General features: G+C 64.8%; 115 protein-coding genes, 6 tRNA genes and 1 pseudogene (2 of these 122 only partly in view). 70 read left to right on the top strand and 52 right to left on the bottom strand.

All coding sequences use genetic code 11. From position 1 onward, the window contains the following. The 4 genes from BN1313_RS16845 to traA all read right to left on the bottom strand — a co-directional run. Positions 1 to 43: the beginning of a Fic family protein gene (locus BN1313_RS16845; protein WP_245620134.1), read on the bottom strand. The gene continues 224 nt to the left of window position 1, outside the view; the window shows 43 of its 267 coding nt (coding positions 1-43); the start codon lies at positions 41 to 43; its stop codon lies off the left edge, out of view. Between the two features lie 324 nt (positions 44 to 367). Beyond that, positions 368 to 841 (bottom strand): mobile mystery protein A, encoded by a 474-nt coding sequence (locus BN1313_RS07800; RefSeq protein WP_091738684.1) that lies wholly within the window; start codon positions 839 to 841, stop codon positions 368 to 370. A 127-nt stretch (positions 842 to 968) separates the two neighbouring features. Next, a complete protein-coding gene (locus tag BN1313_RS07805) occupies positions 969 to 1,658 on the bottom strand; it encodes a DUF6118 family protein (protein WP_091738687.1) in 690 nt (229 codons plus the stop codon). Between the two features lie 15 nt (positions 1,659 to 1,673). After that, positions 1,674 to 4,703: a Ti-type conjugative transfer relaxase TraA gene (traA, locus tag BN1313_RS07810; RefSeq protein ID WP_091742501.1), complete on the bottom strand. Its 3,030-nt coding sequence runs from the start codon at positions 4,701 to 4,703 to the stop codon at positions 1,674 to 1,676. A gap of 379 nt (positions 4,704 to 5,082) precedes the next feature. Between traA and BN1313_RS07815 the strand changes: the two genes are divergently transcribed. Both BN1313_RS07815 and BN1313_RS07820 read left to right on the top strand, forming a co-directional pair. Next, the gene (locus BN1313_RS07815) at positions 5,083 to 5,403 is read left to right on the top strand and encodes a mobilization protein (RefSeq protein WP_091738690.1); all 321 of its coding nucleotides are present in this window, start codon (positions 5,083 to 5,085) and stop codon (positions 5,401 to 5,403) included. Positions 5,404 to 5,449: 46 nt separating this feature from the next. Next, a complete protein-coding gene (locus BN1313_RS07820; protein WP_091738693.1) occupies positions 5,450 to 7,033 on the top strand; it encodes a type IV secretory system conjugative DNA transfer family protein in 1,584 nt (527 codons plus the stop codon). A 125-nt stretch (positions 7,034 to 7,158) separates the two neighbouring features. Here the strand turns inward: BN1313_RS07820 and BN1313_RS07825 are convergent, their stop codons facing one another. From BN1313_RS07825 to BN1313_RS07855, 7 genes are all read right to left on the bottom strand, one after another. Beyond that, on the bottom strand, positions 7,159 to 8,781 hold the full coding sequence (locus BN1313_RS07825) for a type I restriction-modification system subunit M (RefSeq protein ID WP_091738696.1): 1,623 nt from the start codon (positions 8,779 to 8,781) through the stop codon (positions 7,159 to 7,161). After that, positions 8,778 to 10,031, bottom strand: a complete 1,254-nt coding sequence (locus BN1313_RS07830) for an ATP-binding protein (RefSeq protein WP_091738699.1) — start codon at positions 10,029 to 10,031, stop codon at positions 8,778 to 8,780. The genes BN1313_RS07825 and BN1313_RS07830 overlap by 4 nt, the downstream gene beginning before the upstream one ends. Then, positions 10,028 to 11,191, bottom strand: a complete 1,164-nt coding sequence (locus BN1313_RS07835) for a restriction endonuclease subunit S (RefSeq protein ID WP_218054332.1) — start codon at positions 11,189 to 11,191, stop codon at positions 10,028 to 10,030. Before BN1313_RS07835 ends, BN1313_RS07830 begins: the two co-directional genes overlap by 4 nt. Positions 11,192 to 11,309: 118 nt before the next feature. Further along, entirely contained in the window at positions 11,310 to 14,339 is a 3,030-nt protein-coding gene (locus BN1313_RS07840) for a type I restriction endonuclease subunit R (protein ID WP_091738722.1), read from the bottom strand. 9 nt (positions 14,340 to 14,348) lie between these two features. Continuing rightward, on the bottom strand, positions 14,349 to 14,555 hold the full coding sequence (locus BN1313_RS07845) for a type II toxin-antitoxin system Phd/YefM family antitoxin (RefSeq protein WP_091738725.1): 207 nt from the start codon (positions 14,553 to 14,555) through the stop codon (positions 14,349 to 14,351). A 285-nt stretch (positions 14,556 to 14,840) separates the two neighbouring features. Further along, positions 14,841 to 14,925: transfer RNA gene (locus BN1313_RS07850), tRNA-Leu, on the bottom strand. Between the two features lie 41 nt (positions 14,926 to 14,966). Then, complete coding sequence (locus tag BN1313_RS07855) at positions 14,967 to 16,265, bottom strand: site-specific integrase (protein WP_091738728.1); 1,299 nt, start codon at positions 16,263 to 16,265, stop codon at positions 14,967 to 14,969. Positions 16,266 to 16,606: 341 nt separating this feature from the next. Here BN1313_RS07855 and tig point away from each other — a divergent pair, with 341 nt between their 5' ends. Then, positions 16,607 to 17,965, top strand: coding sequence for a trigger factor (gene tig / locus BN1313_RS07865; protein ID WP_091738731.1), 1,359 nt, complete (start codon positions 16,607 to 16,609; stop codon positions 17,963 to 17,965). Between the two features lie 56 nt (positions 17,966 to 18,021). On the opposite strand, the gene purM is transcribed toward tig, so the two are convergent. Further along, complete coding sequence (gene purM, locus BN1313_RS07870; RefSeq protein ID WP_091738734.1) at positions 18,022 to 19,047, bottom strand: phosphoribosylformylglycinamidine cyclo-ligase; 1,026 nt, start codon at positions 19,045 to 19,047, stop codon at positions 18,022 to 18,024. Positions 19,048 to 19,140: 93 nt separating this feature from the next. On the opposite strand from purM, the gene rnd reads away from it, so the two are divergent. After that, on the top strand, positions 19,141 to 20,313 hold the full coding sequence (gene rnd / locus BN1313_RS07875) for a ribonuclease D (RefSeq protein ID WP_091738737.1): 1,173 nt from the start codon (positions 19,141 to 19,143) through the stop codon (positions 20,311 to 20,313). A gap of 4 nt (positions 20,314 to 20,317) precedes the next feature. On the opposite strand, the gene BN1313_RS07880 is transcribed toward rnd, so the two are convergent. The 4 genes from BN1313_RS07880 to BN1313_RS07895 form a co-directional block, all read right to left on the bottom strand. Next, on the bottom strand, positions 20,318 to 21,856 hold the full coding sequence (locus BN1313_RS07880) for a Ppx/GppA phosphatase family protein (protein ID WP_091738740.1): 1,539 nt from the start codon (positions 21,854 to 21,856) through the stop codon (positions 20,318 to 20,320). Next, positions 21,837 to 24,062, bottom strand: a complete 2,226-nt coding sequence (locus BN1313_RS07885) for an RNA degradosome polyphosphate kinase (protein WP_091738743.1) — start codon at positions 24,060 to 24,062, stop codon at positions 21,837 to 21,839. The genes BN1313_RS07880 and BN1313_RS07885 overlap by 20 nt, the downstream gene beginning before the upstream one ends. Positions 24,063 to 24,110: 48 nt before the next feature. Further along, a complete protein-coding gene (locus tag BN1313_RS07890) occupies positions 24,111 to 24,590 on the bottom strand; it encodes a P-loop NTPase family protein (RefSeq protein ID WP_245620136.1) in 480 nt (159 codons plus the stop codon). A gap of 280 nt (positions 24,591 to 24,870) precedes the next feature. After that, entirely contained in the window at positions 24,871 to 25,647 is a 777-nt protein-coding gene (locus BN1313_RS07895) for an arginyltransferase (protein WP_091738749.1), read from the bottom strand. A gap of 152 nt (positions 25,648 to 25,799) precedes the next feature. Here BN1313_RS07895 and BN1313_RS07900 point away from each other — a divergent pair, with 152 nt between their 5' ends. Together BN1313_RS07900 and BN1313_RS07905 are read left to right on the top strand one after the other, a co-directional pair. Further along, positions 25,800 to 26,666, top strand: a complete 867-nt coding sequence (locus BN1313_RS07900; RefSeq protein ID WP_091738752.1) for an NAD(P)-dependent oxidoreductase — start codon at positions 25,800 to 25,802, stop codon at positions 26,664 to 26,666. Between the two features lie 99 nt (positions 26,667 to 26,765). Beyond that, positions 26,766 to 27,887, top strand: a complete 1,122-nt coding sequence (locus BN1313_RS07905; protein WP_091738755.1) for an alpha/beta fold hydrolase — start codon at positions 26,766 to 26,768, stop codon at positions 27,885 to 27,887. Between the two features lie 81 nt (positions 27,888 to 27,968). Here BN1313_RS07905 and hemB read toward each other — a convergent pair whose 3' ends face one another. Continuing rightward, positions 27,969 to 28,985 (bottom strand): porphobilinogen synthase, encoded by a 1,017-nt coding sequence (hemB, locus tag BN1313_RS07910; RefSeq protein WP_091738758.1) that lies wholly within the window; start codon positions 28,983 to 28,985, stop codon positions 27,969 to 27,971. 73 nt (positions 28,986 to 29,058) lie between these two features. Here hemB and BN1313_RS07915 point away from each other — a divergent pair, with 73 nt between their 5' ends. The 3 genes from BN1313_RS07915 to hemA all read left to right on the top strand — a co-directional run bounded on the left by BN1313_RS07915 (position 29,059) and on the right by hemA (position 32,312). Continuing rightward, complete coding sequence (locus tag BN1313_RS07915) at positions 29,059 to 30,108, top strand: enoyl-CoA hydratase/isomerase family protein (protein WP_091738761.1); 1,050 nt, start codon at positions 29,059 to 29,061, stop codon at positions 30,106 to 30,108. Between the two features lie 38 nt (positions 30,109 to 30,146). Continuing rightward, a complete protein-coding gene (locus tag BN1313_RS07920) occupies positions 30,147 to 30,896 on the top strand; it encodes a class I SAM-dependent methyltransferase (protein ID WP_245620137.1) in 750 nt (249 codons plus the stop codon). Between the two features lie 168 nt (positions 30,897 to 31,064). Beyond that, positions 31,065 to 32,312, top strand: a complete 1,248-nt coding sequence (hemA, locus tag BN1313_RS07925) for a 5-aminolevulinate synthase (protein ID WP_091738764.1) — start codon at positions 31,065 to 31,067, stop codon at positions 32,310 to 32,312. Positions 32,313 to 32,329: 17 nt separating this feature from the next. Here hemA and BN1313_RS07930 read toward each other — a convergent pair whose 3' ends face one another. Next, on the bottom strand, positions 32,330 to 32,983 hold the full coding sequence (locus BN1313_RS07930; protein ID WP_091738767.1) for a glutathione S-transferase family protein: 654 nt from the start codon (positions 32,981 to 32,983) through the stop codon (positions 32,330 to 32,332). A 192-nt stretch (positions 32,984 to 33,175) separates the two neighbouring features. Between BN1313_RS07930 and BN1313_RS07935 the strand changes: the two genes are divergently transcribed. Continuing rightward, positions 33,176 to 34,393: a polyhydroxyalkanoate depolymerase gene (locus BN1313_RS07935; protein WP_091738770.1), complete on the top strand. Its 1,218-nt coding sequence runs from the start codon at positions 33,176 to 33,178 to the stop codon at positions 34,391 to 34,393. Between the two features lie 3 nt (positions 34,394 to 34,396). Here BN1313_RS07935 and BN1313_RS07940 read toward each other — a convergent pair whose 3' ends face one another. Then, complete coding sequence (locus BN1313_RS07940) at positions 34,397 to 34,828, bottom strand: Ros/MucR family transcriptional regulator (protein ID WP_091738773.1); 432 nt, start codon at positions 34,826 to 34,828, stop codon at positions 34,397 to 34,399. Between the two features lie 160 nt (positions 34,829 to 34,988). Between BN1313_RS07940 and glyA the strand changes: the two genes are divergently transcribed. Genes glyA through thiL form a run of 7 tightly spaced genes read left to right on the top strand, consistent with a single transcriptional unit; the run spans position 34,989 to position 39,905 of the window. Beyond that, a complete protein-coding gene (gene glyA / locus BN1313_RS07945) occupies positions 34,989 to 36,287 on the top strand; it encodes a serine hydroxymethyltransferase (RefSeq protein ID WP_091738776.1) in 1,299 nt (432 codons plus the stop codon). 28 nt (positions 36,288 to 36,315) lie between these two features. Then, a complete protein-coding gene (nrdR, locus tag BN1313_RS07950; RefSeq protein WP_091738778.1) occupies positions 36,316 to 36,783 on the top strand; it encodes a transcriptional regulator NrdR in 468 nt (155 codons plus the stop codon). Between the two features lie 3 nt (positions 36,784 to 36,786). Further along, on the top strand, positions 36,787 to 37,437 hold the full coding sequence (locus tag BN1313_RS07955) for a RibD family protein (protein WP_091738781.1): 651 nt from the start codon (positions 36,787 to 36,789) through the stop codon (positions 37,435 to 37,437). Next, positions 37,438 to 38,028 carry a riboflavin synthase gene (locus BN1313_RS07960; protein WP_091738784.1) on the top strand — a complete coding sequence of 197 codons (591 nt, stop codon included), beginning with the start codon at positions 37,438 to 37,440 and terminating at the stop codon, positions 38,026 to 38,028. It abuts the gene before it with no gap. Positions 38,029 to 38,066: 38 nt separating this feature from the next. Further along, the gene (gene ribH / locus BN1313_RS16850; protein ID WP_091738787.1) at positions 38,067 to 38,510 is read left to right on the top strand and encodes a 6,7-dimethyl-8-ribityllumazine synthase; all 444 of its coding nucleotides are present in this window, start codon (positions 38,067 to 38,069) and stop codon (positions 38,508 to 38,510) included. Continuing rightward, positions 38,507 to 38,968: a transcription antitermination factor NusB gene (nusB, locus tag BN1313_RS07970; protein ID WP_176695941.1), complete on the top strand. Its 462-nt coding sequence runs from the start codon at positions 38,507 to 38,509 to the stop codon at positions 38,966 to 38,968. Before ribH ends, nusB begins: the two co-directional genes overlap by 4 nt. Continuing rightward, positions 38,955 to 39,905 carry a thiamine-phosphate kinase gene (gene thiL, locus BN1313_RS07975; RefSeq protein WP_245620138.1) on the top strand — a complete coding sequence of 317 codons (951 nt, stop codon included), beginning with the start codon at positions 38,955 to 38,957 and terminating at the stop codon, positions 39,903 to 39,905. Before nusB ends, thiL begins: the two co-directional genes overlap by 14 nt. Here thiL and BN1313_RS07980 read toward each other — a convergent pair. Together BN1313_RS07980 and BN1313_RS07985 are read right to left on the bottom strand one after the other, a co-directional pair. Beyond that, the gene (locus BN1313_RS07980; RefSeq protein WP_091738795.1) at positions 39,902 to 40,834 is read right to left on the bottom strand and encodes a retroviral-like aspartic protease family protein; all 933 of its coding nucleotides are present in this window, start codon (positions 40,832 to 40,834) and stop codon (positions 39,902 to 39,904) included. The genes thiL and BN1313_RS07980 overlap by 4 nt on opposite strands. Before the next feature lie 69 nt (positions 40,835 to 40,903). Then, positions 40,904 to 41,281 (bottom strand): nuclear transport factor 2 family protein, encoded by a 378-nt coding sequence (locus BN1313_RS07985; RefSeq protein WP_091738798.1) that lies wholly within the window; start codon positions 41,279 to 41,281, stop codon positions 40,904 to 40,906. A gap of 238 nt (positions 41,282 to 41,519) precedes the next feature. On the opposite strand from BN1313_RS07985, the gene BN1313_RS07990 reads away from it, so the two are divergent. Continuing rightward, the gene (locus BN1313_RS07990; RefSeq protein WP_091738801.1) at positions 41,520 to 43,655 is read left to right on the top strand and encodes a sodium-translocating pyrophosphatase; all 2,136 of its coding nucleotides are present in this window, start codon (positions 41,520 to 41,522) and stop codon (positions 43,653 to 43,655) included. Between the two features lie 60 nt (positions 43,656 to 43,715). Here the strand turns inward: BN1313_RS07990 and BN1313_RS07995 are convergent, their stop codons facing one another. Continuing rightward, positions 43,716 to 44,807, bottom strand: coding sequence for an NADH:flavin oxidoreductase (locus tag BN1313_RS07995; RefSeq protein WP_091738804.1), 1,092 nt, complete (start codon positions 44,805 to 44,807; stop codon positions 43,716 to 43,718). A 150-nt stretch (positions 44,808 to 44,957) separates the two neighbouring features. Further along, positions 44,958 to 45,449 (bottom strand): outer membrane protein assembly factor BamE, encoded by a 492-nt coding sequence (locus BN1313_RS08000; protein WP_091738808.1) that lies wholly within the window; start codon positions 45,447 to 45,449, stop codon positions 44,958 to 44,960. Positions 45,450 to 45,572: 123 nt separating this feature from the next. Here BN1313_RS08000 and BN1313_RS08005 point away from each other — a divergent pair, with 123 nt between their 5' ends. From BN1313_RS08005 to BN1313_RS08030, 6 genes are all read left to right on the top strand, one after another. Next, positions 45,573 to 46,100: a ubiquinol-cytochrome C chaperone family protein gene (locus tag BN1313_RS08005; RefSeq protein ID WP_245620139.1), complete on the top strand. Its 528-nt coding sequence runs from the start codon at positions 45,573 to 45,575 to the stop codon at positions 46,098 to 46,100. A gap of 8 nt (positions 46,101 to 46,108) precedes the next feature. Beyond that, the gene (locus BN1313_RS08010; protein ID WP_245620140.1) at positions 46,109 to 46,504 is read left to right on the top strand and encodes a YceD family protein; all 396 of its coding nucleotides are present in this window, start codon (positions 46,109 to 46,111) and stop codon (positions 46,502 to 46,504) included. Positions 46,505 to 46,714: 210 nt separating this feature from the next. After that, positions 46,715 to 47,782 (top strand): phosphate acyltransferase PlsX, encoded by a 1,068-nt coding sequence (gene plsX, locus BN1313_RS08015; RefSeq protein WP_091738811.1) that lies wholly within the window; start codon positions 46,715 to 46,717, stop codon positions 47,780 to 47,782. Beyond that, a complete protein-coding gene (locus tag BN1313_RS08020; protein ID WP_091738814.1) occupies positions 47,779 to 48,756 on the top strand; it encodes a beta-ketoacyl-ACP synthase III in 978 nt (325 codons plus the stop codon). Before plsX ends, BN1313_RS08020 begins: the two co-directional genes overlap by 4 nt. 95 nt (positions 48,757 to 48,851) lie before the next feature. Continuing rightward, positions 48,852 to 49,163 (top strand): integration host factor subunit alpha, encoded by a 312-nt coding sequence (locus BN1313_RS08025; RefSeq protein WP_091738817.1) that lies wholly within the window; start codon positions 48,852 to 48,854, stop codon positions 49,161 to 49,163. A 26-nt stretch (positions 49,164 to 49,189) separates the two neighbouring features. After that, positions 49,190 to 49,564: a MerR family transcriptional regulator gene (locus BN1313_RS08030; RefSeq protein WP_091738820.1), complete on the top strand. Its 375-nt coding sequence runs from the start codon at positions 49,190 to 49,192 to the stop codon at positions 49,562 to 49,564. A 1-nt stretch (position 49,565) separates the two neighbouring features. On the opposite strand, the gene BN1313_RS16535 is transcribed toward BN1313_RS08030, so the two are convergent. The 3 genes from BN1313_RS16535 to BN1313_RS08040 form a co-directional block, all read right to left on the bottom strand. After that, complete coding sequence (locus tag BN1313_RS16535; protein ID WP_176695942.1) at positions 49,566 to 49,733, bottom strand: hypothetical protein; 168 nt, start codon at positions 49,731 to 49,733, stop codon at positions 49,566 to 49,568. Positions 49,734 to 49,831: 98 nt separating this feature from the next. Then, positions 49,832 to 49,908: transfer RNA gene (locus tag BN1313_RS08035), tRNA-Pro, on the bottom strand. A gap of 60 nt (positions 49,909 to 49,968) precedes the next feature. After that, a complete protein-coding gene (locus tag BN1313_RS08040) occupies positions 49,969 to 50,166 on the bottom strand; it encodes a DUF2842 domain-containing protein (protein ID WP_091738823.1) in 198 nt (65 codons plus the stop codon). Positions 50,167 to 50,249: 83 nt separating this feature from the next. On the opposite strand from BN1313_RS08040, the gene BN1313_RS08045 reads away from it, so the two are divergent. From BN1313_RS08045 to argC, 4 genes are all read left to right on the top strand, one after another. Further along, positions 50,250 to 51,281, top strand: a complete 1,032-nt coding sequence (locus tag BN1313_RS08045; RefSeq protein WP_091738826.1) for a COX15/CtaA family protein — start codon at positions 50,250 to 50,252, stop codon at positions 51,279 to 51,281. A 171-nt stretch (positions 51,282 to 51,452) separates the two neighbouring features. Then, complete coding sequence (gene rplM, locus BN1313_RS08050; RefSeq protein ID WP_091738829.1) at positions 51,453 to 51,926, top strand: 50S ribosomal protein L13; 474 nt, start codon at positions 51,453 to 51,455, stop codon at positions 51,924 to 51,926. Beyond that, complete coding sequence (gene rpsI / locus BN1313_RS08055) at positions 51,926 to 52,408, top strand: 30S ribosomal protein S9 (RefSeq protein ID WP_091738832.1); 483 nt, start codon at positions 51,926 to 51,928, stop codon at positions 52,406 to 52,408. The genes rplM and rpsI overlap by 1 nt, the downstream gene beginning before the upstream one ends. Before the next feature lie 94 nt (positions 52,409 to 52,502). Then, a complete protein-coding gene (gene argC / locus BN1313_RS08060; RefSeq protein ID WP_091738834.1) occupies positions 52,503 to 53,483 on the top strand; it encodes an N-acetyl-gamma-glutamyl-phosphate reductase in 981 nt (326 codons plus the stop codon). A gap of 6 nt (positions 53,484 to 53,489) precedes the next feature. Here argC and BN1313_RS08065 read toward each other — a convergent pair whose 3' ends face one another. Then, complete coding sequence (locus BN1313_RS08065; RefSeq protein WP_245620141.1) at positions 53,490 to 54,761, bottom strand: AAA family ATPase; 1,272 nt, start codon at positions 54,759 to 54,761, stop codon at positions 53,490 to 53,492. A gap of 2 nt (positions 54,762 to 54,763) precedes the next feature. On the opposite strand from BN1313_RS08065, the gene msrB reads away from it, so the two are divergent. Further along, entirely contained in the window at positions 54,764 to 55,252 is a 489-nt protein-coding gene (gene msrB / locus BN1313_RS08070; RefSeq protein ID WP_091738837.1) for a peptide-methionine (R)-S-oxide reductase MsrB, read from the top strand. Between the two features lies 1 nt (position 55,253). Here the strand turns inward: msrB and phaC are convergent, their stop codons facing one another. After that, positions 55,254 to 57,011, bottom strand: coding sequence for a class I poly(R)-hydroxyalkanoic acid synthase (gene phaC, locus BN1313_RS08075; RefSeq protein ID WP_091742513.1), 1,758 nt, complete (start codon positions 57,009 to 57,011; stop codon positions 55,254 to 55,256). Between the two features lie 246 nt (positions 57,012 to 57,257). Here phaC and BN1313_RS08080 point away from each other — a divergent pair, with 246 nt between their 5' ends. The 6 genes from BN1313_RS08080 to BN1313_RS08105 all read left to right on the top strand — a co-directional run bounded on the left by BN1313_RS08080 (position 57,258) and on the right by BN1313_RS08105 (position 63,348). Next, entirely contained in the window at positions 57,258 to 57,728 is a 471-nt protein-coding gene (locus tag BN1313_RS08080; RefSeq protein ID WP_091738840.1) for a hypothetical protein, read from the top strand. Between the two features lie 122 nt (positions 57,729 to 57,850). Beyond that, positions 57,851 to 59,071 (top strand): LL-diaminopimelate aminotransferase, encoded by a 1,221-nt coding sequence (locus tag BN1313_RS08085; protein WP_091738844.1) that lies wholly within the window; start codon positions 57,851 to 57,853, stop codon positions 59,069 to 59,071. Continuing rightward, positions 59,068 to 60,360 (top strand): homoserine dehydrogenase, encoded by a 1,293-nt coding sequence (locus tag BN1313_RS08090; RefSeq protein WP_091738847.1) that lies wholly within the window; start codon positions 59,068 to 59,070, stop codon positions 60,358 to 60,360. The genes BN1313_RS08085 and BN1313_RS08090 overlap by 4 nt, the downstream gene beginning before the upstream one ends. Positions 60,361 to 60,409: 49 nt before the next feature. Then, positions 60,410 to 61,366 carry a class II fructose-bisphosphatase gene (glpX, locus tag BN1313_RS08095; protein ID WP_091738850.1) on the top strand — a complete coding sequence of 319 codons (957 nt, stop codon included), beginning with the start codon at positions 60,410 to 60,412 and terminating at the stop codon, positions 61,364 to 61,366. Positions 61,367 to 61,370: 4 nt separating this feature from the next. Then, the gene (gene recJ, locus BN1313_RS08100) at positions 61,371 to 63,194 is read left to right on the top strand and encodes a single-stranded-DNA-specific exonuclease RecJ (protein WP_091738853.1); all 1,824 of its coding nucleotides are present in this window, start codon (positions 61,371 to 61,373) and stop codon (positions 63,192 to 63,194) included. A 79-nt stretch (positions 63,195 to 63,273) separates the two neighbouring features. Further along, positions 63,274 to 63,348 (top strand) — tRNA-Glu (locus BN1313_RS08105). 48 nt (positions 63,349 to 63,396) lie between these two features. Here the strand turns inward: BN1313_RS08105 and BN1313_RS08110 are convergent. From BN1313_RS08110 to BN1313_RS08145, 8 genes are all read right to left on the bottom strand, one after another. After that, positions 63,397 to 64,449, bottom strand: coding sequence for a tyrosine-type recombinase/integrase (locus BN1313_RS08110; protein ID WP_176695944.1), 1,053 nt, complete (start codon positions 64,447 to 64,449; stop codon positions 63,397 to 63,399). After that, on the bottom strand, positions 64,446 to 64,637 hold the full coding sequence (locus tag BN1313_RS08115) for a hypothetical protein (RefSeq protein ID WP_091738858.1): 192 nt from the start codon (positions 64,635 to 64,637) through the stop codon (positions 64,446 to 64,448). The genes BN1313_RS08110 and BN1313_RS08115 overlap by 4 nt, the downstream gene beginning before the upstream one ends. Further along, a complete protein-coding gene (locus BN1313_RS08120; protein WP_091738861.1) occupies positions 64,634 to 64,819 on the bottom strand; it encodes a hypothetical protein in 186 nt (61 codons plus the stop codon). The genes BN1313_RS08115 and BN1313_RS08120 overlap by 4 nt, the downstream gene beginning before the upstream one ends. A gap of 25 nt (positions 64,820 to 64,844) precedes the next feature. After that, positions 64,845 to 65,744 (bottom strand): hypothetical protein, encoded by a 900-nt coding sequence (locus BN1313_RS08125; protein WP_091738864.1) that lies wholly within the window; start codon positions 65,742 to 65,744, stop codon positions 64,845 to 64,847. Between the two features lie 37 nt (positions 65,745 to 65,781). Continuing rightward, positions 65,782 to 66,030: a hypothetical protein gene (locus BN1313_RS08130; RefSeq protein WP_091738867.1), complete on the bottom strand. Its 249-nt coding sequence runs from the start codon at positions 66,028 to 66,030 to the stop codon at positions 65,782 to 65,784. Positions 66,031 to 66,309: 279 nt separating this feature from the next. Then, positions 66,310 to 66,681: a hypothetical protein gene (locus BN1313_RS08135; RefSeq protein WP_091738869.1), complete on the bottom strand. Its 372-nt coding sequence runs from the start codon at positions 66,679 to 66,681 to the stop codon at positions 66,310 to 66,312. Next, a complete protein-coding gene (locus BN1313_RS08140) occupies positions 66,681 to 66,989 on the bottom strand; it encodes a hypothetical protein (RefSeq protein ID WP_091738872.1) in 309 nt (102 codons plus the stop codon). The genes BN1313_RS08135 and BN1313_RS08140 overlap by 1 nt, the downstream gene beginning before the upstream one ends. Positions 66,990 to 66,992: 3 nt before the next feature. Further along, complete coding sequence (locus tag BN1313_RS08145) at positions 66,993 to 67,232, bottom strand: hypothetical protein (protein ID WP_091738875.1); 240 nt, start codon at positions 67,230 to 67,232, stop codon at positions 66,993 to 66,995. A gap of 121 nt (positions 67,233 to 67,353) precedes the next feature. Between BN1313_RS08145 and BN1313_RS08150 the strand changes: the two genes are divergently transcribed. After that, a complete protein-coding gene (locus BN1313_RS08150) occupies positions 67,354 to 67,659 on the top strand; it encodes a hypothetical protein (RefSeq protein WP_091738878.1) in 306 nt (101 codons plus the stop codon). Here BN1313_RS08150 and BN1313_RS08155 read toward each other — a convergent pair. Together BN1313_RS08155 and BN1313_RS08160 are read right to left on the bottom strand one after the other, a co-directional pair. Beyond that, positions 67,635 to 67,994 (bottom strand): hypothetical protein, encoded by a 360-nt coding sequence (locus BN1313_RS08155; protein ID WP_091738881.1) that lies wholly within the window; start codon positions 67,992 to 67,994, stop codon positions 67,635 to 67,637. The genes BN1313_RS08150 and BN1313_RS08155 overlap by 25 nt on opposite strands. A gap of 29 nt (positions 67,995 to 68,023) precedes the next feature. Further along, the gene (locus BN1313_RS08160; protein WP_091738884.1) at positions 68,024 to 68,734 is read right to left on the bottom strand and encodes a LexA family protein; all 711 of its coding nucleotides are present in this window, start codon (positions 68,732 to 68,734) and stop codon (positions 68,024 to 68,026) included. A gap of 86 nt (positions 68,735 to 68,820) precedes the next feature. Here BN1313_RS08160 and BN1313_RS08165 point away from each other — a divergent pair, with 86 nt between their 5' ends. Continuing rightward, positions 68,821 to 69,033, top strand: coding sequence for a hypothetical protein (locus tag BN1313_RS08165; RefSeq protein WP_091738887.1), 213 nt, complete (start codon positions 68,821 to 68,823; stop codon positions 69,031 to 69,033). Beyond that, entirely contained in the window at positions 69,030 to 69,215 is a 186-nt protein-coding gene (locus tag BN1313_RS08170) for a hypothetical protein (protein ID WP_091738890.1), read from the top strand. The genes BN1313_RS08165 and BN1313_RS08170 overlap by 4 nt, the downstream gene beginning before the upstream one ends. A 132-nt stretch (positions 69,216 to 69,347) precedes the next feature. Here BN1313_RS08170 and BN1313_RS08175 read toward each other — a convergent pair whose 3' ends face one another. Further along, positions 69,348 to 69,533: a hypothetical protein gene (locus tag BN1313_RS08175; protein ID WP_091738893.1), complete on the bottom strand. Its 186-nt coding sequence runs from the start codon at positions 69,531 to 69,533 to the stop codon at positions 69,348 to 69,350. 77 nt (positions 69,534 to 69,610) lie between these two features. Here BN1313_RS08175 and BN1313_RS08180 point away from each other — a divergent pair, with 77 nt between their 5' ends. The 8 genes and pseudogenes from BN1313_RS08180 (at position 69,611) to BN1313_RS16855 (ending at position 73,683) form a co-directional block, all read left to right on the top strand. Beyond that, positions 69,611 to 70,069, top strand: a complete 459-nt coding sequence (locus tag BN1313_RS08180; RefSeq protein WP_141653103.1) for a hypothetical protein — start codon at positions 69,611 to 69,613, stop codon at positions 70,067 to 70,069. Continuing rightward, positions 70,066 to 70,536 carry a RusA family crossover junction endodeoxyribonuclease gene (locus tag BN1313_RS08185; protein ID WP_091738899.1) on the top strand — a complete coding sequence of 157 codons (471 nt, stop codon included), beginning with the start codon at positions 70,066 to 70,068 and terminating at the stop codon, positions 70,534 to 70,536. Before BN1313_RS08180 ends, BN1313_RS08185 begins: the two co-directional genes overlap by 4 nt. Then, entirely contained in the window at positions 70,536 to 70,814 is a 279-nt protein-coding gene (locus tag BN1313_RS08190) for a hypothetical protein (RefSeq protein WP_091738902.1), read from the top strand. Before BN1313_RS08185 ends, BN1313_RS08190 begins: the two co-directional genes overlap by 1 nt. Then, entirely contained in the window at positions 70,759 to 71,847 is a 1,089-nt protein-coding gene (locus BN1313_RS08195) for an AAA family ATPase (RefSeq protein WP_091738905.1), read from the top strand. The genes BN1313_RS08190 and BN1313_RS08195 overlap by 56 nt, the downstream gene beginning before the upstream one ends. 260 nt (positions 71,848 to 72,107) lie before the next feature. Beyond that, positions 72,108 to 72,671: a hypothetical protein gene (locus BN1313_RS08205; RefSeq protein ID WP_091738911.1), complete on the top strand. Its 564-nt coding sequence runs from the start codon at positions 72,108 to 72,110 to the stop codon at positions 72,669 to 72,671. A gap of 10 nt (positions 72,672 to 72,681) precedes the next feature. After that, positions 72,682 to 73,053, top strand: coding sequence for a hypothetical protein (locus BN1313_RS08210; protein WP_091738914.1), 372 nt, complete (start codon positions 72,682 to 72,684; stop codon positions 73,051 to 73,053). Continuing rightward, positions 73,050 to 73,346: pseudogene (locus tag BN1313_RS17090) on the top strand (HNH endonuclease signature motif containing protein); the annotation flags it as partial. The gene BN1313_RS08210 and the pseudogene BN1313_RS17090, both read left to right, overlap by 4 nt. Positions 73,347 to 73,536: 190 nt before the next feature. Next, positions 73,537 to 73,683 (top strand): hypothetical protein, encoded by a 147-nt coding sequence (locus tag BN1313_RS16855; protein WP_245620142.1) that lies wholly within the window; start codon positions 73,537 to 73,539, stop codon positions 73,681 to 73,683. Between the two features lie 40 nt (positions 73,684 to 73,723). On the opposite strand, the gene BN1313_RS08220 is transcribed toward BN1313_RS16855, so the two are convergent. Next, the gene (locus BN1313_RS08220; protein WP_091738920.1) at positions 73,724 to 73,972 is read right to left on the bottom strand and encodes a hypothetical protein; all 249 of its coding nucleotides are present in this window, start codon (positions 73,970 to 73,972) and stop codon (positions 73,724 to 73,726) included. 126 nt (positions 73,973 to 74,098) lie between these two features. Here BN1313_RS08220 and BN1313_RS17095 point away from each other — a divergent pair, with 126 nt between their 5' ends. Continuing rightward, a complete protein-coding gene (locus BN1313_RS17095) occupies positions 74,099 to 74,251 on the top strand; it encodes a YlcI/YnfO family protein (protein WP_425415001.1) in 153 nt (50 codons plus the stop codon). Here BN1313_RS17095 and BN1313_RS08225 read toward each other — a convergent pair. Further along, the gene (locus BN1313_RS08225) at positions 74,248 to 74,607 is read right to left on the bottom strand and encodes a hypothetical protein (RefSeq protein WP_091738923.1); all 360 of its coding nucleotides are present in this window, start codon (positions 74,605 to 74,607) and stop codon (positions 74,248 to 74,250) included. The genes BN1313_RS17095 and BN1313_RS08225 overlap by 4 nt on opposite strands. Continuing rightward, entirely contained in the window at positions 74,600 to 74,752 is a 153-nt protein-coding gene (locus tag BN1313_RS16540) for a hypothetical protein (RefSeq protein ID WP_176695945.1), read from the bottom strand. The genes BN1313_RS08225 and BN1313_RS16540 overlap by 8 nt, the downstream gene beginning before the upstream one ends. Positions 74,753 to 74,854: 102 nt before the next feature. Between BN1313_RS16540 and BN1313_RS08230 the strand changes: the two genes are divergently transcribed. The 3 genes from BN1313_RS08230 to BN1313_RS08240 all read left to right on the top strand — a co-directional run bounded on the left by BN1313_RS08230 (position 74,855) and on the right by BN1313_RS08240 (position 76,346). Next, the gene (locus BN1313_RS08230) at positions 74,855 to 75,040 is read left to right on the top strand and encodes a hypothetical protein (RefSeq protein WP_091738925.1); all 186 of its coding nucleotides are present in this window, start codon (positions 74,855 to 74,857) and stop codon (positions 75,038 to 75,040) included. Between the two features lie 301 nt (positions 75,041 to 75,341). Continuing rightward, on the top strand, positions 75,342 to 75,986 hold the full coding sequence (locus BN1313_RS08235; RefSeq protein WP_091738928.1) for an RraA family protein: 645 nt from the start codon (positions 75,342 to 75,344) through the stop codon (positions 75,984 to 75,986). A gap of 30 nt (positions 75,987 to 76,016) precedes the next feature. Next, complete coding sequence (locus BN1313_RS08240) at positions 76,017 to 76,346, top strand: DMT family protein (RefSeq protein ID WP_091738931.1); 330 nt, start codon at positions 76,017 to 76,019, stop codon at positions 76,344 to 76,346. Here BN1313_RS08240 and BN1313_RS08245 read toward each other — a convergent pair. The 5 genes from BN1313_RS08245 to BN1313_RS08265 form a co-directional block, all read right to left on the bottom strand. Then, positions 76,330 to 77,121, bottom strand: a complete 792-nt coding sequence (locus tag BN1313_RS08245; RefSeq protein WP_091738934.1) for an ABC transporter permease — start codon at positions 77,119 to 77,121, stop codon at positions 76,330 to 76,332. The genes BN1313_RS08240 and BN1313_RS08245 overlap by 17 nt on opposite strands. After that, positions 77,118 to 78,005, bottom strand: a complete 888-nt coding sequence (locus tag BN1313_RS08250; protein ID WP_176695946.1) for an ABC transporter permease — start codon at positions 78,003 to 78,005, stop codon at positions 77,118 to 77,120. Before BN1313_RS08250 ends, BN1313_RS08245 begins: the two co-directional genes overlap by 4 nt. After that, on the bottom strand, positions 78,002 to 79,153 hold the full coding sequence (locus tag BN1313_RS08255) for an ABC transporter ATP-binding protein (protein WP_245620143.1): 1,152 nt from the start codon (positions 79,151 to 79,153) through the stop codon (positions 78,002 to 78,004). The genes BN1313_RS08250 and BN1313_RS08255 overlap by 4 nt, the downstream gene beginning before the upstream one ends. Beyond that, positions 79,150 to 80,238: a polyamine ABC transporter substrate-binding protein gene (locus BN1313_RS08260; protein ID WP_245620144.1), complete on the bottom strand. Its 1,089-nt coding sequence runs from the start codon at positions 80,236 to 80,238 to the stop codon at positions 79,150 to 79,152. Before BN1313_RS08260 ends, BN1313_RS08255 begins: the two co-directional genes overlap by 4 nt. Before the next feature lie 181 nt (positions 80,239 to 80,419). Further along, the gene (locus tag BN1313_RS08265) at positions 80,420 to 80,887 is read right to left on the bottom strand and encodes a hypothetical protein (RefSeq protein WP_141653104.1); all 468 of its coding nucleotides are present in this window, start codon (positions 80,885 to 80,887) and stop codon (positions 80,420 to 80,422) included. Positions 80,888 to 81,046: 159 nt separating this feature from the next. Here BN1313_RS08265 and metG point away from each other — a divergent pair, with 159 nt between their 5' ends. Continuing rightward, positions 81,047 to 82,852, top strand: a complete 1,806-nt coding sequence (metG, locus tag BN1313_RS08270) for a methionine--tRNA ligase (protein WP_091742522.1) — start codon at positions 81,047 to 81,049, stop codon at positions 82,850 to 82,852. Here the strand turns inward: metG and BN1313_RS08275 are convergent. The 3 genes from BN1313_RS08275 to rlmB form a co-directional block, all read right to left on the bottom strand. Continuing rightward, positions 82,849 to 85,107 carry an OPT family oligopeptide transporter gene (locus BN1313_RS08275; protein WP_218054334.1) on the bottom strand — a complete coding sequence of 753 codons (2,259 nt, stop codon included), beginning with the start codon at positions 85,105 to 85,107 and terminating at the stop codon, positions 82,849 to 82,851. The genes metG and BN1313_RS08275 overlap by 4 nt on opposite strands. A gap of 77 nt (positions 85,108 to 85,184) precedes the next feature. Continuing rightward, positions 85,185 to 85,901, bottom strand: coding sequence for a TerC family protein (locus BN1313_RS08280; protein ID WP_091738945.1), 717 nt, complete (start codon positions 85,899 to 85,901; stop codon positions 85,185 to 85,187). A 47-nt stretch (positions 85,902 to 85,948) separates the two neighbouring features. Then, complete coding sequence (gene rlmB / locus BN1313_RS08285) at positions 85,949 to 86,749, bottom strand: 23S rRNA (guanosine(2251)-2'-O)-methyltransferase RlmB (protein ID WP_091738948.1); 801 nt, start codon at positions 86,747 to 86,749, stop codon at positions 85,949 to 85,951. A 132-nt stretch (positions 86,750 to 86,881) separates the two neighbouring features. Between rlmB and BN1313_RS08290 the strand changes: the two genes are divergently transcribed. The 3 genes from BN1313_RS08290 to tuf (BN1313_RS08300) all read left to right on the top strand — a co-directional run bounded on the left by BN1313_RS08290 (position 86,882) and on the right by tuf (BN1313_RS08300) (position 88,332). After that, positions 86,882 to 86,967, top strand: a tRNA-Tyr gene (locus tag BN1313_RS08290). Positions 86,968 to 87,016: 49 nt separating this feature from the next. Next, positions 87,017 to 87,090 (top strand) — tRNA-Gly (locus BN1313_RS08295). Between the two features lie 51 nt (positions 87,091 to 87,141). Then, a complete protein-coding gene (gene tuf / locus BN1313_RS08300) occupies positions 87,142 to 88,332 on the top strand; it encodes an elongation factor Tu (RefSeq protein WP_091738951.1) in 1,191 nt (396 codons plus the stop codon). Positions 88,333 to 88,392: 60 nt separating this feature from the next. Here tuf (BN1313_RS08300) and BN1313_RS16545 read toward each other — a convergent pair whose 3' ends face one another. Continuing rightward, a complete protein-coding gene (locus BN1313_RS16545; RefSeq protein WP_176695947.1) occupies positions 88,393 to 88,566 on the bottom strand; it encodes a hypothetical protein in 174 nt (57 codons plus the stop codon). Positions 88,567 to 88,745: 179 nt separating this feature from the next. Here BN1313_RS16545 and BN1313_RS08305 point away from each other — a divergent pair. The 11 genes from BN1313_RS08305 (at position 88,746) to BN1313_RS08355 (ending at position 105,034) form a co-directional block, all read left to right on the top strand. Next, positions 88,746 to 88,821 (top strand) — tRNA-Trp (locus tag BN1313_RS08305). 68 nt (positions 88,822 to 88,889) lie between these two features. Further along, entirely contained in the window at positions 88,890 to 89,198 is a 309-nt protein-coding gene (secE, locus tag BN1313_RS08310; RefSeq protein ID WP_245620145.1) for a preprotein translocase subunit SecE, read from the top strand. Between the two features lie 7 nt (positions 89,199 to 89,205). Further along, positions 89,206 to 89,769, top strand: coding sequence for a transcription termination/antitermination protein NusG (nusG, locus tag BN1313_RS08315; RefSeq protein WP_091738957.1), 564 nt, complete (start codon positions 89,206 to 89,208; stop codon positions 89,767 to 89,769). Positions 89,770 to 89,933: 164 nt separating this feature from the next. Next, complete coding sequence (rplK, locus tag BN1313_RS08320; RefSeq protein WP_091738960.1) at positions 89,934 to 90,365, top strand: 50S ribosomal protein L11; 432 nt, start codon at positions 89,934 to 89,936, stop codon at positions 90,363 to 90,365. Between the two features lie 4 nt (positions 90,366 to 90,369). Then, complete coding sequence (rplA, locus tag BN1313_RS08325; protein ID WP_091738963.1) at positions 90,370 to 91,062, top strand: 50S ribosomal protein L1; 693 nt, start codon at positions 90,370 to 90,372, stop codon at positions 91,060 to 91,062. 298 nt (positions 91,063 to 91,360) lie between these two features. Further along, complete coding sequence (rplJ, locus tag BN1313_RS08330; protein WP_091738966.1) at positions 91,361 to 91,876, top strand: 50S ribosomal protein L10; 516 nt, start codon at positions 91,361 to 91,363, stop codon at positions 91,874 to 91,876. A 48-nt stretch (positions 91,877 to 91,924) separates the two neighbouring features. After that, complete coding sequence (gene rplL / locus BN1313_RS08335; RefSeq protein WP_091738968.1) at positions 91,925 to 92,305, top strand: 50S ribosomal protein L7/L12; 381 nt, start codon at positions 91,925 to 91,927, stop codon at positions 92,303 to 92,305. A 350-nt stretch (positions 92,306 to 92,655) separates the two neighbouring features. Further along, positions 92,656 to 96,741 carry a DNA-directed RNA polymerase subunit beta gene (rpoB, locus tag BN1313_RS08340; RefSeq protein WP_091738971.1) on the top strand — a complete coding sequence of 1,362 codons (4,086 nt, stop codon included), beginning with the start codon at positions 92,656 to 92,658 and terminating at the stop codon, positions 96,739 to 96,741. A 97-nt stretch (positions 96,742 to 96,838) separates the two neighbouring features. After that, positions 96,839 to 101,032, top strand: a complete 4,194-nt coding sequence (rpoC, locus tag BN1313_RS08345; protein WP_091738974.1) for a DNA-directed RNA polymerase subunit beta' — start codon at positions 96,839 to 96,841, stop codon at positions 101,030 to 101,032. 128 nt (positions 101,033 to 101,160) lie between these two features. Next, entirely contained in the window at positions 101,161 to 103,107 is a 1,947-nt protein-coding gene (locus tag BN1313_RS08350) for an alpha/beta hydrolase family protein (protein WP_141653105.1), read from the top strand. Between the two features lies 1 nt (position 103,108). Then, positions 103,109 to 105,034 (top strand): alpha/beta hydrolase family protein, encoded by a 1,926-nt coding sequence (locus BN1313_RS08355; RefSeq protein ID WP_091738980.1) that lies wholly within the window; start codon positions 103,109 to 103,111, stop codon positions 105,032 to 105,034. Here BN1313_RS08355 and BN1313_RS08360 read toward each other — a convergent pair whose 3' ends face one another. Further along, entirely contained in the window at positions 105,035 to 105,610 is a 576-nt protein-coding gene (locus tag BN1313_RS08360) for a hypothetical protein (protein ID WP_091738983.1), read from the bottom strand. Positions 105,611 to 105,907: 297 nt separating this feature from the next. On the opposite strand from BN1313_RS08360, the gene BN1313_RS08365 reads away from it, so the two are divergent. The 5 genes from BN1313_RS08365 to tuf (BN1313_RS08385) form a co-directional block, all read left to right on the top strand. Continuing rightward, positions 105,908 to 106,234, top strand: a complete 327-nt coding sequence (locus BN1313_RS08365; RefSeq protein WP_091738986.1) for a TFIIB-type zinc ribbon-containing protein — start codon at positions 105,908 to 105,910, stop codon at positions 106,232 to 106,234. Between the two features lie 223 nt (positions 106,235 to 106,457). Beyond that, positions 106,458 to 106,829, top strand: coding sequence for a 30S ribosomal protein S12 (gene rpsL / locus BN1313_RS08370; protein WP_091738989.1), 372 nt, complete (start codon positions 106,458 to 106,460; stop codon positions 106,827 to 106,829). A 12-nt stretch (positions 106,830 to 106,841) separates the two neighbouring features. Next, positions 106,842 to 107,315: a 30S ribosomal protein S7 gene (gene rpsG, locus BN1313_RS08375; RefSeq protein WP_091738993.1), complete on the top strand. Its 474-nt coding sequence runs from the start codon at positions 106,842 to 106,844 to the stop codon at positions 107,313 to 107,315. A gap of 130 nt (positions 107,316 to 107,445) precedes the next feature. Next, the gene (fusA, locus tag BN1313_RS08380) at positions 107,446 to 109,524 is read left to right on the top strand and encodes an elongation factor G (RefSeq protein WP_091738996.1); all 2,079 of its coding nucleotides are present in this window, start codon (positions 107,446 to 107,448) and stop codon (positions 109,522 to 109,524) included. A gap of 52 nt (positions 109,525 to 109,576) precedes the next feature. Further along, a protein-coding gene (gene tuf, locus BN1313_RS08385; protein WP_091738951.1) for an elongation factor Tu crosses the window boundary here: on the top strand, positions 109,577 to 110,522 show its 5' portion. Its footprint extends 245 nt past the window's final position; the window shows 946 of its 1,191 coding nt (coding positions 1-946); the start codon lies at positions 109,577 to 109,579; its stop codon lies beyond the right edge, outside the window.

A 110,522-nucleotide genomic window follows, 5' to 3' on the forward strand; every position in this document is an offset into this window, starting at 1 on the left:
GCGTGGCGATTTCGTCCGGCGGGAAGCTCTTGTGTCGATCCAATAGCGAACGTCGCCCAGCAACTGGCGAAGCGCCGGCCCGATCTCCCAAGTGTCCAGGCCGATGTTTCGGCCAGTCTCTTTGGAGAATTCACCGGCCCAGGCCCATACGTCGCCGAACATCCGTTTGTGCAGGCCGCATAGGAAATCCTCGTCGAGCACGTCACCGCGCCGGCGCCCGAAAGCCCAGTCGTCCGCGCGTCGATGCCGATCTGTTCAGTCTCATTGAGTTCCGAGCGCAGGGTGACGTAGCTCGGGATGAGCGCTGCGCGTTCATCGGGTGTCAGCGGCGTGGAGGCCTCGTCATCCGCGTCGGTAAGCGGATCGCTCATTGGGACGTCCACAGCCGGCGAGGATCGCCTTCGAGGATGTCCCGGAAGACCCGTGAATGCTCGGCGTTGAGATCCCGCTCGGAAAGCGCCTGGTTCTCCAGCTTCATGGTGTGGTGCGTGCGGCTGAGCCGTTCGTTGGTCAGAACGGCCGCCCGCTGTCGCACGATCTGCTCCAGGTCCTCGTTGGGAACAAGTGCATAGACCAGGGTGCAGTTCATTGCCTCGGCCGCCTGCCTGAGGGTGCGAAGCGTAACGGCAGAGCCGACTTCGTCCTTCTCAATCCGGCTGACGCGCGTCTGGGCGACGCCCATGCGTTCGGCGAGCTGCGCCGTTGTCATGCCGAGCGCCTCGCGGATAGCCTTGATCCAGCCGCGCGCCGGGCGCGCCAAATCCTGCGTCTTGCGCAGGGGCGTGAGGCGGCGATCCAGGTGCTTTCTGGCTAGCGCGGCAGTGGCGGACTTAGAATGCATGTGTTCTTCTCCGGGCAGAGAGACAGAACATATATGTGTTGGAATGGCAATTGGTTAAGAATGCAAATGTTCTGCGATGGTCCGTGTCTCAGCATATATGTGTGCTTCATAAGGCATCGAGAGCCCTTTAGCGTGGCTTGGTCCCAGAGGCGTCGGGAGGCGTTAGAGTGAGGACGCAACGCTGGCTTTTGCCGGTTCGGGCGAGCGCGGCGCGGCAAGCATCAATGGCTTCGCGGTTGCCGCTCAGCGTGGCGGCGTCAGCATTGAAGCGTTCCCAAGCCTGCGGGTTACCCCTTCGCATTAGGGCACTGCCCGCCTTCCATTGATCCTCCCGCATCACCAGCGTCGCGACGCGGGCGTTAAGCCCGAACGGCAAGAACCCCGCGATGATGGGTGACAGGAGGAGTCCGACCGCGAATGCGGCGGCGCACGTCCAGCACAGGAGCTTGAATTGCCGATCCTGAGCCCATGCCTGACCGATGATGCCGGACAGGCGGGAGCGCTCGCGCTCGGCTTCCTGGGCGGCCCTTTCGAGCCGCTGCGACGCCTCGCGGATGAGGTTGGCGCCGGCGTTGGCGATGGCCTGGCCCTGTTGCTCCGGCGTGCGCGCCAGCGTGGGCGACTTGAGGATGGCCTCAAGCTGTTCGCCTACCTCGTCCAGCCCCTTGCCGATCACGGCTAAGTCCTGGCTGTAGTCGGGCGGCCGGTTCTCGCGCATCGCGGCTGGCATGGCTTCGATGGCGCGCCGAAGGACCGACACCTCCGCTCGCAAATCCTCGAACGCCTGGGCGGGATCGCCCGCATGATCTTCCGCCATCCTTACCTCCGGTCGCTATCGCGAAAGCCCCCGGTCGCGCCCAATGCCGATCTCGATTGTCGCCCGCTGCACGGTCGGCGCAGCGATCACCCGCGCCAGGGTTGATCCTGGTCCGACGCCCAAGGACGGGGCGCGAGCGCGCACCAGCGACTCAAGCTGCGGATCACGCTTCAGGGTTCCCGCGATGGTCTTCAGTCGGCCTTCGACACCCTTGCGCGCGGCGCCATGGCGCCACCCGTCCAGCCGCTCGTGCTGCGCCTCCAGCCGCGTCCATTCCTTGACCAGCCGGTCGGCTTTCAGCGCCGGATCGCGACGCACCCGTTCCTCGTGCCGAATGGCGCCGGCCAGCTCCGCGCCGCGCGCATCCCCACGAAGATCCCGAAACGCGCGGAAGGTCGCCGGCTCGTGACGCAGAGCGCTGTGAAGGTCGCGCGTCGCGCCCGGCCGCACCCCGTCCAACGCCGCCCCGGATTCACGCAATTCGCGCTTTTGAAATTCCAGGACCGGAAGCTTTTGGGCGCGCATGCGCTCGGCATCGCCCAGGGCGCGGGCGTAGCGCTCCACGGCCGGTTCCAGCGGCGTCTGCGGCAAGCGTCCGGACTGTACCGGGGTGGCGGATGACAAGCCTTGGACGCGGCTCATCTCGGGCGCCTTCGCTCGCCGGTTCAAGCTGAGACCGTCGAACATGCCGCGCCTGCGCTCGGGCTCGATCTGCGGCGCTTCGGTGGGAGCCCGTGCTGAGCGCTGCATCGATTGGGGGACGACAATCGGCTCTTCGATGCCGCGCCGGGCCGCATAGTCGAGGGTCGTCTCCTTCAAGCCGGCGCGAGAGAGGCGCGCGGCCAGGGCGTCCGCATCCTTGAACTCCTCGCGGCCGGCATAGAGCGCCACTTCGTCGCGATGGCGGGTCATGCTGACATAGGTCAGGTGCCGATCCATCGTGCCGGACGCCAGCACATAGGTCCGGTCCACCGTCGCCCCTTGGGCCTTGTGAATGGTCGTCGCATAGCCGTGATCCACGGCGGCATAGTCGGCCATCGAAATGGAAACGCGGCGGCCCTGACCGGGGTTACTGGCGGTGTCCAAGCGCACCTCAAGCCGGCCGGGCTCGGCGCGCTCCACCGTTCCCAGCATTCCGTTCTTCACGCCGAGATCGCGGTTGTTTTCCCGGAACAGCAGCCGGTCGCCAGCCGCGAACGCCCGCTCGCCTTCCGTCGTCTGGTAGAGATGCTCGCCCTGAAGTTCGCCTCGCCCTCGGCGAACGGCGCGGATCGAATCGTTCAAATCCGCCACGTCGGCGCGGCGATGCGCCAGCACCAGCCGCGAGCCATCCGGCCGCGCGTCCATGTCGCCGATCACGTCGCCCACGATGGCGTTTCGGGCCGCGCCGATATCGTCCTCGAAGCGGATCGCGCCGCGCTCGGCGTAGGCCGACAAGCCCGCTTGCGTCCGGTGACTGGCGAAGTCCACGGACGCCTCCCTTTGCCAGCCTTCGCGCTGCCGGCGGATTTCACCCAACTCCACAAAGCCGACGCGCTCGGCGACGGCGCGGAAGGCCGCGCCCGGCCCAATCGGTTGAAGCTGCTCGGGGTCGCCCACAAGCACCACCTTGGCGCCGGCGCGATCCGCCTCGGCGAGCACGCGTGAGAGCTGCCGGCTTCCCACCATGCCGGCCTCGTCGATCACCAGCACGCTGCGCGCGCTGAGCATGTTGCGCCCACGCTCCCAACTGCGCTCAAAGCTGGCCAGCGTCCGGCTGCGGATGCCGGAGGATTCCTCCAATCCTTCGGCCGCCTTGCCCGCAAGCGCTGCGCCCATCACATCATAGCCCTCGGCCTCCCACGCCTGGCGCGCGGCGCCGAGCATGGTGCTCTTGCCGGCGCCGGCCATGCCGACCACGGCCTCGATGTGTTCGGGTCCGGTGATGTGGCGAACCGCTTGCCTCTGCTCCTCAGCCAGGAACGGCCGATCTGCGATGGCCTGTTCCACGCGGTTGCGACTGACGCTGAACCCACGGCTCCCGGCCATCCGGTCGGCGCTGTCGGCCATCTGTCGCTCGACCGCGATCATCTCCTTGGTGGAGAAGCGCGCCGGCTCCAGGGTCCGACCGAATTCGTCCCGTTGCTCGGGCCGCAGCTCGACCAGCGCGGGCGAGGCCATCGCCTTGGTGAAGGCCGATTGGAAGGAGTCAGGATCGTCGATATAGCGGTGCAGGGTCCGCGCCACGTCGGTGCGGTCGAACACGCTCTTCTCATTTGTGACGAGGGTCAGCGCCTGTTCCGGCTTTTCGCGGATGAGCGCCGCGTTTCGACGGGCCTGATCTTCGTCCTGGCGGGCGCGCACCACGGATTTTCCACGCCGGTCCATCTGGGTCGCGTGAACGCCCATGTGCTGGGTCGGCTCGATCTCCAGACCGCAGTCGCGATGGGAGCGATGGTCGATGCGGATGTCGTGGCCGGCGAGCGCCAGATGCCGGTTGGCGCGATCCTCCCAATCCATGCGGATATCGCGGAGCTGATCGTGCGAGGTCGGCAGGCCCAGAGCAGCGAGCCGCTTGTTCTCCAGCTCCAGGTCAGATTTCTCGCCAAGCCCGTCCCGGTCCACCTTGCGGGTGGTCATCATGATGTGGGCGTGGTGGTTGCGCACGTCGGTGTCGCCGTGCGGACTATGGATGGCGAAATCCACGACCACGCCGTAGCGGTCGGCCAATCCGTGGGCAAACTCCCGCGTCAGCTCCAAGCGTTGATCGGCGCTCAGCTCATGAGGCAGCGCGACTTCGATCTCGCGGGCCACACGCGCGTCCTTGCGCTTCTCGGCCGCCTCGGCGCCGTTCCAAAGGCGAGAGCGGCCCTGCGCCCACTCCGCCTCTATGCCTTCCGGCAAGACGATCTCGGTATGCTCCACGCCTCGCCGATGGGTGAAGTCGTGGGTCAGGCCGTCGCGTTCATTGGTCAGCTTCTGTGAGGCGCGGTAGGCGGCGGCGGCCACGGCGCTGCGTCCGCCGCTACGGCTGATCGGCTTGGTGGCCAGATGATAGATCGCCATGACGATCCCCCCTGTGGGTCCATCCTGGCGGGCCAAGGGTGCGTAGGCCCCATACGGCCTTCGGTCCGTCGATCTGACGCTAACAAGCAGTGAGTTGCGCAGCAACTCGTAAGTGCGCCCTTCACTAATCTTCGCTGCGCTCAGAACGCTCGGTGTGGCTCGCCTGTGAGCAAGCTTGGCAATATCCTGCGCAATGATGTTGGAGATACACAGAGTCGCGTCGCAATAAGACCTAAACCGGCGGAACGACGCAACGGCTACGCTTTTCAACGCGCGCTATGGGGCATGATGCGTCTTCGCGTTGCTGAAAATTGGCTAGCGGATATTTTATCAGCGGCTATCGTGAGCCCTGTGGGGGGCGCCCACATCGGAGGACACGATGGTGAAGCGTTCCATCGCCGAGCGGCTGGCCCAACTGGAGGCCCAACGTAAGTCGCTCCAGACCAAACTCGGCAAGCAAGAACGGGCCAAGGACACGCGCCGCAAGGTGCTGCTCGGCGCCTTTCTTCTGCACCGGCTAGAGAAAGGCCAAGACAGCTTTTCCAAGGAGCAGTTGCCCGATTGGCTTCGACGCGAACTGCCGGGCTTCATAAGCCGCGACGACGACGCAGCGCTGTTCGCCGATCTGCTTGGCGACACGCACGCCGGCAAGGCTCCAGCGGCCGACAAGGCGCCGGCCTCGGCCTCAGCTCACTCCTGAAGGTGGCGCGCATCACTGCGCGCCCGAACGCTGATGCGGAGCGAGGATGATCCGTCGCGCCATCTTGCTGATTGTCTATCTGGTCGCGGGTTATGTGCTCGGCAATCTCCTTGCGCACCTGGTTCTGATTCCGGTCGCGGCGATCAAGCACCTGAGCGACGTCGCCGTGAACCGATGGGCTGTCGCGGGCGGGCTGCTTGGCGTGGTGATTGGCTTCGGCAATTGGCGCAATCGCACCGCGCCCGCCAATTCTTGGGGCGTCCATGGCTCCGCCCATTGGGCGAACGAGCGGGAGGTGCGCGCCTCACTCGGCGGCCCTGACGGCGTCATCGTCGGCCGGGAAAACCGCAAAGGCGGAAGCCTGCTGCGCTATAGCGGCGAGCAACATCTGATCACCATCGCGCCGACGCGCTCGGGCAAAGGCGTAGGCGCCATTATTCCCAATCTGCTGACCGCCCAGCGATCCATCCTCTGCATCGACCCGAAGGGTGAGAACGCCCGCATCGCCGTGCAGGCGCGCCTTCGGCTTGGGCCGGTCGATGTGCTCGACCCCTTCGGCGTCTCGGGCGTCGTGTCCGCCGCGTTCAACCCGCTGGATGGGTTGGACGAGGAAAGCTCTGAACTCGCGGAGGACGCCGCGCTCCTGGCCGATGCCCTGGTCTATGATCCGCCCGGCCAGATCGGCGAAGCCCACTGGAACGAGGAAGCCAAGGCGCTGATCGCGGGGGTGATCCTCTACGTGGTCTGCCATGAGAATCCGCAGACTCGAAACCTCGTCACCGTGCGCGAGCTGCTGACCGCAGCGCCGGAGACATTCGCGGCCATGCTGATGATGATGCAGAAATCGACCTGCGCGGGAGGCTTGGTCGCGCGGGCCGCCAATCGTCACCTGAGCAAAACGGGGCGCGAGGCCGCAGGCGTCCTATCCTCCGCTCAGCGCCACACCCATTTCCTCGACAGCCGACGGATGGCGGCGGTGCTCGATCATTCCGATTTCCGGTTCGAGGATCTCAAGGCCGGAACCTGCACGGTGTTCCTGGTCCTGCCACCCGATCGGCTGAACACCCACGCGCGATGGCTGCGCCTACTGGTCGCCCAGGCGATTGGCGCCCTGGCGCGGTCCACGGCGAGTCCGCCAGCGCCGGTGTTGTTGCTTCTGGACGAGTTCGCCGCATTGGGCCGGCTGGAGCCGTTGGAGCAGGCCTTTGGCTTGATGGCGGGCTACGGTCTGCAACTGTGGCCGATCCTCCAGGACCTACACCAACTGTCCAGCGTCTACGGCGAGCGCGCCGGTACGTTTTTATCGAATGCCGGCCTGATCCAGGTCTTCAACGTCGGCGACGTGGATACCGCGAGCTGGGTCTCGCGCTCCATCGGTTCGATGACCATGGCCTATCAGACAGCAGGCTCCAGCGTGTCGCAGGCGCCTGGGCCGTTCCTGTTCCGTCAAACCACGACCAGCACGTCCACCTCCGACCACCTCAGCAAGCGCGAATTGCTGACGGCCGATGAGGTCATGCGCCTTGATGCCAGCCTGGAAATCCTGCTGCGCCAAGGAAAGGCGCCCGTGGTCGCGCGAAAGGTCCGCTATTTCGCCGATCCGGAGTTCGCGGGGCGATTTGACTCGTGATGAGTCGACAGCGACGCTAACCGTATCGTCGCCGGTCTGCTCCCAGAGCCAGATCGACGAGCTGCTGCCGGTGGGCCTACGCGCCCGCCTCACTCAATGCCGTGGCCTGAGAATAGCGGTTGCGCTCACTCGGCTTCTGGCAACAGAGAAAGCCCTAGTTCTCCCAAGAAGGCGTTGTGCTTGGAAGTCGCTTCCCGGATTTGCTTTTGAAGCTGGACCAACTCGCTCTGGATGACCGACAGCTCAATTTCTTCCTCGCCCACGGCCGTTCTGATGTAACGAGAGATGTTGAGGTTGTAGTCTTCCTCAGCAATGCGCTCCATGCTGACGCGCCTTGAATAACGGTCCTCTTCCTTGCGGAAGCGGTAGGTATCGATAATCTTGCCGATATGCTCGTCGGTGAGCTGGTTCTGCCGCTTGCTCTTCGCGAAATGCTCGGCCGCGTTGATGAAGAGCACGTCATCGGGTTTTTTGCATTTCTTCAGCACAAGGATGCAAACTGGGATGCCCGTCGAGTAGAACAGGTTCGCAGGCAAGCCGATGACTGTATCGATGTGACCGTCCTTCAGCAGCTTGGTTCGGATGCGCTCTTCCGCCCCTCCTCGGAACAACACCCCATGCGGCAGGATGATGGCCATCACACCCTCATCCTTCAGGTAGTGGAATCCGTGCAGGAGGAACGCGAAGTCGGCGGCAGACTTGGGCGCCAGTCCGTAATTCTTGAATCGCACATCGTCGCCCATCGCCTCAGTCGGCTCCCAGCGGAGGCTGAAGGGCGGGTTGGCCACGATCGCGTCGAAGGAGGGCTTCTTGGCGGGATTCAACTCCCGCAGGATGTCCCAGTCATTGGTTAGTGTGTCGCCATGGTAGATTTCAAATTCAGTATCTTTCACGCCGTGCAGCAGCATATTCATGCGGGCGAGATTGTAGGTGGTGATGTTCTTTTCCTGTCCGTAAATTTTGCCGATGCCATGCGGCCCCATGCGCTTGCGCACGTTAAGCAATAGCGAGCCGGAGCCGCAGGCAAAGTCGAGAACGCTCGTCAGCCGAACCTTCTTGCCGGTGGCCGGTTCCTGGCTATCGAGCGTTACGATCCCGGAGAGAATGTCAGACACCTGCTGAGGCGTATAAAACTCGCCCGCCTTCTTGCCGGACCCGGCGGCGAATTCGCCGATCAGGTATTCATAGGCGTCGCCCAGCGCATCGACATCGGAGGAGAAGTCCGCGAGCCCTTTGGCGATCTCTGCAATGATCGCACACAGCTTGGCATTGCGGTCCGCATAGCTCCGTCCGAGTTTATCCGAGCCGAGATTGATCTCGGAGAAAAGGCCACTGAAGGTGCTCTGGAAGGACTCGTTCTCGATGTATTTGAAGCCCGCCTGCAGGGCGTTCAGCAGTTCGCCGTTCTGGGTGCGCGCCATATAGGCAATGCTAGTCCAGAGGTGTTCCGGCTTGATTACATAGTGCGCCTTGAGGCGCATCTGCTTTTCAAAAGCCGAAATATCATCGGGGTTCTGCGCGTACCACACCGATAGGGGCGAGCGCCCGCCATTACCGATGGCGTTGGGATCTGGGTAGTCGGACCCAAGCTCCTTCTTAGCGGCCATCTCGTAGTTGTCCGAGAGGTAGCGCAAGAACAGGAACGACAGCATGTAGTCGCGGAAGTCGTCGGCATTCATCGCCCCGCGCAGCTGGTCGGCGATGTTCCATAGCGTCTTGCCCAGCTGCTTTTGGATTTGGTCGTTCATTGTGCTGGTGCTTCCTGGGGCGCGGGCGCGGGCGCGGGCGCGGGCGCGGGCGCGGGCGCCGGTGCTGTGGGCTGGGCGGGAAGAATTTCTGGCAACGCGAACTCAAACCGAGCGGTGAATTCACGCAGGATGCGGCGGAACAGTGCCTTGTTGTCCTCGCCCATTTCAGTGGGCTCATGGATGGCATAGGCCCCGTGGCTCAGCAGGTTGAGAGCCCGATTGAACAGCGCCCGATCTTCCTCGTTGTCGAGCGCCTTGAGGCAGAAGGATATGCTCGGATGCCCAAAGAAAGAGGCTGTCTTCTCCATGACGCTGCGCAAGGCATTGAAATGGAAGGTGTAAAGCTTCCCCCTGTGTGGATCGGCGGCAAGATGCAATTCGGCGAGCGTCGCCACATGGTGGAAGAAGGGCGTATCCTTGGTCGCCTGAAGCCTGTAGGCGCCGTCGCTGTTTGGGCGGTGCAGAAAATAGCGCTTGTGGGTAATCGTGGGTTCGCCCTCGGGATGCCTTCCCACTTCGTTGCACATGACGTTGAAGAACAGCGCGTGGTGCGAGGAGAAGATCACCTTGATCGGGGCGGGCGCTCCGTCGCCGTCCTTTCGCGTAGCCGCCCGGCGTAGAAGCTTGGCCAGGTCGCAGGCTACGGAAATCGCGTTGTTGTCGTCCAGCGACGAGATCGGGTCGTCGATGTAGAGGTACTTCTTCCCCTGATAGGATTGATGGCCATCCAGCATCCGTTCGCAGATCGCCATGAAGATGCACCAGATGAAGATATTCTGCTCACCCCGTGAGACCTTGATGTTGGTTTGATTGTCCTTCCTGAAGCTCACATAATCCGGCTTGGAGATGGTCTCTGTGCCTTGTGGGACGTCCTTGTAGGTGAAGTCGAATTCGAAATCGGCGTATCGGTAAAGATACCCGGCAATCGTCTGGTCCAGCGCGAGTTCGGTCATCGCGTTGAAGAATGATGACTTGTCGTTCAGCTTCATGTGGCGAACGCTGTCGCCCTCTAGGTCGTTTTCCCAGACGAACAGGTCCTCGGTGAAGGCATTGAAATAAAGTGTGTCGGGGGTGCCGGCCGGGTTCTTCTTCGTCTTACGTTTGCCCGCGTCCTTAAACTCCATCGACAAGCGTGTCTTGCCGGTACGATTGTAAGCGTAGACCAAGAGAAATGAAATAGCCTTCGTGGGGTTGCTCAGATCATCGCGAAGCCTGCCCACTAGAGTCTTCAGATTCTTGTAGGTACTCATGCGTCACTTTTCCGGATCTGCGGGAAAAGCTGCTGCATAAGCCCCCTTTTGTGGGTCTTGAGAGTGTCGAGCTTTCGAGTCTCGGCGGCGATGAGGTCGTCGAGGGAGGTGAGGCAGTCGGCGATGCGTTGTTGTTCAGCGGGCTTCGGAACAAAGAACTTATAGCGCAAGAACTGCGAACCATTAATGGAGTTGATAGTCGCGCCAAGGTCTCCAGCGACCTGCTTCTGATATCGTGCGGTTTGAAAAAGCTGAAAGACGAACTTCGGCGCACGGGAGCGGAAAACAGTCATGAACGCGCCGTGTGTGCAGAGCGGCATTCCGTCTGGGATGAGGGCTGTCTTGCCGATCAATGCTGTCGACCCGTTTCGAACGCAGACCAGAATGTCATTCGGTAACGAGAGGTTCGCTCCTCTAATGGCCGGGTCGACGTAAACGCAATCCGTCAGGTCGATCTTCCCGCCTTGGATGTTTGACGACCGCAGGACCAAGAGTCCCTCTTTCCGAACGTCATCAGGGCTATAGGTCAACCCGGAAACAAGGTCGCCCAATGTGTTGAGCCGAACTTCCTCCCACTCCCGCGCGCCCTCAAACTCAGGAAATCGGAGGCGGGGCTGGGTATCGCCTTCCTGGGGGAAAAGATGCTGCATCAGGCCCTTCTTGTGAGCCCTCAGCGCCTCCACCTTCCGCCGCTGCGCGGCAATCAGCGCGTCGACCGAGTCCAGACACTTCGCAATCTTTTGTTGTTCGGGCTCCTCTGGTCGCCATGCATTTGTCGACAGGAATTGAGTAACAGAGATATTGAAGCGGCCAGCTCTGGCACCCTCATTCACCAGCCCGCCCAGCGCTGGATCATGGCTTCCGGACTCGAAATACCATTCCCAGAAAGCTGGGTTCTCACTCGGCTGGAAGCGGAAGCATTTATAGATGGGCGAGACGATGCCACCCGAATAGTCTGAAAGTCGCTTGATCGTGCCAAAGCTTGATGCCTTGGTTGTCCGGTCGTTGTAGACAAAGTCGTCCTTGCGAATTTTCAGATAACGATCGGTACTGTCTCCCGCGATCTTCTTGCCAAAGTAATCGCTTTGCAGCACAAGACCATGTTCGCCTGAGAGGCTCAGGACGTTATCCGCATCTCCTGTTGTCGCCCGATCGGTCACGGGTCGGGCCAGGTTCTGAAGAGAGGCTTCCCTCCACCCTTTGGCGTCCCGAAACGCGGGAAACCGCAGCTTGGGGACCAACGCAGACTCATCGCGAATCGCGGCTGGAGATTTCCACCTACTGCTCATAAGCGCTCAGCCCCGAAATCTCGCGGCCAGCGGCACGCTTCAGCAGCAGCGGCATCAGTTCGGCCATCAGGTCTAGTTCCTTAACCCGCCGCGCCCTCCAGTTCAGGCCAAGGGGTTCCATCAGGTCGGTCAGTGCCTCGCCATCAAAGATCATGCGTTGCAGGATGGTGTCGACAAAGCCTTGCAGCGCCTCGGCCGCCAGCCCGTGCTGGCCCGCGATGCCCGCCAGCTCCGCCGAGTTCTTTTCTCCCTTGAAGCGGCTGTACCCCTCGCGGATGGCTTTTTCGCTCAGGCCCTCACCCGCCTTCAGGGTGGCTATGTAGGCGGCGATATCGTCACGCTCATCCATGAACTTCGCGTCGGACTGGATGAGGCCGATCAGCTCCTCGCGGCTCATCCTCTGCTTGCCGGGGGTTGCCTCTGAATAGCGGGCGATGAGGCCCATGATGTAATCGTAGTCGATGACAGCCGAAGCGAAGAGGACGAACTCGAAATCCAACTGATCGACCTCTTGCGAAGGCTTGTCCGCCCCATTGCCCTGCTGAGCCCGAAGGCGCTGCGCGGTTTCCAGATAGGCGCCGCGAAAGCCCAGAAGGTTGTCGCGCGGCAGGATCCGTTCGATGGTCGTGGCGTTCTCGGGCGTCAGGTCGGTGTATTGGTCAAGCTGGGTCTTTAGCCGCTGGACCTCTTTGAAATGCTCGATGAAGGCCGCGCGGGCGGCGTCGCCCTTGAGGCTGGGCACCGCATCCGGGGCGCAGTCGAGCCCCTGCGATTTCATGAAGGTATCGAGCTTCTGGACGGCAGTTTCCAGTTTCTGGATGACCACGGGGGCTTTGTCGACCAGCCAGATTTCACGGGCCTTCTCGGCGGCCGCCTCGCCCGAGAAGAGGGCGATTGCGGCATCGACTGAAGCCTGCTGCTGCCTGAAATCAAGGATGTTGCCATAAGGTTTGGTGGCGTTCAGCACGCGGTTGGTGCGCGAGAAGGCCTGGATCAGGCCGTGATGCTTCAGGTTCTTGTCGACGTAAAGAGTGTTCAGGAACTTGGAATCGAAGCCCGTCAAGAGCATGTCCACGACAATGGTGATGTCGATCTTGTGGCGCGACACAGTGGGATAGGCTTTCCGTAGGTCAGCTTCGGGCCACTGCTGGTCTTTGATGCGCTTCTGAACGTCCTGATAATAAAGATCGAACTCGCCGATCTTGTGGTTTGTGCCGTAGTCGGCGTTGTAGTCCGCGAGAATGGCCTTCAAGGCTTCCTTCTTTTTTTCCGGCTCAACCGCGTTGTCTTCCTTCTCCGTCGGCAGGTCTTCCTGAATCTGCTTCACGTCAGGATCGCCCTCGGCAGGCGGGGAGAAAACGCAGGCGATGTTCAGCGGCGGGAAGCTGGGATCGGCAGCTTGCTTCTCGGCCTGCATGGTCTTGAACAGCGCGTGATACTCGATGGCGTCATTGATTGACGAGGTGGCGAGCAAGGCATTGAACCGGCGCTGACCCGTGGCCTGGTCGTGCTTGGACAGGATCGCCTCGATGACCGCCCGCTTAGCCAGCGGCTCGCCCGGCCTGGGCAGGGTTTTGCCCTGAGGCTTGAAGTAATCGACGTGGAACCGAAGGACGTTGCCGTCTTCGATAGCGTGGGTGATCGTGTAGGTGTGAAGTCGCTTCTGGAAGAGGTCTTCCGTCGTCTTCATGCTGGCTTGGGTGTCTTCAATTTTCTGCTGGGCGGCGTTCTGATCGAAGATGGGTGTTCCGGTGAAGCCGAAGAGCTGAGCGCGCGGGAAGAACTCCTTGATCGCCTTGTGATTCTCTCCGAACTGCGACCGATGGCATTCGTCGAAGATAAAGGCGATGCGCTTGTCGCGCAGGGGCTCCAGCTGTTCCTTGAAGCTTTTCTTGCCGTCCTTCTTCTGTTGTTTGTTACGCTTGCTGTTTTCATCAAGCGCGAGGCCCAGCTTTTGGATCGTGCAGACGATGACCTTGTCGGCGTAGTCGTCCGAGAGCAGACGGCGAACCAGGGAGGCAGTGTTGGTGTTTTCCTCGACGCAGCCTTCCTGGAACTTGTTGAACTCCTCGCGCGTCTGCCTATCCAGGTCCTTTCTGTCCACGACGAACAGGCATTTCTCGATGTCAGGATTATCCTTCAGCAGGGTTGATGCCTTGAAGGAAGTCAGCGTCTTGCCGCTGCCCGTTGTGTGCCAGATGTAGCCATTGCCGCAGTCCTGGGCGATGGAATCGACAATCGCCTTCACCGCGTACACCTGATACGGCCGCATCATCAGGAGCTTCTGCTCGCTGGCGACCAAAACCATGTAGCGGCTGATGGTTTGGCCGAGTGTGCATTTGACGAGGAAGGTTTCGGCAAAGCTGTCGAGGTGGACGATCTTCTTGTTCTCGACATCGGCAAATTCGTAGACGGGAAGAAAACGCTCCTCGGCATTGAAGGCGAAATGGCGCGTATTGTTGTTCGCGAAGTAGAACGTCCGATCGCGATTGCTGACGATGAAGATCTGAAGAAAGCACAATATGGTCTTGGAATACCCGTTTCCAGGGTCGTTTTTGTATTCGACGATCTGCTCCATGGCGCGACGCGGGCTTATGCCGAGGGTCTTCAGCTCGATCTGAACGACCGGCACGCCATTTATTAATAGGATAACGTCATATCGATGGTGGCTGTTATCAGTGTTTATGCGGAGCTGATTGACAACCTCGAAGGAGTTCTTGCACCAGTCTTTGACATTGACGAGCGTATAGTTGAGCGGCGTGCCGTCATCGCGGGTGAAGCTGTTCCGTTCGCGAAGGGTTCGTGCTGCCGCAAAAACATCCGGCGTGACGATATCATCCATGAGGCGTGAGAATTCTGAATCGGTCAGTCGGACCTGATTCAACGACTCGAATTTGTCCCGGAAATTTCGCTCTAGTGTGACGCGGTCTCGGATATCGGGGCGATAGTCGTACTTGAGGTCCCTCAGCTTCGATACCAACGCATCCTCGAGAGCGCGTTCCGCTGTGATAATTGCCATCGAAAATGCTCAGTTTTCTTCAATGTGAGCTGAACGGGCTGTCTTGGTCTTGGTCAAACGCCTGTCCTCGCGACGCTTCAATCGTTCGTATTCCTCAATGCTCAGCACGACGACCACAGGGCGTCCGTGCTTTTCAACCGTCACCGGTTCTGCCAGCGCCCTGTCAAGAAGCAGCCCGAACGCGTTTTTCGCGTCCTTCGCTGACATTGTTTTCATAAGAGCGCCCCATGCGTTATGGCCATAGTGGCTATTTTAGGCGGGCACGCAATCCCACCTGGCCCCGCCCCACATGATTCCTTTGGGGGTACGAAATAGCACCTTAGGCGCGTTTCGGGACAGGATCGGTTGAGGCTGAGTTTAGGCTCCTAGGCTCCTGGCCCTTCGGCCCTTGCCAGTAGCTGATGGCCGCGCCCGTTCGGGCGCCAAGAGGCCAGCGGTCCTCGCCGTTCGGCTCGGCCCTTCAGTGATGGCGCGCCGTTCGGCGCTAGCCCCAAGTCGGGGTGGTGCGGGCGGAGGGACTCGAACCCCCACGCCGTGAAGCGTTCGGACCTAAACCGAGTGCGTCTACCAATTCCGCCACGCCCGCATTAGGGCAGGTGTATATCTAGCTGACACAGAACAACAAGATCAGTGGTGCGCCTGCGGCGCGCTCTGGTCCTTGGGCGCGCTTTTGCGCGCCGCTTTCCGTGCCGCCTTGGGGCGCATCACGTTGATGGCGGAGGCGTCCAGCCGGTCCTTGATGTGGGCGGCGTAGAATTGCTCGATCATCTGAACGCTGGTGCGGCAGTTGTTGGCGATCTGGTGGATGTTCGCGCCCTCCATGAGGCGCATGGAAATGTAGGTGTGGCGCAGGCTGTAGGCCGTGCGCCGCTGGCCATCGCGGTCGAATTTCAGGTTCTCTTCCGCGAGGATCTTGTTGAACAGGTCGCGGCTGTAGGCGGGAAACACCTTCAGCAGGGGCAACTGGCGCCCGATCTGCTCGGCTGACTTGCCTTCCTCCTTGAGCTGCTGCTCGCGCCGTTTGCGCAGGGTTTGGAAGGGATGGACGGCGCCGGGCATGCTTTTGCAGTAGCCCACGCCCGTCTTGCCGCGCACGTCGATGACCAGGATCGTCTCCTGGGTGGCGTAGTCGTCCTCGATGTGGACGTCCCGGAACTCCAGGTTCCACGCTTCATCAGGGCGCAGGCCGGTGTTCGCCATCACGATCACGAAATCATGCAGGTCTTCATACCGGGGCTTCCAGCCGCGCCGGGTGCCCTGGCTGATCCGGCGCCGGGTGGCCTGATAAAGCTGCTTGTATTCGTCATGCGAGAACCAAGCCCGCCGGCCGCGCTTGCCCTGGGTCATGTACGGCGTCGAGAGGTTGGGGACGTAGGGAATCCAGCCAAGCCCCTCGGCATGCTTGAGCACCTGACGGATGATGACGATTTCCTGGAGCATGGTGCTACGGGCCGGCGGCTTGCCGGGCGTATCGGGCGCGCCATCCTTTCCCTTCACCGTGGTCTTGGCGATGGTCTGCTCCGCGCGCTGGACGCGATAGCGCTGCACCAGGCCCTTGTTGATGGTGGAGAGGGGCTTGTCCTTGAAGAAGGGCAGGACGTGCGCGTTCATCCGCATCTCAAGGTTCTTGACGTAGGCCGGGCTGCGAACCGAGGCGGCTAGGACGCGCACCTCGCGCAGGTAGGCCTGCGCGGCTTCGGTGAAGGTTTTTTCCTTGGGCGCCACCGGCTGAAGGCGCCCGATGCGGAGTTTGCCGCGCAGGTCCAGGTACCATTCCTCGGCAACGTCCTTGGCGCGGTCCAGCGCCATTTCGCCGGTTGTCTGGCGGAATCGTTGGCCGCCTACGCGGGCGGCTGCCTGCCAGGGGCCGTGGTCCGCCCGGCGGTAAACTTGCAGGCGGCCATCGAACATCGTGTGGGTCGTCATCGTAAGCGCCTTCCGTGACTAAGGCTGTGTCCAACGTGTCCACGGTGTGTCCAAACCCAGGAGAAAGGGCTGACTCATCAAGCCCTTGGAAAAACGGCAATAATTTGAACGTGACTGTGAGTCGCACTGGATTTAGGTTCCAGCGCCGCAAGGCGTGGAGGTTCGAGTCCTCTCATCCGCACCAGCGCGCGTGGCTGTCCGGCCTTTAGGCTTGGATGGGTGGCGCGCGCGTGACATAAGAGCGCCCCGCCGCCGGCCACTCGCCGGCGGTCATTTTTCGTCGCCAAGCGTGGCCAGCGCACAGATCGCGCGCCCGCTGAAGGAAGCCTTGAGAAGCCGCTATGCAGATCGTCGAGAAGTCCGGTGAAGGCCTGAGCCGCGTCTATGGTGTGACGGTTCCCGTTGCTGACCTAGCCGCCCGTTACGAGACCCGCGCCGCTGAGATCGCGCCGACCCTGAATATCAAGGGCTTCCGTCCCGGCAAGGTGCCGGTCGCGCACGTCAAGCGCGTCTATGGCAAGTCGCTGATGGCCGAGGTCGTCGAGGCCGCCGTCACCGAGGCCAACCAAAAGGTTATCACTGACCACAACCTGCGGCCTGCCGGCGACCCGGAACTGCAGCCGACCGGCGACATGGATGCGGTCATCGATGGCAAGGCCGACTTGGCCTACGACCTTTCGATGGATCTGATCCCGGATTTCGAGCCTGTGGATCTTGCCACGCTGGAACTCACTCGTCCGGTCTATGCCCCCGGCGAAGAAGAGGTCGATGAGGCGCTCGGCGAATTGGCTAAGCAGAACCGCACCTTTGAGACACGCACCGCCAAGACCGCGAAGGCCAAGGACGGCGATCAGGTCGTGATCGACTTCGTCGGCAAGCTCGACGGCGAAGTGTTCGAAGGCGGCTCGGCCGAGGACACAACCCTGGTCCTGGGTTCGGGCCAGTTTATCCCGGGGTTCGAAGAGCAACTGGTCGGCGCCAAGACGGGCGCCGACGTCGAGGTGAAGGTGAAGTTTCCTGACGACTATCAGGCCGAAACCCTGAAGGGCAAGGAAGCGGTCTTTGAGGTCAAGGTTAAGGAAATCAAGGCGCCAGTCGAGCGCGGCGTGGATGACGAACTCGCCAAGCAGCTGGGCCTCGAGAGTCTCGAGAAGCTTCGCGAAATTCTGAAAACCAACCTCGAACAGCAATTCGCCGGCGCCAGCCGTTTCAAGCTGAAGCGCGCGCTGCTGGATGCGCTTGACGCGAAACATGACTTCCCGCTGCCGCCGAAGATGGTTGAAGCTGAATTCACAAGCATTTGGGAACAGCTACAGCAGGACAAGGACGCCGGCTCGTTGCCCCCTGAGGACGAAGCCAAGTCCGATGCGGATCTCGAGAAGGAATATCGCAAGATCGCTGAGCGCCGCGTGCGCCTGGGCTTGATCCTCGCCGAGGTCGGCAGGATCAACAATGTCGAGATCACGGCCCAGGAACTCGACCAGGCGATGCGCCAGGAGGCCATGCGCTATGGCGCCCAAGCCCAGCAGATCTTTGAGCTGTTCCGCAACAACCCGCAGGCCCAGGCGCAACTGCGCGCGCCGCTCTTCGAGGATAAGGTCGTCGACCTGATCGTCGAAAAGGCCAAGGTCACCGACAACGCCGTGACCAAGGAAGAGCTGATGAAGGAAGACGAGATGCCGGAAGGCTACGCGGCCTAAGGCCTCGACCCTCGCATTTCAGGACGCCCCGTCGGAGACGACGGGGCGTTTTCCGTTCAGACCGCCGCCAATTCGCCAATCACGAAGGCGACTTCCTCGGCGCGGGCGAACCCCTCCAGGACATCGGGCAGGTCGTCGGGGGCGACGATCAGCATCAGGCCGACACCACAGTTGAACGTGCGGCGAAGCTCGTGGTTGGAGACACCGCCAGTGCGCTGCAGCCAGTCGAAAACAGGCGGCAAGGCCCAGGCGTTCCAATCGAAGCGCGCTTCGAGCCCCTCGGCGATCGCCCGTGGCGGATTCTCGATCAGGCCGCCGCCGGTGATGTGGGCGAGACCTTTGATGCGGCCAGCCTTCAGATGCGGAAGCACGGAGCGGACGTATATGCGGGTGGGCGCGAGCAGCGCTTCGGCGAGGGTTTTGCCTGGCTCGAAGGGCGCAGGCGCGTCCCAGGCAAGGCCGGAGCGCTCGACGATACGGCGGATCAGGGAGTAGCCGTTCGAGTGGGGCCCGCTTGAGGCCAGACCGACCAGAATGTCGCCGACCTGCTGGTCGCCCAGGCGGGGCAAGACCTTGTCGCGATCAACCGCACCAACGCAGAAGCCCGCCATGTCGTAGTCGCCGGCGGCGTACATGCCCGGCATCTCGGCCGTTTCGCCACCGACCAGCGCACAGGCCGCCTGACGGCAGCCTTCGGCGATGCCGGAGACGACCGCGGTCGCGGCATCCACGTCCAGCTTCGCCGTCGCGAAATAGTCCAGGAACATCAGCGGCTCAGCGCCCTGCGCCAGGAGGTCGTTGACGCACATGGCGACAAGATCGATGCCCACGGTGTCGTGGCGGCCGGACTCGATCGCGACTTTCAGCTTGGTGCCGACGCCGTCGGTGGTGGTGACGAGCAGCGGATCTTCATAGCCCGCGGCCTTGAGGTCAAAGAGCGCGCCGAAACCGCCCAAGGCGGTGTCGGAGCCAGGTCGGCGCGTCGACCTGGCGAGCGGCTTGATGCGCTCCACCAGTTCGGCGCCGGCGTCGATATCCACCCCGGCCTGGGCGTAGGTGAGCCCGTTCGTCTGGTCGGTCATGAATGCCTCTTGCGCCGTGCGCGCACGGAATCTTGGAAAATGAGCGTATCGCGCGCTTGCAGACTCATACGCCCGCGGGGCTATAGCTAATTGATGACGCCGATTACAACCACCGCCGAACTCATGGCGTTCTGTGACAAGCTTAAGGGCCAGCCCTTCGTCGCCGTGGACACCGAGTTCATGCGCGAGACGACCTACTGGCCGAAGCTCTGTCTGATCCAGGCTGCGGCCCCTGGAGTCGAGGCGGCGATCGACCCGCTTGCCGACGGAATCGACCTGGAGCCGTTTCTGGTCGTGCTGCGTGATCCGGCCATCCTCAAGGTTTTCCATGCCGCCCGCCAGGACGTGGAGATCTTCAACAACCTGTCCGCGATGCCGACGCCGCTGTTCGACACGCAGGTGGCCGGCATGGCCGCCGGCTTCGGTGAGCAGATCGCCTATGACGCTCTCGTCCGGCAAATGCTCAAGATCGAACTCGACAAGTCCAGCCGCTTCACCGATTGGGCGCGGCGGCCCTTGTCGGACAACCAGCTGACCTACGCGATCGCCGACGTCACCCACCTGGCCGAGCTCTATCCGATGCTGCGCAAGCGGCTGGAAGATGAGGGCCGGTTGGCCTGGGTGACTGATGAAATGGCCAGCCTGAACGACCCGGCCAACTACGACGTCGATCCCGAGAACGCCTGGAAGCGCCTGCGCCCGCGTCGGCACACGTCGAAGTATCTTTCGGTCTATCGCGCCGTGGCCGCTTGGCGTGAACGCACGGCTCAGACCCGCGACCAGCCCCGTGGCCGCATCCTGAAGGACGAGGCGATCGACGAGATCGCCACCCAGGCGCCGACTGACGCTGAACAACTGGACCGCCTGCGCTCAGCGCCCAAGGGCTTTTCCGGTTCGCGTTACGGGCCCGAGTTGCTGTCGGCGATCCGCGAGGCGCTCAAGGACCATGAGGCCTACGCCCCGGTGATCGAGCGCGCGCGCCATGCGCCGTCTCCGGCGGCCGGCGCCGTTGTGGAGCTCCTGAAGGTGCTTCTGAAGGCGCGGGCGGAAGAGGCGGGCGTCGCGTCCAAGCTGATCGCGACGGTGTCGGACCTGGAACTCATCGCCAACAGCGACGAGGCGGCGACCGCCGCCTTGACTGGCTGGCGGCGCGAAGCCTTTGGCGAGGACGCTCTCAAGCTGAAGCGCGGGGAGTTGGCCTTGGTGCTGGACGGCGCTCGTGTGCGCGTCGTTGAGGTCCGCCGGGCGCCTAAGGCGTCGACCTGACCGGCTAGTCGCCCAGCGACAGCTTCAGTCGCAGCGCCTGGGCCAACGCCTGGGCGCGCTTCGCGGTTTGCTCGCCGAGCAGCATGTCTCCATGACCCCCGACAGCGATGAGCCGCAGATGCTGGCCATCGATCACAAGGCGCGACTTCGCAAGCACGGCCGGATTTCGGCCTGAAAGGTCGCAGCCCAGCCGCAACGCCGCCCCGAGCGCGCGGGCACGCTGCTGCATCGCCGGCGTCAGGAGGCGGGCGATCGCCTCGGGTTCGGGGACGGCGGCCTGGCTCGTGTGCCGCGCGAAGAGCGCGAGCGCCAGGAAGGCGCGTTCAGGATGGGTCATGCCGGCGAGGGGCGCACGGATCATCTGTTCGAAGGCGATCTCGCCGCGATGGTCGGGGTGAAGGCGCGATCCCATGTCGGCCAAGCGCGCAGCTGCGGCAAGCAGGCGACCATCGCGTTCACCCAAGACCGGATCGACCAGCAGGGGAGGCAAGCGACCGAACAACGGCTTCAGCCAGGCCTCCAGGGCGGGCCCGAGCGTCTGTTGCGGTCCATTGGGGCTCAGGGCCTCAGCCCCGGCGATCAGCGGGTCCAGGGCGCGAATCTCTGGGGCCATCGCCTCGAATAACTGGCCTTCGCGCAGGCCGAACGCCGAGATAACGACCCGCTGGTAGCCCATTCGCTCAATCAGAACATCGAGGACGAGCGCCGAGTAGGACAGGGTTTCGAACCGCTTTTTCGATAGCCCCTCGATGCCCTCCAGCGACGACTTCGATTGCCGTTGAACGAACCTGGCGACCTCCAGGGCATCAGCCCGGACCATCTCGTACTGGTGCGCGACGCGGAGGGGGTAGCCAGCCATCTGCATGTGCAGCAAGGCCAGGTTGCGCCAGCCGCCGCCGACGGCGTGGAAATCCGCGGCGGCGAAGCGGCCCGCCGTCGGGGCCAGCGCTGCCTCGATACGGCGGCGAATGGGATCAATTTCTAGCGTGCGCGGCGCGCCCAGAGCGAAGGGGCCGAGCGGCAAGGTTACGCTGTCGGGCGTATTGACGGCGTCAGCCGTCGCCGTCTCCAGGCGGATGAGCTCCAGGCTGGAGCCGCCCAGGTCGCCAACGACGCCGCGGCTGTTCGGTTCGCCGGAGATCACGCCAAGCGCGGCGTAGCGGGCTTCTTCCGCGCCCGTCAGCACGCGGATCACGAACCCGGTCTCTTGTTTGACACGTCGCACGAAGAGCGCGCCGTCAGCGGCCTCCCGCACCGCCGCCGTGCCCGCGACCGTGACGGCCAGGTCGTCCCAGCCCTCGACCACCACGCGAAAGCGCCGGAGCGCGGCCATGGCGGTTTCAACCCCGCCGGCGGACAGTCGCCCTGTCTGCAGCAGGTCGCGGCCGAGGCCGGCGAGCGCCTTCTCGTTGTAGACTGTCCAGATCGCGCGGCCTTCCAGCCGGTAGATCACCAGCCGGACAGAGTTGGAGCCGACGTCGATGACCGCCGCATGGCGAACCGCCGTTCGGTCGTGTTTGGCGTTATCCCCTCGGAGCCACATCATCGATCGCGCGCGGCATGTCCTTCACGCGCTGTCCCCGGCCGGACAGGCTTGGATTGGTCATGAAGTAGCCGTGCGCCGAAAAGGCGTCCGGATGGTCCCAGGCCGGATCGCGGACATAGCGGCCTTCGCTATCCAGGGTCCAGCTTTGAGCCTCGTCGCGAAGATTTGCGACCATGATTTGTTGCAGCACCTGCTGGTGCACTGTCGGGTTTTCCACTGGCGCGAGGGACTCGACACGCCGGTCGAGATTGCGCGGCATCCAGTCGGCCGATGAGATGTAGGCCCGCGCCTCCGACGAGGGTAGCGGCGCACCGTTTGCGAAGGCGACGATCCGGCCATGTTCGAGGTAGCGGCCGACGATGCTTTTGACACGAATGGACTCGGAAAGACCTGGCACGCCTGGCCGCAGGCAGCAGATGCCGCGGATGACCAGCTCGATCGGTACGCCAGCTTGGCTAGCCCGGTAGAGGCCGTCGATGATCTCTGGATCAACCAGGGAATTCATCTTGGCCCAAATACCGGACGGCCTGCCGGCGCGAGCACAATCGGCCTCCGCCGCGATCATCCGCAGCAGGTCGCGTTTCATGGTGATCGGCGAGAAGGAGAGCTTCTCCAACGTCTCCGGTTGGGCGTAGCCGGTGATGTAGTTGAAGAGCCTGGCGCTATCGCGGCCCATCGCCGGGTCGGAGGTGAACAGCGACAGGTCGGTGTAGATGCGCGCCGTGACCGGATGATAGTTGCCCGTGCCGAAGTGACAGTAGGTGCGCAGAGCGTCGCCCTCGCGGCGCACGACCATCGATAGCTTGGCGTGGGTCTTGTACTCCACGAAGCCGAAGACGACGTGAACACCGGCCCGCTCCAGATCGCGGGCCCACTTCAGATTGGCTTCCTCGTCGAAGCGAGCCTTTATCTCGACGAGCGCGGTGACGTTCTTGCCGTTGTCCGCTGCTTCAATGAGCGCAGCGATGATCGGGCTGTCCTTGGAGGTGCGGTAAAGCGTCTGCTTGATCGCCACGACATTGGGATCGCGCGCGGCCTGCCGCAGGAACTGCACCACCACGTCGAAGCTCTCGAACGGGTGGTGCACAAGGATGTCCTTCTCACGGATGGCGGCGAAGCAGTCGCCCGCATGATCACGGATCCGCTCGGGGAAGCGCGGTTCGAAAGGCGGGAACTTCAGATCGGCGCGATCGGCGGGGATCAGCTGGCTAAGCTCGTCCAGCCCCAGCAGGCCTTCGATCAGGATGATATCTTCGGGCTGGGCGTGCAGGCTTTCAGTGATGAAGGCCCGCAACTCCGTGGTCATGGCTGTTTCGATCTCGACTCGCACGACCGAGCCCATGCGGCGCTGCTTGAGGGCGGCCTCAAATTCGCGGACTAGGTCTTCAGCTTCTTCCTCGACTTCAACGTCGCTGTCACGGATCAGCCGGAAGACGCCGACGTCCTTGATGTCGCAATTGGGAAATAGGCGATCGAGGAAGAGCTGCAGCAGCCCTTCCAGTGAAATAAACCGCCGCTGGCGTTGCGTACGTTCGGGCCCAGTCTGCAACTCCCAGAACCGTGCGACCTGGGCCGGAATCGGCACCAAGGCGTAGAGCGTGCGTCGGTCGGCGTGACGGCGCAGCTTCATCACCAGGGAGAACGCGAGGTTTGGGATAAAGGGGAAGGGGTGCGCCGGATCGATAGCGAGGGGGGTGAGCACAGGAAAGATCTGGCTGAGGAAGGTTTCCTCCAGCGTGGCCTTCTCCGTGGCGGACACGTCCTGCGCGGCCACGACATGCAGTCGTTCACCTGCAAGTTCGCTGCAGAGGGCGCGCCAGCGCGCCTGCTGGTCGGCCATCAGGTCCGCGGCCTCGGCGTTCACCCGCGTCAGCTGTTCGGCCGGCGTCAGGCCGTCCTGGCTGAGCACGCGCACGCCTTCTCGAACCTGGGCCTTCAAGCCGGCGACGCGAACCATGTAGAATTCGTCCAGGTTCGCCGCTGAGATGGCCAGGAACCGCAGCTGTTCCAACAGGGGATGGCGCGGATTGTGCGCTTCGCCCAGGACTCGGCGATTGAACGCCAGCCAGGAAAGTTCGCGGTTGAAGAAGCGGCGCGGTGAACTTGCAAGCTCGCTGGCGCTGATTGCGCACGCGTGGCTCCCGCCAGCCGGCTGCGAGGGCGGAGTCGTCTCCTGCGCATTGACCGTGACCAGGGTGTTCATACCGGCTCCATGGCTGCCAGGCGACTAATCCGCCTTTCGCTCAGCGATCTATTCCTCGGAATGATCAAGGAATTGATTCTGATCCTCAAGAATTTGCCGCGCAAGGGCCCGAGAGACGGGACGTGTTTCCTGATCGACTCCTTCATCGAGCCTGCGCACGATTTCACGCGCCTCGGGAATCGACCGGCTCATCCTGCGGAGCAGGTAGGGATAAAGGTCATCAGACGGGCGAATACTCCGTTCACGGAAGAATATTTCGAGTACGCCGCGCAGCACCTCATCGTCCGGCTCTGCGATCTCCGCGACCGGCATGCCGTTCAGCCGCGAACGCAGGTCGGGCAAAGCGCTGGGCCAACTGGCGGGGACTGTGCGCGCGGTGACCAGCAGGCCGCGCTCGGGGCGGGCTGCAAGATTGATTAAATGAAAGAGCGCTTCGTCCGGGAAGCCCTGATCCGCATCTTCAAGCAGCACCGGTCCGGGATGGGCCGCTGCACGATCAAGGTCCGGCGCGGCGAGATCGACCGTCAACGCGCCGGCGCCCGCCGCCCACACGGCGGCGAGATAAGTCTTTCCAACCCCGGCCGGACCGATGAGCGCCAGGCCTCCGCCAGGCCAACGCGGCCAGGCGTCGAGCAGGGCGACCGCCCGAGCGTTGGAAGGCCCGATCAGAAAGCCGTCCCGCGTGGCGGGCGCGGAGGCGGTGAGGGGAAGGCGGAGCTGGCGCGGCACGCCGCCAAGGTAGCAAGATCAGCCGCTGAGGACATCGGCGGGGCCCGAACACTCCCCGCCTTTCACAGATTTCGGCAGATCAGAGAGCTTCGACGGCCTTGGGCTCAGGCCGGATGTCGCGAGCGGCCAATAGGGTCCAGCCGCCTGGCTTGAGCAGTTCGATGGGCGAGAAGCGTATTTTGTAATCCATCTTCTCGGAGCCGCGCACCCAATAGCCGAGATAGACATAGGCCACGCTCGTCACCCTGGCCTGGTTGATATGGTCCAGGATCATGAACGACCCCAGGCTTCGCCGCGCCAGGGTTGGATCATAGAAGCTGTAGACCAGCGACAGGCCATCCTTCATCAGATCGACCAGGGCGCAGCCGACCAGGTCGCCTGGCCCTCCGTCAGCGGACCTTCGGCGATACTCGATCAGATGCGTTCGGACAGCCGTATCCTCGACCATGGCCACATAGTCAGGCCAGGTCATCTCGGCCATGCCGCCCTCGGCGTGACGCGTGGTCAGATAGCGGCGCAGCAAGTCGAACTGTTCGTGGGTCGCCTCGGCCTCAACCAAATGGCGCTCAAGGTCGGCGTTGCGGTTCAACGCCTTGCGCTCCGAGCGTGAAAAAACATAGTCCGCCACGGGAATGCGGGCCGAAAGACAAGCTTGGCAGGACTCGCACGCGGGCCGATAGGCGATGTTCTGCGAACGGCGGAAGCCGACTTCGGTCAGCGAGTCGTTGACGCTCGCCCCGTCCGAGAGCGGCAGATGGGCGAAAACCTTTCGCTCAAACCGATCGGGCAAGTAGGGGCACGGCGTCGGCGCCGTGAGGAAGAACCGAAGCTGCCGCGTAGGAAAATGCTGCGTCACGAATCCCAGTCGCCCTTGAACCTCGGCCGAAAAGACCTTTGTCCCGGCAAGATTAGCAGGCAAGCCGGAGCGGCGCGCAAGAAGTTGTTGGCGTCCGCTGTCTGCGCGCGTCACGGCGCGTGGCGTAGGGCAGGGATGATGGAGATCGAGGCATGAAGACGGCGTTCGTGGGATTGGGCGTGATGGGCTTCCCGATGGCGGGGCATCTGACGCGGGCGGGCCACGAGGTCGGGGTCTTTAATCGCAGTCCGGAAAAGGCGCGACGGTGGTCGGAATTATTTGGCGGACGGGCGTGCTCCACGCTGGCCGAGGCGGCGGCGGACGTCGAACTGTTGGCGCTCTGCGTAGGCGATGACGACGATGTACGCGCTGTGGTCGAGGCCACCCTCGAAGCCTTGGCGCCCGGCGCCGTGATCGTGGATCACACGACGACCTCAGCGTCGGTGGCGCGGGAGATGGCCGAACGGGCTGCGGCGACGGGGCGGTTTTTCATCGACGCGCCGGTCTCCGGCGGACAGGCTGGCGCTGAAAGCGGCCAACTTTCCATCATGTGCGGCGGCCCCAATGAAGCGTTCGTTCGGGTTGTCTCGGTGATCGGGGCCTACGCCAAGTCAGTGAAGTTGATGGGCGGGTCTGGATCGGGCCAACTCACCAAGATGGCCAATCAGATCTGCATAGCCGGTATTGTTCAAGGACTATCTGAATCCTTGCACTTTGTCAGAAGATCCGGACTGGACCCCGAGGCTGTTCTGGAAGCGATCTCTAAGGGCGCCGCGCAGTCTTGGCAGATGGAGAATCGCTGGGGGACGATGGCCCAAGGCCAGTTCAACTTCGGCTTCGCGGTTGACTGGATGTTGAAGGACCTTGGGCTGGTCCTCGACGAGGCCGCTCGCAATGGATCGAATCTCGAAATGACCAGTCTTATCAGAGACTTCTACGTAGACGTTCGGGGTATGGGCGGGGGGCGGTGGGACACTTCAAGCTTGGTTGCAAGGCTGGAAAAGCCGTCAGATGCGTAATTCGCTTTCCTAAGCAATTGCCAAACGGCTCGCGGGATATATTGTGAGGCGGACCGAAGCCGACAGAGCAGCGGCGGTTCGGGATTTGGGAGAGAGATTATGGGACTTGAACTCGAGAAAGACACGCGCAGCCGCGGTCTGACTGAAGAAGGCATTATTCACATTCCGGGCATCTACAGCCGCTACGTTCGCCTCGCGAGCGGCGCGCGCGCCCACTACGTCACCAGCGGCGAAAGCGGCCCGGCCGTGATCCTGCTGCATGGCGGCATCGAAGGTTCGTCGGGCACCGCCGGCTTCCGCTTCATGATGACCTTCCTGGGTGAGAACGGCTTCCGCGTTTACGCGCCGGACCGTCCGGGGTTCGGCAAGGCCGACACGAGCAAGGTCGAGTACCTCGACGCGAGCCCGAAGGCTCAGGTTGATTTCGTCAAGGAATTCGCCGACGCGCTTTGCCTCGACAAGTTCCACCTTTCGGGGAACTCGGCGGGCTGCATGGTTTCGGCGAACTTCGTCGTCAGCCACCCCGAGCGGGTGCTGAGCGTGGCCTTCATCGCCGGCGGTCTCGGCGACATCAATGAAAAGCCCCGCCTGATGCCTTCGGAAGGCAAGTTCACCCCGAATCCGGCCTACGTGAACCCGCCTTTCGACGGCACCAATGAATCCATGAAGAACCTCATGGACGGCATCATTTATGAAGCCAAGGCGATCTGGCCGGAGCTGATCACCATGCGTGTCAACGACGCGCTGGAACAACGTCGCGCCCGTGAAGCGGCTGGCGTGGAACGCTGGGGTCCCGGTTCCAAGCAAACGCCCGACCAGCTGCAGGTCTTCTCGACGAAAGGCCGCCTCGATAAGCTGACGATGCCGATGATCTATCTCTACGGCCTGCAGGACGTGCTGTCGGTCGTCGAAAACGGCTTCAACCAGGAAGACGTGGCTCCGAACATCCAGTTCTTCTATCCGGACGAATGCGGTCACCAAGGCCAGACCGATCAGCCCGACATGCACAACCAAGTGTTCCTGGAATTCTTCCGCGAGGGCAAGGTCAGCTGGGAATCGGCGAAGTGGGCGGGTGTTTCGCGTCGCCGTCCGATCAACCCGAAGCTCGTCGAAGAACCCGCGGGCGGTTTCCCGTCGGTGATCCGTGAAGCCTACGTCGACACCCCGACCCTGCGCGCTGCGCTGGGTTCGTCGGTGAAGACGCCGGAACCGGCGGAATAAGGGACTTCAGATCAGGGCATCCCGGTTCACCTGGACGCCCATGGTTTGGCGAGGGCTCCCGAGAGGGAGCCCTTTTCCGTTTCAGGCGCCGAGCATCCGGGCGGCTCGCGGGGCGAAATAGGTGAGCACGCCAGCAGCCCCGGCGCGCTTGAAGGCCGAAAGGCTCTCCAGGATCACCCGCTCTTCATCCAGCCAGCCATTCTGGGCGGCAGCCATCAGCATCGCGTACTCGCCCGAAACCTGGAACGCGAAAGTCGGCACGGCGAAAGCCTCACTGACGCGCTGAACAATATCCAAATAGGGCATACCTGGCTTGACCATGACCATGTCGGCTCCCTCGGCGATGTCTAGGGCGACTTCGCGCAAGGCCTCATTCGTGTTGGCCGGGTCCATCTGGTAGGTCTTTTTGTCTGCGGGATTTTCCACCGAGCCTGTGCCCAGCTTTCCCGAACCGATGGCGTCGCGGTAAGGGCCATAGAAGCCGGAGGCGTATTTCGCCGCGTAGGACATGATCATCACGTCGGTGTGCCCCTCGGCCTCGAGGGCCTGGCGCAGCGCGCCGACGCGGCCATCCATCATGTCGGACGGCGCAAGGACATCGGCGCCCGCGCGGGCTTGCATCAGCGCCTGCGCGACCAAGCGCTCGACCGTGGCCTCGTTGAGAATGCGACCGTTCTCGATGACCCCGTCGTGACCGTGATCGGTAAACGGATCCAGCGCCACGTCGCAGATTACGCCTACTTCCGGGGCGGCGTCCTTGATGGCCGCCACGGCGCGCGCGACCAGATTCTCAGGATCGGCGGCGTGGGCGCCTAAAGCGTCCTTGTGCACGCCGTCAATGAACGGGAAGACCGCCAGGGCAGGGATACCCAGAGCGCGCGCCTCACGGGCCGCCGCGGCAAGGTCGGGGATCGACAGCCGCGACATACCCGGCATCGAGGCGACCGGGACCTTGCCCTCGCCGTCGTGGACCACGACCGACCAGATCAGGTCGGCCGGCGTCAGCGTCGTTTCGCGCACTAGCCGGCGGATCCAGTCGGCCTGCCGCAGGCGGCGCATGCGAAGGGCGGGGAAGGGGGCGAGGGGCGCGCGTGTCATTGCCGCCGATTGAACCTACCTTGATCAGGCGTCAAGGTTGACCGCGGCGCGTCGGGCGGCGAAGCGTTGCGTCATGAGTCCGTCGTCTGAACCCGAAGTCATCGCCACGGTGGAGGGGCGCGCGGGCCGGATCCGCCTGAATCGTCCACGCGCGCTGAACGCCCTGACCCTCGCGATGACGCTGGCCATCACCCGAGCGCTGCTCGCCTGGCGTGACGACCCGGCGATCCAGGTGGTCATGATCGATCACATGGGCGAGCGGGGCTTTTGCGCCGGCGGCGATATCCGCGCCTTGGCCCTGCGTAGCGGCGGCCGCGATGCGGTTCGCGCCTTTTTCCTGCACGAATATCGGCTGAACCACCTGATCTTCACCTACCCCAAGCCGGTGGTGACTTTCATGGACGGAGTGACCATGGGCGGCGGGGCGGGGCTCGCCATGCCCAGCCGCTTCCGGGTGGCGACAGAGGCTTGCTTATTCGCCATGCCGGAAACCGCCATTGGCTTCTTCCCAGACGTGGGCGCCGGGTGGTTCCTGCCGAGGTTGCCGGGGCGGACCGGCTACTGGCTGGCGCTGACGTCCGCCCGGCTGGGCGCCGCTGATTGTCTGCACCTCGGGATCGCGACGCACTACATGCCGGCCACCGCACTCGACGCCCTGAAGGCGGCGATCATCGCTGGCCCGGAGAGTCCCGGCGTCATCCTGGGCCGTCGCGCCGAGGACGCGGGCGCCGCGCCAATCAGGCCAGTGGAGCGCGATATTGACCGCGCCTTCGATCAGCCCACCATCGAAGCCATCCTCGCTGCCTTGCCGGCGCAAAAATGGGGGCGGGCTCAGGCCGAGGCGATCGCCGGACGGTCGCCGTTCAGCTTGAAGGTCACACTGCGCCGGATGCGGATCGGCGAGGGCCAGGCTAGTTTCGCTGAGGTGATGGCGACCGACTATCGCTGCGCCCTGCGGCTCGCGAGCCGCCACGACTTTGCAGAAGGCGTGCGTGCGGTCATCGTCGACAAGGACAATCGCCCGGCGTGGCGCCCCGCCGACTTGGCCTTGGTGAGCGACCACGAGGTCGCGTCGATTTTCGCGAACCTGCCTTCCTCCGAAGAGTGGACGGCACTACCGTGATCTTTCAGGCGAAATCGCCCGTTCTGGGAGGAACGACCATGATAAAGACCAAGTTGATGCTGGCCGCCGGGGTGGTCTCGCTGCTCTGCGCGGGCCCCACTGTCGCCCACGAACCTGCAGCCTACGCCGCTGTTGTCGCCGAAGGTAGCCGGCCTGACGCCGACAAGGCCCGCGACGCCGCCCGCAAGCCTGCTGAAATGCTGGCCTTCGCCAATGTCCATCCCGGCGAAGTTGTCGTCGAGTTGCTGCCTGGCGGGGGTTACTTCACCCGCCTGCTGTCCAAGGCGGTATCGCCCACGGGCAAGGTATTCGCCGTCGTGACAGCGCAGCAGGACACGCCGGAAAAGCCCGCCGGGGTCCGCGCGATCGCCGCCGCGCCGGGCTACGCCAACGTATCCGTGCTTGTGGCCGATTTCCAGACCATGGCGCCGCCGCAGAAGGCTGATCTCGTCTGGACCTCGCAGAATTATCACGACCTGCATCTGACCCGCCTGAACCTCGACGTCGCCAAGGTGAATAAGGCGGTCTTCGATGCGCTGAAGCCGGGCGGACGCTACGTGATCGTGGACCATGCGGCGCCGGCGGGCACGGCGGTCGATGCAGCCAACACTGTCCATCGAATCGACCCCGCAGTCGTACGCAAGGAAGTCGAAGCGGCGGGTTTCATTTTCGTGGCTGAAAGCGACGTTCTGCGCAATCCCGCAGATGACTACGCCAAGTCCGTTTTCGACCCGGCGCTTCGCGGTCACACCGACCAATTCGTGCTCAAATTCCGTAAGCCGGGCTAAGGCGCAACCGGACAAGTTTTGTGTTCAATTGCAACGCTCCAGGGGCGTAGTCGCGTAGGAGCCGGCGGGCTTATGGACATCCCTTCCACGGGGTGCGAAAAGCCCGCGAATTGAGTGGGGCCGGGCGCGCGTGCGAGTGGGTCGATGCGCGCGCTCGGTGATAGGTCGATGGATTACGCAAAGGCGGGCTACCGGGACGCATTCTGCAATGCGCTGGAAGCTGTGCGCGGCGAAGGCCGCTATCGGGTGTTTGCCGATCTGAAGCGCCACCGCGGCGCCTTTCCGCACGCCACCTGGACGCGCGAAGACGGCACGACGGCGGACGTGGTCGTCTGGTGCTCGAACGACTATCTGGGTCAGGGGCAAAACCCCGTCGTGCTTGACGCGATGAAGACGGCGATCGACGAGGCCGGATCGGGCTCGGGTGGCACGCGCAACATCTCCGGCACTACCCACTACCATGTCGAGTTGGAGAACGAGCTCGCCGACTTGCACGGCAAGGAAGCCGCCTTGTTGTTCACCTCGGGCTATGTGTCGAACGAGGCGTCACTGTCGACGCTCTACAAGATCCTACCCGGGCTGATCATCTTCTCCGACGCCCAGAACCACAATTCGATGATCTCGGGCATCCGCGCCGCCGGCCGCGAACAGCGCCGTGTTTTCCGTCACAACGACCTGGCCCACCTCGAGGAGCTGCTGGCCGGCGCGCCGGCCCAGGCGCCGAAGCTGGTGGCGTTCGAAAGCGTCTATTCGATGGACGGTGATATCGCTGACCTTCGTGCGACCGTCGACCTCGCCAAGAAGTACGGCGCCATGACCTACATCGATGAGGTCCATGCGGTCGGCATGTATGGCCCGCGTGGCGCCGGCGTGGCTGAACGCGACGGCGTCATGTCCGAGATCGATATCATCGAAGGCACTCTCGGCAAGGCGTTCGGCGTGATGGGCGGCTATATCGCCGCCGACGCTGTGATCGTTGACGCGATCCGCAGCTATGCCGACGGCTTCATCTTCACGACGTCCCTGCCGCCCGCGCTGGCGGCCGGAGCCGCGGCCTCAATCCGATATCTCAAAGAACATGACGAGGTCCGCCAGGCCCACCAGGCCCGCGCAGCGACCTTGAAGGCGCGGATGAAGGCGGCTGGTCTGCCGGTCATGGAGACCTCTGTCAGCCACATCGTGCCGCTGCTGGTGGGCGACGCGGTTCACTGCAAGATGGTCTCGGACTATTTGCTGAGCGACTTCGGGATCTACGTCCAGCCGATCAATTACCCGACGGTCGCGCGGGGCACGGAGCGCCTGCGTTTCACGCCATCTCCGGCGCACGATGACAGGATGATGGATGACCTAATCCGTGCGCTGGAAGCCCTTTGGGCCCATTGCAACATCGCCCGTGTCGGCGGCGTCGCCGCGTAGGGCGCTCTCGAAATTCCCTAGAACTCTACGTCGAGCTCTTCGACCTCATCGGGTTCGGTCAGGGCCAGCTCGGTCCATTCGCGCATGTAGGGCAAGGCGAGGATGCGGTCGCGGTAAGCGGCGCAAGCCCCATCAAGGGCCACGTCGTAGGTCGCGAAGCGTGTGCAGACAGGCGCGTACATAGCGTCGGCTACGGTGAGTTCGCCGAAAAGGAACGGCCCCGCGGAGGCCTCCAGGCACTGCCGCCAGATGGCGGTGACCCGATCCACGTCGGATTGGGCGCCGGCCCAGACCTTGAAGCCCGGGTGATGCGCCTTCAGGTTCATCGGCAGGGCGGCGCGCAGGTTGGCGAAGCCGGAATGCATCTCGCCGCAGATGGCGCGACAGAAGGCCCGTTCCGCGGGATCAGCGGGCCATAGGCCCGCCTCCGGCAGTATCTCATTGAGATATTCAGCGATGGCCAGTGTGTCCCAGACGCGCACGCCCGCATTCGACAGGCACGGCGTCAGGAAGGATGGCGAGAGCAACAGAAGTTCAGCGCGCGCCGAGGCGTCGTCCAGCGGCACGGCGACGGTCTCGAACTCGAGCCCAGCGAACTTGCACAGCAACCAGCCCCGCAGGGACCAGGAAGAATAGTTGCGGCTCGAGATGGTGAGCGCGGCCGTGGCCATGACTGTCGCGGTTCCCTTGGCCTTGGTATTGAGCCCTGAGGCTAGGGCCAACCGGCGCGTTAGGCGCGGCCTCGGTCTAAAGGGGTCAGAGCTTTCCCGCGCATGATGCAATTTTGGGCGCCGCATCTCCGTATGCGGCTCAGCGGGTCATGGCGCTGGCCGCGGCGAGCGGCTTAGCCGTGAGTTGCTGCGATGCAGTATCGCGCCTACCAGGCCCATGCCGACTTGCTGGCCGCCGCCCGCCTGGCCGCGGACGTCGCCGGCATGTCGCTTGCTTTGACCCCACCCTGGTTTCGTCAGACCCCTGGCGTGGCCCAGGTGCGGGCGGGCTGGGAGATGCTGAGCCGGGCGGGCCTGACGCATCGGCGCCCGGACTATGGCTTCACGACCATTCGCGTTGACGGTGAGGACCGGCCGGTCATTGAGGAGGTGGTGCTGAGCGCACCCTTCGGCGACCTCGTGCGCTTCGCCAAGGCCGGCGCGCCGGAGCAGCCCCGTGTGTTGGTTGTGGCGCCCCTGTCGGGCCACTTCGCGACCCTCCTGCGTGGCACGATTGAGACCTTGCTGCCCGACAATGATGTCTACATCACCGACTGGAAGAACGCCCGCGACGTACCGTTGTCGTCTGGCGTCTTCGGCTTCGACGATTATGTCGCCTATGTGATCGATTTCCTCGCGGCCATGGGTCCGGGCGGCCATCTGCTCGCCGTCTGCCAACCATGCGCCCATGCATTGGCCGCGGTGGCCTTGATGGCCGAAGACGACCATCCGGCGACGCCAGCCTCCATGACCCTGATGGCTGGGCCAGTGGACACACGGATCAATCCCACCAGGGTCAACGAGCTCGCCGCGGCGCGGCCGCTTGAATGGTTCGAACGCGAGCTCATCGCCATAACGCCCGACCGCTACGCCGGAGCCGGACGCAAGGTCTATCCGGGCTTCATCCAGCTTTCCGCCTTCATGCTGATGAACTTGCACCGTCATGTCAGCGGCCATGTCGACATGTACAGCCATCTGGCTGCCAGCCGAGAGGCGGAAGCCGAAAGCGCCAAGGTCTTCTACGATGAGTATTTCGCGGTTCTGGATCTCACCGCCGAGTTCTATCTGGAGACTGTCGGCAGGATCTTCCAGCAGAATCAGTTGGCCAAGGGAGAGCTCACGGTCCGCAATCGCTTGGTTAATCCGGCGGCGATCCGCAAGACCGCGCTATTCACTGTTGAAGGCGAGCGTGACGACATCTGCGCCGTCGGCCAGACTGTGGCGGCCCATGATTTGTGCAGCGGAATCTACGCCAATCGCAAGCGGCACCACATGCAACCGGGCGTTGGCCACTACGGCGTCTTCTCCGGTCGCAAGTGGCAGAACCAAGTCTATCCGCTGGTGCGCAACATGATCTTGGCGACGAGCTGATAACTATTTGCCGCGGCGGACGCCCCGGCCCAGCCCTATCTGCTTGGCGAAGTCGGAACGGCGCGCGGCATAGGCGGGTGCGACCATCGGATAGTCGGCGGGAAGTCCCCAGCGGCGGCGGTAATCGTCAGGGCTCATGTCGTAACGTGACCGTAGGTACCGCTTGAGCATCTTCAGTCGCTTACCGTCCTCGAGGCAGACGATGAAGTCGTGCTGAATGGACCGGCTGATTGGCACGGCTGGCTTCGGGCGCTCTTCTGGCGCCGGCGCGGCGTTCTGGGCGAGTGTCTCGAGCGCGCTATGAACCGTCCGGATCAAGTCTGGGATAGCCTCTGCGCCGATGGGATTGCGGGTGACGTAGGCCGCGACGATGTCAGCGCCCAGCCGGAGGAGTGATTCCCCCGCGCGTTCATTGCGATCGGCTTCGCCGCTCATCGATATCCCCCTGGTGACGCAATTGCGCTTCAGGAGATAACGCGTCGCAAAGGCGATTGGTTCCGACGACTGCGCTTTGAAACACCAGTCGTTGGATCGGCGCGCGCTTGCGAGTAAAGAACGCGCTTCCTGGCCCTGTCATTCTCCGAAAGGCGCTCCTTTGACCATTGAAGCCCAAACCAAGCCTGCCGCTACCGCCGACTTCTTCGCCCGCAGCGTGGCAGAGACCGATCCGGAGCTGGCCAAGGTTTTGGGTGGTGAACTCAAGCGTCAACAGGATCAGATTGAGCTGATCGCCTCAGAAAACATCGTCTCGCGCGCAGTCCTGGAGGCTCAGGGCTCGGTCCTGACAAATAAGTACGCCGAAGGTTATCCGGGCAAACGCTATTACGGAGGTTGCGAGGTCGTCGATATCGCCGAGACCCTGGCGATCGAGCGGGCCAAAGAGCTGTTCGGCTGCGACTTCGCCAACGTCCAGCCGCACTCCGGCAGCCAGGCGAATCAGGCGGTGTTCATGGCGACCATGACGCCGGGCGACACCTTCATGGGCATGAACCTGGCCGCCGGCGGGCACCTGACGCACGGCATGGCGATCAACCAGTCGGGCAAGTGGTTCCGACCCGTGGCCTATGGCGTGCGGCCGCAGGACCACCTGATCGACTACGACCAGGCTGAAGAAGTCGCCCTGGCGGAGAAGCCAAAGGTGATCATCGCAGGCGGCTCGGCCTATTCGCGCAAGATCGACTTCGCCCGGTTCCGCGAGATCGCCGACAAGGTCGACGCCATCCTGATGTGCGACATCGCCCACTATGCGGGCCTGGTGGCGGCCGGCGTCTACCCGAGCCCGTTCCCGCATGCTCACGTGGTGACGACGACGACGCACAAGACCCTGCGCGGCCCCCGCGGCGGCCTGATCATGACCAATGACGCCAAGCTGGCGCGCAAGATCAACAGCGCGATCTTCCCCGGCCTCCAGGGCGGGCCGCTGATGCATGTGATCGCCGCCAAGGCCGTGGCCTTCGGCGAAGCGCTGAAGCCGGAGTTCAAGATCTATGCGCGCAACGTCATCGAGAACGCCCGCGCGCTGGCCGATTCGCTGCAGAGCGCCGGCTTCAAGATCGTCTCCAACGGCACCGACAGCCACGTCATGCTTGTGGACCTGACGCCCAAACGGGTCACCGGCGCCGATGCGGAGATTGCGCTGGAGCGGGCTGGCATCACCACAAATAAGAACGGCATTCCATTTGACCCGCTGCCGCCGGTGCAGACCTCGGGCCTGCGGGTCGGCTCGCCCGCAGGGACGACACGCGGCTTTACGCCCACTGAATTCCGTCAAATCGGAACCTGGATCGGCGAGGTTCTGGACGGTGTGGCCGCGGGCGGCGACAATTCCGCCATCGAACAAAAGGTCCGCGGCGAAGTTCTGGCTATGACGGCGCGCTTTCCTATCTACAAATAGATACGAAAGTCGCCTTGGGGGCCTGATCTTGCGTTGCCCGTTCTGCAACCACGCCGAAAGCCAGGTTAAGGACAGCCGTCCGTCGGAAGACGGCGCGGCTATTCGGCGGCGTCGCTCTTGCCCGGAATGCGGCGGCCGGTTCACGACCTTCGAGCGGGTGCAACTGCGCGAGCTTACGATCGTCAAGCGCTCGGGCCGACGCACGCCCTTTGATCGTGACAAGCTCGCCCGCTCGGTCTCCATCGCGATGCGCAAGCGGCCGATCGAGCCGGAGAGGGTGGAGCGGATGATCTCGACCATCGCTCGCGAGTTGGAAAGCATAGGCGAGACGGAGTTGCCGTCGTCGACCGTCGGCGAGTTGGTCATGAAGCAGCTGAAGGCCCTCGACGACGTGGCCTATGTTCGTTACGCCTCGGTCTATCGCGACTTCCGCGAGACCGAGGACTTTGCGCGGTTCTTGGGCGAGGAAGGCCTGAGCGAGCCCGAAGGACGTTAGGCCGTGGGCCACGTCACTTTGAAGCTGGCGACTTCACTCGACGCGCGGATCGCGACGGCATCCGGCGAAAGCCGCTGGATCACCGGTGAGGCGGCGCGCGAAGCGGTCCATCGCCTCCGAGCCGACCACGATGCGGTCGTCATCGGCATCGAGACCGCACTCGCGGACGATCCTGAGCTCACCGTGCGCCTGGCTGGGCACAACGGACCCCAGCCGGCGCGAGTCATCCTGGACAGCCGACAACGCCTCAATCCGGAAAGTCGGCTCGCCCGAACCGCGCGCGACATTCCAACCTATGTGGTCGCTACCGGCGAGCCTGACGCCACGCTCGTAGCGCTGGGCGTCCGTGTCCTGACCGTGCGCGCTATTGGCGAGGACCGCCCGGAGTTGCAGGCTGTCGTTGACGCCTTGGCGGTCGAGGGCCTGGCCTGGCTGTTCGTCGAAGGCGGCGGGCAGGTCGCGGGCAGCTTCTTGCGCTGCGGACTGGTTGACGCCCTGGAGTGGTTTCGAGCCCCCTTGGTCATCGGCGGTGAAGGCCGGCCTGCCGTGGGCGCATTGGGGTTGAAGAGCCTGGCCTCCTCGCCGATATTTCATCGCACTTCAGTCGAGGTCTTGGGCGAAGATCTTTGGGAACGTTACAAAAAGGCAGGATGAATGTTCACCGGCATCATCACTGACGTCGGCCGTGTGCGCGCGATCCGTCAAACAGATCGCGACCGACGGTTCGAGGTCGAAACGGACTTCGATCTCAGCACCCTGGATATCGGGGCGTCGGTCAGCCATGCCGGTTGCTGCCTGACAATCGTCGAAAAGGGCGCGGGCTGGTTTGCAGTTGAGGTTTCTGGTGAAACCCTTTCAAAAACTACACTTTCCAACTGGGAGGAAGGTGGCCGCGTAAATCTTGAGCGCGCCGCGCGCGTCGGCGACGAGTTGGGCGGACACATCGTCTCTGGACATGTTGATGGCGTCGGCGAGGTGCTGTCAGTGGAGAGCGAAGGCGGCTCGCACCGCATCCGCATCCGCGCCCCGCAGCCTTTGCACCGCTACATCGCGCCGAAGGGCTCCATCACCGTCGAGGGCGTATCCCTGACGGTGAACGAGGTCGATGAAGACGTTTTCGGCGTGAACCTGATTCCGCACACCTGGGATGTGACCACGCTCGGAACGCTCGTTCCAGGCGCGCAGGTTAATCTGGAGATCGACATGCTCGCGCGCTATCTCGCCCGGTGGCGCGAAACGGCGTAGACGAACGGCCGACCAATCCCAAAATCAGGCGAGTTTCCATGAGCGACGACAAGATCCGCATCCTGATCGTGGAGGCGCGCTTCTACTCCGATCTGGCCGACGCCCTGTTGCAAGGGGCTATCGACGTGCTGGCGGCCCACGGCGCCGAGTTCGACATTGTCACAGTGCCCGGCGCGCTCGAAATCCCCGGCGCCATCGCCATGGCTGCAGCCGGCGCCCAGCCCTACGACGGCTATGTCGGCCTGGGCGTGGTGATCCGCGGCGAGACCTACCACTTCGACGTGGTCTCCAACGAATCCGCCCGGGGCATCATGAACCTCACCACGAGCCAGCAACTATGCATCGGCAATGGCGTGCTGACGGTCGAGGACGAAGAGCAGGCCTGGGCGCGGGCGCGCTCCAGCGAAGGCGACAAAGGCGGCGGGGCGGCCCGCGCGGCGCTCACCATGGTCGCGCTCAAGCAGCAATTGGCCCAGGCGTGAGCAGCGCCAACCAGGCCCGCACCGTCGCGCGTCTGGCGGCGGCGCAGGCGCTCTACCAGATGGAAGTCTCGAGCGTCGGCGTCGAGGCGGTTATCCGTGAGTTCAGCGACCACCGCTTCGATCGTGCGCTCTCGGGCGAGGAGGGCGAGGACGCGCCCCTGGCCGGCGCTGACGAACCCTTCTTCGCCGGCCTTGTGCGCGGCGTCGTAGCCAACCAGGCCAAGATCGATCAGGCGGTCATCAAGCGACTGGCTGAAAACTGGAAGCTCGACCGCATCGACGCGACGGTGCGCGCCATCCTGCGCGCCGGCGCCTTTGAGCTCATGAATCGTCCGGATGTGCCGACGGAGGTCGTGATCGACGAATATGTCGAGCTGACCAAGTCTTTCTTCGAAGGGCCCGAACCCGGCTTCGTTAACGGCGCCCTCGATGGCGTGGCCCGGGATGTCCGGCGCTGAGGACGACGACCTGGACCGTGAATTTGGCGAGATCGCCCGCCTGTTCCGGCCGCTCGCCCGCGGCGCGCCTGGCGCTTTCGATCTGAAGGACGACGCTGCGGTCATCAGCGGCCGGCCGGGTTACGACCTCGTCGTGACCAAGGACGCCATTGTTGAAGGCGTCCACTTTCCTGTGGGTGAAGACCCGGCCCTGGTTGCGCGCAAGCTCTTACGGGTGAACCTGTCCGACCTCGCGGCTAAGGGGGCTGAGCCCTTCGCCTGTTTCCTGGCGGTCGCCTGGCCGAAGGGATTTTCGGCCGCAGCGCGCGCCGCCTTCGCCAGCGGCTTTGGTGAGGATCTTAAACGTTACGATGTCGCCCTCATGGGCGGCGATACGGTCTCGACGTCCGGACCTCTAACGGCCAGCCTCACAGCGATGGGCTGGGTTCCTGAAGGCGGCATGGTGCGTCGTGGCGGCGCGCAGATCGGCGACCTTTTGATGGTGAGCGGAACGATCGGTGACGGCTTCCTCGGCCTGGCGGCGGCGCGCGGCGAAATCACCGACGACGGCTATCTGACCGGCCGCTACCGCCTGCCGACGCCCCGGCTGGATCTCACAGAATCGCTGCGAGCGGACGCCCATGCGGCGGCGGATGTTTCCGACGGCCTGATCGCCGACGCAGGCCACATAGGCGAAGCCAGCGGCTTGGGCGTCCGGATCGATCTGGAAAGGACGCCCCTGTCGGCGGCCGCGCGGACTTGGCTTGCCGGTCAGTCGGACCGGGCCGCGGGCCTGCTCGCTCTGGCGTCCGGCGGCGATGACTATGAGATCGTCTGCGCTGGGCCTGTGACCCTCGAGGGCTTCACAGTGATCGGCGAGGTGATCGCGGCGGGGCGCGACGTTCGGCTTGATGGCGAGGCCATCGCAGTTGGCGCCGGCGGGTGGCGCCACCTCTAGACGTCGAAACGCACCGTCGAGCGGCCGAAGTCGAGGGTGACGCAGGAGAACTGGCGCAGCAGGTCCATGCCCAGGATGAGGGCGGGGCGGTCGTCGAGGTCCCACAGTTTGAAGATGTGCATGTTCACGTGGGCCGCCGGCACATTGCCCAGTTGCAGGCCGCCTAGCCGCAAGAACGGCAGATAGATCATCTGGCCGCGAAAGCTTTCGCCGGCGAGCGTCTCCAGGCCGATCATCTGCCGGCGCTCGTAGGTGTTGACCTTGGCGTCGACGATAGCGCGCAAGGCGTCGTTGCAGATGGTGATCTCCGAGCCTGAATCGATCATCGCGCTGATGCGGGTGGGGTTCATATCGGCGTCGACGATCGTCAGCTGGCCATGACGGCGGCGTGCGCCGACGACGATTTGGCCCTCCTTGCTCTGGTCCGTCCGCGACTTGCCGATCTCCACGGACTTCGACTTGAAATCCAAAGCGAGGCGCTGGCCCTTCAGCCAATCGACGCCAAGGACGCCGCTCTGGTCGCCGCTCCACAGGGGCAGCGACGGCGCTTTCACCGAGCGTCGGTTGCGGGCGCCGACCTGCAAGCGGTCAATCACGACGCTGGGCCGGAGCTTGGCGCCCACCGCGGTATGCACCCGGGTCACCGGTCCAGCCTGCAACTGCAGGTCGGCGGCCAGGCGAGTCGAGACGCAGGAGACGTTCGAGCCCGTGTCGATGAGGAAGGGGTAGGGGCCGGCGCCGTTGATGGTCACCGGCGCGGTCATGTGGTCGTGCTGGTCGAAGGCGACGTCGAGGCGCGTGTCAGGATCAGTCAGAGTGTCCGGCGCCTCGATCTCGGGGGCGCGGGCGACGGACGGCTGAGCCCAGGCCTTCGTAGCGCCGGCTGACGCCAGTCCCGCCAGGAGCAGCGCGCGCCTTTTCGCGTCCATCGTCCGAACCCTCCCTTATCTTGGCAGGACGATAACATCGATCTTTGAATTGGGTCGTGGAATTGGGTGCTAGGCGGCGGGCTCGGACTTACCGTTGTAATTGTCTTCGTAGGTGATCTGGCCGGCGGCGTTGAACTTCACGATATCGCACCAGGGCGTCACCAGCTTCTGGCCGCTTTCCGGATCGACGGTGTGCATGGTGAAGGTGAAGACCACCGTGTCGCCAGCGTCGAAGATCTCGTCGATTTCGGCGCGGGCGGGGTTAGGCGAGGACATGCCCTTGGCGAACATCGCGCGCACGTCGTCGACGCCAGTGATCGTCGTCCCGCGTGTCCGGTTGATGAAGACGATGTCGGGCGAATAGCCCGCCGTCGCGAGGTCCAGGTCCCGGGCATTGTAGGCGTCAAACAGATGGGTGATGGCGGTCTGAACATTCTTTGACGGCATGGATGTCGCCTCCGTTGTTTTGCCGCCACCATTCGCCCCTTCCGCGCCATGTTCAAGCCGCCGCGCCGCAGTTGCGCCCGCGCGGCGATTAGGTCAGGCTCGCCACGCCGCCAAGGGACGCGTCAGTTGTCTCAATGGGGCTGGGAGAAAACGTTCGGGGCGGGGATTTGTGTCGGAGTCCGTGCTTTACGGACTGCTGGCGCGCCGCCGCGGTAACGCATGAAGGGTGCGCCTAAAAATGGATTCCACTTTGTTGCTGGTGATTGTCGCCGGCCTGCTGGCGGTGCTGTACGGCGCCGTCCAGGCCGGTGTGTTGCTGAAAGCGTCTCCGGGCAACGCCCGGATGCAGGAAATCGCCGCGGCGATTCAGGAAGGGGCTCAGGCCTATCTGAAGCGGCAGTATACGGCGATCGCCCTGGTCGGCGTGGTCGTGCTGATCGCGCTGTTTCTACTGTTGGGCGTCTATTCGGCGGTCGGCTTCCTGATCGGTTCGGTCCTGTCCGGCGCTGCGGGCTTCGCAGGCATGTTAATCTCGGTGCGCGCCAATGTCCGCACCGCCCAGGCCTCGTCCGAGGGCCTCGCCAAGGGGCTCAAAATGGCCTTCACCTCCGGCGCCATCACAGGCCTGCTGGTGGCGGGCTTCGCTCTGGTCGGGGTCGCCGGCTACTACGCCTACCTGACCGGTCCTGGCGGCTTCGAGCCAGCGGAGCGCCACGTCATCGACGGCCTGGTCAGTCTGGGTTTCGGCGCCTCGCTGATTTCCATTTTCGCCCGTCTAGGCGGTGGCATCTTCACCAAGGGCGCTGACGTCGGCGGTGACATGGTCGGAAAGGTCGAGGCCGGCATTCCGGAAGACGACCCGCGCAACGCGGCGACCATCGCCGACAACGTCGGCGACAACGTGGGTGACTGCGCGGGCATGGCCGCCGACCTGTTCGAGACCTACGCTGTGACCACCGTCGCCACCATGGTGCTGGCGGCGATCTTCTTCGGCGGATCGGCCATGCTGGGCCAGATCATGCTGCTGCCGTTGGCGATCTGCGGCGTCTGCATCATCACCTCGATCCTTGGCACCTTCGCCGTCCGACTGGGCAAGAAGGGCTCGATCATGGGCGCGCTCTACCAGGGCCTGATCGTCACCGGCGTGCTGTCGGCGATCGCGCTCTACTTCCTCATTCCGTCACTGGTGACCGAGCCGCTGACGGTAGACGGCAAGACCTTTGATTCCATGGCCCTGTTCTGGTGCGCCATGGCGGGCCTGGTCATCACCGCCCTGATCGTGATGATCACCGAGTACTACACCGGCACCAACTTCCGCCCGGTGAAGTCGGTGGCCCAGGCCTCGGTCTCGGGCCACGGCACCAATGTGATCCAAGGCCTGGCGATGTCGCTGGAGTCGTGCGCGGCCCCGGCGATCGTCATTATCGTGGGCATCATCGTCACCTACAACCTTGCGGGGCTGTTCGGCATCGCCATCGCCACGACGGCGATGCTGTCGCTGGCGGGCTTCGTGGTCGCGCTCGACGCCTTCGGTCCGGTCACCGACAACGCCGGCGGAATCGCCGAGATGGCCGGTCTGCCGCCGGAGGTCCGCGTGACGACAGACGCTCTCGATGCGGTCGGCAACACCACGAAAGCCGTGACCAAGGGCTACGCGATCGGTTCGGCCGGACTAGGCGCCTTGGTCCTCTTCGCCGCCTACACCGAGGATCTGAAGTACTTCGCAGCAAACGCCGCGCCTGGGTCATTCTTCGATGGCCTGGGGCCGGTCGCTTTCGACCTGTCCAACCCTTATGTGGTCGTGGGCCTGCTGTTCGGCGGCCTGCTGCCGTTCCTGTTCGGCGGGATGTCGATGACCGCCGTGGGCCGGGCCGCCCAATCGGTCGTTGTCGAAGTGCGCCGCCAGTTCCGCGAAAATCCCGGCATCATGACGGGCGAGGTGAAGCCGGAATACGGTCGCGCCGTCGATATCCTGACCAAGGCGGCCATCAAGGAGATGATCGTCCCCTCGCTGCTGCCGGTCGTGAGCCCGGTGGTGTTATTCTTCGTCATCAACGCGATCGCCGGCAAGGTGGACGCCTTCGCCTGCGTCGGCGCCATGCTGATGGGGGTCATCGTCACCGGCCTGTTCGTGGCCATCTCGATGACGTCGGGCGGCGGCGCCTGGGATAACGCCAAGAAGGTGATCGAAGAAGGTTTCACCGACAGTGACGGCGTGCGGCACGGGAAGGGCTCCGACGCCCACAAGGCCGCGGTGACCGGTGACACCGTAGGCGATCCCTACAAGGACACCTCGGGTCCGGCGGTGAACCCGATGATCAAGATCACCAATATCGTCGCCTTGCTGCTGGTGGCGGTGCTGGCGGCGTCCTGATCGCCCCATTGATCTGAACGGGCCCCCGGGGAGCGATCCCGGGGGGCTTTTCTTTGCGCGTCAGGACAGGGTGGACATCGCCGCGCGCTCAAAGGTCATCAGATCTTCCGTGCGGCCGTCGCGCACCTTGGCGACCCATTGCGGATCTTGCAGGATTGCACGGCCCACGGCGACAAGGTCGAAGTCGCCGCGCTCCAGGCGGCGCGTCAGTTCGTCCAGAGACACCGGCGCGGACCCCTCGCCGGCGAAGGCGCCGAAGAAATCCCCCGACAAGCCGACTGACCCAACGGTGATGGTCGTGGCGCCCGTCAGCTTCTTCGCCCAGCCCGCGAAGTTGAGGTCAGAGCCTTCGAACTCAGGTTCCCAGAAGCGGCGCTGCGAGCAGTGCAGGACGTCGGCGCCGGCCTCGACCAGCGGCTTCAGCCAGGCCTCCATTTCAGCAGGCGTCTCGGCGATGCGCGCGGCATAGTCCTGTTGCTTCCACTGGGACAGCCGAATGATCACTGGGAAGTCAGGGCCGACAGCGGCGCGAACGGCGCCGATCACTTCGGCCGCGAAGCGAGTGCGGCCGGCCATATCCCCCCCGAAGGCGTCGGCGCGGCTGTTCAGGCCTGACCAAAAGAACTGATCGATCAGGTAGCCGTGAGCGCCATGCAGTTCGACCGAGTCGAAGCCTAGGCGCTTGGCGTCAGCCGCGGCGGACCCGAACGCCGCGACGGTGTCGAAGATCGCCGCATCGCTCATCGGCGCGCCATGGATCTCATCGCCTTTGAGCCGGCCGGAGGGGCTTTCGACACTCTCCTGGGGAATGCCGTCAGCGCCATGCGCGGTCGAGCCCACGTGCCAGAGTTGCGGGGCCATGCGACCGCCCTTGGCGTGGACCGCGTCAATGACCCGCTTCCATCCGGACAGCTCGGTGTCTCCGTGGAAACGCGGCACGTCCTTGTTTCCGAGCGAGGCGGGGCGGGCGATCCCCGTGCCCTCGGAGATGATCAGGCCGACATCGGCGGCGCGGCGGGCGTAGTAGCTGGCGACTTCTTCGGTCGGGAAGCCGCCCGGAGATTTGGCGCGCGTCATGGGGGCCATGACGATGCGGTTGGGCAGGGTGAGGCCGTTGATGGCGTAGGGCGTGAAAAGGGCGGCGACGGGCAAGGCGATCTCCGGTGTGCCCCGCGAACTGCGCAGAGGCGTTCCGGCAGATGGGGAAGGGCGCCTCAGTCGCGCAAGGCTTGGCTGTGGCGCAATCGCCCCAGCGCCGACAATTTACGCGCTTGCCGGAGAAGGATTAACAGAAGCGTCGGATTAGCGGCGGTCGCCCGGGCGGCTGCCAGGCACGCCGGAATCCTGCGGGTTGTTGGGCAGCATGCCCGTCGCGCCGACGTTGCCGAGGATCTGCTCGAGGATCGTCAGTTCACGGCCACGGGTCGGGGTTTCGCGCCCGTTGAAGGCGACGACCTTGCCGTCCTTCAAGGTGTAGTTGTTCACCGCCATGACCTGTTCGGTCTCCTTGTTGAAGGAGACAAGGGTGACGTTGCGCTCGACAACACGCGGGCGGCGGAAGGCGACGCGGTGCTTCACCTGGCTCATGTAGAACCAGACGTTCGGATCAAAGGTCGAGGCGCCGGATGGGGAACCCAGCTTGCCGCGCACCGTCGACTTGGTGTCGACGCCGACCTTGATGTCCTTAGGGTCGGATTCGATGGCCTGGAAGCCGTTGTGCGACGCGATGGGCGCGCAGGCCGCGCTGCCCAAGATTGCGGCGGCGGCGACGATGGTGAGAGCGCGGCGAAACATCTGTCGTCGAGACCTGTTGTTGTAGGAGCCATGCTATGGGCGCCGGAGGCTTTGACCTATCGCCGTGCGCCCCTTAGTTCAATGCCCGCTTACCCGCCGGTTCTGGCGAAATCGAGGCCGCCGATGATCTTCGACCGACTGTTTCGCCCCCGTGGCGCCGTCCGGGCGGGCCGGGCGCTCTATTCGGCGGCGGTCGACCAGGCGCGGACGCCGGCGCTTTATCAGGACCTGGCCACGCCGGACACCGCTGAAGGCCGCTTCGAGATCTACAGCCTGCATGTCGTGCTTCTTCTGGATCGCCTACGCGGGCATGGCCCCGCGGCCAGCGACGTTTCGCAGACTCTGTTCGACACCTATGTGACCTCGTTGGACCACGCTTTGCGCGAGATGGGTGTCGGAGACCTGTCGGTGGGCAAGAAGATGCGTAAACTGGGCGAAGCCTTTTTCGGGCGCGCCAAATCCTATGAGGCCGCGTTTGCGGCTTTCCCGCAGACGACGGAGCTCAGCGACCTGGTCGCACGGACAATCTACGCCGAGGCTGGCGCACCGACTGAACCGATGGTCGCCTATATCCGCAAGCAACGCGACGGCCTGGCCATCCAGCCCTTGGAAGGCCTGCTGGCGGGCGAGGATTCGTGGGTGAAGCCTTGAGCATTCGTTTGCACGAGATCGCCCGCGGCCCGGTCACGGTTGAGTACGCGCCGGACGAGGGGGCGCGCAAGGCGATTGCGGCCGAGTTGGCGGTCGTCTCCGTTAAGGCCCTGCAAGCCAAGGTGGTCGTCCGTGCATGGCTGGACGGCGCCGAGTTGAGCGGCGAGATCGACGCGATCGTCGAACAGACCTGCAGTGTCAGCCTCGACGAATTCGACGAACCGATCCGCACTCAGTTTTCAATCCGTGTCGTTCCCGCCGGCAGCCCGCACGCGCCATTGCCGGAAACCAGCGAGATCGAGCTCGACGCAGAAGCGGATGATCCGCCGGACGTGCTGGATAACGATGTCATCGACGTCGAGGCCTACGTCCTGGAACATCTCGCGCTGGAACTGGATCCTTAACCCCGCAAACCCGGCGTCGAGTTCGACTATGCGCCACCCGCCGAGGAAACTTCGCCGTTCGCGGCCCTGAAAGCGCTCAAGAACCCTCCGGAATGACGCCCGAGGCGTTTGCATCGCGGGGAAGAGGGGCGGTATCCTGAACGTGGCGATTCAAGTGGCCGTCGCTTCTGGTCGGCGCAGGCCGCCGGCGCGGCCGAAGGACGAAGTCATTTGACGAAACCTCTGGTGATTTCCATCGACGCCATGGGCGGCGACAACGGCCTATCGGCGGTGGCGCCGGCCGTCGTTCTGGCCGCGAGTCGCACGCCGGAGTCGGTGCGGTTCCTGCTTCACGGCGACGCCGCGGCCATCGAGGCTGAGTTCGTGCGGCACAAGGCGGCGCGGGCTCGCTGCGAAGTGCGTCATGCCGATCGCGTGGTCGGCATGGACGAGAAGCCGGCCCAGGCCATGCGCCGAAGCAAGGGCACCTCCATGTGGAACGCGGTGGAGGCGCTGCGTTCCGGCGAGGCGTCAGCGGCGGTCTCGGCCGGCAACACTGGCGCCTTGATGGCCATCTCCAAGCTGATCCTGCGAATGAGCGCAGACCTCGAGCGTCCCGCGCTGGTCGCCAGCCTGCCTGGACCCACCGGCATGACGACCTTCCTGGATGTCGGCGCAAACGTTGACTGCGACGCCCAGCGCCTGGTGGAGTTCGCGATCATGGGCGAGGCGTTCCACCGCGCCGCCCACGGAACCGCCAAACCGACGGTGGGTCTGCTGAACGTGGGTTCCGAGGACATGAAGGGCCACGAGGAGGTCCGCGAGGCCCATCGCATCCTGAAGGACGGCGGCATCGACCTCGACTATCGCGGCTTCGTTGAGGGTGATGACCTGACCCACAGCACTGTCGACGTCATCGTCACGGACGGCTTCACCGGCAATGTCGCCCTGAAGGCGATGGAGGGCGCAGCCAAGTTTGTCGGCGCCGAACTGCGCGCGGCGCTGACCGCCGATATGGTCTCCACCGCCGGCGCTCTTTTGGCCCGTAAAGCGCTGAAGCGGTTCCGGGCGCGGATGAACCCACCCCCGGCGGCGCCCTTGCTTGGCCTGAACGGCATCGTCGTGAAGTGCCACGGCGGCGCGGACGCCGAAGATCTTGCCGACGCTATCAAGGTCGCGGCGAGCCTGGCCGACAGCGACTTTTCTGAAGAGATCAAGCGCACCATGACGCGCCTTCCAGCAGGTCTGGCGCCGCTTGCGCCTCGACCGGCTGTGATGACCAGCGAGGGTGAGGCTTGAGCGTGTTGCGTAGCGTAGTTACGGGCGTTGGCGGTTATCTGCCCGATGAGGTGGTCACCAACGCCGACCTGACCAAGGTTGTCGACACCTCCGACGAATGGATCCGTGAGCGCACGGGGATCCGCCAGCGCCGCCGGGCTGCCCCAGAGCAGGCCGTGTCCGACCTTGCCGTCGAGGCGGCGCGCAAGGCTCTGGCGGCGGCGGGGCGCGAGCCTTCCGACGTTGACCTGATCATTGTCGCGACGACCACGCCGGACCTGACCTTCCCCGCAACGGCGGTGATCGTCCAGCGCAAGCTTGGCTGCCCCGTCGGCGTCGCCTTCGACGTCCAGGCGGTGTGCTCCGGATTCGTCTACGCCCTGTCGACCGCCGATGGATTTGTTGCACGTGGCCGGGCCAAGTGCGCGCTGGTGATCGGCGCCGAGATCATGACACGCCTGATGGACTGGACTGACCGTTCGACCTGCGTCCTGTTCGGTGACGGCGCCGGCGCCGTGGTGGTCGAGCCGGGGGAGGGACGCGGCGACACGACCGATCAGGGATTGCTGGGCTTCGCCTTACGCGCCGACGGCAGTAAGCAGGATCTGCTCTACGTCGATGGGGGCGTTTCAACGACCGGCCAGGTCGGCAAGCTGCGCATGCAGGGCAACCAGGTGTTCCGCCACGCCGTGGTGAACATCGCCGAGGCGATCACCGCAGCGGCGGCCGACGCTGGCGTGTTGGTGGAGGAGGTGGACTGGTTCATTCCCCATCAGGCCAACCTGCGCATTCTGGACGGGGTCGCCAAACGCCTCGGCATCGATGAGAAAAAGGTCGTGGTCACGGTCGGCGAGCACGCCAATACCTCGGCGGCCTCCATTCCTCTGGCCATGGCCCAGGCCGTGAATGATGGGCGCATCCAACGCGGTCAGATGCTGTTGCTTGAGGCCATGGGCGGCGGGCTCACATGGGGCGCCTGCGTTCTTCGCTATTGATCCTCTGGCCTTCGCCAAAGCCTTGAAGTCTTTGACGCGGCGAAACAATCAGGGCACGGTTCGGTCTTCGGGGTTCAGCGGGGGAGCGGCTGGCGATGAAGGGCGCGACAGTGACGCGAGCGGATCTTTGCGAAGCGGTCCACGAAGAAGTGGGACTGACGCGCCAGGATTGCGGGGAACTGGTCGAGCGTGTGCTCGAGCTGATGGCTGCCGCCTTGGAGAACGGCGAGCAGGTCAAGCTGTCTGGCTTCGGCGTCTTCCAGGTGCGCGCGAAGAACGCCCGCATGGGTCGCAATCCGAAGACCGGCGAGCCGGCCGCGATCGAGCCGCGTCGGGTGATCGGTTTCCGCGCCTCTCAGGTCATGAAGGCCCGCGTCGACCGCGCGCTCTCGGATTCGACAGGCTGAGCTGCGCCATGAGGACGCCCTGAGCGGTGGCGAAAGGTCCTGAGGCCTTTCGAACGATCTCGGAAGCGGCTGACGAGCTGAACGTGCCGCAACACGTCCTGCGGTTCTGGGAAACAAAGTTCACCTTCATACGCCCGATGAAACGGGCCGGCGGCCGCAGGTTCTATCGCCCACAGGATATCGCCGTGATCGCCGGCGTTCGGCGGCTGCTGCACGACGAGGGTTGGAGCATCAAGGCCGTGCAAGCCGTGCACAAGGAGAGCGGCGTTGCGCGTCTCGTCGAGGCCGGCAGGGCCACAAAGGTCGATCAGCCGACGCCTGGCGCGTCAAACGCCCTGCAAGAACGCCTTCAAGAGCTTCAGGCCGCCAAGGCCCGCCTGGACGCCCTTTTGAAGCCCTGACCTATTCCCCGCCGGCGGGCTCGCCAGGATCGGCGTTCGTCGGGGCCTGACGTTCTGTCTGACGCTCATCGCGGAGAATTTCCTCTTCCGACCGAGGCTCCTGGTTCTCCGTTCGAGGCGCCTCGTGTTCCGGATTGTAGTGGCGGTCGGGGTTGCGAGGTTCGCCCATGACGAAATCCTCCGGTGAGGCCGGGGAAATGGGTGGCGAGGCCGTGGAGTTCCACCAAGCTCGGCAGGAGAGGCCCTTTAGGGGGAGGCCGCTCGCGATGGTCGGAGCGACAGGATTTGAACCTGCGACCCCTTGACCCCCAGTCAAGTGCGCTACCAAACTGCGCTACGCTCCGACGCCTCGCGGCGAGCGGTGCTTATAGGCGGCCCCCGCGGCGGGCTGCAATCCCCCAATATCAGCGTCCGCGGTTCATCCACGACAACAGGGGCAGGATCGGCACGCCCCAGCCCATGCCAGCAACGACGAAATAGGCGAGTTGAGCCGCCCAGTGCTTTGGGATGTAGTCCGCAACCATGCCCACGAGGCCGATGTAGAGGACCAGAAACCCGAGGATGGCGAAGACGCCGATGAACTTGCGCATGCGTGCGGTCATCGCGTGGTCTTAGCCTCAGCCGCGTTCTGAGGTAAGAGCGAGGTGAGCCACAGTTCAGCCGTGAAAGAGGGCGACTCCGGCGAATGACTTCGTTCCTGCGATCTGACCGCTCCCGCGCTGTAGCGTTGTGGCTGTTGCTGACCGCCGCCATGGTGCTGGCGATGGTCGTTGTCGGCGGCGCGACACGCCTGACCGATTCCGGCTTGTCGATCACCGAGTGGAAGCCAGTCACCGGTGCGATACCGCCACTCAGCCGCGCCGATTGGCAGGCCGAGTTCGCGCGATACCAGACGATTCCCCAGTTCCAACGGGTGAACCCCCATATGGACTTGGCGGCCTTCAAGTCGATCTACTGGTGGGAATGGTCTCATCGCCTGCTCGGTCGCTTGCTGGGCGTGGTGTTCTTTATTCCGTTTGTCTGGTTCGCCGCCCGTCGGGAAATCCCGCGGCGGCTGCTTCTGCGACTGGCGCTGATCTTCGCACTGGGCGCCCTGCAGGGCGTTGTTGGCTGGTGGATGGTGGCGAGCGGACTGTCCGATCGGGTCTCCGTCGCTCCCGAGCGACTGATGATCCATCTGGGTCTGGCCTTCGCCCTGCTGGCCGCATTGTTCTGGACGGCGCTGGACGCCTGGGCCGGGGGCGCCCGGCAGACCTTGCCCAGTCCCTGGGGCCGGCGGGCGGTCATCTTCATCGGGCTGATCTACCTGCAGATCCTGCTGGGCGCCCTGGTGGCCGGCAACGATGCGGGGATGGTCTACAACGACTGGCCGTTGATGAACGGCGCGCTGATCCCGGCGGATTATGCGGGGGCTAGCCTGTGGGCGACCCTGGCGCACAGCGCCGGCGCCGTCCAACTGCACCACAGACTCCTGGCCTACGGGCTCTTTGTCTACGCCCTCTGCCTGGGTGTCGGGGCTTGGCGATCCAACTACCTGGCTGGCGACGCACGGTCTCTCGCGCTGCTGGCGAGCCTCGCTGTCGTGGTCCAGGCGGGGCTTGGCGTGGCGACCTTGATGGCCGTGGTGCCCATCGGCCTAGGAATCGCCCACCAGTTGATGGCGGCGCTCGCTCTGTGTCTGGCGGTGGCCTTCGCTTGGCGGGTGAGACGGGTATGATCCGCATTTAGCCGGGTATTATATTACCGTAATACATAACATATTGATTTTATTCATATATATTAGATATCAGCTTGCAGTACCCTGTTGACTTGGTCCTGACCTTTGCGGCATATGCCGGCCCTCACGCCGGGGCGACGTTGCGCCGGCCAGACTTTACGGATCAATCCCATGTTGAAGACCACGGCTTCTTTGAAGCCCGCCGAGGTCGAGAAGAAGTGGATCGTGATCGACGCCCAGGACGCCGTGGTCGGCCGCCTGGCTTCGTTCATCGCCAACCGTCTTCGCGGCAAGCACCGTCCTGACTACACCCCGCACGTCGACTGCGGCGACTTTGTTGTCGTGATCAACGCCGACAAGGTGAAGTTCACCGGCAAGAAGCTGACGGACAAGATCTACTACTGGCATACCGGCCATCCGGGCGGCATCAAGGAACGCACCGCGGACAAGATCCTCGGCGGCCGTTTCCCTGAGCGCATCCTGGAGAAGGCCGTCGAGCGCATGCTCCCCAAGGAAAGCCCCCTGGCGCGCAAGCAACTGACGCACCTTCGCATCTACAACAGCGCCGAGCACCCGCACGCCGCGCAGAACCCTGAAACCATCGCGTTCGGTGACATGAACGCCAAGAACGTGCGGAGCGCCTGATGTCGGAAGCCGCCAATGCGCCGGAAGGCTTCGAGGCCCTGAAGGGTCTCGGGACCCAGGCCGAAGAAGTCGTCCGCGAACCCAAAATCGACGCCCAAGGCCGCGCTTATGCGACCGGCAAGCGGAAGAACGCCATTGCGCGCGTCTGGATCAAGCCCGGCAAGGGCGTGATCACGATCAACGGCCGCGACCAGGAAGTCTATTTCGCCCGTCCGGTGCTGCGTATGATGATCGCCCAGCCGCTGGAAGTGACGAACCGCGTCGGCCAGTTCGACGTGATTGTGTCCGTTGAAGGTTCGGGTCTGTCCGGTCAGGCCGGCGCTGTGCGTCATGGCCTGTCGAAGGCGCTGACCTATTACGAGCCCGGCCTGCGCGCTCTGCTGAAGCCGCATGGCTTCCTGACCCGCGACAGCCGCGTCGTCGAGCGTAAGAAGTACGGCAAGGCGAAGGCCCGTCGTAGCTTCCAGTTCTCGAAGCGCTAAGCCGAGACTCTTATCGATCTCGGAAAGGGCGCTTCGGGCAACCGAAGCGCCCTTTCTTTTGTCTGTTGCAGACGACCTCTACGGAGTTCCGATCATGGCCAAGACCGTATTCATCGATGGGGAAGCCGGCACCACCGGCCTGCAGATCCGCCAGCGGCTGGAAGGCCGTGTAGACGTCGAAGTCGTGTCCATCGATCCCGCCCGGCGCAAGGACCCCGACGCGCGCCGTGAACTTCTGAACGGCGTGGACGCCGTGGTCCTGTGCCTGCCGGATGACGCCGCCCGAGACGCCGTGGCGATGATTGACAACGCCCAGGTCAAGGTGATCGACGCCTCGACCGCGCACCGGGTCGCGCCCGGCTGGGTCTATGGCTTCGCCGAGATGGCGCCGGGTCAACGCGATGAGATCCGCAAGGCGACGCGGATCGCCAACCCGGGCTGCTATCCGACCGGGTTCATCGCCCTGACCCGGCCGCTGGTCGAGGCCGGCCTGATCTCGCCGGATTTCCCGATCACCATCAACGCCGTCTCCGGCTACTCGGGCGGCGGTCGCGGCCTGATTGAGGAGTTCGAACAACAGCCGATCCCGGACGGCACTGCGGACGCCTATCGCCCCTATGGTCTTAGCCTAGCGCACAAGCATGTGTCGGAGATGCAGGCCTATGCGGGCCTCAGCCATCCGCCGCTGTTCGCGCCTTCCGTGGGCCGCTTTGCCCAGGGGATGATCGTTCAGGCGCCGCTGCAGCTCTGGGCGCTGCCCGGCAAGCCGTCGGTAGCCGATCTACATTCGGCGCTCATCGCCTATTACGCCGGCGAGACTTTCGTCGAGGTCGCCTCGGGCGCGGAGTGCCTGGAGTTGCAGAAGACCCGCGCGGGCGCCGCCAACTACATCAAGCCGATGGACCCCGAGGCGCTGAACGGCACGAACCGCATGAAACTCTATGTGTTCGGGTCGGAGACCAAGCGGCAAGTCATCCTGACGGCGGTGCTGGACAATCTCGGCAAGGGCGCCTCCGGCGCGGCCGTGCAGAACCTGAACCTGACCCTGGGCCTGCCGGAGGGCGAGGGGATCTAGCGCGCGTTAGCGAACGGGCCAGACCCAGGCCGGGCTCTCGACATCCTCGACCTGGGTCTCGCCCATGCGTTTGCTAAGCCGAAGCCGCGTACAGCCGGCATCGGACGCCAATGCTTCAATCAAGGGCTGGGAGTGGGTGACCACAACCACCTGGCTGTGCTCGGCCGCGGCGATCAGGCGCCGAGCGAGCGGGGCCAGCAGGTCGGGATGCAGGCCGACCTCCGGTTCGTTGAGCACCAGCAGGGGCGGGGGGCGCGGCGAGGCGAGCGCCGCGACCCAGATCAGATAGCGCAGAGTGCCGTCCGAGAGCTCAGCGGCCGTCATCCGTCGCAGTAGGCCCTTCTGGCGCATCTGCAGGGTGAACCAGCCGCTGTCGACCGCCACCTCGACGGCAGCGCCGGGGAAGGCGTCGTCGACGGCTTCGGCGAGACCTTGGGCGTCGCCGATCTCCTCGATCGTGAGCCAGGCCGCGGCCAAGTCGGCGCCGTCGGAGGCCAGCGCCACGGTGCGGGTGCCCACCTGCGGGCGGCGCGCCGGCGCGTCCCGGTCGCTGCGGATGTGGTCGTAGAACCGCCATCGGCGCATCTCCTCGCGCAGGATGGCCAACTCCGGCGCGCGCTGCGGATCGGCGCAGCCCACCACCATGCTGTCGAAAGCCTCCAGGTCCTGGCGGATATCGCGCCACGAGCCGCGGTCGTCGCGGACACGAACATGGCCGCCGCGACGCTCGGCCATGACGGCGCCCCGAGTTAGCGCTTCGCCGCTCCAAAGGGCCTCGGCCTTAATCTGCGGGTCGCGAGCGAACGGATCGCCGCCGCCGCTCTGGGGAAGACCGAGATCGACGGCGTAACCTTTGTCGAAAGCGGAGAAGCCGAGTTTCAGGGCGATCGGCCCGCGCCGGCGGCCGCCTTGAACCTCATGATCGCCGCTCAGCATCTCGCGGGAGATGCGCTCCGGACCGGCCCAGAGGGTCGATTCCAGTCCGCCTTCACTGGCGAGGCTCGCGACCAGACGGTCCTCGGCGAGGTCGGCCAGCAGCCGCAGCGCGCGGTAGAGGCTGCTCTTGCCCGACCCATTCGGGCCGGTGACCAGGGTCAGCTGGCCCAGCGGAACGATGAGGTCACGAAAGGAGCGATAGCCGCTGATCGCCAGGGTCTCGATCATGAACGCCGTTCCATTGGCCTTGGAGTGGACCGCGAGGGTCTCGGCGCGCTGCGCCAGGAGCGGTCGCAGGCTAGCCGGCCTTGCATCCGCCGCAAGGCGGTCAGCGTAATCCAACTATGACCCAGATCGATCGCCGCGGCTTCCTGACCATGACGTCCGTCGCCGCCCTCGTCCCGTCGGCCGCCTTCGCCGCTGACCCCTATGCGAACTCGCCTTTCCGCAAGATCGCCCAGCGCGACTGGAAGAAGCGCCTGCCGGCGGCCGCCTATAATGTCCTGCGCCTGTCGGCCACGGAGTTCCCGGGCACGAGCCCGCTCAACAGGGAGAAGCGCAAGGGCGCATTCCACTGCATGGGCTGCGACCTGCCGCTCTTCCGCTCGGAGTGGAAATTCGAGAGCGGCACCGGCTGGCCGAGCTTCTACACGGCGGTCAAGGGCGCGCTCTACATGAAGACCGACTTCGAGATCGGCGTCCCGCGCACGGAATATCACTGCGCCCAGTGTCTGGGCCACCACGGCCACCGGTTCAGCGATGGGCCTAAGCCCACCGGCCTGCGCTATTGCAGCAACGGCGCGGCGCTGAAGTTCGTCCCCGACAAGGCCTAGGTCAGGACTTCACCAGGACATAGGTCCCAGGCGCTGCGGTGATCGGCTCGAGCGGCCCGCCGCTCGGATCGCGTGCGGCGACCAGGGGGCCAGAGCGGTCGGCGAGCCACTGGGCCCAGTGCGGCCACCAGGAGCCTGGCGTCTCCACGGCCCTTGTCTGCCACGCCTCCAGCGTTTCGGAGAGGCCCGAGGCGGACCAGAACTGGTATTTTGAGGCCGCCGGCGGATTAATCACGCCAGCGATGTGGCCCGAGCCGCTCATGATGAAGGTGACGGGACCGCCGAACAGGCGAGCACCCCTGTAGACCGACCGAGCCGGGGCGATATGGTCCTCTTTCGCCGACTGCACATAGATCGGCGTCTTGACCTGGCGCAGGTCCAGAAGCTCCCCGCCGAGCTCAAGCTCGCCTTTGGCGAGGGCGTTCTGGCCGTAGAATTTTCGCAGATAGGACAGGTGCAGGGTCTTGGGCATGCGGGTCTGGTCGGAGTTCCAGAACAGCAGGTCGAAGGGCTTCGGGTCCTTGCCCATCAGGTAATTGTTCACGAAGAACGACCAGATCAGGTCGTTGGCGCGCAGGGAATTGAAGGTGTCAGCCATGGCCTTGCCCGACAGCACGCCGCCGCCGGCGTCCATGCGGGCCTCCATGTCGGCCACCCATTCCTCGTTGGCGAACAAGGTGAGGTCGCCGGCTTCTGAGAAATCCTGTTGGGCGGCGAAGAAGGTGGCCGAGGCGATCCGCTCGTCGCCGGTTTTCGCCATGTAGGCGAGCGTTGAGCCAAGCAGGGTGCCGCCGATGCAGTAGCCGACGGTGTTGACCTGTTCGACGCGGCATTGGGCGCGCACCGCGTCCAGGGAGGCGAAGACGCCCTGGCGCATATAGTCTTCCAAGGTCTTGTCGGCGAGCTCCGGCCCGGGGTTCACCCAGGAGACCACGAAGACCGTGAAGCCCTGGCTCGTCAGCCAGCGGATCATCGAGTTCTCGGGGCGCAGGTCGAGGATGTAGAATTTGTTGATCCAGGGCGGAAAGATCAGCAGCGGGATCTGGTGAACGGTCTCGGTCGCCGGCGCGTACTGGATCAGCTCGATGATCTCGTTGCGGAAGACCACCTGACCGGGCGCCGTGCCGACGTTCTCGCCGACCTTGAACATCTCATAGTCCGTCTGGGCGATGGACAAGGCCCCGCCGCCGCGATCGACGTCGGCGGCGAAATTCTTCATGCCCTTGACCAGGCTCTCGCCGCCGGTTGCGGCGGCTTCGCGCAGCGCAGCCGGGTTGGAGGCCAGGAAGTTGGAGGGCGAGAAGGCGTCGGTGAGCATCTTCACGAAGAACTCGGCCCGCCGTTTGGTCTCCGGCTCGACCCCATCGACGCCCGAGATCAGCCCGTTCATCCAATTGGCCGTGAGCAGATAGGACTGCTTCATCATGTCGAAGACGGGGTTCTGCTCCCAGTCGGGATCAGAGAACCGGCGGTCGCCGCGGGGCGGCGCGACGACGGTGCGAGCCTCACCGGTCGTCAGCCGCTCGGTGGCGGAGCGCCATAGGTCAAGGTAGCCGCTGAGCAGATCGGCCTGAGCGCGCATCAATCGATCAGGTTGGGCCGCTAATCGGCCAAACACCTCGTTGAGGGCTGGCCCGACGTGCATCGGGTCGGGGTTCAGCGCGGCCGGCTGGTCAGCTTGGCGCAGCGCCATCTCGGCGAAGACGCCTTGCGCGGTCAGAGAAGCGCGGGCGAGATTGGCCGACAGCCTCTCCAGCATCACCCGCTGTTCAGTCGGGAAGACAAAAGGGTCGAAGGATGGCGCCTCCGGATTCTCGACCTGGAGGGCTTCGGGCGCAGGCGCAGGCGCCGCAGCCTTGGCCGCGCGGCGCGCGGCTTTCCGTGCGGCCCTTACGGCTTCGGTCGCGGCCTCAGCGGGGGCCCCGGTGCGCTTCTTCGTCTTCTTCGTCACAGAGCCATCCTGTATCGACCCGACACGCTCTTTCGTTGAGCGGGCGGATCGCCTATGAGCTTCGACCTCATGTACCCGCGCCGCCACCATTTTTCGACCCGGCAAACAACCGTCCTCGCCGCCATCGCGCTGATCGGCGCGGGGATGTCCGGTTGCGCTAGCGTCCAGTCCGGCCTGGGGTTCGCTGATCGGACTATGGATGTGCGCTCGCCCGTGGCGACCGAGGCTGAGCAGCTTGCGCATACCGACCGCCCGATGCCGAAGTTCACAGACATCCCGCCGCTCCCCACCGATGTGCGGCCCGCGCCGCAGTACGGCATGGCCGCCGCCCGCGTTGAGGCGGCGCGCGCTGAGCTCGAGCAGCAAACCGCGCCGGAATCCTGGTCGCTGACGGCTTCAGAAGACTTCGCCTCGCAGGCTCGGCGCCAGACGCCGGAAACGGCGCCCGCATCGCCGGCGGACACCGAAGCCTTCGCGGCCGCCGCCCGTAAGCGAGCTACACCGCCTCCGCCGGTCAAGAGATAGGCCCCGCGGAGGCGAAAAAGCTTCAACCGTTACTTGGCGGACTTAGGCCCTAAGTCTATCCAAGGTTCGACCTTCAGCTCCCGCAGAGCCGCCTGGGCATAGGGCGGCGTACGAGCTTTCACATGACGCCTGATTTTCACCGTATCCGCCGCCTCCCGCCCTACGTGTTGGAGGAGGTCAACCGCATCAAGGCGCGCCTGCGCGCCGACGGTGTCGATATCATCGACTTCGGCATGGGCAATCCCGACATGCCGACGCCGAAGCACATCGTCGAAAAGATGATCGAGACGGCCCGCGACCCCAAGGCCGGCCGCTATTCGGCCTCCAAGGGCATTAGCGGCCTGCGCAAGGCCATGGCAGGCTACTACGACCGTCGTTTCGGCGTGAAGCTTAACCCCGACACCGAGGTCATCGCGACGCTCGGATCCAAGGAAGGCTTCGCCAACCTCGCCCAGGCCCTGACTGCGCCGGGCGACGTGATCATCTGCCCGAACCCGGCCTATCCGATCCACGCCTACGGCTTCATCATGGCCGGCGGCGTGATCCGCCACGTCAACGCCCACTCGCCGGAGGAATATCTGGCCGGCGTGTCGCGCGCGGTGAAGCATTCGGCGCCGCCGCCCAGCGTGCTGATCCTGTCCTATCCGTCGAACCCGACCGCGCAGTGCGTGGACCTGGATTTCTACAAGGACGCCATCGCCCTCGCGCGGAAGCACGACATGCTGGTGATCTCCGACATCGCCTATTCGGAGATCTATTTCGACAATAACCCGCCGCCGTCGGTGCTGCAGGTCGAAGGCGCGAAAGACATCGCCGTCGAGGTGAACTCGTTGTCAAAGACCTACGCCATGGCCGGCTGGCGCGTCGGCATGGTGGTCGGCAACGCGCGCATCTGCGCGGCCCTGGCGCGGGTGAAGTCCTATCTCGACTACGGCGCCTATACGCCGATCCAAGTCGCGGCCGCTGCGGCGCTGAACGGCCCGCAGGACTGCGTCGATGAAATCCGCGGCATCTACAAGAGCCGCCGTGACGTGCTGGTGGAATCCATGAAACGCGCGGGCTGGGATATCCCGTCGCCCGCAGCCTCGATGTTCGCCTGGGCGCCCGTGCCCGAGCAGTTCAAGGACGCGGGCGCGCTGCTCTTCTCCAAGTTGCTGATCGAGGAGGCCGGGGTGGCCGTGGCGCCGGGCGTCGGTTTTGGCGAGCACGGCGAAGGCTTCGTCCGCGTGGGTCTCGTGGAGAACGAACACCGCATCCGTCAGGCGGCGCGCAACGTGAAGAAGTTCCTGGCCAACGCCGACGATATCCTTGCGCGGCATCACAACAGCGTGGCGGCTCAATGAGCGATTTGAAGACCTGGCGCCTCGGCGTCGCCGGCCTCGGCACGGTCGGCGGCGGTCTCCTCAGCTTCCTGGCGGAACGGCCCGGTTTCGCGCCGGCCGGCGGCCGCGCGGTCGTCACGGGCGTCTCGGCGCGCTCGCGCTCGCGCTCGCGCCCAGTTGATATTTCCCAAATGGCCTGGTTCGACGACCCGGTGGCGCTGGCGACCTCACCGGAGACGGACATCTTCGTTGAACTGGTCGGCGGCTCTGACGGCCCGGCCAAGGCGGCGGTCGAGGCGGCGCTGAAGGCTGGCAAGCCGGTCGTGACCGCCAACAAGGCGCTGATCGCCGAGCACGGCGCGGAGCTGGCGGCGCTCGCCGAGGCCAACAACGTTCCGCTTCTGTTTGAGGCTGCCGTCATGGGCGGCGTGCCGGCCGTAAAGGTCATGCGCGAGGCCCTGGTCGGTGACGATGTCCGCTCGGTCGCCGGGATCCTCAACGGCACTTGCAACTACATCCTCACCGAGATGGAGACGGGCGGCCGCGCCTTCGCCGACGTCCTCGCCGAGGCCCAGCGCCTGGGTTATGCCGAAGCCGATCCAACGATGGACGTCGGCGGTTTCGACGCCGCCCACAAGATCACCATCCTGGCGGCGCTCGCCTTTGGCTGTGCGCCGACCTACGCCGCCGCCGAAATCGAGGGGATCGAGCAGGTCGAACTCCTCGACATCAGTCTGGCTCGCGACCTGGGCTATCGTGTGAAGCTGATCGCCTCGGCCGATCGATCGGAGGACGGCGTGCTGGTCCGGGTGCATCCTTCGCTGGTCGCCGCGGGCCACCCGCTGGCCCAGGCTGGCGGCGCCCTGAATGCGCTCTTCATCGAAGGCCAGCGGATCGGTCGCATCTTTGTTCAGGGTCCTGGCGCCGGCGCGGGGCCGACGGCTGCGGCCGTGGCCGCCGACATCGCGGATGTCATGACGGCTGCGGTGCGGCCGGTGTTCCAGAAGCCAGCCGGCGAGCTGGCCCCCTTCACGCCGGTGGATCCTGCCCGAAGCATGGGCCGAGCCTATCTGAGGTTCCTGGTCAAGGACGAGCCAGGCGTGATCGCAGTGATCTCCGAAACCCTGGCCGAGGCCGGTGTCTCCATCGAAAGCTTCCTGCAGAAGCCTGTCGAGAACGCCGCAGGCGTGCCCATCGTGCTGACCACCCATGCCGTGGCGGAGTCGGTGTTGAAGGCGGCGATCGAGCGGATTTCCGAGCTGCCCGTCGTGGTCGAACCACCCAGACTGCTGCGAATCGCTAGAATCTAGAAAAGCCCAAAAGAGCGACGGTCGCACCGTCGCCGGTAAGGCGAGTGAAATGACCGACAAGATTCTCGACCGTAATCTTGTGCTGGATGCGGTGCGTGTGACCGAGGCCGCCGCCATTGCCGCTTGGCGGCAGATGGGCCGCGGCGACGAGATCGCCGCCGACCAGGCCGCGGTCGAAGCCATGCGGATCGCCCTGAACGAACTGGCCATTGATGGCGAAATCGTCATTGGCGAAGGCGAAAGGGACGAGGCGCCGCTGCTCTACGTCGGCGAGAAGGTCGGAGCGGGCGGCCGCGCCCGGCGCATCGACATCGCTCTGGATCCACTGGAAGGCGTGACCCTCACCGCAAAGGCGATGCCCAACGCCCTCACGGTCATGGCTTGGGCGCCCAGGGGCACGCTCATGAAGGCGGCAGCCGGCTACATGGACAAGATCGCCTGCGGTCCCGGTTACCCTCCCGGCATGATCGACCTTGCCAAAACGCCCGCGCAGAACGTTGTCGCCCTCGCGGCCGCCAAGGGCGTCCCTGCCGATCAGGTGACGGTCTGTGTCCTCGACCGGCCCAGGCACGCGGACATCATCGCCTCCGTCCGTGAAGCCGGCGCGCGTGTGCGCCTGATCGCCGACGGCGATATCGCCGGCGTCATCGCCACCTCCGACCCGAGCACAGGCATCGATCTCTATATCGGCCAGGGCGGCGCGCCGGAGGGCGTGCTGGCCTGCGCGGCGCTGAAGTGCGTCGGCGGCCAGTTTCAAGGGCGTCTCGCGTTCCGCAACGCCGACGATCGCGCGCGCGCCAAGCGTCTCGGTCTTGGCGATCCAGACCGGATTTATGACCTCCACGAGATGGTGAAATCGGACGCCATCTTCGCCGCCACCGGCGTCACCGATGGCGAGCTTCTGGACGGCGTACAGGTGCGAGGCGGCGTCATGCATGTCCATTCCATCGTCATGAATTCGGCCACGCAGACAGTCCGCGAAGTCCGAATGAAGAAGCCTCTCTGACGCCATGGACGACACCGCGCACGCCCAGGTTGGGAAAGGGGACGCATTCCTCGACGTGACGCGGTCGCTGAGCGGCCGAACCTGGCGTCTGCGAAGCGCAGACGCGGCCCTGACCCGACGTCATCAGCTGGCGCTGGGCCTGCCGGAGCCCTTGGCGCGCGCCCTGGCCGCTCGCGGCGTCGCCGACGGGGAGGGCGAGATCTTCCTTGCGCCCACTCTCAAGGCGCAGTTTCCCGACCCTTCAAGCTTCGCCGACATGGACCTGGCCGCCGCAACCCTGATCGATGCGCTACAGGATGGTCGGTCGATGACGGTGTTCGCCGACTACGACGTCGACGGCGCGGCCTCGGCCGCTCAGTTGGTCCGCTGGTTTCGCGCCATGGGCGTGGAACTCCCGATCTACGTGCCGGATCGGATCCTCGAGGGCTATGGTCCTTCGCCTGCCGCGTTCAGGCGGCTAAAGGCCGATGGCGTCGACCTGGTGATCACTGTCGACTGTGGCGCCGCCGCCCACGACGCCCTGGCTTGCGCCGCTGAGATCGGCCTCTCTGTCGTCGTCATCGACCACCATCTGATGCGCGAAGGCGCCGCGCCTGCCGTCGCCGCCCTGGTGAACCCCAATCGGCCGGACTGCCGCTCGGGGCAGGGGCATCTGGCGGCTGCCGGGGTCACCTTTGTCCTCCTGGCGGCGCTCAACCGCGAGGCGCGCAGGCGCGGCCTGTTCGCCGAGCGTGAGGAACCGCGCCTCACGCAATGGCTCGATCTGGCCGCGATGGGCGCCATCTGCGACGTCACCCGTCTGACCGGATTCAACCGCGCGCTGACCGCCCAGGGCCTGAGGGTCATGTCGGCCTGGCGCAATCCAGGGCTCAAGGCGTTGCTGGCGACAGCCCAGGCCGAGGAGGATGTCGCCAGCACGTTTCATGCGGGCTTCATTCTGGGGCCGCGGATCAACGCCGGTGGCCGCATCGGGCGCGCCGACCTGGGTGCGCGGCTTTTGTCCACCGACGATCCTGCGGAGGCCGCTGAGCTAGCCGCAGAGCTCGACGCGCTGAATGTCGAGCGCAAGACCATCGAGCAAGGGATCATCGAGGACGCCATCCGCCGGGTTGAGCAGGAGACGAACCTCGCTGAGGCTCCGATGATCCTGATAGCCGGCGACGACTGGGCTCCGGGTGTGATCGGCATCGTCGCTGGCCGCTTGCGCGAGCGCTATCGTAAGCCCGTGGTGGTCGTGGCCATAGACCGCGCCGCTGACGTTGGGCGTGGCTCGGGCCGGTCTCAGCCCGGGATGAACCTGGGGCGGGCTGTGCAGGCGGCGTACGACGCGGGTCTCCTGTTGGCCGGCGGCGGGCACGCCATGGCGGCGGGGCTAACTGTGCGTCCTGCGGACCTGCCGGAGTTGCGCGCCTTCCTCTGCGCCCAGCTGGCGGGCGAAGCGATCGAAGCCGAAGGCCTGGATGGCTTGGAGATCGACGCCGCCCTGACGGCGCAGGCCTGTGACCGCCCCCTGTTCGACGCCTTCCAGGCGCTGGCGCCTTTCGGCCCCGGTAATCCTGAGCCAACATTTGTCGCGACCGATGTGCGGATCGAGCGGGCGATGACAATGCGCGGCGGTCACGTCCGTTGCACCCTGACTGACGCCTACGGCGGCCGCCTGAAGGCCGTCGCCTGGCGCTGCGAGGACTCGGAAGTCGGTCGACGACTGATGGCCGAGGGCGGACTGGTTCACGTCGCAGGCCGTCTGCGCGCCGACGACTGGCAGGGCCGCGCCGGCGTGCAGTTCGAGATCGACGACATAGCCGATCCACGGCGCGTCACGGCTTGAACGGCTTGCGGGAAATAAGCTGGGTACGCGCCCTTGCACCGCTTCGGGAAGCCGAATATAGAACCGCCCTCGCGCACGCGGTCCCTTCGTCTATCGGTTAGGACGCCAGGTTTTCAACCTGGAGAGAGGGGTTCGACTCCCCTAGGGACTGCCACGCGACTTCCCTGACATTTGAAACTATTCAGCTTTTCCGGCCGATTGTCTAACCGGTCTGGGCAGGGTTAGACACGTCCGTTCCCGCTTCGCTCTCAGCGACCATTTTCATCGCCTCTTTCGCGAGTCGACGCTGGTCCGCAGACGCCGTGTAGAGCGTGACTTCCGACAGGTTCTTGTGACCGGTGACGGCCATGATCTGGTGAGGCGTACAGCCCGCTTCCGCCAGCCGCCGCGCCGCCGCTTTCCGCAGGCCGTGCGAGGCTGAGCCCTCAGGCAGGCCAGCGGCGGTCACCGCATCCGCAAACCAGTTGCCGAAGCCGGCGGCTGTGAAGGGCTTGTCGTACTGCGTCACCAGCAACGTCATGTTGGTCTTGGGCGCCGCGTCGATCTCAGCCTTCAGGCGAGGGTGCAGCGGGATCCAAAGCTCAGTGCCGGTCTTCTGCTGCTTGACCCGGATAAGCCCCTTGCCGACGTGCTGACGGCCCATGCCGACGACGTCGCTGCGGCGCTGGCCGGTGTAGAGCAGCAGGGTCAGGGCTAAGCGCTCGCGTGAGCCGCGCTGGTGGACCTTCTCGAACTTCGCGATGTCTTCCTCTTCCCAGGGACGAAAGCCGCTCTTGGCCTTCCTAGGGCGCCGCATGCCGGCCATGGGATGCTGGTCGATCCAGCCTCGCTCGACGGCGAGGTTCAGGATGATCCGGATGACCTTGCGCCACGTCTCAGCGTTGGCGGTTAGCTCTTCGAGAATTTTGGACACGTGGCGCTGACGGATGCCGCGGACGAGCTTGTCGCCATGGGCCGCCCGGAACTTCTCAAGGACATTCCTGTACGTGCGCTGGGTGATGTCCGCGTTGCCAGTGAAGGCCTTCGATCGGTAGTAGAGCTCGATCAGCTGTGAGAACGAACCGGCCGGCGGCGGGTTCGGCGACATGATCTCGCGCTTCGGCGCGTTCTCGCAGGCGGCCCAATAGGCGTCCATGAACTCCTTGGAGCCGTACTCGCCAGGCAGGGCGATCTGCACCGCGCCCGGCTTCCGCAGGTAGTGGCGCATCTTGCCGTGGCGGTCCTGGTAGGACTTCAGGAACGGAAGCCGCTTCATTGCAGGCCTAGATCTCGGTCCCATTGCGCCTCGGCGTCCTCGTCGGTCGCGGAGGGTAGCGCCTCATTGGCGGGCTTTGGCAAGATGAGCATGCGGTCGCCATGCACCTCGACGACACAGCCGTGCGCCAACGCCACCTTCACGGCGCGGTTCAGGTCGGCGGTCTTGATCGAGGCGCGCGCGCTCATCTCTCGTCGCCCTGGCTGAGAGCGGCGTCGATCGACAGACGCCACAGATCGCCGCCGGTCCACTCGTCTACCTCTAGGACAGCCTCGGTCGGCTCGCGCATCGCCTTGATGGCGGCGCGGGCCACAGGCACATAGGCTCGCCAACGCTTCTCGTGCCCAGGCTTGATGGCGACTGTCAGCATCACGCCGTCAACGATCCGCCAATCGCTATCGGGATCGTGGCCCGAGCGGGACCGACTTCACGCGGGCTTCGCGCTGCGCCCAGGTCTCGGCAGCTGCAACGGCTGCTTCAGCAACAGCGCCCGTCCCCTTCCGCTCGCAGAGATCGAGGACCGCCTCAGCGAACTCGGTGCAAGGCGAGTGATAGGAAAGGCCGCCCTCGAACGCTTGGGTGGCCGTGAGGGCATCACCGAGGATGGCCGCGTCAGTGCAGTGGGCGAGCGTGTGGCCGATCCACGACTCCGCGATGTAACTGTCCTTAAGGGTTCGGTCCTCTGTGAGGGTGACACCGGCGGTTAGGATGTATGTGAACGCCCCAGCCTTCGGCAGGCGACCAACCAGAACCCGGCGGTAGTAAATCCCGTTACCCGTGCCGCGATGCACTTCCGCTAGCGTGCCAGCGTAGAGCGGCTCTCCTTCAAGGAAATAGAGGTGCCGCTCGCGCGCCGCCTCCGCGAAAGCCGCGCCATGAACCCAAACAGTCGTGTGGTCTTCGGCGGGCTCAACCTCAGACGTGTAGAGTTCGCCCCCTTCATCCAGGCAATTGGAATACAGCTCGCGGAAGACCTGCCACGTCTCCCAATGCGCCCCGAGATGGGTGGTGAAGCCGAGTCGTTCCGATCCATCCGGCCCGGCCATGTGGATGAAGTCGAACGACTTGCCGCGCACCTGCGCCTTTTCGGTCGTGAAGTCGTAGCGATCGAGACCGCGCCAAATGGTGACTGTGTGAGAAGTTCGGAGCAATCCCGCGATGGCGTACTTTAGGCCAGTACCAAAGAAGCCAATGGGGTTGTCACCCTCCTTGGCGCTAACGCCCATCGTGGTGACCGCCTCGATCGGGATGAGGCCGGGGTTTACTAGCGAGACGATATAGCTCTCAGCGGACATGGCTATGCAGTCCTCCTGGTGTCGGGGAAGGGGCGCATCAGGTCGCGGCTTTGAGCTTGGCGTTGATCTTGTTCAGCTCGAAGGCGACGGCGGACTTCAGCCCGTTCGTGATGGCGTCGTTCGCTGTTGCGAGCGCCAACTTCATGGCCTTCTCGATCTCTTCGTTCAGGCGCTTATCGATGAGGAAGGCGACGCGGGTCGTCTCGTCCTTGAAGTTGTAGCTATCGCGACCCGCCCGCTTTTGGTCGGCGCGCGACTGACCTTGCGAGTTCACGCCCTCGGTCAAATATTCCTGCGACCGGCGGACGATATACTCCGTGATCGTCTCGGGCTCGCGTTTTGGCTCCGCGCAAGCACGCTGTCGGCGTAGCAGCGCACGACGAACCCATCGTCAGTGACACGGGCCATGCCATCGACCTCGAGCGGCCACAGCGGCGCGCGGTCGAACTGCGCTTTGAAGTACGGCATCAGTGGATCCCCACGTTCGCGAGGGCGGTGAGCACGGGCACGAGCGCGGCGATGAGCGCGACGGAGCCGGCGACGAGGAGGGCGTATTGCAGGCCCATCAGGCGGCCTCCTGCATGAGCTGGGCGGCGATCGCTTCAGCCTCGGCGCGGGTGTCTGCCCAGGCTTCGATCTCGTCGGGTTCCCAGGAGCCGGGCTCGCCATCCTGGCGGGCGAACGTCGTGCGGCCGTACCAGAACGAGGCGTCGTCGTGGTGAGCGACCTCGACGACATCGAGGTCCGGCGTGACGATCCAGAACAGGCGGTCGAGCGGAAGGGGCTTCGGCGTCTCGTAGCGCAAGACGTGGGCCAGCAGCTCTTCGCGGCTGCCGCACATGCCTGCGAAAGTGACGATGTCGATGGGCGTGGTGAGAGCGTTCTGAGCCGCGATCAGGCGCTGCATCAGGTCGGGGTTTTGCTTCCAGACAGCCATCACGCCGCCCGCCGTTCGTCTTCGGCGCACAGTGCGTACTCAGCGTCTTCGCGGTGCATCTCGAGGATGTTGTCGAAGAGCCTTTGGATCGCGGGGTCGTTGCGGTCGATGCCGTCGAGGAGGCTGCGGGTCCGGTAAACCGTCGTCCCGTTCACGCGCTTGGCGTCAATCGCGCCGATGTCGGTGACGGCGAGGTCTTCGACCTGGCCGCCTTCCGCGGGCTCCCAGTAGGTCGCCGGGCGGTACGGTTCGACCGAGCCGTCTAACGCGATCTCGATCTCGAAGCTGAAGGTGGCTTGGGCGCTCATCGCTCAGGCCTCCCAGCGAACGAAGCCGGGGTGGCTTTCGACCTTGCGGACGGCCGCCTCCATCGAGGCGGCGGCCATGGCGCGCCAGCCGGGCACATGAAAGCGGACTTCGACGGCGCCGGTCGCGCGCGACTTGGCGCGGCGGACGACGTAGCTCTGAGGCGTCGAACCGAAGACGCTGTAGGGGTTGGTCATGACCGCGGTGCGGCTAGCCTTCTCCCTGGTGTTCGTGGTGGCGGGCATTTCGTTGCTCCCTGGTGTTGGGAGAACGTGCAGGAATGCACGGAACAGTGCAAGCGGATAATGTGCGGGAATGCACTTTTCTTGATGTGACGACGCGCGGCGGCCTTCGGTATGGTGGGGCGTGTACCGCTATTTCATCGAAATTCCTGGCCGCGCCGCTGACGAGCTGGTCGAGCACGCGGACAACGCCACGGCGCTCAGGCTGCTGGTCGGCCGGCTACTCGACCACGCCGACCCGGCCCGCGACCTGGGGCCGATCCAGAAGGCGATGGATGAGGGATTCGTCCCGTCGCACAGCGATCCGGACTATCTGTTCGCGGAGGAGAAGGACGCCGCCGGCTTCTGGTTTCGCCTAGCGGTCCTGGCCAGCACAGAGGCTGTCAGCTTTCACAACGACCCGGATCAGTCCTCGTCGTCGTTCGCGTAAGGATCGCCTTCGGCCAAGTGGTCGAGCGTGCCTTCCATCAGGTGCAGCTGGCCGTTCTCGACGAAGTAGGCGAGGGGCGGAAACCTGTCATCCGGCTCAAGGTCGGAGTTGCGCAACGCCCAAAACTCCGCCCCGGAAGCGTCGGGGTTCTCAGCTTCGAAGGCCTGGCAGTCGCGCAGGATCGCCCGCAGAGTTTCTGGCGCGAGGTTCTGAAAGCCAAGGCCCGCAGGCCAGACTTCCGAACTGGCGACGACGTATCCTTGCGCGAAGGTGTTGAGGCGATCGAACCGGACAATGCCGTGCGTCGTCGTCACATAGCCTGATCCGTCAAACATGGTTCACCATAAGGCCGAACGCGACAGGGTCAAAAGGCTGGGTTGTAGGCGCCGATCACCAGGCCGACGATGAAGGCCTCAATATCTTCGTCTTGGCGGGCGCCTAGCAGCAGATCAACCGGCGCCGACCACTTCGGATTGTCAGACCGCGGCCACAAGACGACGGCGCCAGTTTCGGTGATCTCGACCTGCTTGATGGTCCGCTCGCGGATCGCGCCCTGGTCGCGGTGACGCTCGACCACGACCCAATCCCCGGTCTTCGGTGAGTAGCCCATCGCCCGGGCGTCCACGACGTGGGCGTAGTGCCCATGGGGTATTTTCTGATTGACGCTGTCGCCCTCGACCCGCTCAAGCCATTGCGGCCAATCGGCGTATCGGTGGCTCGGCGCCACGGCGTAGTCGATCTGTTCCGGCGCTTCTTCGGAGTCCATCTCCTGCCATAGCCCGGCGCGGACCCTATATCGGACGCCAAGGAACTGCGGGACGATGCGCGGATCTGAGCTGGTAGGGGCGCGCCCGGCGCCGCTCGCTAGGTTCGGCGGTAGCGGCACGTTCGTCATCTCGGCAAGCCGCTGGATCGTCGGAAACTTGATCGCGTATTTATAATCCGCGTTCTTCAATGGGCGCGTGAAAGTGGTGTGCGAGATGCCCACTAGGTCCGCCAGCTCGCTCGCGGTTTTGCCAGTTTTCTCAATCACATCGCGGAGGTAGGCCACCGCCGCGACCTTGTAATCGCTCATGCCCCCTATGTGCAGAATTGCGGCGCACATGTCGGTGTGCATTTCTGCCTTGCGTGCGGGTGCAGAAACGCACATATTCGCCAACCATGACGCTGCAAAACGAAATCATCGAGATCGAGGGCGCCCTGCGTACAGCGGGCGTGCCGATCGACCAGATCCTCACCCAGGCCGGCATCGACCGCTCCACCTGGACGCGCTGGAAAAATGGCAGCGTCACCGGCGCCCGGTACGACAGCATGGTGCGGGTGCGAGCGGCGGTTGAGGAAGCCGCTGCTCAGAAGCGCGACGCTGCGGCATGAGCGACGTCGAAACGCGTAAGTTCGCGCTGGCACAGGCCGTTCAGGTTGTCCTTCGGGGCGAGAATGAAACCTGGGAGAAGCGCGCCGCTTGGGCGCTGCTGCTGGCGCTGAAGTTCGAAGCTTACCTATCGCCGCCGCCTGACGCTCACGCGCAAGGCATTGCAAAGCGGGCGGCAGGTTAAGCCATGGCGCCCGACCCTCACACCCACCCCCGTCGAGCGGGTGATTGCGCGGCTGACGCCCCCCCAGTCCACGCGCAAAAGGCCGGCGCCCAGCTCCCCAGCTGTGGCGTCGGCCTGTTCTTCGCTGCGGGCTCAGTGGCTCGCCGTCAGTCTCGTCGCGTCGCCCAGCGCCAGACGCGCCAGGCTGCTCTCACTGTCTGCAAGGCGAAGGAGGCCTGCAAGCCCCTCGCCGTTCTTCATCACGTAGCTTCTCAGTCGGCCAGCCCTGGCCGCGTGCTCGATTGCGATCTCGATCGCCTTAAGTCCCCGGTCCTCCATCTGTCGTCGTCGCTCCTGAGCGCCGCTGGCGCCGTCGTTCTGGTGTCCCAACCATGACGATGGAGCTGTCGGATTTCATGCCCCGCGATAGGCAACTTTTCGACCGATCGATGGGCGAGCTGCTGGCGCAGTTCGTCCGCAAACGCTGGCCGCGCGATACGGCAAAAACGGTCGCCCGCAAGTGGGGCGTCGATCCGTCCACGGCGACGAACCTGATCAAGGGTCACGCCAGCGAGCGGACGATCACCAAGGCGATCCAGGCCGAGGGCTGGCCCCTCATCATGGCGCTCGGCGAGGCCGTCACCGGCCGCTCCTACGCCGACTTCCTCCAGGACATCATCCATGAAACCGAGCGAGCTCGAGAGCACGCCGCCACCCGTCGCGATACCTTTGTCAGCTTGGAGGCGCGCGCCTTTGAGTTGGTCGCTCTACTCGCTGGGCCGCTGGCTGAGCCGGCGAGGGGTGACGCTGGATCGAGTTGGTCAGCGGATCATGTGCTGGGCGCTGATCGGCGCGAGCCGGACGATGCTCGATGAGTAATCCGCTCGCCTTCACGATCCCCGGCAACCCGAGAGGGAAGGGCCGTCCGCGCGCTACTCGGTTCGGCGCGGGCGTGCGGCTCTACACCGACGCCAAGACGGCTTCTTACGAGGGGCTGGTCGCTCACGCCGCGCACGTCGCCCTCGGAGCCCGCGATCCGCTGGAAGGCGCGCTCGAGATCAACGTGCTGGTTCGCATCGCGCCGCCGGCGTCTGCGTCCAAGAAGGCCGTCGCATCCATGCTGGCGGGCGAAGTCGCCCCGGCGAAGAAGCCGGACCTCGACAACATCGTGAAGGCCGTCCTCGACGGCTGCAACGGCGTCGCCTTCAAGGACGACGCGCAGATCTGCTGGATCAACGCCGGCAAGATCTACGCCGCAAAGGCTGGCGTCGATGTGACGATCCGCCAAGACGCGCCGTCGCTGTCCGCGACCCTGATGCTCTCCTATGCGAGGGCGGCTTGATGGGCGCGCTTCTGAAGGCCCTGAGCGGCACGTCGTCGTACGGCGCGAAGAAGGCCGACCTTTGGGCCGACCTGAAAGACCGCGTCGACGGCGCGATCCTGCCCGCCGACCTCGACGAGTTCGAACGCTGGCTTGACGCCAGGCCGCTCGACTACCCGGCCGCATATCGCGAGCCGCTGGACGAATTGATCGCGGTGCGCCGGCTGGAGCTCGCGGAGGAGGATGGGCAAGACGACCTTCAGCTTCCAGATCGCTATCGCCTACGGCCTCGACCTTGAGTTCGGGCCGTGGAAGCCCGTCCCCGGCGGCGGCGGCAAGGCCTGGCTGTTCAATGGCGAAGAGCCGCGCGACGAGCTGAGCCGGCGTTACCTGGCGGCCTGCATTGAGATGGGCGTGGGTGAGGCCGAGGCGGCCCGCCGCGTAGCCTACAACTCAGGCCTAGACGAGCGGCTGACCCTGGTGCGGATCGATGCGCGCAGCGGTGAAATTCAGCGCTCGCCTGACGTCGACCTGATCAAGCGCCGCATCGTCGAAGGCGGCTTCACGCTCTTCATCGTTGACCCGCTCATCGAGATCCATGGCGTGAAGGAAGACACCGAGGGCTTCCACGCGGTCGGTGCGGTCCTTCGCGAGATCGCCAACGATTGCAATTGCGCGGTCCTGTTCCTCCACCACACGCCCAAGGCCGCCAACTCCGACACAGCCGCCGGCGACATGAACGCCATGCGCGGCGGCGGGCCGATCATCGGCGTCGCCCGGTTTATCGCGACCATGTTCAGCATGACGTCGAAGGACGCCCAGGACTACGGCATCCCCGCCCGTGAGCGGGTCCGCTACGTCCGGTTCGACGACGCCAAAGCGAACATGGGCCTGATGTCGGCAGAGCCCCACTGGTGGCAGAAGCTCGGCGTCAACATCGACAACGCCGACAAGGTGCGGCCGGCCGATAACATCGGCGTCCTGCGCTACTCGCCGCTCCGTCAGGAAGACGAGGGCTCGAGCATTCAGCAGACCATGAAGGCGGCGAGCGAGCGGGAAATCCGACTCGACAAGATCGCCGCTGAGCTGGTCCGCGTCTGCCTCCTGAACGGCCACACGACGCCAGAAAAGGCCGGCGCGCTCGACGCCGTTGCGCGCGGCCTCGACCCCGTGAAGACCGGCTTCAAGGTCAACAAGACCAAGGATCTGATCGTCGGCGAGATGGGCCTGGTGCGCCGTTCTGGCGACCATCTGGTCATCATTTCCACGGTCGATCGTGGCTCTTTGACGGTCCGCCGGGTGCATGCGGAGGCCGTCTCCGATGCGTCCTGAAAACCCCACTTCCATGACTTCCACGACTTCCACGGGGCTCTATGGAAGTGGTGGAAGTGCAACAGGTTCAATGGGTTACGCGGAATTTTCGGCCCACTTCCACGACTTCCACGGGATGTTCGTGGAAGTGGCTTCGCAAGTCGTTGAAAACAAAGGACTTCCAGACTTCCACGACTTCCACCCCTTACAGGGGCAAGCCGCGCCGTGGAAGTCGGCGGTCATGCCCCCGAGGGCCGACCAAAAATCAAAGGGAGGCGACCATGCCATCACCCACTGACGCCGGTGAACTGCAGGCGCTGTTCGATGGCGTCGAAGCTGCCCGCAAGGAAGCGACGACGATCTGGGGAGCCGAGCGTCTCCCGATGATCGTGGGCGACGACTGGCGTGTGGCCTTGCGTCAGCAACAGGCCATGTTCAGCGAGGCTCACCGGATCGCGTGGGAAACCGAGCGGCTGACGGCCGATCAGATCCAGGCGGTGCGCGATCGGGCGGCCGGCCTGATCCGCGGCTGGAACAAGCTCAGCGCCGTCGCCGCCGAACAGGGACACCGCCCGCTCTCGCCGACGATCTTGGCGGAATGGCTGCTGCCTAGCGGTCAGGTCGCCGTGCTGGTCCGCACGACGGACGAGGCGACGCAGCTGGTCGCCGATGGCCGAAACCGCAGCGTCTACACGCTCGACGAGATTGGCTACCTGATCGGCTCCTTCGTTCCGGAGAGCCTGGCGCTCGCGAAGGTCCATTTCCCCGGCGCCACGTTCAAAGCCTCCTCGACCCTCGAGACGTCGTCCGAGTGGCTGAAGGACGGCGATCCGATCCCGTTCTGAGGAGGCTGCGATGGCTCGCCCATGGACCACCCACGAGAAGAACCAGCTGGTCGAAATGGACAAGATCGGCCTGCCTTACCACGACATCGCGCGGGTGCTGTTCCGCTCGGTTCTGGCCGTCGAGAGCCAGGCCACGCTGTGCCGTCGCGAGCTGGATTACGAGTCGGTCCGGCGGCCCGGCGCGAACTATCGCTACGACCGCGTTCCGGCGCCGACTGAGGTCGTCTACGCAGCGCCCGAAGCGCACTCCCCCGAGGCCGTCATCGCCCGCTGCACCCGCGATGGCCGCGTCCTCTGGCAGCACGTCGCTCAGCAGCTCGGCGGCTCTATCGACACTGTCAGGTCAAGGTACGACGCCAGCTATCGCAGGGAGGCCGCATGAGCCAGTGGTACGCGCCATCGATTGAACTCCTGCACGAGCGCCTGGCCTACAACCCGGAGACCGGGGATTTGACGTGGCGCGTGTGGCGAAGCCCCAACGCACCGGCGGGCCACATCGCGGGCGCGGTCACCGGCAGCTATCGTCATGTCAGTTGGGGCACTGGCTGTCGGCTGAAGGCGCACCGCGTCGCTTGGGCGCTGCATCACGGGCGATGGCCGAAATGTCATATCGACCACATTGACGGCGACGGCTTGAACAACCGGATCGCCAATCTGCGAGAGGTCACGCAGGGCGAGAACATGCGGAATGCGCGCCAGAGGGTGGGCGCAAGCGGCGCTCGCGGGGTCCACAGGCATGGACAGAAGTGGCGCGCCAAAATCCAAATTGGCCGCCGCCAGATCCTGCTGGGTTCGTTCGAAACCATCGAGGAGGCGAAGGCGGCCTACCGAGCCGGCGAGCGCAAGTACCACGGCGAGTATGCTTATGGTGAAAGTAGACCTCGATCTCTTCACCGATCCCTGTGGCGTGCCAGCCAGCGGGCAGGGCCTGGGCGTCGACGCCGCCAGTCAGCTTCTTGATCTTCACACCAGCTTCGCCCGGTTGGACCGTCTGGCCGCAGGCGGCGAGTGAGAGAGCGGCGACCGCGATGGCCGCCGTGAGCGCGATGCGCTTAGTCATGGATGGTTTCGTCCTTCTCGATGATGAAGTGCTTGGCCACGTCCTTCACGAGGACCATGGCGAACCAGGCGAGCCCCAGGACGCCGAGCGCCGCAGCGCCCACAGCCCCAAGCAGACCAAGCTCAGAGCCTGAGCCCCAGAGCGTGTTCACGACGCCGCGGAAGAGGACCGCCACGGCTGCGATGAAGAGGATTGTGTAGGAGACCGCCTTTGCGGCTCCGAAGAGGTGCGTGCTGCTCATGGCGTCTCCGCTGTTGCGCGTAAGCGATAGCGGATATATACCTAAGCGATAGCGGTTACGCAATAAGCGATAGCGGAAATAGTGCCGAAGTTGACGGAAAAAGCGATAGCGCCTAGCGCCCCTCGGATGGGCCGGCCTTCGCTTGGAATCATCAGCACGACTGTGCGACTGCCGGGTGCGATCCTGGCTCGCATCGACGCGCTACTCGGCCCGAACCGGCGCGCTCAGTTCATCCGTGAAGCTGTCGAGCGCGAGCTAGAGCGACGCGAAAAGCCCTAGCGATCCATCCCGTCATCGACATACGGCGCCAGCTTCCCGGCCCCGATCAGCGCGTCTCGCATCACCATCTGGGCGAAGGCATCGAAGTCCCGCGGTGCATCCGGAACCTCAGCCTGCAACGCCAGAAGCGCCGCCTTCACGTCGGCCGGCCACTGCCGGTCAGGTATGCGCGCGATTCCCACGGCTACCGCGCGGGCTTGCTCCCTGGTCAGGCCTTCCGAGTGGTTCTTGTTCGGATCCCAAGGCCGCTGATGATGGACGTGCACAACCGGGAAGCCGTCCGCCGTCTCGACCCGGAATATGTAGTTCGGCTCGTCGGGCTTCACCGACCACGGCGCGGTCAGGCGATCAGGCATCGTCGGGTCTCAGCGGCAAGGCCTCGCGTCTGCGCTCCTCAAGCTCGCGCTCGTAGAACGTCACCTCATCGCTGCCAGGCCGTAGGTAGCCGTAGAGCGTGCGGGGAGGGATGGGGCGGTCGGGGTTTTCGTTGGCGGCGGTCATGCCGGATTGAAAGCACGGGCCGCCGATGTTCTCAAGATGTTCCGGGTTGGCAGGCGACCGCTTTAGGCGGCAGCGTCCAGCCTTCAAAAGCTGGAGAACCCCATGACAACCCTAGTGACATGCCCGAAGTGCGAGGCCGTCTATCGCCGTCGCGAGGTGAAGGCGATGAATCGCGATCGCGACACTTTTGAGTGCTGCGGCGTGGTTCTTGAGAGCTGGAACTCGTCCCGATTTCCTATGTTCGAGTTGGTGACGCCGGGCACGAAGCCGTACATTCCTGAGGCCTGAATCGCAGCCGAAATCCTTTACACAGGAGGGGCTAAGTATTTGATATATGGTGGCCATCAGGTGTTGTGTTTTACAGCGATGTCGCTGATTTCGTTCAGCAACGATCCGATTACAAAACCGCTGCTCTACCAGCTGAGCTAAACCGGCGTGATTTCGGCGGTTCGATGCCACGCGCGTGGCGGCGAGACAAGCATCGCGTACATTTGCGCTGTCCGCCGCGGTCAGTCCGCGCCACATCGGCTTGACGCGGGCCGCCCGGCGTCCGCATTGAAGCGACCTGCGCACAGCCTGGAGAGACCCCATGATCGGGAGCCGCCGACACCCCAACGCACCTCAGGCGGCGGCTGAAATCATCGAGGGTTTCAAGATTCTCTCCACCTCCATCATTTCCGACAGCCTTGACCGGATGCCCGGCGCCAAGGGCCTGCGACCTTTTCATAAGGGCGGCGCCATGGCGGGCACGGCCGTCACCGTCATGACGGCCGCCGGCGACAACGCCGCCATCCACGAGGCGCTTAGCATGGTGCGGCCAGGCGACGTGCTGGTGATCGACGCCGGCGGCGACCTCGATCGCGCCCTGATTGGTGAGCTGCTGTCGGCGATCGCCGTCAGCCGTGGCGTCGCTGGCATCGTCCTGGACGGCGCGGTGCGCGACACCGCCATACTGGCGGGGCTGGACATGCCCGTCTTCGCCAAGGGGGTGAGCCTGCGCGGACCGTTCAAGAATGGCCCCGGCAGGATCAATGTGCCGGTTAGCATCGGCGGCATGGTCGTCTCGCCCGGCGACGTTGTCATCGGCGATTCCGATGGCGTCATCGCCTTCAGCCAGGAGATCGCCGCAGAGCTTCTCGAGGCGGCGAATCGCCAGGAGGCGTTCGAGGCCGGCATCCTGCGCAGCATTCTCGACGGGAGCTATGTCGGCGCCTACGCCTTGAAGGAAGACTGACCGGTGGCGACGTCCCTGTGGTCCTGGACCATGCCGGTGGTGATGCTGGTCGCCTCCAACGTCTTTATGACCTTCGCTTGGTACGGCCAGCTCAAGGTCGAACATCGGCCGCTGTGGCTGATCGTCATGATCGGCTGGGGCATAGCCTTCTTCGAATATTGCCTCGCCGTGCCCGCGAACCGCCTGGGTCGCGCGGTGTATGCGCCGGCCGAGCTGAAAGCGATACAGGAGGTGATTACGCTCTGCGTCTTCGCCATCTTCTCGGTGATGTGGCTGAAGGAGGAACTGACCCTCAATCACATGGTCGGCTTCGCGTTGATCGGCGTCGGCGCCGTGGTGGTCTTCAAGGGCCCGTTCTAAGCCGCCGCCGCTGTAGGGCGAACGCGACCATGCCCCCGAGCGCCACCGCCGCCAGCAACAGGGTCGAGACGGCGTTGATCTTGGGGTCGACGCCCAGACGGATCTGGCTGTAGAGCCGCATCGGCAGGGTTGTGGCGCCTGGCCCGGACGTGAAACTCGCGATCACCAGATCGTCGAAGGAGAGCGTAAGCGCCAGCATCCAGGCCGCGGCCACGGCGGGCGCGATCAGCGGCAAGGTGACTTTCAGGAAGGCCGCGAGCGGTGAGCAGCCCAGGTCCTGCGCCGCCTCTTCGAGTGTGGGATCGACGCTCGCCAGGCGGGCCTGCACCACGACGGTGGCGTAGCACAGCGTCAGCGTCGTGTGGGCCAAGGTCACGGTCCAGAAGCCGCGTGGAGCGCCAAAGGCGATGAACAGCAGCAGCAGCGACAGGCCCAGGATGACTTCGGGCAGGACCAAGGGCGCATAGATCATGCCGGAGAACAGAGCTCGGCCGCGGAATCGACCCGAGCGGCTGAGCGCCACCGCGGCCAGCGTCCCAAGCAAGGTCGCAAGCGTTGCGGAGATCACGCCGACCCGCAGGGTGACCGACAGTGAGTCAAGCAACTGGCGATCATGCAAGAGCGCCCCATACCAACGGGTCGAGAACCCGCCCCACACCGTCACCAAGCGGCTGGCGTTGAAGGAATACACGACCAGCAGGACCATCGGCGCGTAAAGGAAGATCAGGCCCGCGCCGATCGAGACCCGGTTGAAGAGTGTCGGGCCACGCCTCATCGCTTCAGCATCCGCGACTGCTGGCGCTGATAGAGCGCCAGGGGTCCGAGCAATGTCAGCAGCAGGACGATCGCCACCGCCGAGGCGGCCGGCCAGTCGCGGTTGGCGAAGAACTCGGTCCAGATCGTCTTGCCCAGCATCAGGGTCTCCGATCCGCCCAGCAGGTCAGGGATGACAAATTCGCCGACCATCGGGATGAAACAGAGGAGGGCGCCCGCGGCCAGCCCCGGCAGGGACAGAGGGAAGGTTACTCGCCAGAATGCGCCGAGCGGCGAGGCGCCCAGGTCTTCCGCCGCCTCCAGCAGCGTTTCATCCTGGCGCTCCAGAACCGCGTAGAGCGGCAGAACCATGAACGGCAGATAGGCGTAGACCAAGCCGATCAGGACGCCAGCCTCGCTATTCAGGATCGATGCTGCGGGAAAACCGAACACGCCCAGCATTTCGTTCAGCAGGCCGGCGGGCTTGAGGATGGCGATCCAGGCGTAGATTCGGATCAGGAAGCTGGTCCAGAACGGCAGGATGATCGCCGCGACCAGTATCCGCCGCGCGTCCGGCGAGCATCGCGAAATCCCGTAGGCGAGCGGATAGCCTACTAGGGCCAGCAAGAGGGTCGCCAGCCCGGCGAGCCGCAGGCTCGAGAGATAGGCGGCGAGGTAGAGGTCGTCCCGCGCCAGGCGCACATAGGTCTCGAAATCCAGCGCCTGCACGAAGGCTGCGACGCCATCCAGACCCCGCGACCAGTCCAGTCGGGGCGCATAGGGCGGGATCGCCAGCACAGTGTCCGACAGCGACAGCTTCACCACCAGCGCGAAGGGCAGGGCGAAGAAGGCCAGCAGCCAGGCGTAGGGCGCGAGCGCGGCCAGACTGATCCGCCAGCGGTTCACGCGTCCAGGACCACGCCAGCGTCCGGCGCAAAGCTTAGCCAGACCCGATCATCCCAGCCCACCGGCCGCTCGGCGGTGCGCGCCACGTTGGCCTGCGCCGCGCGCACCGTGCGGCCGGGCGTGGTCTCGACCACATAGGTCGTCCAATCGCCGAGGTAAGCGATGTCGGCGACCACGCCTTCGAGCTGGTTCGGTCCGGCTGGCGGCGGGTCCTGGTGCAGAACCATCTTTTCCGGCCTCACGGCCAGCCAGGCCGTCGCGCCGACCGCGGCCTCGCCCAGGCCGATCAGACCGCCCGCGCCGTCGCTGGATTTCAGGGTGACGCCGCCGTTGGCGGAGCTCTGAACCACGCCCTCGAACAGGTTCACCTCACCTATGAAGTCGGCGACATAGCGGTTGGCGGGCGCCTCATAGACCTCGGCCGGCCGGCCCACCTGAACGATCTGGCCTTGGCGCATCACGGCGATCCGGTCGGCGGTGACCATCGCCTCCTCCTGGTCGTGGGTGACGATCAGGAAGGTCATGCCCAGGGTATGCTGCAGGTTCATCAGCTCGAACCGGGTCTCTTCGCGCAACTTCTTGTCCAGCGCCGCCAGCGGCTCGTCGAGCAGCAGAATTCGCGGCTTGGGCGCGATCGCTCGCGCCAACGCCACGCGCTGCCGCTGGCCGCCGGACAGCTGGCTGGGCTTGCGCCCGCCCAGCCCGTCCAGCTTCACCAGGCTCAGCATTTCCTCCACGCGGTCGGCCCGGCCTTTGCGGTCCACACCCTTCAGCCCAAAGGCGATGTTCTGGGCGACGCTGAGATGCGGGAACAGCGCGTAGGACTGGAACATCATGTGCACCGGCCGCTCGTGGGGCGGCAGGGCGGCGACATCCTTGCCGTCCAGGAAGATGCGACCCTCGTCCGGTGTCTCAAACCCCGCGAGCATGCGCATCAGCGTGGTCTTGCCGCAGCCGGACGGACCGAGCAGGGCGAAGAACTCACGCTCGTAGATGGCGAGGTCGATGCGGTCGACCGCCGGTTGGCCGTCGAAGCGTTTCACGACGCGGTCGAACCGCACGAGCGGAACCGCGCTGGGGTCCTCCCACGGCGCGAAACTCGACCGGATCGCCCCGACCTGGCGCAACGTCTGGGACAGCGCGTTCAATGCCCCGTCAGAACACGGGTCCACTGGCGGTTCACCTCGCGCAGCAGCTCTTGGCCCTTAGTGGTCGTGACGAACAGCCGCTTGGCGACCTCCGCGCTCGGATAGACATTCGTGTTGCTGCGCAGGCTCTCGTCCAGCAGCGGTGTCGCCGCCGCATTGGCGTTGGCGTACTGGGTGTAGTTCGACGCCCGGGCGATCACCTCCGGCTTCAGCATGAAGGCGACGAACTTGTGCGCGGCGTCGGCGTTCGGCGCGTCCACCGGGATGACGAAGGTGTCGAACCAGAGCTGGCTGCCTTCCTTCGGAATGAAGTAGCCGATCTCGACCCCGTTCTTGGCTTCTTCTGCGCGCGCCTTGGCCTGCAGCACGTCGCCGGAATAGCCGATGGCGACGCAGACATCGCCGTTCGCCAGGGCGTCGATATACTCCGACGAGTGGAATTTCTTCACGAAGGGTCGCGCCTTCAGCAGCATGTCCGTGGCCGCGGCGTAGTCGGCGGGCGCCTTCGAATTCGGGTCCTTGCCGATGTAGTTGAGGGCCACGGCGTACATGTCCTCGGACGCATCAAGGAAATAGATCCCGCAGTCCTTCAGCTTGGCCAGGTTCTCCGGCTTGAACACCACGTCCCAGCTGTCGAGCTTCACGCCCGGAAGGCGCTTGGCGACCGCGGCGGTGTTGTAGCCGACGCCGATCGTGCCTTGCATGTAGGGGAAGGCGTATTTCGCCCCCGGATCGAAGGCGCCCAGGTGGGTCATCAGGTCGGGCGTGAGCTTGTCGAACCCAGGCAGCTTGGTCTTGTCCAGCGGCTGGATCGCCCCGGCGGCGATAAAGCGGGGCAGGTTGTGGTTGGAGGGGGCGACAATGTCATAGCCAGTGCCGCCCTGCAGCACTTTCGTCTCCAGCACCTCATTGGAATCGAAGGTGTCGTAGACGACCTTGATCCCCGTCTCCTTGGTGAAATCCGCCAGCAGCGTCGGGTCGATGTAGTCCGACCAGTTGTAGATGTGCAGGGTCTGTTCTTTCGGCGCGCCGCCGCCGCAAGCCGCCAGGGCCAGGCTCGCCGCGAGCGCCACTACGCTCGCCATGTGCCGCATCATCGTCATGGGGCTTCCCCGCCTCGGAAATCTCGACACAGTTTGTTGTGTTTGGCGCCGCCCGCGCAAGAGCGGCGCCCCTTGCGGGGTGCGAATACTCCGTTCCGCCTCACGCCGTCAGCCCGGAAGCCTCCCAGAGGCCTTCCGGGCTTCGGGAAAGGCGCGCCGAGCTCTACTTCGCCGGCGTCACCATCACGGTCACCTGGTTGGTCTTGGTGATGAAGGTCACGCCCTGCACCCGGTCGTCATTGTACTTGGCCCAGTTGCCCTCGACCGTGATGGGGGTCAGGACCTGGGCGGCGGCCTCCGCCGGCTTGGAGGCGACGACGTCGACCTCGTAGACGCCGCCGGGCGGTGGCGCGATGTAGATCCGCGGCAGGAAATAGGGGCGGGTGTAGCCGGCCGAGGCGGCCATGCCCTTGGCCGTCAGCATGATCGACTTGTCCGCGTTGCGCTCAGCCGTGCCGCTCTCGACGGAGACGATCTGCTCTTCGCCGGCGTACATCTGGTCCATCCGGCTAATGGACTTCTTCGGCGCGGGCGCCGCGGCCACCTCCGCCTTCTTTTCTTCGCAACCGGCCAGGCTGAAGGCGAGGCCAAGGCCGCCCGCGACGCCGGCGGCGATCAATAGCTTCCTCATCATTTCTCTCCCGTGGATCGGCCGGGACTCGTTGGCCCCCGCTCGAGGCGCAGTGTGCGGTAAAGCTGAAGCTTGGCGAGCAATTTTGCGTTGCAGCTTGGGGCTGACGCAGGCTTGCGCCTATATGCGCGCTCCGAAATCCACCGCCGCCAGAGCGTCATGTCCCGCATCCTGATCACCTCCGCCCTGCCATACATCAACGGGATCAAGCACCTGGGGACGCTGGCGGGCTCCATGCTGCCGGCCGATGTCTACGCGCGCTTCCAGCGGGCGAGGGGCCGCGAAACCCTCTATTTGTGCGCCACTGACGAACACGGCACGCCGACCGAGTTGGCCGCGGCCGCCGCCGGCCAAGAGCCCGCCGACTTCTGCGCCGAGCAGCACCAGGTCCAGCATGACCTCGGCCGGCGGTTCGGCCTGTCCTGGGACCATTTCGGCCGCTCGTCCTCGCCGCAGAACCATCGCCTGACCCAGCGCTTCGCCCAGGGCTTGTGGGAGGCCGGCTTCCTGGAGGAGCGCGTCACCCAGCAAGTCTACTCCGTCGCCGACAAACGCTTCCTGCCCGACCGCTATGTGGTCGGAACCTGCCCGCACTGCGGCTACGAGGCCGCCCGCGGCGACCAGTGCGAAAATTGCACCCGCGTGCTCGACCCCGCCGACCTGATCCATCCGCGCTCGGCGATCTCGGGCTCCACCGACGTCGAGATCCGTGAGTCCAAGCATCTCTTCCTTCGCCAGAGCCTGTTCGCCGACAAGCTGCGCGCCTGGATCGACGCCAAGAAGGGCGAGTGGCCGTTGCTCGTCACCTCCATTGCGCTCAAGTGGCTGGACGAAGGGCTGCAGGATCGCGGGATCACCCGCGACCTCGTCTGGGGTGTGCCGGTCAACGCCTTCGAATGGGGTCCGAACCCTGACGGCGCCCTGCCGGACATCGACGGCTTGGCGGGCAAGGTCTTCTACGTCTGGTTTGACGCGCCGATCGAATACATCGCCTGCACCTGGGAATGGGCCGATGCGCGGGCCGCCGAGCGCGGCGAGGACCCGCCCGCCGATGCGGTCTGGGAACGCTGGTGGCGCGGCGAAGCGGCGGCGGACGTGACCTATGTGGAGTTCATGGGCAAGGACAACGTGCCCTTCCACACCGTGGGCTTTCCCTGCACCCTGATCGGTCTCAACGAGACCTTCGCTGGCGGCGACTGGAAGCCGGCCTCGAACCAGGCTTGGAAGCTGGTCGACCAGCTGAAGGGCTTCAACTGGCTCGACTATTACGGCGGCAAGTTCTCCACCTCACAACAGCGCGGCGTCTTCATGGACCATGCGCTGGAGCTTCTGCCCGCCGACTACTGGCGCTGGTGGGTCATGGCCAATACGCCGGAGACCTCGGATGCGACCTTCACCTGGGAGCAGTTTCAACAGCAGGTGAACGCCGACCTGGCTGACGTGCTGGGCAATTTCGTCAATCGCATCCTGAAGTTCACCGAGAGCCGCTTCGACGGCGTCGTCCCCGAGGGGGGCGAACCGGGCGAGCTCGAGGCCCGGCTTGCCGGTGATGTCGCCGCCAAGCTCGCTGAACTGACCGAGCAGCTGGAGGCGCGCGAATTCCGCAAGTCGGCCACCGCCCTTCGCCAGCTCTGGGTGCTGGGCAACCAGTACCTGACCGAGGCCGCGCCCTGGACAGCCATCAAGACCGATCGCGACCGCGCCGCTGTGGCCGTGCGCACCGGCCTGAACCTCGTCGCCCTCTTCGCCAAGGTCAGCGAGCCCTTCATCCCCTTCGCCGCCGAGAAGGTCGCGTTGGCGGTGGGCGAGGCCTACCCGGGGCGGTGGCCGGACGCCGCGGCGGCCTTGGACATCCTGCCGGCGGGCCGGCCGGTCGCCGCGCCTGAGGTTCTCTTCCGCAAGGTCGAGAACGACCAGGTCGCCGAATGGGTGGCGCGTTTCGGCGGGGCGGACGCGGCCGCTTAAGCCGCCGTCCTGCGCCGTCCCGTCAGCCACAGCAGGACGCACAGCCCCACATAGGGGATGAGCGCCAGGCCGTCCGACCAGGGCCCCGCGAAGAGCGGATTCACCCGGGTCATCAGTTCGACCACCGCGCTGTCGAAGCCGCTCAGCAGGCCCGCGGAGAAGGCGATGCCGATCCCGGCGATCGCCCCGCCGGCGATATAGCCTGACGCCATCAGCACGCCGGGACTGCGGTCGCTCTCCGCCGCGAGCTCCGCCTCCGACAGGGTCTCGCCCGTCGGCGAATGGGGCCGTGAGCGCCGGTCCGCCAGCCAGCGGATCGCGCCGCCGAACAGGATCGGCGCCGAGGACGACAGCGGCAGGTAGACACCAACGGCGAACGCCAGCGACGGCACCGCGCACAACTCCAGCACCACGGCGATCAGCACGCCCATCAGCACCAGGCCCCAGGGCAGCTGGTGGTTGAGGATGCCCTTGATGATGTAGCTCATCAGCGTCGCCTTGGGCGCGTCGAACTTGGCGACGGCCACCCCGTCCGGCCGGGTGCGATGGGTCCCGTTGATGCCCGGATCGACCAGATAGGCCGCGCTGCCGTCGTCACGCACCAGGTAGCGGGTCGACGCCCCGCCGGCCGGGTCGGGCCGATGCCAGACGCGGTAGCCCGCCCGGTCGCCGGCCCCTTGCGGCCCCTTGACCTGCTCGGCGGGAAGGCTCGCCACCTGCGCCGCCGGCGCGCGGATGTTCTGGCTCGCCTCGACGGGGACATAGACGGTGGAGGCCTGGTTCAGGGCCAGCAGGATCGGTCCAAGGCAGATGGCGGAGGCCAGCGCGCCGGCCAGGATCGCCAGCTGTTGGGCCCTGGGGGTCGCCCCGACCAGGAACCCGGTCTTCAGGTCCTGGGCCGTGGTCCCGCCATTGGAGGCGGCGATGCAGACGATGGCGCCCACCGACAGCGCGGTGACGTAGTAGGTGGGCCCCGTCCAGCCCAGCAGCAGGAACAGCAGGCAGGTCAGCAAAAGCGTCGCCACCGTCATGCCGCTGATCGGGTTCGAAGAGGATCCCAGCTCGCCGGTCAGCCGCGCCGACACGGTCACGAAGAAGAAGCCGAAGACGATGATCAGGCCCGCGCCGACCAGGTTCATGTGCAACGACCGGGCGAACAGGATCGCGCCCATCAGGACGACCAGGCCGATCGCCACCCATTTCAACGGAAGATCCTGATCGGTCCGGGTCATCCGCCGCGCCGCGCCGGACCGCAACCCTCCCAGGCCCGCCTTGAGGCCGCGCCAGATCACGGGCAAGGCGCGGATCAAGATGATGATACCGCCGGCCGAGACGGCGCCCGCACCGATGTAGAGGACATAGGCCTCGCGGATGTCGTCCGGGCTCATGGTCGAGATCGGCGTCGTCCCTGGTGCGATGACCACGGCGGCCGCGGCGCCGAAGAACTGGATGACCGGGATCAGCACCAGATAGGCCAGCACCCCGCCGCCGGCCATCGCCGCGGCGATCCGCGGGCCGATGATGTAGCCTACGCCCAGAAGCTCAGGTGAGATCTCCACGGCGACGGAGGCCTTGGGAAGGATGCTTGAGAACACCTTGCCTGGCACGTCCTTCCACAGGTGGAGGGCCGACATGGCGAGTTTGTAGCTAAGGCCCGCCAGAAACCCGATGACGATGGTTCGGGCGCTGGCCGCGACTTCGGCCGGGGTTTGGGCCTTCGAGCCTTCCGCCGCCAGCGCGTGCTCTTCCGCCGTCGCACCGGCCTTCAGCACCTCGGCGCAGGCCGTGCCCTCCGGATAGCGCAGGGTGTCGTGCTCTTCCACAATGAGCGCCCGGCGCAACGGGATCATCATCAGGATGCCGAGCAGGCCGCCCAGGACCGCCACCAGCATCACCCGGGTGATTTCCAGGTCGAAGCCCAGGATCATAATCGCCGGCATGGTCACGCCGAGGCCAAAGGCGATGGATTCGCCGGCCGAACCCGCTGTCTGGACGATGTTGTTCTGCAGGATGCTGGCGCGCGCCAGCCCCAGCCGGGCGAGCAGCCGGAACAGGGTGATCGAGATCACCGCCACGGGGATCGAGGCGCTGACCGTCAGCCCGACCTTGAGCACGAGGTAGAGCGATGAGGCGCCGAAGATCACGCCCAGCAAGACCCCGACCACAAGGGGCAGGAATGTGAGCTCCGGCAAATGTGCGGTGGCGGGGATGAAGGGGCGCGGGCCCCTGCTTACGGTGACGTCCAGATCAGCCACGTCACGCCCCGCTTCACGTCAGAAGGCGTCAGTATGAGCACGCAGTTCAGGCGGAGGCCATGGCCCGCCCGCCATGTCTAGTGCGCCGCCGGCGCGCCCTCAGGGGGAATGTCCATGAAGCTGGGGACCGCGGCGTTGTAGCTGTCGCGCCAGCCCAGATCGACGACCACGTCCTGGTGGCCCTGCCACATCATGTGCACGGCCACGTAAAGCACGATCACCAGGCCGATGTAGCCAATCCAGCGGTACTTGTGCAGCAGCCGCGCGATGGCGTGGGCGGCGACCCCCATCAGGGCGATCGACAGCAACAGGCCGAAGATCAGGACTGTCGGATGCTCGCGCGCCGCGCCGGCGACGGCCAGGACGTTGTCCAGCGACATCGAGATGTCCGCGACGAGGATCTGGATGAAGGCGGCCTTGAAAGATTTGGCCTTCTTGACCGCGGGCTCGGTGGTCGGATCGTCGTCCATCGCCGCGGCGGCGTCGGCTTCGTCCTGCGCGGCCTGGTCGCGCATTTCATTCCACATCTTCCAGCAGACCCACAGCAACAGCAGGCCGCCGGCGAACAGCAGGCCTATGATGCCCAGGAGCTGGGTCGTGACGAGGGCGAAGGCGATGCGGGTGATGACCGCGGCGATCAAGCCGACGAAGATCGCCTTCTTGCGCTGTTCCGGCGGCAGGCCGCCGGCCGCCAGGCCCACGGCCACGGCGTTGTCGCCGGCCAGGACCAGATCGATCATCAGCACCTGAAGGAGGGCGGTGAAGGCGGCGGGATTGAACAGTTCAGCGATCATAAGTTTCTCATTGCTTCAGTCGCGGCCAGCTCGCAACTGCGCAGTCCTCAGGCCCGGCGTCTGGTCTGTGACGTTTCGTAAAGGGCGACCGCCGCCGCCGCGGAGACGTTGAGGCTCTCAAAGCCGCCCGGCATGGGGATTTTCGCCAGTGTGTCGCAGTGCTCGGCCACCAGCCGGCGAAGGCCCTCCCCCTCGGACCCGAGCACGATCACCACAGCGGAGCCGTCCAGCGAATCAGCCAGCGAATCCTGGGCCTCGCCGGCTAGGCCGATCGTCCGCCAGCCGGCCTCGCTCAACTCCTCCAGGGCGCGCGACAGGTTGACGACGCGGGCGGTGGGCACGCGCTCGACGGCGCCGGCGGCGGCCTTCGCCACCGTGCCGGTGAACTGCGGCGCATGGCGGTCCTGCAGCACCAGGCCCTTGGCGCCGAACGCCGCGGCCGAGCGCAGGATCGCGCCGACGTTCTGCGGGTCGGTCACCTGGTCGAGCATCAGGAGCACCGCGCCTGGCTCGGCGACGAAGTCCGTCAGGTCTGCAGGCTCCAGCAAAGGCGCCTTAAGGGCGATTCCCTGGTGAACGGCGCTCGCCGGCAGCAGTTGTGCGAACCGATTGTTGTCGACGATCTCGTGGGTGGGCAGTGTCTTGAAGCGTCCGCTCAAGGTCTTGGCGCGATCAGCGGTGAGGTAGAGAATCTCGGGAGTACGGGCGGGATTTACGAGGGCCGCCTCCACCGCATGCAGGCCCCACAGCCAGTCTTCCGAGGCCTTCTCCGAGGGCCGATCGGGCCGGCCATGAGGGCGTGGTTTAAAGCCTCGTTTCGGCGCGTTGCGTTCGTGGGACGAGGACACTATAAGACGCGCTCCAAATTGGGGCCCCCCGGCGGGACCGCTGCTTCACAAGACCTTGGACGGGGCTCTTAGCACCGCTGCAGGGTTGGGGCGGAGGTCTTTATCGGACGGGTGTCAATCGCTCCGGCGCTTGGGGGAATGTCCCGAGTGGCAAAGGGGGGGGACTGTAAATCCCCTGGCGTACGCCTTCGTAGGTTCGAGTCCTACTTCCCCCACCACGCGCCGGTAGCGAAAGACCTTTAAGGAGTTCCGGCCTCGACCGGGGAGGCGGGTATAGCACAATGGTAGTGCAGCAGCCTTCCAAGCTGAGGATGCGGGTTCGATTCCCGCTACCCGCTCCAGACTCCGAACCGCCCGCCCTGCAACAGAACAAGCGCCTCTAGGATCGATCAATGGCCAAGGAAAAGTTCGAACGTAATAAGCCGCACTGCAACATCGGCACGATTGGTCACGTTGACCATGGCAAGACGACGCTGACGGCTGCGATCACGATCACGCTGGCGAAGTCCGGTGGTGCGACGGCGAAGGCGTATGCGGATATTGATGCGGCGCCGGAAGAGAAGGCGCGTGGCATCACGATCAACACGGCGCACGTGGAATATGAGACGGCGAACCGTCACTACGCGCACGTCGACTGCCCTGGTCACGCTGACTATGTGAAGAACATGATCACGGGTGCGGCGCAGATGGACGGCGCGATCCTGGTGGTTTCGGCCGCTGACGGTCCGATGCCGCAGACGCGCGAGCACATCCTTCTGGCCCGTCAGGTCGGCGTGCCGGCTCTGGTGGTGTTCATGAACAAGGTCGACATGGTCGACGACGAAGAGCTTCTGGACCTGGTCGAGATGGAGGTTCGCGAACTTCTGTCGTCGTATCAGTTCCCGGGCGATGACATCCCGATCACCAAGGGCTCGGCTCTGGCGGCGGTTGAGGGCAAGACGCCGGCGATCGGCGAAGAGGCGATCCTGGCGCTGATGGCTTCGGTTGACGCCTACATCCCGCAGCCGGAGCGTCCGGTGGACCTGCCGTTCCTGATGCCGGTGGAAGACGTCTTCTCGATCTCGGGCCGCGGCACGGTTGTGACCGGCCGGATTGAAAAGGGCATCGTGAAGGTCGGTGAGGAAGTCGAGATCGTCGGCATCCGTCCGGTCCAGAAGACGACCTGCACGGGCGTCGAGATGTTCCGCAAGCTGCTGGACCAGGGCCAGGCCGGCGACAACGTGGGCGTGCTGCTGCGCGGCACCAAGCGTGAAGACGTCGAGCGCGGTCAGGTTCTCTGCAAGCCGGGTTCGATCACGCCGCACACGAAGTTTGTGGCGGAAGCCTACATCCTGACGAAGGAGGAGGGCGGTCGTCACACGCCGTTCTTCACCAACTATCGTCCGCAGTTCTACTTCCGCACGACGGATGTGACGGGGATCATCAAGCTGCGCGAAGGCGTGGAGATGATCATGCCGGGCGACAACGCCGAGCTGGACGTCGAGCTGATCACCCCGATCGCCATGGACCAGGGCCTGCGCTTCGCCATTCGCGAAGGCGGCCGTACGGTCGGCGCGGGCGTCGTCTCGAAGATCGTCGAGTAATCGACCCAGCCCACGGCTGGAACGACAAGGCCCGCCGGAGCAATCCGGCGGGCCTTTTGCTTAGGCCGCCTGGTTCGGCTCCGGCGCCTCTCGGTTCGGCGCGCCGGTGGCGGGATCGGTGGCGGTCTTCGACGTCTTCGCGCCGCCGCCGGCCGGCTCCGTCGCCGGCCGTGGCGGGCTGCCGGGCTTCTGCTGGTCGTCGCGGTTGCGATCGTCGCTCTGGCTGGCGGGCATGATTTGTCTCCAGGGTTGGCCTGGGAAACGACGGCCGCGCCGCTTCGATCCTCGGCAGCGCTTGAAACATCGGGAGGATTGCGGCATAGCGCTCAACGTCCATCCCGACATCGTTGAGCCGTCTTCTACGCCCTCTGGGCGCGAGGCCTGCTCCCCGGAAGAGGGGCGGACGGACGCGTAGGAGTGTAGCTCAGCTGGTAGAGCATCGGTCTCCAAAACCGAGGGCCGGGGGTTCGAGTCCCTCCACTCCTGCCATCCTTCTCCCCATATAGGTCGCGACGCCGGCAAGGCCGGTCCGCCAGAAGTTTTAGAGAGCAGTCGACTTGGCCAGGAAACCGGGCTCCACCCCGCAAGCGATCAGGAACCGCGCCGCGCGTACGGCGGCGGCCATGACGCCCGCTGGCGCAGCCGCCGCCCCCGCCGCGCCGAAGAAGCCTTTCAATCCTGGGCAGTTCGCCAAGGAAGTGCGCGCCGAAGCGCGCAAGATCACCTGGACGACCCGCAAGGAGACCTGGATCACCTCCGTCATGGTGGCGATCATGGTCGTGATGGCCTCGGTCTTCTTTCTCGTGGTCGATTTTCTTCTCAGCCAGGGCGTTACGCAGATCCTGAAGCTGGCGAACGCTGGATAAATTCGAAATGTCTGAAGCGCCCCAACCCGCCGCCAACCCGCGCCACAAGTGGTACATCGTCCACGCCTACTCGAACTTCGAGGGCAAGGTGAAGGACTCGATCCTGGAGCAGGCCAAGTCCCAGGGGCTGGAGGAGAACTTCTCCGAAGTCCTCGTGCCGACTGAAGCGGCCACCGAGATCCGCCGTGGTCGCAAGATCGATGTCCAACGCAAGTTCTTCCCGGGCTACGTCCTGGTGAAGATGGAGCTGACCGACGAGGCCTACCACCTCATCAAGAACACGCCGAAGGTCACCGGTTTCCTGGGCAGCCAGAACAAGCCGCAGCCGGTCACCGAAAAGGAAGTGGCCCGCATCATCGGCGCCATCGAAGAGGGCGTGGAGCGGCCGAAGCCGACCATCACCTTCGAGATCGGCGAGCAGGTCCGCGTCACCGACGGCCCGTTCGCCAGCTTCAACGGCTCGGTCGAACAGGTCGACGAGGAGCGCACCCGCCTGCGTGTCACCGTTTCGATCTTCGGTCGCGCCACCCCCGTCGAACTCGAATACGGCCAGGTCGAAAAGATCGGCTGATGTCGCGGGCGAGGGCAGGCCGGCTTGCCGCCGGCGCCTTCGCCTGATACACGCCCGCCCTTCGCGCGGTTCGCCGTGGCGAAACCCAAATCCGTGGGAGGGGCTGCAAGCCATACCCCGCACCACGGCTCAACCGTCCGGACCCCGGACATCATGAGGACAACATGGCCAAGAAAATCTTGGGCTACATCAAGCTGCAGGTGCCCGCGGGCTCTGCGACGCCTTCGCCGCCGATCGGTCCGGCGCTGGGCCAGCGTGGCGTGAACATCATGGGCTTCTGCAAGGAGTTCAATGCGCGCACCGAGAAGGAACAGAAGGGCACCCCCCTGCCGACGGTCATCACCGTCTATCAGGACAAGTCGTTCACCTTCGTCACCAAGACTCCGCCGGCGACCTTCTTCATCAAGCAGGCCCTCGGCCTGAAGTCGGGCGCCAAGACGACCGGCCGTGAAGTCATTGGCAAGATCACCCGCGAGCAACTGCGCGACATCGCCGAAAAGAAGATGAAGGACCTCAACGCCAACGACGTCGAGTCCGCTTCGCGCATCATCGAGGGCTCGGCCCGTTCGATGGGCCTGCAGATCGTGGAGGCCTAAGACCATGGCAAAGCAACCCAAGCGCGCCCAAGCCTTCGCCGGCGACCGTCAGGTCGTCCTCGGTGTCGAAGAGGCCGTGAAGCTGGTGAAGCAGAACGCCACCGCCAAGTTCGACGAAAGCGTCGAGATCGCCGTCAACCTGGGCGTCGACCCGCGCCACGCCGACCAGCAGGTCCGCGGCGTGGTCAACCTGCCTTCGGGCACCGGCCGCGACGTCCGCGTCGCCGTCATCGCCAAGGACGCCAAGGCCGCTGAAGCCACCGCGGCCGGCGCTGACATTGTCGGCACCGAGGATCTCGTCGAGCGCATCCAGGGCGGCTTCATGGATTTCGACCGCGTGATCGCTACGCCGGACATGATGGCCCTCGTGGGTCGCCTGGGTAAGGTCCTGGGCCCCCGCGGCCTGATGCCGAACCCGCGCGTCGGCACTGTGACGCCGAACGTCGGCCAAGCCGTGAAGGACGCCAAGGGCGGCGCCATCGAGTTCCGCACCGAAAAGACCGGCATCATCCATGCTGGCGTCGGCAAGACCTCGTTCACTGACGAGCAGATCCTGGCCAACGTCCGCGCCCTGGTCGATGCCCTCAACCGCGCCAAGCCGACCGGCGCCAAGGGCACCTACATCAAGAAGATCAGCCTCTCCTCGACCATGGGTCCGGGCGTGAAGGTGGAAGTGGCCTCGTTCTCGGCCGCCTGATTGAAATAGCGGCGCGGCTCCTGTAAGAGCCGCGCCTTCTAGAGTTTCGCTGTCTTGCAAGAGACGGCGAGGAGGGGGCGAAGACGATCTCGCCCCGCTCCTGTCCAAGAACCGCGTAGCCACCGGGGTCACCGGCGGTCGTAACGCAGAGGCGGGCCCGCCTCTGGTCGTGGGGAGACGGGATGATGAGGTTCACGCTGGCGCTTCGCCGGCGCTGATCCTGCGGATTTCCCATCGGACAGGCGAGTAACCGGCGTGCGCGCTCGTGCGTGCGTCGAACCTGAGTATGGAGACCGCAATGGACCGCGCTCAAAAGCAGGAAGCCATCGAGACGCTCAAGGGCGATTTCGCGGGCGCCGGCGCCGTGGTCGTGACCCACTACATGGGTCTGACCGTTGCGGAAATGACCGATCTGAGGCTGCGCCTGCGCGAGCAGGGCGCTCAGCTGAAGGTGGTGAAGAACACCCTGGCCACCAAGGCTCTGGACGGTTCGGTCGGCGAAGCGGGCGACGCCCTCTTCAAGGGCCCTGTCGCCATCGCCTTCGCGCCGGACCCCGTCTCCGCCGCCAAGATCACGACCCAGTACGCCAAGGAGAACGACAAATTCTCCGTCATCGGCGGCCTCATGGGTCAGCAGGTCCTCGACAAGACCGCGGTGAGCTCGCTCGCCACGCTCCCGTCGCTGGATCAGCTCCGCGCCAAGCTCATCGGCCTCGTCCAGACGCCCGCGACCAAGATCGCCGGCGTGCTGCAGGCTCCGGGCGGCGCAGTGGCCCGCGTCATCAGCGCCTACGCTGAAAAGAACGCGGCTTGATCGTTCAATTCCTCGACACACCTCAACCATTCCAAAGGACTAAATCAAATGGCTGCTAACCTCGAAAAGCTGGTCGAAGACCTCTCGGCCCTGACCGTTCTTGAAGCTTCGGAACTCTCCAAGCTGCTGGAAGACAAGTGGGGCGTCTCGGCCGCCGCGCCGGTCGCCATGGCCGCCGCCGCCCCGGCCGCCGCCGCTGAAGCCGTCGAAGAGCAAACCGAGTTCACCGTTGTTCTGACCGCCGGTGGCGACAAGAAGATCAACGTGATCAAGGAAGTCCGCGGCGTCCGTCCGGACCTCGGCCTGAAAGAAGCCAAGGACCTGGTCGAAGCCGCCCCGACCAACGTCAAGGAAAACGTCTCCAAGCAAGAAGCTGAAGAGATCAAGAAGAAGCTGGAAGAAGCCGGCGCTTCGGTTTCGATCAAGTAAGACTGCTTTCCTCACGGAAATCGAAGAGGCCGTCGGGGCGACCCGGCGGCCTTTTTCGTTGGGTTGTTCCTCGCGACTCGCGGCCTCGCAGGGAGGATGAAATCCCCCCTTCCAATTCCTTTCGATCGGGCCTATCTACGCTCCCTCGCGAAATTTCTGATTCCTGCGCCTGCAGGCTCGCGCGCGTCGATACTCCGAGGCACGGCCCTAGCCCCTCAGCCGTGCGAGGGAGCGCTCCCCACGTCAGCGGGAGCACCTCCAGCGTCCGACGGCGAAAGCCGTCCGGGGTGGACGCAGGATGATAATCGCGACGCCGGGAAACCGTTCCTGGCTGTCCATAAGGGATAAAAATGGCTCAGTCCTTCACCGGCAAGAAGCGGATCCGCAAGTCTTTCGGCCGCATCCCCGAAGCCGTGCAGATGCCGAACCTGATCGAGGTCCAGCGGTCTTCCTACGAGCAGTTCCTGCAGCGCGAGACGCGCGCGGCGGACCGCCGTGAGGAAGGCGTCGAAGCGGTCTTCAAGTCCGTCTTCCCGATCAAGGACTTCAACGAGCGCGCCGTCCTCGAATACGTCTCCTACGAGTTCGAGGAGCCGAAGTACGACGTCGAGGAATGCGTTCAGCGCGACATGACCTACGCCGCGCCTCTGAAGGTGAAGCTGCGCCTCATCGTGTTCGAAACCGACGAGGAAACCGGCGCCCGTTCGGTCAAGGATATCAAGGAACAAGACGTCTACATGGGCGACATCCCGCTCATGACGGAGAAGGGCACCTTCATCGTCAACGGGACTCAGCGCGTCATCGTCTCGCAGATGCACCGTTCGCCGGGCGTCTTCTTCGACCATGACAAGGGTAAGACCCACGCCTCGGGCAAGCTCCTCTTCGCCGCCCGGGTGATCCCCTACCGCGGCTCGTGGCTCGACTTCGAGTTCGACGCCAAGGACATCGTCTTCGTCCGCATCGACCGCCGCCGCAAGCTGCCGGCCACCACCTTCCTGATGGCCCTGGGCATGGACGGTGAAGAAATCCTCTCCACCTTCTACCAGACGCTCGCCTACGAGCGCCGCACCGCCAAGGACGGCTCCTACGGCTACGCCACCGCCTATCGTGCGGAACGCTGGCGCGGCGCCAAGCCGGACTTCCCGCTGATCGACGCCGACACCGGCGAAGAAGTGGCGCCGGCGGGCCAGAAGATCTCGGCGCGTAACGCCAAGCGCATGGCCGACAACGGTTTGACGACCCTGCTGCTGCCGGCTGAAGCCCTGAACGGCAAGTACCTGGCGCGCGACCTGGTCAATATGGAAACCGGCGAGATCTACGCCGAAGCCGGCGACGAGCTCGACCCCACGGTCATCGAGACCCTCGCGGGCCAGGGCTTCGAAAGCCTCGACGTCCTCGACATCGACGACTTCACCATCGGCGCCTACATCCGCAACACCCTGCGGGTCGACAAGAACACCGTCCGCGAGGACGCCCTGTTCGACATCTATCGCGTCAAGCGCCCGGGTGAGCCGCCGACCGTTGAAGCGGCCGAAGCCATGTTCAAGTCGCTGTTCTTCGACAGCGAGCGCTACGACCTGTCCTCGGTCGGCCGCGTGAAGATGAATATGCGCCTCGAACTCGATTGCCCCGACGACATGCGCGTCCTGCGCAAGGAAGACGTGCTGGCGGTCTTGCAGACCCTGGTCGGCCTGCGCGACGGTCGCGGCGAAATCGACGACATCGACAACCTCGGCAACCGCCGGGTCCGTTCGGTGGGCGAACTGCTGGAAAACCAGTACCGCGTCGGCCTGCTGCGCATGGAACGCGCCATCAAGGAGCGCATGAGCTCGGTCGATATCGACACGGTCATGCCGCACGACCTGATCAATGCGAAGCCCGCGGCCGCGGCCGTGCGTGAATTCTTCGGCTCCTCGCAGCTGTCGCAGTTCATGGACCAGACGAACCCGCTGTCGGAAATCACCCACAAGCGTCGCCTCTCGGCGCTTGGCCCGGGCGGCCTGACCCGCGAGCGCGCCGGCTTCGAAGTCCGCGACGTGCACCCGACCCACTACGGCCGGATCTGCCCGATCGAGACGCCGGAAGGCCCGAACATCGGCCTGATCAACAGCCTCGCGACCCACGCGGTGGTCAACAAGTACGGCTTCATCGAGAGCCCGTACCGCCGCATCAAGGACGGCAAGACCACTGAAGAGGTGGTCTACATGTCGGCGATGGAAGAGGCCAAGCACGTCATCGCCCAGGCCAACATCAAGCTGAAGGACGGCGAGATCGTCGATGATCTGGTCCCCGGCCGGATCAACGGCGAACCCTCGCTGCTGCCCAAGGCCGACGTCGATCTGATGGACGTGTCGCCGAAGCAGGTCGTCTCGGTCGCTGCGTCTCTGATCCCGTTCCTCGAAAACGATGACGCCAACCGCGCCCTCATGGGCTCGAACATGCAGAAGCAGGCCGTGCCGCTCATCCAGTCGGATGCGCCGCTGGTCGGCACCGGCATGGAGGCGATCGTCGCCGTCGATTCCGGCGCCGTCGTCGTGGCCAAGCGCCCCGGCGTCATCGAGCAGATCGATGGCACCCGGATCGTCATCCGCGCCACGGAAGAGACCGACCCCACCAAGGCCGGCGTCGATATCTATCGGCTGCAGAAGTTCCAGCGCTCCAACACCTCGACCTGCATCAACCAGCGACCGCTGGTGCGCGTGGGCGACCGAGTGAAGGCCGGCGACGTCATCGCTGACGGCCCGTCGACCGAGTTGGGCGAACTGGCGCTGGGCCGCAACACCCTCGTCGCCTTCATGCCTTGGAATGGCTACAACTTCGAAGACTCGATCCTGATCTCCGAGCGGATCACCCGCGACGACATCTTCACCTCGATCCACCTCGAGGAATTCGAAGTCATGGCCCGCGACACCAAGCTGGGCCCGGAAGAGATCACCCGCGATATCCCGAACGTCGGCGAGGAAGCGCTCCGCAACCTCGACGAAGCCGGCATCGTGGCGATCGGCGCCGAAGTCCTGCCGGGCGACATCCTGGTCGGCAAGGTGACGCCGAAGGGCGAGAGCCCGATGACGCCGGAAGAAAAGCTCCTGCGCGCCATCTTCGGTGAGAAGGCCTCCGACGTCCGTGACACCTCGCTGCGTCTGCCGCCGGGCGTGGCGGGCACCATCGTCGAAGTCCGCGTCTTCAACCGCCACGGCGTCGATAAGGACGAGCGCGCCATGGCCATCGAGCGCGCGGAGATCGACCGCCTGGGCAAGGACCGCGATGATGAATTCGCGATCCTGAACCGCAACATGACCACGCGTCTGCGCCAGCTGCTGACGGGCAAGAACGCCGTTTCGGGTCCGAAGGGCCTGGGCCGCGGCGAGATCAGCGCCGACAAGCTGGAGGAGATTGCGCCCGGCCTGTGGTGGCAGATCGCCGTCGACGACGAAAAGGCCATGGCCGAGCTGGAGGCCCTGCGCCGTCAGTTCGACGAGGCCCGCAAGCGTCTGGACAGCCGCTTTGAAGACAAGGTCGACAAGCTGCAGCGCGGCGACGAGCTGCCGCCTGGCGTGATGAAGATGGTCAAGGTGTTCGTGGCGGTGAAGCGCAAGCTTCAACCCGGCGACAAGATGGCCGGCCGTCACGGCAACAAGGGCGTCATCTCCAAGATCTTGCCGGTCGAGGACATGCCGTACCTGGAAGACGGCACCTCGGTGGACATCGTGCTGAACCCGCTGGGCGTGCCGTCGCGCATGAACGTTGGTCAGATCTTCGAAACCCACCTGGGCTGGGCCTCGGCCAACCTCGGCAAGCAGGTCGCGCGCCTGCTCGAAGATTGGCAGAACGGCGGCCAGCGCGCGGCTCTGATCGATTACCTCGCCGGCATCTACGGTCCGGAAGAAGAACTGCCGGAGAGCGATGAGGAGCTGCTGGAGCTCGCCCGCAACCTGTCGAAGGGCATTCCGTTCGCCACCCCGGTGTTCGACGGCGCCCACATCGACGACATCGAGAACCTGCTCGAAAAGGCGGGCGTCGCACGGTCGGGCCAGTCGTACCTCTACGACGGCCAGTCGGGCGAACGCTTCAAGCGTCCGGTCACGGTCGGCTACATCTACATGCTGAAGCTGCACCACCTGGTCGATGACAAGATCCACGCTCGCTCGATTGGCCCGTACTCCCTCGTCACCCAGCAACCGCTGGGCGGCAAGGCGCAGTTCGGCGGTCAGCGCTTCGGGGAAATGGAAGTGTGGGCTCTGGAAGCCTACGGCGCGGCCTACACCCTGCAGGAAATGCTGACGGTGAAGTCCGACGACGTGGCCGGCCGGACCAAGGTCTACGAGTCCATCGTCCGCGGCGACGACGCGTTCGAGGCGGGCATTCCGGAGAGCTTCAACGTGCTCGTCAAGGAAATGCGCTCGCTCGGCCTGAACGTCGAGTTGGAGAACGGCTGACGGTTTTCCCCTCCCTGGCCCCAGCGGGCCGGGGAGGGCGCCATCGCCCGTCTTCCCTTTGAATTTGCGCGGGGATGCTCCCGCAGAAGGAACCAAGATGAACCAGGAAGTCCTGAACATCTTCAATCCGGTCCAGGCCGCCCCGACCTTCGACCAGATCCGTATCGCGTTGGCTTCGCCGGAAAAGATCCGCTCGTGGTCGTTCGGCGAGATCAAGAAGCCTGAAACCATCAACTACCGCACGTTCAAGCCGGAACGTGACGGCCTGTTCTGCGCGCGCATCTTCGGTCCGACGAAGGACTACGAGTGCCTGTGCGGCAAGTACAAGCGGATGAAGTACAAGGGTATCATCTGCGAAAAGTGCGGCGTTGAAGTCACCCTGGCCCGCGTCCGTCGCGAGCGCATGGGTCACATCGAACTGGCCAGCCCGGTCGCCCACATCTGGTTCTTGAAGAGCCTGCCGTCGCGCATCGCCTTGATGCTCGACATGGCCCTGAAGGACATCGAGCGCGTCCTCTACTTCGAATACTACATCGTCACCGAGCCGGGCCTGACCCCGCTGAAGCAGCACATGCTGCTCTCGGAAGATGACTACATGCGCTACCAGGAGGAGTTCGGCGACGACAGCTTCACCGCCGAGATCGGCGCTGAGGCGGTCCAAGGCCTGCTCAAGGCGCTCGACCTCAACAAGGTCGCCGACCAGCTCCGCGAAGAGCTCGTCACCGCCACCTCCGAGATCAAGCTCAAGAAGGCGTCCAAGCGCCTGAAGCTCATCGAGAGCTTCATCGAGAGCAACAACAAGCCCGAGTGGATGATCCTGACGGTCGTGCCGGTCATTCCGCCGGAACTGCGCCCGCTGGTGCCGCTGGACGGCGGCCGCTTCGCGACCTCCGACCTGAACGATCTCTATCGCCGGGTCATCAACCGCAACAACCGCCTGAAGCGCCTGATCGAGCTGCGCGCGCCGGACATCATCATCCGCAACGAAAAGCGGATGCTGCAGGAAGCCGTCGACGCCCTGTTCGACAACGGCCGTCGCGGCCGCGTCATCACCGGCGCCAACAAGCGTCCGCTGAAGTCGCTCGCGGACATGCTGAAGGGCAAGCAAGGCCGCTTCCGCCAGAACCTGCTCGGCAAGCGCGTCGACTACTCGGGTCGTTCGGTCATCGTCGTCGGCCTGGAACTCAAGCTGCACGAGTGCGGCCTGCCGAAGAAGATGGCGCTCGAGCTGTTCAAGCCCTTCATCTATGCGCGGCTTGACGCCAAGGGCCTGTCGGGCACCGTCAAGCAGTCCAAGCGGATGGTGGAACGCGAACAGCCGGCCGTCTGGGACATCCTGGACGAGGTGATCCGCGAGCACCCGGTGCTGCTGAACCGCGCGCCGACGCTTCACCGCCTGGGCATCCAGGCCTTCGAGCCCAAGCTGATCGAAGGCAAGGCGATCCAGCTGCACCCGCTGGTCTGCGCGGCCTTCAACGCCGACTTCGACGGCGACCAGATGGCCGTCCACGTGCCGCTCTCGCTGGAAGCCCAGCTGGAAGCGCGCGTGCTGATGATGAGCACGAACAACATCCTGTCGCCGGCCAACGGCAAGCCGATCATCGTGCCGTCGCAGGATATCGTTCTGGGTCTCTACTACCTGTCGCTGCTGCGCGACGGCGAGCCGGGTGAAGGCAAGGCGTTTTCCGATCTCAACGAGATCGACCAGGCGCTCGACGCCGGGGTGGTCTCGCTGCACTCGAAGATCCGCGCCCGTCACTCGGAAATGGACGCCGACGGTAATCTGGTCCGCAAGGTGATCGACACCTCGCCAGGTCGGATGAAGATCGCGGCACTGTTCCCGCATCACCCGGCCGTGGGTCACCGCCTTCTGGAGAAGAACCTCACCAAGAAGGAAATCGGCAACCTGATCGACACCGTCTATCGGCACTGCGGTCAGAAGGCGACGGTGATCTTCGCCGACCAGATGATGGGCCTGGGCTTCCGCGAGGCGGCCAAGGCCGGCATCTCGTTCGGCAAGGACGACATCGTCATTCCGCAACGCAAGGCGCCGATCGTCGCCGAGACCCGCGCATTGGTCGAAGAGTACGAGCAGCAATATGCTGACGGCCTCATCACCAAGGGCGAGAAGTACAACAAGGTCGTCGACGCCTGGGCCAAGGCCACCGATCGCGTCGCCGACGAGATGATGGCCGAGGTCTCCACCGCGGCGAAGGACGAGAACGGGCGTGAGCTCGAGATCAACTCGATCTTCATGATGAGCAACTCCGGCGCCCGCGGTTCGCAGGCCCAGATGAAGCAACTCGGCGGGATGCGCGGCCTCATGGCCAAGCCGTCCGGCGAGATCATCGAGACGCCGATCATTTCGAACTTCAAGGAAGGCCTCACCGTCCAGGAGTACTTCAACTCCACCCACGGCGCCCGTAAGGGCCTGGCCGACACCGCGCTGAAGACCGCCAACTCCGGCTATCTGACGCGTCGTCTGGTCGACGTGGCCCAGGACTGCATCATCACCCAGGAAGACTGCGGCACCACGCGCGGCATCACGCTGCGCGCTGTGGTCGAGGGCGGCGACGTCCTGGTTTCGCTGGGCCTGCGCATCCTTGGCCGCTTCGCCGCTGAAGACATCAAGGACCCGAACACCAACGAGGTCATCGTTCCCGCCGACACCTATCTCGACGAGAACATGGTCGATGTGGTCGAAGGCGCGGCGGTCCAGTCGGTGAAGATCCGCTCGGTTCTGACCTGCGAAGCCGACACCGGCGTCTGCGGCGCCTGCTACGGCCGCGACCTGGCTCGCGGCACGCCGGTCAACATCGGTGAAGCGGTCGGCGTCATCGCCGCCCAATCCATCGGCGAGCCGGGCACCCAGCTGACGATGCGGACCTTCCACATTGGCGGCACCGCCCAGGTGGCCGAGCAGTCCTTCTTCGAAAGCGGCAACGACGGCGTGGTCAAGATCAGCGGCGGCAACACGGTGACCAACGCCGAGGGCCACCTGATCAGCATGAGCCGCAACCTCTCGCTGATCGTCATGGTCGATGGCAAGGAGCGGGAATCCTACAAGCCGACCTATGGCGCGCGCCTGCGCGTCAAGGACGGCGAGAAGGTCAAGCGCGGTCAGCGCCTGGCCGAATGGGACCCCTACACCACCCCGATCATCACCGAAGTCGCCGGCCGCGTGCGGTTCGAAGACCTGGTGGAGAACATGTCGGTCCGCGAGGAAGCCGACGAGGCCACGGGCATCACCAACCGCGTCATCATCGACTGGCGCGCGTCGGCCAAGGCGTCCGACCTTCGACCGGCCATGGCGGTCATCGACGCGGACGGCGCCTACATGCGCATCTCCAACGGCGGCGAGGCGCGTTACCTCCTGCCGGTGGGCGCGGTTCTGTCCATCGGTGACGGCGACGAAGTGAAGCCGGGCGAAGTCATGGCGCGGATCCCCACGGAAAGCGCCAAGACCCGCGACATCACCGGCGGTCTGCCGCGGGTGGCCGAGCTGTTCGAGGCGCGTCGTCCGAAGGACTGCGCGGTCATCGCCGAGATGGACGGCCGGGTCGAGTTCGGGCGCGACTACAAGAACAAGCGCCGGATCAAGATCACGCCGGAAGACGGCGGCGAGGCGGTCGAGTTCCTCATCCCCAAGGGCAAGCACATCGCCGTCCACGACGGCGACGTGATCCGCAAGGGCGAGTACATCATCGACGGCAACCCGGACCCGCACGATATCCTGCGCATCCTCGGGATCGAGGCGCTGGCCGACTTCCTGGTGAACGAGATCCAGGAAGTCTACCGACTGCAGGGCGTGCCGATTAACGACAAGCACATCGAAACGATCGTTCGTCAGATGTTGCAGAAGGTCGAGATCATGGAGCCGGGCGACACGGGCCTCCTCAAGGGCGACCACCTGGACAAGGTGGAAGTCGATGCGGAGAACGTGAAGGCCGAGGCCCGTGGCGGTCGCGCTGCGGTGACGCAGCCGGTCCTGCTGGGCATCACCAAGGCGAGCCTGCAGACCCGCAGCTTCATCTCGGCGGCCTCCTTCCAGGAGACGACCCGCGTCCTGACGGAGGCCTCCGTCCAGGGCAAGGTCGACACCCTCGAAGGCCTCAAGGAGAACGTGATCGTCGGCCGGCTCATTCCGGCGGGCACCGGCTCCTATCTGCGCAGCCTCCAGCGCATCGCCGCCAAGCGCGACGAAGTGCTCACGGCCAGCCGTGAAGAGGCCATGGAGCCCCTGCCGGAAGCCATCGCCGTTGACGCCGAGGCCGAGACGGCCGGGTCCTGATCGCAGGCTTGACCCCTTGAAGACAGAGCGGCCCGGGAGCGATCCCGGGCCGTTTTCTGTTGCGCCGCGCTCTAGCCTCGAACCGCAGGGTCGCGGTAGGCTCCGCCCAGGTTTGCTGGGGGCGTACTGTGAAACTCTTCTTGAGCGCGGCGGCGGCGTTGATGGTCGCAAGCGCCGCGCAGGCCGCGCCGCCGCCGGCCGAGGCCTTCGGGCGCTTGCCGGACATTGAAGACATCGACATGTCGCCCAACGGTCGACGCATCGCAATTCTGGGCGGTCCGGACGGGAAGCGCGGCGTGACCGTCGCGACAATCGATGACGCGGATTTGCCCAACTTTCCGATCGGCGACATTGAGCCGGTAAGCCTGCTCTGGGCAGGTGATGATCATGTGATCGCCCGGATCGCGACATGGCGCAAAATCGATGCGCGCCACAATTACCGCTTCGAACGCAATCTCTCTATCAACCCCTCGACCAAGTCGATGGTCTGGCTGCTCAACAATGACGAAGCATCGATCTACCTAACAGAGCAGCCCATCATGCAGGTCGTCCCTGGCCCGCCCCTCCGCCTTGTTGTGAGAGGTCTCGTCTTCTCACAAGGGCCGAGTTCGTCATTAAACACCAAGTTGGAACGCAAGGGCGTCGACAGCCCGTTTCTGGCGGCGCTGTGGAACGTGGATCCGGTCACAGGGCGCGGTCGCCTGCTTGAGCGCGGCACCTATGATACTGTCAGCTGGCGGGTGGGCATGGACGGCGCGCCTCGATTGCGCGTTGATATCGATGAGTTGAACCACAAATTCACGCTGCTTGGTCGTCCGATAGGCGGCGGCAACTACTTCGTGGTTACGACCGGGCCGCTCGACACCATTGAGAGGTTCCATGGCTTCTCCGATCCGGAGGATGCCGTGTATCTGATGGACGGCGATCAACTCACCAGGCGCAACCTCACGACGGGTGTCGTCGAGCCTGTCGGCAAGCCGGATCCACGCCATCCTTACATCTCATATGATCCCAATACCGACGCGCCGGTGACGCTGAAGGTGGGCAACGATGTTATCGCCTGGCTAGACAAGGATCTCGAAGGCGTCCACGCGGCGCTGCAGAAGGTATTCAAGGGGCGGTCTGTCTACCTCTATGATTGGGCCACCGACCGAAACCGATTGGTGATCAATGTCGATGGCTCGGCGTCTCCAACGGAGTGGTATCTCTTCGATCGCACGCGGAAGGAGCTATCTCCCCTTGGCGCAGACTATCCGGACCTAGCCTCCGTCGCCTTGGGTAAGCTTAGAACTTTCACCTATAAGGCGCGTGACGGGCTTGAGATCGAAGCCTTTCTCACAATGCCGCCAGGCGCGGCCGCGGCCAACGCTAAGGCGCCCCTTATTGTCCTGCCCCACGGCGGCCCACAGGCTCAGGACAGCCTGGATTTCGATTTCATCGTCCAGTTCTTGGCGACCCGCGGCTATGCAGCCCTGCAACCGCAGTTTCGCGGCTCCACCGGGTATGGCGAGGCCTTCCGTCTCGCTGGCCGTGGAGAATGGGGCGGCAAGATGCAAACCGACCTGCTTGACGCCGTCGCCGCGGCGGCGGTGAGCGGTGATATCGACCCCAATCGCGCCTGTATTGTCGGCGCGAGCTTCGGTGGTTACGCAGCCATGGCGGGCGCCGCCTTCCACCCCGACGCCTATCGCTGCGCCGCGGCGATCGCCGGAGTCTCGGACCTGGGACTCTTGCTCGGTGAGAACGTCAATCTTTACGGCAAGGATTCCGCGGCGCAGGAGCAGTTGCGCGTCATGCTCGGCCAGTCGACATCGCAAAAGCTGGCGTCGACGTCTCCGGCCCAGCATGCGGGCGATATCAAGATCCCACTCCTGCTGATTCACGGGGATCAGGACACCGTGGTGCCGCCTGAACAATCAGAGGTCATGGTCAAGGCGATGAGGGCGGCGAACCGGCCCGTGGAGTATGTCGTCATGGTCGGCGAGAACCACTACCTGACCAAATCGGCCACCCGCACCCAGATGCTGAAGTCGCTGGAAGCCTTCCTCGCCAAGAACCTGCCGGTCACGCAGTAGGATGCGGCCCACGCTTAGGGCGCTCTCGTTTGCGGCCCTGATCCTGGCCGCGTCAGACAGCGCCGCTCAGACAGCGACCGTGGCGCCCACGCCCGCTGCGGCGTTCGGTCGGATCCCGCAGGTCCAGCAGGCCACGATCTCGCCGGACGGCGCGAAGATCGCCGTGCTGGGCGGGGCGGGCGATCAGCGCGCGATCACCCTCGCCACGATTGATCAGCCCGGTCTGCCGACCCTGGCGCTCGGCGAAACGGAGGCGCTTTCGATCCGGTGGGCCGGGGAAAACCTCCTGATCCAGGTGGTCATCCCCTTCACGCGGCCGGGACAGCCCCGTGATCGCTATCGCCTGGAGCGCTGGCTGTCGGTGAACTCGCAGGGCCAAGTCGTCGCCGACATGCTCGACAACCATCCGGCGTCAGAGCTTTTCCTTGGACGACCCCTGGTCGATGTCACCGAAACTACGCCCGTCCGCGCGCTGATGCTGGGCGCCGCGGGCTCGCCTGACCAATTTGGCCATCTCCGCCGCGGCCTCTGGTCTGTCGATGTGAAGTCCGGACACGGCAGGCTCGTCGATAGCGGCTCCCGGTCCACCTACAATTGGGAAATCGACGCGGCGGGCGCTCCGCGCGTCAGGCTTGACTACGGATACGTCTACGTCCGCAAGGACGGCCAGACCATCTGGTCCATCGCGCTGGACCAAGCCCGTGACCCTGCGCTCTCTTATCTAGGCTACGTGGAGGGACCGCCCTCGGTGATCCTGGGCTCGAAGCGCGACGGCGCTTATCGGATCCTGCGCCGCGACATCACCACGGGCGCCGAGCAGACCCTGTGGGAGGGCGCCTCGCCCGCGACGCCCCTATGGTCGCCGTCCCATCGCGCCATGGCGGGCGTATCGACCCTCGTGGACGGGCGTGCGACGCCGCAGTGGTTCGACAAGGAGGTCGGCGAAGTTCACCGGTCGCTTTCAGCAGCGGTGGCGCCCACGCGCGTCAACCTGGTGGATTGGTCGGCCGATCGCAGCCGGTTCATCGCGCGAATCCAGGCCGCTGACGGACCCGGCGGTTGGTTCCTGTTCGACCGCGCCGCCAAGGCGCTGTCCCCGCTAGGGCTGGAGTATCCCGAGCTGCAGGGCGTTCGTCTTGGCGAGACGCGGGCGCTGTCCCTAGCGATGCCTGGGGGTCGATATGCCGAGGCCTATCTGACCTTGCCGCCGCCGGGCGCAAGGCTTGGAAAGCCGCCCTTGATCGTCATTCCCCACTTGGGCGCGTTGAGTGAGGCCGAAGCGTCGTTCGACTACCTGAGCGCCTTTCTGGCCTCCCGGGGCATGGCGGTCTTGCGGGTCCGGCTCAGCATTCCGACCCTCACGCCCGTTGATGGAAAGTCGATGGTGGAGAAGGTCTTCATCAGGCTGGAAAATGACCTTGTGGTCGCCGTCGACCAGGCCGCCTTGCTCGCTGACGTCGACGCCGGCAGCACCTGCGTGATCGGCCGCGCCGAGAGCGGATACTTCGCGCTCCTGACGGCGACGCTGCACAGCGACCGTTACCGCTGCGTGGCCACGGTCGGCGCCTGGACCGATCTCGGGCTGGTGCGCGCCGGTCAGGTGCGGCTCTTCGGCGACCGCTACATGCCCTACTTGCTCGACCGGCTGAGCGACGCGCCGAAAGACGAGATAGAGCGGATTTCACCACTGAAGCGGGCCGCGGCGTTCAAGGCCCCCGCGCTCTTGATCCACACACAGGAAGACACGGTCATTCCGGTCGTTCATGCGCGGCAGATGGCGGCGGCGCTGAGTGCGGCGCACCGCCCGGTGGAGCTAGTCCTGCTGCCGGGCGACGATCACAGCCTGCTGAGCTCGACCAATCGCACGAAGATGCTCACGACGCTGGAAGCCTTCCTCGCCAAGAACCTGCCAGCCGCGCCTCAGTAGCTACCGCGGCTTCCAGGGTTGCAGGGTGCTCTTGCTGGGCGGGGTCGCGCCCACGGCCATCGGCGCCTCGCGCTCGCGACGCTGGAGGTCGGCCTGAGCCGCGGCGCGGTCGTAGAGGATTGTCTTGTCGGAGGGCAGGGCGAGGCCTGTCGGCGGGGCTGCGCGGGCCGCGGCCGCCAGTTGCTGTTCGCAAGCTTCGCGCTCGTCGCGGGTCAGGTTGAAGGCGTCGGGGTCGCCGCAGCCCAGGCGCGCCCGCCACAACGCCGCCACCTGGGCCGAGCGAAGGTCAGCCTCGATGGTCTCGCGCGGCTCCGCGCCGGGCGCCTTGGGCTCGGCCTTGGGTTGGGGGTGCTCGGTGACCAGCGGAGGCACGTCCACCCGCGCTCCGGCCGGGCGCAGCAGCCGGCGGTGCAGACGGATGGGATCGCCCGGCGGTCCGCCCGGCGTCTTCGGCGGCGACCTTGGGGCGATCAGGATCGGGATGATCGGCTCCGGTGGCCCGGCCACGCCGCGCGGCGTCACCAGTGTCGGCGCCTGCACAGCGACGACCGCCAGCAGCCCGAGGTGAGCGACCACCGACAGGGTTCCGATCGCAATCCGACCCGCCCGTCCTCCGGCCCGTCTGGCCCTCGACATACCGCTCCTGTTCGTCCGAGAGCGTGACAGCTTCAACTGGAAGCTGGTTGAAGCGCACGTCATGCTCTCAATGTTGAAGATAGACCCTTTGGCCCGGATCGGGCGAATCCGCCTCATCCGGAAGGGTCTAGCTTGGCCTTGGTCGCCGCGGCTTCCGGCGTTTTCGTGGCGAAGTGTATCTCAGCCTTCCGTTCCGCACGCTGCGACCTAGATATGACGGCGAAAGGACACCCTCTCATGCCGCTCTTGCTTTGCCCCAACTGCAACGCCTCCATGCAGGCCGTGAACCGCTCCGGCGTCGAACTGGATATCTGCCCGACCTGCCGCGGCGTCTGGCTGGATCGCGGTGAGCTGGAGAAGATCCTGGGCGATGAACGCCAGGCCCGGGAGGCCGATCACGACGACCGCCGCCGCTTCGACCGCGAGGTCGACGACTTCCGCCGCGACCCCGACGACTGGCGCAAGCGCCACCCCCTGGACCCGCGCGACAACCGCCACGCCTATGAAGGCGATCGCTATCGGAAGAAGAAGAAGGGATTCGACATCTTCGATATCTTCGACTGAGCGAGGGCGACGTTGACGTTCGAGGCCATTCCGACTATCTAGCCCGCTCTTTCGAGGCGGGGATTCCATCTCCCTGCCCGGCAGGTCGCTTCCGTCGGCGCGCAGAGGTACTCGGCGCCGGCGGGTTTTTGCGTTCTGGCGGAGCTTCGTAAAGACCCGACACCTATAGGACCCATCGAGGCGCCTCGGCCAAACGGCACACGCCTCCGCGAAGCGAGATTAGATGCCCACAGTTAACCAACTCATCCGCAAGCCGCGTCAGGACAAGCCGACGCGGAACAAGGTGCCGGCCCTTAAGGGTTGCCCGCAACGTCGCGGGGTCTGCACCCGGGTCTATACGACGACGCCGAAGAAGCCGAACTCGGCGCTTCGTAAGGTCGCCAAGGTCCGTCTGACCACCGGCATCGAAGCCGTGTGCTACATCCCGGGCGAAGGCCACAACCTGCAGGAGCACTCCGTGGTGCTGATCCGCGGCGGCCGCGTGAAGGACCTTCCGGGCGTCCGTTACCACATCCTGCGCGGCGTTCTGGACACCCAGGGCGTCAAGGACCGTAAGCAGCGCCGGTCGCTCTACGGCGCCAAGCGTCCGAAGTAAGGAACAGCAAGAATGTCCCGTCGCCGTAAAGCCGATAAGCGTGAAGTTCTGCCGGATCCGAAGTTCGGGGATCTCACGCTCACCAAGTTCATGAACTACGTGATGTACGAGGGCAAAAAGGCCGTCGCCGAAAACATCATGTATGGCGCTTTCGACATCCTCGAAGCCAAGCGCAAGGACCAGGGCCCCCTGGAAACCTTCCACGCCGCGCTCGACAACGTCGCGCCCTCGATCGAAGTCCGCTCCCGCCGGGTCGGCGGCGCGACCTATCAGGTCCCGGTCGAAGTTCGTCCCGATCGCCGCAAGGCGCTCGCCATCCGTTGGCTGGTGACCGCGGCGCGCAAGCGCGGCGAGAACACCATGACCGAGAAACTGGCCGGCGAACTGCTGGATGCTTCGTCCAATCGCGGCTCGGCCGTGAAGAAGCGCGAAGACACCCACAAGATGGCCGAGGCCAACCGCGCCTTTTCCCACTACCGCTGGTAATTCCCAGCCCTACATAGTGGGCTTCCCCACGACGCTTTCAGGGGCGGGCGGTTTGCGTTAAACCGCCCGCGCCGTCGTTCAGAAGCCCGCATTCGCTAAACCGTCACGCCTCCAAACGTCAGAGCCCGCCATGCCCCGCGTCAATAAGATCGAAGACTACCGCAACTTCGGAATCATGGCCCACATCGATGCGGGCAAGACGACGACGACTGAGCGGATCCTCTACTACACCGGCAAGAGCCATAAGATCGGTGAAGTCCACGATGGCGCGGCCACCATGGACTGGATGGAGCAGGAGCAGGAACGCGGCATCACCATCACGTCGGCCGCGACGACCGCGTTCTGGAACGACAAGCGCCTGAACATCATCGACACCCCCGGGCACGTGGACTTCACCATCGAAGTCGAACGCTCGCTTCGCGTTCTCGACGGTGCGGTGACGGTGCTGGACGGCAACGCCGGCGTTGAGCCGCAGACCGAAACCGTCTGGCGTCAGGCCGACAAGTACAAGGTTCCGCGGATCGTCTTCGTCAACAAGATGGATAAGATCGGCGCCGACTTCGACAAGTCGGTTGAGAGCATTCGCGACCGCCTGGGCGCGAAGGCCGTGCCGATCCAACTGCCGATCGGCTCGGAAACGAACCTTAAGGGCCTGGTCGACCTGGTCCGCATGAAGGCCGTGGTCTGGGACAACGACGGTCTGGGCGCGAACTTCCGCGACGAAGAAATTCCCGCCGACCTGAAGGAAAAGGCCGAGGCGGCCCGCTCCTACATGATCGAAAACGCCGTCGAACTCGATGACGAGGCGATGGAAGCCTATCTGTCGGGTGAAGAGCCGTCCGAAGCGACGATCAAGAAGTGCCTGCGTAAGGCCGTTCTGACCGGCGCCTTCTACCCGATCCTCTGCGGCTCGGCCTTCAAGAACAAGGGCGTTCAGCCCCTGCTCGACGCCGTCGTCGACTACCTGCCGTCGCCGCTGGACATCCCGCCGACGCCGGGCATCGACTTCCGCACCGAAGAGCCGGTCGTGCGCCATGCTTCGGACGAAGAGCCCCTGTCGGTTCTGGCGTTCAAGATCATGGACGACCCCTTCGTGGGCTCGCTGACCTTCTGCCGCATCTATTCGGGCAAGCTCGAAACCGGCATGGGCCTCTTGAACTCCACCCGCGACCGTAAGGAACGCGTGGGCCGCATGCTGCTCATGCACTCCAACAACCGCGAAGACATCAAGGAAGCTTACGCCGGCGACATCGTCGCCCTGGCTGGCTTGAAGGACACGCGTACCGGCGACACCCTGTGCGATCCGTCCAAGTCGCCGGTGATCCTGGAGCGCATGGAGTTCCCGGCGCCCGTCATCGAAATCGCCGTGGAGCCCAAGTCCAAGGCCGACCAGGAAAAGCTGGGCGTCGCCCTGGCCAAGCTGGCCGCCGAAGATCCGTCCTTCACGGTCTCGACCGACCACGAAAGCGGCCAGACCATCCTCAAGGGGATGGGCGAGTTGCACCTGGACATCAAGATCGACATCCTGAAGCGCACCTACAAGGTGGAAGCCAACATCGGCGCGCCGCAGGTGGCTTACCGTGAAAGCCTCGGCCGCAAGGCGGAGATCGACTACACGCACAAGAAGCAGACCGGCGGCACGGGCCAGTTCGCCCGCGTGAAGCTGCTGTTCGAACCGGGCGAGCCGGGTTCGGGCTTCGTCTTCGAAAGCGGCATCGTCGGCGGCGCGGTCCCGAAGGAATACATCCCGGGCGTCCAGAAGGGTCTGGAGTCGGTGAAGGACAACGGCCTGCTGGCCGGCTTCCCGCTCATCGACTTCAAGGCGACCCTGATCGACGGCGCCTACCACGACGTCGACTCCTCGGTGCTGGCCTTCGAAATTGCGTCGCGCGCCGCCTTCAAGGAGCTGCGTGAAAAGGGTTCGCCCAAGCTGCTCGAGCCGATCATGAACGTCGAGGTCGTGACCCCGGAAGAGTACCTGGGTTCGGTCATCGGCGACTTGAACGGTCGTCGCGGTCAGATTCAGGGCCAGGACGTGCGCGGCAACGCCATCGTCATCAACGCCTTCGTGCCGCTGGCGAACATGTTCGGCTATGTGAACAACCTTCGCGGGATGTCGCAGGGCCGCGCGGCCTTCACCATGCAGTACGACCACTACGACCCGGTGCCGCAAGCCGTCGCCGACGAAGTCATCAAGAAATACGCCTAACCCAATCCAACCCTAGTTTAGAGGACAGGCCCGGACAGGGCTGGAGCTTGAAATGGCCAAGGAAAAGTTCGAACGTAACAAGCCGCACTGCAACATCGGCACGATTGGTCACGTTGACCATGGCAAGACGACGCTGACGGCTGCGATCACGATCACGCTGGCGAAGTCCGGTGGTGCGACGGCGAAGGCGTATGCGGATATTGACGCGGCGCCGGAAGAGAAGGCGCGTGGCATCACGATCAACACGGCGCACGTGGAATATGAGACGGCGAACCGTCACTACGCGCACGTCGACTGCCCTGGTCACGCTGACTATGTGAAGAACATGATCACGGGTGCGGCGCAGATGGACGGCGCGATCCTGGTGGTTTCGGCCGCTGACGGTCCGATGCCGCAGACGCGCGAGCACATCCTTCTGGCCCGTCAGGTCGGCGTGCCGGCTCTGGTGGTGTTCATGAACAAGGTCGACATGGTCGACGACGAAGAGCTTCTGGACCTGGTCGAGATGGAGGTTCGCGAACTTCTGTCGTCGTATCAGTTCCCGGGCGATGACATCCCGATCACCAAGGGCTCGGCTCTGGCGGCGGTTGAGGGCAAGACGCCGGCGATCGGCGAAGAGGCGATCCTGGCGCTGATGGCTTCGGTTGACGCCTACATCCCGCAGCCGGAGCGTCCGGTGGACCTGCCGTTCCTGATGCCGGTGGAAGACGTCTTCTCGATCTCGGGCCGCGGCACGGTTGTGACCGGCCGGATTGAAAAGGGCATCGTGAAGGTCGGTGAGGAAGTCGAGATCGTCGGCATCCGTCCGGTCCAGAAGACGACCTGCACGGGCGTCGAGATGTTCCGCAAGCTGCTGGATCAAGGTCAAGCCGGCGACAACGTGGGCGTGCTGCTGCGCGGCACCAAGCGCGAAGATGTCGAGCGCGGTCAGGTTCTCTGCAAGCCGGGTTCGATCACGCCGCACACGAAGTTCGTGGCGGAAGCCTACATCCTGACGA

This window comes from Phenylobacterium immobile (ATCC 35973), assembly GCF_001375595.1.
In the GTDB taxonomy this organism is placed as follows: Bacteria; Pseudomonadota; Alphaproteobacteria; order Caulobacterales; family Caulobacteraceae; genus Phenylobacterium; species Phenylobacterium immobile.

Bases quoted from the DNA above. Each gene is read 5' to 3' on its own strand.
- BN1313_RS08090 (WP_091738847.1), top strand. From the start codon at position 59,068: ATGAGCGATTTGAAGACCTGGCGCCTCGGCGTCGCCGGCCTCGGCACG.
- BN1313_RS16855 (WP_245620142.1), top strand. From the start codon at position 73,537: ATGGTGAAAGTAGACCTCGATCTCTTCACCGATCCCTGTGGCGTGCCA.
- rplJ (WP_091738966.1), top strand. From the start codon at position 91,361: ATGGACCGCGCTCAAAAGCAGGAAGCCATCGAGACGCTCAAGGGCGAT.
- BN1313_RS08080 (WP_091738840.1), top strand. From the start codon at position 57,258: ATGAGCTTCGACCTCATGTACCCGCGCCGCCACCATTTTTCGACCCGG.
- BN1313_RS08220 (WP_091738920.1), bottom strand. From the start codon at position 73,972: ATGAGCAGCACGCACCTCTTCGGAGCCGCAAAGGCGGTCTCCTACACA.
- BN1313_RS08110 (WP_176695944.1), bottom strand. From the start codon at position 64,449: ATGAAGCGGCTTCCGTTCCTGAAGTCCTACCAGGACCGCCACGGCAAG.
- BN1313_RS08160 (WP_091738884.1), bottom strand. From the start codon at position 68,734: ATGAGCGATTACAAGGTCGCGGCGGTGGCCTACCTCCGCGATGTGATT.
- BN1313_RS07935 (WP_091738770.1), top strand. From the start codon at position 33,176: ATGCAGTATCGCGCCTACCAGGCCCATGCCGACTTGCTGGCCGCCGCC.
- BN1313_RS07905 (WP_091738755.1), top strand. From the start codon at position 26,766: ATGGGACTTGAACTCGAGAAAGACACGCGCAGCCGCGGTCTGACTGAA.
- BN1313_RS08195 (WP_091738905.1), top strand. From the start codon at position 70,759: ATGGGCAAGACGACCTTCAGCTTCCAGATCGCTATCGCCTACGGCCTC.
- BN1313_RS08355 (WP_091738980.1), top strand. From the start codon at position 103,109: ATGCGGCCCACGCTTAGGGCGCTCTCGTTTGCGGCCCTGATCCTGGCC.
- BN1313_RS08085 (WP_091738844.1), top strand. From the start codon at position 57,851: ATGACGCCTGATTTTCACCGTATCCGCCGCCTCCCGCCCTACGTGTTG.
- BN1313_RS07845 (WP_091738725.1), bottom strand. From the start codon at position 14,555: ATGAAAACAATGTCAGCGAAGGACGCGAAAAACGCGTTCGGGCTGCTT.
- rpoC (WP_091738974.1), top strand. From the start codon at position 96,839: ATGAACCAGGAAGTCCTGAACATCTTCAATCCGGTCCAGGCCGCCCCG.
- BN1313_RS08265 (WP_141653104.1), bottom strand. From the start codon at position 80,887: ATGAGGAAGCTATTGATCGCCGCCGGCGTCGCGGGCGGCCTTGGCCTC.
- BN1313_RS08185 (WP_091738899.1), top strand. From the start codon at position 70,066: ATGAGTAATCCGCTCGCCTTCACGATCCCCGGCAACCCGAGAGGGAAG.
- BN1313_RS07820 (WP_091738693.1), top strand. From the start codon at position 5,450: ATGATCCGTCGCGCCATCTTGCTGATTGTCTATCTGGTCGCGGGTTAT.
- BN1313_RS08260 (WP_245620144.1), bottom strand. From the start codon at position 80,238: ATGGCGAGCGTAGTGGCGCTCGCGGCGAGCCTGGCCCTGGCGGCTTGC.
- BN1313_RS07805 (WP_091738687.1), bottom strand. From the start codon at position 1,658: ATGGCGGAAGATCATGCGGGCGATCCCGCCCAGGCGTTCGAGGATTTG.
- BN1313_RS08045 (WP_091738826.1), top strand. From the start codon at position 50,250: ATGACTTCGTTCCTGCGATCTGACCGCTCCCGCGCTGTAGCGTTGTGG.
- BN1313_RS08155 (WP_091738881.1), bottom strand. From the start codon at position 67,994: ATGTTTGACGGATCAGGCTATGTGACGACGACGCACGGCATTGTCCGG.
- rnd (WP_091738737.1), top strand. From the start codon at position 19,141: ATGACGCCGATTACAACCACCGCCGAACTCATGGCGTTCTGTGACAAG.
- argC (WP_091738834.1), top strand. From the start codon at position 52,503: ATGGCCAAGACCGTATTCATCGATGGGGAAGCCGGCACCACCGGCCTG.
- BN1313_RS07920 (WP_245620137.1), top strand. From the start codon at position 30,147: ATGATAAAGACCAAGTTGATGCTGGCCGCCGGGGTGGTCTCGCTGCTC.
- BN1313_RS08140 (WP_091738872.1), bottom strand. From the start codon at position 66,989: ATGAGCGCCCAAGCCACCTTCAGCTTCGAGATCGAGATCGCGTTAGAC.
- BN1313_RS08210 (WP_091738914.1), top strand. From the start codon at position 72,682: ATGGCTCGCCCATGGACCACCCACGAGAAGAACCAGCTGGTCGAAATG.
- BN1313_RS08205 (WP_091738911.1), top strand. From the start codon at position 72,108: ATGCCATCACCCACTGACGCCGGTGAACTGCAGGCGCTGTTCGATGGC.
- BN1313_RS08165 (WP_091738887.1), top strand. From the start codon at position 68,821: ATGACGCTGCAAAACGAAATCATCGAGATCGAGGGCGCCCTGCGTACA.
- BN1313_RS07855 (WP_091738728.1), bottom strand. From the start codon at position 16,265: ATGACGACCCACACGATGTTCGATGGCCGCCTGCAAGTTTACCGCCGG.
- rplL (WP_091738968.1), top strand. From the start codon at position 91,925: ATGGCTGCTAACCTCGAAAAGCTGGTCGAAGACCTCTCGGCCCTGACC.
- BN1313_RS08125 (WP_091738864.1), bottom strand. From the start codon at position 65,744: ATGTCCGCTGAGAGCTATATCGTCTCGCTAGTAAACCCCGGCCTCATC.
- BN1313_RS08235 (WP_091738928.1), top strand. From the start codon at position 75,342: ATGATCGGGAGCCGCCGACACCCCAACGCACCTCAGGCGGCGGCTGAA.
- BN1313_RS07990 (WP_091738801.1), top strand. From the start codon at position 41,520: ATGGATTCCACTTTGTTGCTGGTGATTGTCGCCGGCCTGCTGGCGGTG.
- phaC (WP_091742513.1), bottom strand. From the start codon at position 57,011: ATGCTGGAGAGGCTGTCGGCCAATCTCGCCCGCGCTTCTCTGACCGCG.
- nusG (WP_091738957.1), top strand. From the start codon at position 89,206: ATGTCTGAAGCGCCCCAACCCGCCGCCAACCCGCGCCACAAGTGGTAC.
- BN1313_RS08040 (WP_091738823.1), bottom strand. From the start codon at position 50,166: ATGACCGCACGCATGCGCAAGTTCATCGGCGTCTTCGCCATCCTCGGG.
- BN1313_RS07985 (WP_091738798.1), bottom strand. From the start codon at position 41,281: ATGCCGTCAAAGAATGTTCAGACCGCCATCACCCATCTGTTTGACGCC.
- tuf (WP_091738951.1), top strand. From the start codon at position 87,142: ATGGCCAAGGAAAAGTTCGAACGTAATAAGCCGCACTGCAACATCGGC.
- BN1313_RS16540 (WP_176695945.1), bottom strand. From the start codon at position 74,752: ATGACCGCCGCCAACGAAAACCCCGACCGCCCCATCCCTCCCCGCACG.
- hemB (WP_091738758.1), bottom strand. From the start codon at position 28,985: ATGACACGCGCGCCCCTCGCCCCCTTCCCCGCCCTTCGCATGCGCCGC.
- BN1313_RS08170 (WP_091738890.1), top strand. From the start codon at position 69,030: ATGAGCGACGTCGAAACGCGTAAGTTCGCGCTGGCACAGGCCGTTCAG.
- BN1313_RS07800 (WP_091738684.1), bottom strand. From the start codon at position 841: ATGCATTCTAAGTCCGCCACTGCCGCGCTAGCCAGAAAGCACCTGGAT.
- BN1313_RS07930 (WP_091738767.1), bottom strand. From the start codon at position 32,983: ATGGCCACGGCCGCGCTCACCATCTCGAGCCGCAACTATTCTTCCTGG.
- BN1313_RS07980 (WP_091738795.1), bottom strand. From the start codon at position 40,834: ATGGACGCGAAAAGGCGCGCGCTGCTCCTGGCGGGACTGGCGTCAGCC.
- BN1313_RS07900 (WP_091738752.1), top strand. From the start codon at position 25,800: ATGAAGACGGCGTTCGTGGGATTGGGCGTGATGGGCTTCCCGATGGCG.
- BN1313_RS07940 (WP_091738773.1), bottom strand. From the start codon at position 34,828: ATGAGCGGCGAAGCCGATCGCAATGAACGCGCGGGGGAATCACTCCTC.
- glpX (WP_091738850.1), top strand. From the start codon at position 60,410: ATGACCGACAAGATTCTCGACCGTAATCTTGTGCTGGATGCGGTGCGT.
- fusA (WP_091738996.1), top strand. From the start codon at position 107,446: ATGCCCCGCGTCAATAAGATCGAAGACTACCGCAACTTCGGAATCATG.
- BN1313_RS17095 (WP_425415001.1), top strand. From the start codon at position 74,099: ATGGGCCGGCCTTCGCTTGGAATCATCAGCACGACTGTGCGACTGCCG.
- metG (WP_091742522.1), top strand. From the start codon at position 81,047: ATGTCCCGCATCCTGATCACCTCCGCCCTGCCATACATCAACGGGATC.
- BN1313_RS07815 (WP_091738690.1), top strand. From the start codon at position 5,083: ATGGTGAAGCGTTCCATCGCCGAGCGGCTGGCCCAACTGGAGGCCCAA.
- BN1313_RS08120 (WP_091738861.1), bottom strand. From the start codon at position 64,819: ATGCTGACAGTCGCCATCAAGCCTGGGCACGAGAAGCGTTGGCGAGCC.
- rpsG (WP_091738993.1), top strand. From the start codon at position 106,842: ATGTCCCGTCGCCGTAAAGCCGATAAGCGTGAAGTTCTGCCGGATCCG.
- BN1313_RS08000 (WP_091738808.1), bottom strand. From the start codon at position 45,449: ATGTTTCGCCGCGCTCTCACCATCGTCGCCGCCGCCGCAATCTTGGGC.
- tig (WP_091738731.1), top strand. From the start codon at position 16,607: ATGCAGATCGTCGAGAAGTCCGGTGAAGGCCTGAGCCGCGTCTATGGT.
- BN1313_RS08005 (WP_245620139.1), top strand. From the start codon at position 45,573: ATGATCTTCGACCGACTGTTTCGCCCCCGTGGCGCCGTCCGGGCGGGC.
- BN1313_RS08025 (WP_091738817.1), top strand. From the start codon at position 48,852: ATGAAGGGCGCGACAGTGACGCGAGCGGATCTTTGCGAAGCGGTCCAC.
- BN1313_RS07915 (WP_091738761.1), top strand. From the start codon at position 29,059: ATGAGTCCGTCGTCTGAACCCGAAGTCATCGCCACGGTGGAGGGGCGC.
- msrB (WP_091738837.1), top strand. From the start codon at position 54,764: ATGACCCAGATCGATCGCCGCGGCTTCCTGACCATGACGTCCGTCGCC.
- thiL (WP_245620138.1), top strand. From the start codon at position 38,955: ATGTCCGGCGCTGAGGACGACGACCTGGACCGTGAATTTGGCGAGATC.
- BN1313_RS16535 (WP_176695942.1), bottom strand. From the start codon at position 49,733: ATGGGCGAACCTCGCAACCCCGACCGCCACTACAATCCGGAACACGAG.
- BN1313_RS08245 (WP_091738934.1), bottom strand. From the start codon at position 77,121: ATGAGGCGTGGCCCGACACTCTTCAACCGGGTCTCGATCGGCGCGGGC.
- BN1313_RS16545 (WP_176695947.1), bottom strand. From the start codon at position 88,566: ATGCCCGCCAGCCAGAGCGACGATCGCAACCGCGACGACCAGCAGAAG.
- BN1313_RS08115 (WP_091738858.1), bottom strand. From the start codon at position 64,637: ATGAGCGCGCGCGCCTCGATCAAGACCGCCGACCTGAACCGCGCCGTG.
- ribH (WP_091738787.1), top strand. From the start codon at position 38,067: ATGAGCGACGACAAGATCCGCATCCTGATCGTGGAGGCGCGCTTCTAC.
- BN1313_RS08230 (WP_091738925.1), top strand. From the start codon at position 74,855: ATGACAACCCTAGTGACATGCCCGAAGTGCGAGGCCGTCTATCGCCGT.
- BN1313_RS08365 (WP_091738986.1), top strand. From the start codon at position 105,908: ATGCCGCTCTTGCTTTGCCCCAACTGCAACGCCTCCATGCAGGCCGTG.
- BN1313_RS08190 (WP_091738902.1), top strand. From the start codon at position 70,536: ATGGGCGCGCTTCTGAAGGCCCTGAGCGGCACGTCGTCGTACGGCGCG.
- rplA (WP_091738963.1), top strand. From the start codon at position 90,370: ATGGCAAAGCAACCCAAGCGCGCCCAAGCCTTCGCCGGCGACCGTCAG.
- hemA (WP_091738764.1), top strand. From the start codon at position 31,065: ATGGATTACGCAAAGGCGGGCTACCGGGACGCATTCTGCAATGCGCTG.
- rpsI (WP_091738832.1), top strand. From the start codon at position 51,926: ATGTCGGAAGCCGCCAATGCGCCGGAAGGCTTCGAGGCCCTGAAGGGT.
- BN1313_RS08225 (WP_091738923.1), bottom strand. From the start codon at position 74,607: ATGCCTGATCGCCTGACCGCGCCGTGGTCGGTGAAGCCCGACGAGCCG.
- rpsL (WP_091738989.1), top strand. From the start codon at position 106,458: ATGCCCACAGTTAACCAACTCATCCGCAAGCCGCGTCAGGACAAGCCG.
- BN1313_RS08280 (WP_091738945.1), bottom strand. From the start codon at position 85,901: ATGATCGCTGAACTGTTCAATCCCGCCGCCTTCACCGCCCTCCTTCAG.
- traA (WP_091742501.1), bottom strand. From the start codon at position 4,703: ATGGCGATCTATCATCTGGCCACCAAGCCGATCAGCCGTAGCGGCGGA.
- BN1313_RS07960 (WP_091738784.1), top strand. From the start codon at position 37,438: ATGTTCACCGGCATCATCACTGACGTCGGCCGTGTGCGCGCGATCCGT.
- rpoB (WP_091738971.1), top strand. From the start codon at position 92,656: ATGGCTCAGTCCTTCACCGGCAAGAAGCGGATCCGCAAGTCTTTCGGC.
- BN1313_RS08135 (WP_091738869.1), bottom strand. From the start codon at position 66,681: ATGGCTGTCTGGAAGCAAAACCCCGACCTGATGCAGCGCCTGATCGCG.
- purM (WP_091738734.1), bottom strand. From the start codon at position 19,047: ATGACCGACCAGACGAACGGGCTCACCTACGCCCAGGCCGGGGTGGAT.
- BN1313_RS07840 (WP_091738722.1), bottom strand. From the start codon at position 14,339: ATGGCAATTATCACAGCGGAACGCGCTCTCGAGGATGCGTTGGTATCG.
- BN1313_RS07885 (WP_091738743.1), bottom strand. From the start codon at position 24,062: ATGAACACCCTGGTCACGGTCAATGCGCAGGAGACGACTCCGCCCTCG.
- BN1313_RS08240 (WP_091738931.1), top strand. From the start codon at position 76,017: ATGCCGGTGGTGATGCTGGTCGCCTCCAACGTCTTTATGACCTTCGCT.
- BN1313_RS07880 (WP_091738740.1), bottom strand. From the start codon at position 21,856: ATGTGGCTCCGAGGGGATAACGCCAAACACGACCGAACGGCGGTTCGC.
- BN1313_RS08180 (WP_141653103.1), top strand. From the start codon at position 69,611: ATGCCCCGCGATAGGCAACTTTTCGACCGATCGATGGGCGAGCTGCTG.
- BN1313_RS07825 (WP_091738696.1), bottom strand. From the start codon at position 8,781: ATGAACGACCAAATCCAAAAGCAGCTGGGCAAGACGCTATGGAACATC.
- recJ (WP_091738853.1), top strand. From the start codon at position 61,371: ATGGACGACACCGCGCACGCCCAGGTTGGGAAAGGGGACGCATTCCTC.
- BN1313_RS08175 (WP_091738893.1), bottom strand. From the start codon at position 69,533: ATGGAGGACCGGGGACTTAAGGCGATCGAGATCGCAATCGAGCACGCG.
- rplM (WP_091738829.1), top strand. From the start codon at position 51,453: ATGTTGAAGACCACGGCTTCTTTGAAGCCCGCCGAGGTCGAGAAGAAG.
- BN1313_RS07830 (WP_091738699.1), bottom strand. From the start codon at position 10,031: ATGAGTACCTACAAGAATCTGAAGACTCTAGTGGGCAGGCTTCGCGAT.
- BN1313_RS08145 (WP_091738875.1), bottom strand. From the start codon at position 67,232: ATGCCCGCCACCACGAACACCAGGGAGAAGGCTAGCCGCACCGCGGTC.
- rplK (WP_091738960.1), top strand. From the start codon at position 89,934: ATGGCCAAGAAAATCTTGGGCTACATCAAGCTGCAGGTGCCCGCGGGC.